At 59.5% G+C, this 112833-nt stretch carries 113 protein-coding genes, 2 tRNA genes, 2 pseudogenes and 2 riboswitches (2 of these 119 cut by a window edge); of the genes and pseudogenes, 58 read left to right on the top strand and 59 right to left on the bottom strand.

What is annotated here, in order from left to right:
* A protein-coding gene (locus ACQR35_RS00850; RefSeq protein WP_430267804.1) for a hypothetical protein crosses the window boundary here: on the bottom strand, positions 1-70 show its beginning. The gene continues 86 nt to the left of window position 1, outside the view; the window shows 70 of its 156 coding nt (coding positions 1-70); its start codon is at positions 68-70; its stop codon lies off the left edge, out of view.
* A 37-nt stretch (positions 71-107) separates the two neighbouring features.
* On the opposite strand from ACQR35_RS00850, the gene ACQR35_RS00845 reads away from it, so the two are divergent.
* From ACQR35_RS00845 to ACQR35_RS00820, 6 genes are all read left to right on the top strand, one after another.
* Positions 108-2402, top strand: a complete 2295-nt coding sequence (locus ACQR35_RS00845; protein WP_430268954.1) for a transglycosylase domain-containing protein — start codon at positions 108-110, stop codon at positions 2400-2402.
* Positions 2403-2404: 2 nt separating this feature from the next.
* Positions 2405-3358 (top strand): metallophosphoesterase, encoded by a 954-nt coding sequence (locus tag ACQR35_RS00840; protein ID WP_430267806.1) that lies wholly within the window; start codon positions 2405-2407, stop codon positions 3356-3358.
* Between the two features lie 151 nt (positions 3359-3509).
* The gene (locus tag ACQR35_RS00835; protein WP_430268953.1) at positions 3510-5336 is read left to right on the top strand and encodes an ABC transporter ATP-binding protein; all 1827 of its coding nucleotides are present in this window, start codon (positions 3510-3512) and stop codon (positions 5334-5336) included.
* Complete coding sequence (locus ACQR35_RS00830; protein WP_430268952.1) at positions 5333-7159, top strand: ABC transporter ATP-binding protein; 1827 nt, start codon at positions 5333-5335, stop codon at positions 7157-7159. The genes ACQR35_RS00835 and ACQR35_RS00830 overlap by 4 nt, the downstream gene beginning before the upstream one ends.
* A gap of 111 nt (positions 7160-7270) precedes the next feature.
* Positions 7271-7347, top strand: a tRNA-Pro gene (locus ACQR35_RS00825).
* 99 nt (positions 7348-7446) lie between these two features.
* The gene (locus tag ACQR35_RS00820; RefSeq protein ID WP_430268951.1) at positions 7447-7803 is read left to right on the top strand and encodes a zinc ribbon domain-containing protein YjdM; all 357 of its coding nucleotides are present in this window, start codon (positions 7447-7449) and stop codon (positions 7801-7803) included.
* An 85-nt stretch (positions 7804-7888) separates the two neighbouring features.
* Here the strand turns inward: ACQR35_RS00820 and ACQR35_RS00815 are convergent, their stop codons facing one another.
* Positions 7889-8122 carry a hypothetical protein gene (locus ACQR35_RS00815; protein WP_430267810.1) on the bottom strand — a complete coding sequence of 78 codons (234 nt, stop codon included), beginning with the start codon at positions 8120-8122 and terminating at the stop codon, positions 7889-7891.
* Between the two features lie 130 nt (positions 8123-8252).
* On the opposite strand from ACQR35_RS00815, the gene ACQR35_RS00810 reads away from it, so the two are divergent.
* Positions 8253-9515, top strand: a complete 1263-nt coding sequence (locus ACQR35_RS00810; RefSeq protein WP_430267811.1) for a helix-turn-helix domain-containing protein — start codon at positions 8253-8255, stop codon at positions 9513-9515.
* Here the strand turns inward: ACQR35_RS00810 and ACQR35_RS00805 are convergent.
* Together ACQR35_RS00805 and purD are read right to left on the bottom strand one after the other, a co-directional pair.
* A complete protein-coding gene (locus ACQR35_RS00805; protein ID WP_430268950.1) occupies positions 9512-10420 on the bottom strand; it encodes a phosphoribosylaminoimidazolesuccinocarboxamide synthase in 909 nt (302 codons plus the stop codon). The two genes, ACQR35_RS00810 and ACQR35_RS00805, sit on opposite strands and share 4 nt — an antisense overlap.
* A gap of 1 nt (position 10421) precedes the next feature.
* The gene (gene purD, locus ACQR35_RS00800) at positions 10422-11771 is read right to left on the bottom strand and encodes a phosphoribosylamine--glycine ligase (RefSeq protein WP_430269236.1); all 1350 of its coding nucleotides are present in this window, start codon (positions 11769-11771) and stop codon (positions 10422-10424) included.
* Between the two features lie 89 nt (positions 11772-11860).
* On the opposite strand from purD, the gene ACQR35_RS00795 reads away from it, so the two are divergent.
* The 5 genes from ACQR35_RS00795 (at position 11861) to ACQR35_RS00775 (ending at position 16540) form a co-directional block, all read left to right on the top strand.
* Positions 11861-12877, top strand: coding sequence for an asparaginase (locus tag ACQR35_RS00795; protein WP_430268949.1), 1017 nt, complete (start codon positions 11861-11863; stop codon positions 12875-12877).
* 7 nt (positions 12878-12884) lie between these two features.
* Positions 12885-13256, top strand: coding sequence for a sterol carrier family protein (locus ACQR35_RS00790; RefSeq protein ID WP_430268948.1), 372 nt, complete (start codon positions 12885-12887; stop codon positions 13254-13256).
* A gap of 165 nt (positions 13257-13421) precedes the next feature.
* A complete protein-coding gene (locus ACQR35_RS00785) occupies positions 13422-14207 on the top strand; it encodes an SDR family oxidoreductase (protein ID WP_430267815.1) in 786 nt (261 codons plus the stop codon).
* Between the two features lie 63 nt (positions 14208-14270).
* Complete coding sequence (locus ACQR35_RS00780; protein WP_430268947.1) at positions 14271-15341, top strand: App1 family protein; 1071 nt, start codon at positions 14271-14273, stop codon at positions 15339-15341.
* A gap of 89 nt (positions 15342-15430) precedes the next feature.
* Positions 15431-16540, top strand: a complete 1110-nt coding sequence (locus tag ACQR35_RS00775) for a DNA alkylation repair protein (protein ID WP_430268946.1) — start codon at positions 15431-15433, stop codon at positions 16538-16540.
* Positions 16541-16562: 22 nt separating this feature from the next.
* On the opposite strand, the gene ACQR35_RS00770 is transcribed toward ACQR35_RS00775, so the two are convergent.
* On the bottom strand, positions 16563-17102 hold the full coding sequence (locus ACQR35_RS00770) for a GNAT family N-acetyltransferase (protein WP_430267818.1): 540 nt from the start codon (positions 17100-17102) through the stop codon (positions 16563-16565).
* Between the two features lie 57 nt (positions 17103-17159).
* Between ACQR35_RS00770 and ACQR35_RS00765 the strand changes: the two genes are divergently transcribed.
* The gene (locus ACQR35_RS00765) at positions 17160-17801 is read left to right on the top strand and encodes an NADPH-dependent F420 reductase (protein WP_430267819.1); all 642 of its coding nucleotides are present in this window, start codon (positions 17160-17162) and stop codon (positions 17799-17801) included.
* Between the two features lie 102 nt (positions 17802-17903).
* On the opposite strand, the gene ACQR35_RS00760 is transcribed toward ACQR35_RS00765, so the two are convergent.
* Together ACQR35_RS00760 and ACQR35_RS00755 are read right to left on the bottom strand one after the other, a co-directional pair.
* Positions 17904-18404: an SRPBCC family protein gene (locus ACQR35_RS00760; protein ID WP_430268945.1), complete on the bottom strand. Its 501-nt coding sequence runs from the start codon at positions 18402-18404 to the stop codon at positions 17904-17906.
* Positions 18405-18417: 13 nt separating this feature from the next.
* Complete coding sequence (locus ACQR35_RS00755) at positions 18418-18750, bottom strand: ArsR/SmtB family transcription factor (protein WP_430267821.1); 333 nt, start codon at positions 18748-18750, stop codon at positions 18418-18420.
* 209 nt (positions 18751-18959) lie between these two features.
* On the opposite strand from ACQR35_RS00755, the gene ACQR35_RS00750 reads away from it, so the two are divergent.
* Positions 18960-19883 carry a hypothetical protein gene (locus ACQR35_RS00750; RefSeq protein WP_430268944.1) on the top strand — a complete coding sequence of 308 codons (924 nt, stop codon included), beginning with the start codon at positions 18960-18962 and terminating at the stop codon, positions 19881-19883.
* Positions 19884-19985: 102 nt separating this feature from the next.
* Here the strand turns inward: ACQR35_RS00750 and ACQR35_RS00745 are convergent, their stop codons facing one another.
* Genes ACQR35_RS00745 through ACQR35_RS00735 form a run of 3 tightly spaced genes read right to left on the bottom strand, consistent with a single transcriptional unit; the run spans position 19986 to position 21876 of the window.
* On the bottom strand, positions 19986-20774 hold the full coding sequence (locus ACQR35_RS00745) for a GNAT family N-acetyltransferase (RefSeq protein ID WP_430268943.1): 789 nt from the start codon (positions 20772-20774) through the stop codon (positions 19986-19988).
* Positions 20775-20778: 4 nt separating this feature from the next.
* Positions 20779-21285 carry a hypothetical protein gene (locus tag ACQR35_RS00740; protein WP_430267824.1) on the bottom strand — a complete coding sequence of 169 codons (507 nt, stop codon included), beginning with the start codon at positions 21283-21285 and terminating at the stop codon, positions 20779-20781.
* Positions 21286-21288: 3 nt separating this feature from the next.
* The gene (locus tag ACQR35_RS00735) at positions 21289-21876 is read right to left on the bottom strand and encodes an HD domain-containing protein (protein ID WP_430268942.1); all 588 of its coding nucleotides are present in this window, start codon (positions 21874-21876) and stop codon (positions 21289-21291) included.
* A 118-nt stretch (positions 21877-21994) separates the two neighbouring features.
* Here ACQR35_RS00735 and ACQR35_RS00730 point away from each other — a divergent pair, with 118 nt between their 5' ends.
* Positions 21995-22477, top strand: coding sequence for a peroxiredoxin (locus tag ACQR35_RS00730; protein ID WP_430268941.1), 483 nt, complete (start codon positions 21995-21997; stop codon positions 22475-22477).
* A gap of 10 nt (positions 22478-22487) precedes the next feature.
* Here ACQR35_RS00730 and ACQR35_RS00725 read toward each other — a convergent pair whose 3' ends face one another.
* Positions 22488-23336: a class I SAM-dependent methyltransferase gene (locus ACQR35_RS00725; protein WP_430268940.1), complete on the bottom strand. Its 849-nt coding sequence runs from the start codon at positions 23334-23336 to the stop codon at positions 22488-22490.
* A 98-nt stretch (positions 23337-23434) separates the two neighbouring features.
* On the opposite strand from ACQR35_RS00725, the gene ACQR35_RS00720 reads away from it, so the two are divergent.
* From ACQR35_RS00720 to ACQR35_RS00705, 4 genes are all read left to right on the top strand, one after another.
* Positions 23435-23791, top strand: coding sequence for a hypothetical protein (locus ACQR35_RS00720; protein WP_430267828.1), 357 nt, complete (start codon positions 23435-23437; stop codon positions 23789-23791).
* Between the two features lie 77 nt (positions 23792-23868).
* Positions 23869-25431: an amidophosphoribosyltransferase gene (gene purF, locus ACQR35_RS00715; protein WP_430267829.1), complete on the top strand. Its 1563-nt coding sequence runs from the start codon at positions 23869-23871 to the stop codon at positions 25429-25431.
* Positions 25428-26591, top strand: coding sequence for a phosphoribosylformylglycinamidine cyclo-ligase (gene purM / locus ACQR35_RS00710; RefSeq protein WP_430267830.1), 1164 nt, complete (start codon positions 25428-25430; stop codon positions 26589-26591). The genes purF and purM overlap by 4 nt, the downstream gene beginning before the upstream one ends.
* Before the next feature lie 154 nt (positions 26592-26745).
* Positions 26746-27666, top strand: coding sequence for a hypothetical protein (locus tag ACQR35_RS00705; RefSeq protein WP_430268939.1), 921 nt, complete (start codon positions 26746-26748; stop codon positions 27664-27666).
* Positions 27667-27861: 195 nt separating this feature from the next.
* Here the strand turns inward: ACQR35_RS00705 and ACQR35_RS00700 are convergent, their stop codons facing one another.
* The gene (locus tag ACQR35_RS00700; RefSeq protein ID WP_430267833.1) at positions 27862-28089 is read right to left on the bottom strand and encodes a DUF3073 domain-containing protein; all 228 of its coding nucleotides are present in this window, start codon (positions 28087-28089) and stop codon (positions 27862-27864) included.
* A 285-nt stretch (positions 28090-28374) separates the two neighbouring features.
* Here ACQR35_RS00700 and ACQR35_RS00695 point away from each other — a divergent pair, with 285 nt between their 5' ends.
* Complete coding sequence (locus tag ACQR35_RS00695; RefSeq protein WP_430267834.1) at positions 28375-29121, top strand: septum formation family protein; 747 nt, start codon at positions 28375-28377, stop codon at positions 29119-29121.
* Here ACQR35_RS00695 and ACQR35_RS00690 read toward each other — a convergent pair.
* Complete coding sequence (locus ACQR35_RS00690; protein ID WP_430268938.1) at positions 29096-29956, bottom strand: helix-turn-helix transcriptional regulator; 861 nt, start codon at positions 29954-29956, stop codon at positions 29096-29098. The genes ACQR35_RS00695 and ACQR35_RS00690 overlap by 26 nt on opposite strands.
* Before the next feature lie 102 nt (positions 29957-30058).
* Between ACQR35_RS00690 and ACQR35_RS00685 the strand changes: the two genes are divergently transcribed.
* Entirely contained in the window at positions 30059-31507 is a 1449-nt protein-coding gene (locus ACQR35_RS00685; RefSeq protein WP_430268937.1) for an MFS transporter, read from the top strand.
* Between the two features lie 35 nt (positions 31508-31542).
* A complete protein-coding gene (locus tag ACQR35_RS00680; RefSeq protein ID WP_430268936.1) occupies positions 31543-32424 on the top strand; it encodes an aldo/keto reductase in 882 nt (293 codons plus the stop codon).
* Between the two features lie 87 nt (positions 32425-32511).
* Here the strand turns inward: ACQR35_RS00680 and clpB are convergent.
* Positions 32512-35172 (bottom strand): annotated as a pseudogene (gene clpB / locus ACQR35_RS00675) (ATP-dependent chaperone ClpB).
* Between the two features lie 223 nt (positions 35173-35395).
* Between clpB and ACQR35_RS00670 the strand changes: the two are divergent.
* Positions 35396-36280 carry a DUF4031 domain-containing protein gene (locus ACQR35_RS00670; protein ID WP_430268935.1) on the top strand — a complete coding sequence of 295 codons (885 nt, stop codon included), beginning with the start codon at positions 35396-35398 and terminating at the stop codon, positions 36278-36280.
* A 105-nt stretch (positions 36281-36385) separates the two neighbouring features.
* The gene (locus ACQR35_RS00665) at positions 36386-36784 is read left to right on the top strand and encodes a VOC family protein (protein WP_430268934.1); all 399 of its coding nucleotides are present in this window, start codon (positions 36386-36388) and stop codon (positions 36782-36784) included.
* 124 nt (positions 36785-36908) lie between these two features.
* Here ACQR35_RS00665 and ACQR35_RS00660 read toward each other — a convergent pair whose 3' ends face one another.
* Positions 36909-37310 carry a YccF domain-containing protein gene (locus ACQR35_RS00660; protein ID WP_430267841.1) on the bottom strand — a complete coding sequence of 134 codons (402 nt, stop codon included), beginning with the start codon at positions 37308-37310 and terminating at the stop codon, positions 36909-36911.
* A 103-nt stretch (positions 37311-37413) separates the two neighbouring features.
* On the opposite strand from ACQR35_RS00660, the gene ACQR35_RS00655 reads away from it, so the two are divergent.
* Positions 37414-38853, top strand: coding sequence for an amino acid permease (locus ACQR35_RS00655; protein ID WP_430268933.1), 1440 nt, complete (start codon positions 37414-37416; stop codon positions 38851-38853).
* A gap of 97 nt (positions 38854-38950) precedes the next feature.
* Here the strand turns inward: ACQR35_RS00655 and poxB are convergent, their stop codons facing one another.
* Both poxB and ACQR35_RS00645 read right to left on the bottom strand, forming a co-directional pair.
* The gene (gene poxB / locus ACQR35_RS00650; protein WP_430268932.1) at positions 38951-40687 is read right to left on the bottom strand and encodes a ubiquinone-dependent pyruvate dehydrogenase; all 1737 of its coding nucleotides are present in this window, start codon (positions 40685-40687) and stop codon (positions 38951-38953) included.
* Between the two features lie 61 nt (positions 40688-40748).
* Positions 40749-41345, bottom strand: coding sequence for a phosphoribosylanthranilate isomerase (locus tag ACQR35_RS00645; protein WP_430268931.1), 597 nt, complete (start codon positions 41343-41345; stop codon positions 40749-40751).
* 97 nt (positions 41346-41442) lie between these two features.
* Here ACQR35_RS00645 and ACQR35_RS00640 point away from each other — a divergent pair, with 97 nt between their 5' ends.
* The 4 genes from ACQR35_RS00640 (at position 41443) to ACQR35_RS00625 (ending at position 43204) form a co-directional block, all read left to right on the top strand.
* Positions 41443-41880 carry a VOC family protein gene (locus ACQR35_RS00640; RefSeq protein WP_430268930.1) on the top strand — a complete coding sequence of 146 codons (438 nt, stop codon included), beginning with the start codon at positions 41443-41445 and terminating at the stop codon, positions 41878-41880.
* Between the two features lie 65 nt (positions 41881-41945).
* A complete protein-coding gene (locus ACQR35_RS00635; protein WP_430268929.1) occupies positions 41946-42506 on the top strand; it encodes a HutD/Ves family protein in 561 nt (186 codons plus the stop codon).
* A 17-nt stretch (positions 42507-42523) separates the two neighbouring features.
* Positions 42524-42847, top strand: a complete 324-nt coding sequence (locus tag ACQR35_RS00630) for a DMT family transporter (RefSeq protein WP_430267846.1) — start codon at positions 42524-42526, stop codon at positions 42845-42847.
* Positions 42848-43204, top strand: coding sequence for a DMT family transporter (locus ACQR35_RS00625; RefSeq protein ID WP_430268928.1), 357 nt, complete (start codon positions 42848-42850; stop codon positions 43202-43204).
* A 104-nt stretch (positions 43205-43308) separates the two neighbouring features.
* Here the strand turns inward: ACQR35_RS00625 and ACQR35_RS00620 are convergent, their stop codons facing one another.
* Entirely contained in the window at positions 43309-43557 is a 249-nt protein-coding gene (locus ACQR35_RS00620) for a hypothetical protein (RefSeq protein WP_430267960.1), read from the bottom strand.
* A 47-nt stretch (positions 43558-43604) separates the two neighbouring features.
* On the opposite strand from ACQR35_RS00620, the gene ACQR35_RS00615 reads away from it, so the two are divergent.
* Together ACQR35_RS00615 and ACQR35_RS00610 are read left to right on the top strand one after the other, a co-directional pair.
* Positions 43605-43907: a putative quinol monooxygenase gene (locus ACQR35_RS00615; protein WP_430267848.1), complete on the top strand. Its 303-nt coding sequence runs from the start codon at positions 43605-43607 to the stop codon at positions 43905-43907.
* 40 nt (positions 43908-43947) lie between these two features.
* Complete coding sequence (locus tag ACQR35_RS00610; protein WP_430268927.1) at positions 43948-44598, top strand: MBL fold metallo-hydrolase; 651 nt, start codon at positions 43948-43950, stop codon at positions 44596-44598.
* An 82-nt stretch (positions 44599-44680) separates the two neighbouring features.
* On the opposite strand, the gene ACQR35_RS00605 is transcribed toward ACQR35_RS00610, so the two are convergent.
* Complete coding sequence (locus ACQR35_RS00605; protein WP_430267850.1) at positions 44681-46402, bottom strand: DEAD/DEAH box helicase; 1722 nt, start codon at positions 46400-46402, stop codon at positions 44681-44683.
* Positions 46403-46707: 305 nt separating this feature from the next.
* Complete coding sequence (locus tag ACQR35_RS00600; protein WP_430268926.1) at positions 46708-48078, bottom strand: MFS transporter; 1371 nt, start codon at positions 48076-48078, stop codon at positions 46708-46710.
* Between the two features lie 90 nt (positions 48079-48168).
* On the opposite strand from ACQR35_RS00600, the gene trmB reads away from it, so the two are divergent.
* Positions 48169-49110, top strand: a complete 942-nt coding sequence (trmB, locus tag ACQR35_RS00595; protein ID WP_430267852.1) for a tRNA (guanosine(46)-N7)-methyltransferase TrmB — start codon at positions 48169-48171, stop codon at positions 49108-49110.
* Between the two features lie 20 nt (positions 49111-49130).
* Here trmB and ACQR35_RS00590 read toward each other — a convergent pair whose 3' ends face one another.
* Both ACQR35_RS00590 and ACQR35_RS00585 read right to left on the bottom strand, forming a co-directional pair.
* Complete coding sequence (locus tag ACQR35_RS00590) at positions 49131-49898, bottom strand: MerR family transcriptional regulator (RefSeq protein WP_430267853.1); 768 nt, start codon at positions 49896-49898, stop codon at positions 49131-49133.
* 99 nt (positions 49899-49997) lie between these two features.
* On the bottom strand, positions 49998-50906 hold the full coding sequence (locus ACQR35_RS00585) for a DMP19 family protein (protein WP_430268925.1): 909 nt from the start codon (positions 50904-50906) through the stop codon (positions 49998-50000).
* A 200-nt stretch (positions 50907-51106) separates the two neighbouring features.
* Between ACQR35_RS00585 and ACQR35_RS00580 the strand changes: the two genes are divergently transcribed.
* Together ACQR35_RS00580 and ACQR35_RS00575 are read left to right on the top strand one after the other, a co-directional pair.
* Positions 51107-54595 (top strand): SNF2-related protein, encoded by a 3489-nt coding sequence (locus tag ACQR35_RS00580; RefSeq protein ID WP_430268924.1) that lies wholly within the window; start codon positions 51107-51109, stop codon positions 54593-54595.
* Between the two features lie 209 nt (positions 54596-54804).
* Positions 54805-55335, top strand: a complete 531-nt coding sequence (locus tag ACQR35_RS00575; RefSeq protein ID WP_430267856.1) for a DUF805 domain-containing protein — start codon at positions 54805-54807, stop codon at positions 55333-55335.
* Here the strand turns inward: ACQR35_RS00575 and ACQR35_RS00570 are convergent.
* From ACQR35_RS00570 to ACQR35_RS00545, 6 genes are all read right to left on the bottom strand, one after another.
* Complete coding sequence (locus tag ACQR35_RS00570) at positions 55332-55922, bottom strand: histidine phosphatase family protein (protein WP_430268923.1); 591 nt, start codon at positions 55920-55922, stop codon at positions 55332-55334. The genes ACQR35_RS00575 and ACQR35_RS00570 overlap by 4 nt on opposite strands.
* Positions 55923-55974: 52 nt before the next feature.
* On the bottom strand, positions 55975-56400 hold the full coding sequence (locus ACQR35_RS00565; RefSeq protein WP_430268922.1) for a heat shock protein transcriptional repressor HspR: 426 nt from the start codon (positions 56398-56400) through the stop codon (positions 55975-55977).
* A gap of 8 nt (positions 56401-56408) precedes the next feature.
* Positions 56409-57383, bottom strand: coding sequence for a DnaJ C-terminal domain-containing protein (locus ACQR35_RS00560; protein WP_430267859.1), 975 nt, complete (start codon positions 57381-57383; stop codon positions 56409-56411).
* Positions 57384-57477: 94 nt separating this feature from the next.
* Positions 57478-58086, bottom strand: coding sequence for a nucleotide exchange factor GrpE (locus tag ACQR35_RS00555; RefSeq protein ID WP_430267860.1), 609 nt, complete (start codon positions 58084-58086; stop codon positions 57478-57480).
* Between the two features lie 2 nt (positions 58087-58088).
* On the bottom strand, positions 58089-59951 hold the full coding sequence (gene dnaK, locus ACQR35_RS00550; RefSeq protein WP_430267861.1) for a molecular chaperone DnaK: 1863 nt from the start codon (positions 59949-59951) through the stop codon (positions 58089-58091).
* 159 nt (positions 59952-60110) lie between these two features.
* Positions 60111-60827: a TetR/AcrR family transcriptional regulator gene (locus ACQR35_RS00545; protein WP_430267862.1), complete on the bottom strand. Its 717-nt coding sequence runs from the start codon at positions 60825-60827 to the stop codon at positions 60111-60113.
* Positions 60828-60994: 167 nt separating this feature from the next.
* Between ACQR35_RS00545 and ACQR35_RS00540 the strand changes: the two genes are divergently transcribed.
* On the top strand, positions 60995-61951 hold the full coding sequence (locus ACQR35_RS00540; protein ID WP_430267863.1) for an NAD-dependent epimerase/dehydratase family protein: 957 nt from the start codon (positions 60995-60997) through the stop codon (positions 61949-61951).
* A 17-nt stretch (positions 61952-61968) separates the two neighbouring features.
* Here the strand turns inward: ACQR35_RS00540 and rlmC are convergent, their stop codons facing one another.
* From rlmC to ACQR35_RS00525, 3 genes are all read right to left on the bottom strand, one after another.
* The gene (gene rlmC, locus ACQR35_RS00535) at positions 61969-63102 is read right to left on the bottom strand and encodes a 23S rRNA (uracil(747)-C(5))-methyltransferase RlmC (protein WP_430268921.1); all 1134 of its coding nucleotides are present in this window, start codon (positions 63100-63102) and stop codon (positions 61969-61971) included.
* 120 nt (positions 63103-63222) lie between these two features.
* A complete protein-coding gene (locus tag ACQR35_RS00530; protein WP_430268920.1) occupies positions 63223-63699 on the bottom strand; it encodes a VOC family protein in 477 nt (158 codons plus the stop codon).
* Between the two features lie 185 nt (positions 63700-63884).
* Positions 63885-64187: a DUF4193 domain-containing protein gene (locus tag ACQR35_RS00525; protein ID WP_430267866.1), complete on the bottom strand. Its 303-nt coding sequence runs from the start codon at positions 64185-64187 to the stop codon at positions 63885-63887.
* A gap of 184 nt (positions 64188-64371) precedes the next feature.
* Here ACQR35_RS00525 and ACQR35_RS00520 point away from each other — a divergent pair, with 184 nt between their 5' ends.
* From ACQR35_RS00520 to pabB, 3 genes are all read left to right on the top strand, one after another.
* Positions 64372-65199 (top strand): class I SAM-dependent methyltransferase, encoded by an 828-nt coding sequence (locus tag ACQR35_RS00520; protein WP_430268919.1) that lies wholly within the window; start codon positions 64372-64374, stop codon positions 65197-65199.
* A gap of 133 nt (positions 65200-65332) precedes the next feature.
* The gene (locus tag ACQR35_RS00515) at positions 65333-65956 is read left to right on the top strand and encodes a LysE family transporter (protein ID WP_430267868.1); all 624 of its coding nucleotides are present in this window, start codon (positions 65333-65335) and stop codon (positions 65954-65956) included.
* Positions 65957-65979: 23 nt separating this feature from the next.
* On the top strand, positions 65980-68067 hold the full coding sequence (gene pabB, locus ACQR35_RS00510; protein ID WP_430268918.1) for an aminodeoxychorismate synthase component I: 2088 nt from the start codon (positions 65980-65982) through the stop codon (positions 68065-68067).
* Between the two features lie 39 nt (positions 68068-68106).
* Here pabB and cls read toward each other — a convergent pair whose 3' ends face one another.
* On the bottom strand, positions 68107-69579 hold the full coding sequence (gene cls / locus ACQR35_RS00505; protein WP_430268917.1) for a cardiolipin synthase: 1473 nt from the start codon (positions 69577-69579) through the stop codon (positions 68107-68109).
* 77 nt (positions 69580-69656) lie between these two features.
* On the opposite strand from cls, the gene ACQR35_RS00500 reads away from it, so the two are divergent.
* On the top strand, positions 69657-70580 hold the full coding sequence (locus tag ACQR35_RS00500; protein WP_430268916.1) for an aminodeoxychorismate lyase: 924 nt from the start codon (positions 69657-69659) through the stop codon (positions 70578-70580).
* Here the strand turns inward: ACQR35_RS00500 and ACQR35_RS00495 are convergent.
* Positions 70577-71074: a MarR family winged helix-turn-helix transcriptional regulator gene (locus ACQR35_RS00495; protein WP_430268915.1), complete on the bottom strand. Its 498-nt coding sequence runs from the start codon at positions 71072-71074 to the stop codon at positions 70577-70579. The genes ACQR35_RS00500 and ACQR35_RS00495 overlap by 4 nt on opposite strands.
* Before the next feature lie 71 nt (positions 71075-71145).
* Between ACQR35_RS00495 and ACQR35_RS00490 the strand changes: the two genes are divergently transcribed.
* On the top strand, positions 71146-72165 hold the full coding sequence (locus ACQR35_RS00490) for an FUSC family protein (RefSeq protein ID WP_430268914.1): 1020 nt from the start codon (positions 71146-71148) through the stop codon (positions 72163-72165).
* Here the strand turns inward: ACQR35_RS00490 and ACQR35_RS00485 are convergent.
* From ACQR35_RS00485 to ACQR35_RS00435, 11 genes are all read right to left on the bottom strand, one after another.
* Positions 72162-72617 (bottom strand): MepB family protein, encoded by a 456-nt coding sequence (locus ACQR35_RS00485; RefSeq protein WP_430267874.1) that lies wholly within the window; start codon positions 72615-72617, stop codon positions 72162-72164. The two genes, ACQR35_RS00490 and ACQR35_RS00485, sit on opposite strands and share 4 nt — an antisense overlap.
* A 114-nt stretch (positions 72618-72731) precedes the next feature.
* Positions 72732-73250 (bottom strand): hypothetical protein, encoded by a 519-nt coding sequence (locus ACQR35_RS00480; RefSeq protein ID WP_430267875.1) that lies wholly within the window; start codon positions 73248-73250, stop codon positions 72732-72734.
* Positions 73251-73318: 68 nt separating this feature from the next.
* Entirely contained in the window at positions 73319-73723 is a 405-nt protein-coding gene (locus tag ACQR35_RS00475) for a VOC family protein (protein ID WP_430267876.1), read from the bottom strand.
* A 53-nt stretch (positions 73724-73776) separates the two neighbouring features.
* Positions 73777-74298 (bottom strand): GNAT family N-acetyltransferase, encoded by a 522-nt coding sequence (locus ACQR35_RS00470; RefSeq protein WP_430267877.1) that lies wholly within the window; start codon positions 74296-74298, stop codon positions 73777-73779.
* 113 nt (positions 74299-74411) lie between these two features.
* Positions 74412-74705, bottom strand: coding sequence for a winged helix-turn-helix domain-containing protein (locus ACQR35_RS00465; protein ID WP_430267878.1), 294 nt, complete (start codon positions 74703-74705; stop codon positions 74412-74414).
* Entirely contained in the window at positions 74702-75160 is a 459-nt protein-coding gene (locus tag ACQR35_RS00460; RefSeq protein WP_430267879.1) for a hypothetical protein, read from the bottom strand. The genes ACQR35_RS00465 and ACQR35_RS00460 overlap by 4 nt, the downstream gene beginning before the upstream one ends.
* A 63-nt stretch (positions 75161-75223) precedes the next feature.
* Positions 75224-76429, bottom strand: a complete 1206-nt coding sequence (locus tag ACQR35_RS00455; RefSeq protein WP_430267880.1) for a LysM peptidoglycan-binding domain-containing protein — start codon at positions 76427-76429, stop codon at positions 75224-75226.
* 13 nt (positions 76430-76442) lie between these two features.
* Complete coding sequence (locus ACQR35_RS00450; protein WP_430267881.1) at positions 76443-76712, bottom strand: RNA polymerase sigma factor; 270 nt, start codon at positions 76710-76712, stop codon at positions 76443-76445.
* A gap of 375 nt (positions 76713-77087) precedes the next feature.
* Complete coding sequence (locus ACQR35_RS00445; RefSeq protein WP_430267882.1) at positions 77088-77588, bottom strand: N-acetyltransferase family protein; 501 nt, start codon at positions 77586-77588, stop codon at positions 77088-77090.
* A 213-nt stretch (positions 77589-77801) separates the two neighbouring features.
* Positions 77802-78824 carry a S66 family peptidase gene (locus tag ACQR35_RS00440; protein ID WP_430268913.1) on the bottom strand — a complete coding sequence of 341 codons (1023 nt, stop codon included), beginning with the start codon at positions 78822-78824 and terminating at the stop codon, positions 77802-77804.
* Positions 78825-78826: 2 nt separating this feature from the next.
* Entirely contained in the window at positions 78827-79600 is a 774-nt protein-coding gene (locus ACQR35_RS00435; protein WP_430268912.1) for a class I SAM-dependent methyltransferase, read from the bottom strand.
* A gap of 155 nt (positions 79601-79755) precedes the next feature.
* Between ACQR35_RS00435 and ACQR35_RS00430 the strand changes: the two genes are divergently transcribed.
* From ACQR35_RS00430 to ACQR35_RS00400, 7 genes and pseudogenes are all read left to right on the top strand, one after another.
* The gene (locus ACQR35_RS00430; protein ID WP_430268911.1) at positions 79756-81327 is read left to right on the top strand and encodes a long-chain-fatty-acid--CoA ligase; all 1572 of its coding nucleotides are present in this window, start codon (positions 79756-79758) and stop codon (positions 81325-81327) included.
* Positions 81328-81405: 78 nt separating this feature from the next.
* A riboswitch (SAM riboswitch) is annotated at positions 81406-81519 on the top strand.
* 14 nt (positions 81520-81533) lie between these two features.
* Positions 81534-81761 (top strand): annotated as a pseudogene (locus tag ACQR35_RS00425) (DUF1737 domain-containing protein); the annotation flags it as partial.
* Entirely contained in the window at positions 81761-82168 is a 408-nt protein-coding gene (locus ACQR35_RS00420) for a rhodanese-like domain-containing protein (protein WP_430267903.1), read from the top strand. The pseudogene ACQR35_RS00425 and the gene ACQR35_RS00420, both read left to right, overlap by 1 nt.
* A 3-nt stretch (positions 82169-82171) precedes the next feature.
* Complete coding sequence (locus ACQR35_RS00415) at positions 82172-83377, top strand: O-succinylhomoserine sulfhydrylase (RefSeq protein ID WP_430268910.1); 1206 nt, start codon at positions 82172-82174, stop codon at positions 83375-83377.
* Positions 83378-83443: 66 nt separating this feature from the next.
* Positions 83444-84001, top strand: a complete 558-nt coding sequence (locus tag ACQR35_RS00410) for a hypothetical protein (protein ID WP_430268909.1) — start codon at positions 83444-83446, stop codon at positions 83999-84001.
* Between the two features lie 102 nt (positions 84002-84103).
* Positions 84104-84562, top strand: a complete 459-nt coding sequence (locus ACQR35_RS00405; RefSeq protein WP_430267906.1) for a MarR family winged helix-turn-helix transcriptional regulator — start codon at positions 84104-84106, stop codon at positions 84560-84562.
* Entirely contained in the window at positions 84559-85815 is a 1257-nt protein-coding gene (locus tag ACQR35_RS00400; RefSeq protein ID WP_430267907.1) for an MFS transporter, read from the top strand. Before ACQR35_RS00405 ends, ACQR35_RS00400 begins: the two co-directional genes overlap by 4 nt.
* 19 nt (positions 85816-85834) lie before the next feature.
* Here the strand turns inward: ACQR35_RS00400 and ACQR35_RS00395 are convergent, their stop codons facing one another.
* The 5 genes from ACQR35_RS00395 to ACQR35_RS00375 all read right to left on the bottom strand — a co-directional run bounded on the left by ACQR35_RS00395 (position 85835) and on the right by ACQR35_RS00375 (position 91747).
* The gene (locus ACQR35_RS00395) at positions 85835-86995 is read right to left on the bottom strand and encodes a glutamate--cysteine ligase (RefSeq protein WP_430268908.1); all 1161 of its coding nucleotides are present in this window, start codon (positions 86993-86995) and stop codon (positions 85835-85837) included.
* A 96-nt stretch (positions 86996-87091) separates the two neighbouring features.
* Positions 87092-88615, bottom strand: coding sequence for a UDP-N-acetylglucosamine 1-carboxyvinyltransferase (locus ACQR35_RS00390; protein ID WP_430268907.1), 1524 nt, complete (start codon positions 88613-88615; stop codon positions 87092-87094).
* A 110-nt stretch (positions 88616-88725) separates the two neighbouring features.
* The gene (locus ACQR35_RS00385; RefSeq protein WP_430267910.1) at positions 88726-89544 is read right to left on the bottom strand and encodes an energy-coupling factor transporter transmembrane component T family protein; all 819 of its coding nucleotides are present in this window, start codon (positions 89542-89544) and stop codon (positions 88726-88728) included.
* The gene (locus ACQR35_RS00380; RefSeq protein ID WP_430268906.1) at positions 89541-91130 is read right to left on the bottom strand and encodes an ABC transporter ATP-binding protein; all 1590 of its coding nucleotides are present in this window, start codon (positions 91128-91130) and stop codon (positions 89541-89543) included. Before ACQR35_RS00380 ends, ACQR35_RS00385 begins: the two co-directional genes overlap by 4 nt.
* Complete coding sequence (locus ACQR35_RS00375) at positions 91130-91747, bottom strand: ECF transporter S component (RefSeq protein WP_430267912.1); 618 nt, start codon at positions 91745-91747, stop codon at positions 91130-91132. The genes ACQR35_RS00380 and ACQR35_RS00375 overlap by 1 nt, the downstream gene beginning before the upstream one ends.
* Positions 91748-91804: 57 nt before the next feature.
* A riboswitch (TPP riboswitch) is annotated at positions 91805-91936 on the bottom strand.
* A gap of 133 nt (positions 91937-92069) precedes the next feature.
* Between ACQR35_RS00375 and ACQR35_RS00370 the strand changes: the two genes are divergently transcribed.
* From ACQR35_RS00370 to ACQR35_RS00360, 3 genes are read left to right on the top strand one after another with little or no spacing between them, the layout of a single operon-like run.
* Entirely contained in the window at positions 92070-92693 is a 624-nt protein-coding gene (locus ACQR35_RS00370) for a TetR family transcriptional regulator (RefSeq protein ID WP_430267913.1), read from the top strand.
* A gap of 37 nt (positions 92694-92730) precedes the next feature.
* Positions 92731-95307, top strand: coding sequence for an MMPL family transporter (locus ACQR35_RS00365; protein ID WP_430268905.1), 2577 nt, complete (start codon positions 92731-92733; stop codon positions 95305-95307).
* Between the two features lie 51 nt (positions 95308-95358).
* Positions 95359-95619, top strand: a complete 261-nt coding sequence (locus tag ACQR35_RS00360) for a DUF4235 domain-containing protein (RefSeq protein ID WP_430267915.1) — start codon at positions 95359-95361, stop codon at positions 95617-95619.
* Positions 95620-95730: 111 nt separating this feature from the next.
* On the opposite strand, the gene mnhG is transcribed toward ACQR35_RS00360, so the two are convergent.
* Genes mnhG through ACQR35_RS00330 form a run of 6 tightly spaced genes read right to left on the bottom strand, consistent with a single transcriptional unit; the run spans position 95731 to position 102147 of the window.
* Positions 95731-96165 carry a monovalent cation/H(+) antiporter subunit G gene (gene mnhG / locus ACQR35_RS00355; protein WP_430268904.1) on the bottom strand — a complete coding sequence of 145 codons (435 nt, stop codon included), beginning with the start codon at positions 96163-96165 and terminating at the stop codon, positions 95731-95733.
* Positions 96155-96433, bottom strand: a complete 279-nt coding sequence (locus ACQR35_RS00350) for a monovalent cation/H+ antiporter complex subunit F (protein ID WP_430267917.1) — start codon at positions 96431-96433, stop codon at positions 96155-96157. The genes mnhG and ACQR35_RS00350 overlap by 11 nt, the downstream gene beginning before the upstream one ends.
* Positions 96430-96987 (bottom strand): Na+/H+ antiporter subunit E, encoded by a 558-nt coding sequence (locus ACQR35_RS00345; protein ID WP_430267918.1) that lies wholly within the window; start codon positions 96985-96987, stop codon positions 96430-96432. The genes ACQR35_RS00350 and ACQR35_RS00345 overlap by 4 nt, the downstream gene beginning before the upstream one ends.
* The gene (locus ACQR35_RS00340; RefSeq protein WP_430268903.1) at positions 96984-98546 is read right to left on the bottom strand and encodes a Na+/H+ antiporter subunit D; all 1563 of its coding nucleotides are present in this window, start codon (positions 98544-98546) and stop codon (positions 96984-96986) included. The genes ACQR35_RS00345 and ACQR35_RS00340 overlap by 4 nt, the downstream gene beginning before the upstream one ends.
* On the bottom strand, positions 98543-99133 hold the full coding sequence (locus tag ACQR35_RS00335; protein WP_430267920.1) for a Na(+)/H(+) antiporter subunit C: 591 nt from the start codon (positions 99131-99133) through the stop codon (positions 98543-98545). Before ACQR35_RS00335 ends, ACQR35_RS00340 begins: the two co-directional genes overlap by 4 nt.
* On the bottom strand, positions 99130-102147 hold the full coding sequence (locus ACQR35_RS00330; protein ID WP_430268902.1) for a Na+/H+ antiporter subunit A: 3018 nt from the start codon (positions 102145-102147) through the stop codon (positions 99130-99132). The genes ACQR35_RS00335 and ACQR35_RS00330 overlap by 4 nt, the downstream gene beginning before the upstream one ends.
* A 196-nt stretch (positions 102148-102343) precedes the next feature.
* Between ACQR35_RS00330 and ACQR35_RS00325 the strand changes: the two genes are divergently transcribed.
* From ACQR35_RS00325 to ACQR35_RS00315, 3 genes are all read left to right on the top strand, one after another.
* Positions 102344-103747: an MFS transporter gene (locus ACQR35_RS00325; RefSeq protein WP_430268901.1), complete on the top strand. Its 1404-nt coding sequence runs from the start codon at positions 102344-102346 to the stop codon at positions 103745-103747.
* Between the two features lie 82 nt (positions 103748-103829).
* Positions 103830-104312, top strand: coding sequence for a cation:proton antiporter regulatory subunit (locus tag ACQR35_RS00320; protein ID WP_430267923.1), 483 nt, complete (start codon positions 103830-103832; stop codon positions 104310-104312).
* Between the two features lie 3 nt (positions 104313-104315).
* A complete protein-coding gene (locus tag ACQR35_RS00315) occupies positions 104316-105515 on the top strand; it encodes a cation:proton antiporter (protein WP_430268900.1) in 1200 nt (399 codons plus the stop codon).
* Positions 105516-105623: 108 nt separating this feature from the next.
* Here ACQR35_RS00315 and dcd read toward each other — a convergent pair whose 3' ends face one another.
* Complete coding sequence (gene dcd, locus ACQR35_RS00310) at positions 105624-106199, bottom strand: dCTP deaminase (RefSeq protein ID WP_430269235.1); 576 nt, start codon at positions 106197-106199, stop codon at positions 105624-105626.
* A 108-nt stretch (positions 106200-106307) separates the two neighbouring features.
* On the opposite strand from dcd, the gene ACQR35_RS00305 reads away from it, so the two are divergent.
* Positions 106308-108059 (top strand): CAP domain-containing protein, encoded by a 1752-nt coding sequence (locus ACQR35_RS00305; protein WP_430268899.1) that lies wholly within the window; start codon positions 106308-106310, stop codon positions 108057-108059.
* A 17-nt stretch (positions 108060-108076) separates the two neighbouring features.
* Here ACQR35_RS00305 and ACQR35_RS00300 read toward each other — a convergent pair whose 3' ends face one another.
* Both ACQR35_RS00300 and ACQR35_RS00295 read right to left on the bottom strand, forming a co-directional pair.
* Complete coding sequence (locus tag ACQR35_RS00300; protein ID WP_430267926.1) at positions 108077-108514, bottom strand: SRPBCC family protein; 438 nt, start codon at positions 108512-108514, stop codon at positions 108077-108079.
* Between the two features lie 132 nt (positions 108515-108646).
* Positions 108647-109168, bottom strand: a complete 522-nt coding sequence (locus ACQR35_RS00295) for a hypothetical protein (RefSeq protein ID WP_430268898.1) — start codon at positions 109166-109168, stop codon at positions 108647-108649.
* 144 nt (positions 109169-109312) lie between these two features.
* On the opposite strand from ACQR35_RS00295, the gene ACQR35_RS00290 reads away from it, so the two are divergent.
* A tRNA-Gly gene (locus ACQR35_RS00290) sits at positions 109313-109386 on the top strand.
* A 279-nt stretch (positions 109387-109665) separates the two neighbouring features.
* Here the strand turns inward: ACQR35_RS00290 and ACQR35_RS00285 are convergent.
* Positions 109666-111021: an MFS transporter gene (locus tag ACQR35_RS00285; RefSeq protein ID WP_430268897.1), complete on the bottom strand. Its 1356-nt coding sequence runs from the start codon at positions 111019-111021 to the stop codon at positions 109666-109668.
* Between the two features lie 149 nt (positions 111022-111170).
* Here ACQR35_RS00285 and ACQR35_RS00280 point away from each other — a divergent pair, with 149 nt between their 5' ends.
* The 3 genes in view from ACQR35_RS00280 to ACQR35_RS00270 are tightly spaced (at most 29 nt apart) and all read left to right on the top strand, a layout consistent with a single transcriptional unit that may run on beyond the window.
* On the top strand, positions 111171-112037 hold the full coding sequence (locus ACQR35_RS00280) for a LysR substrate-binding domain-containing protein (protein ID WP_430267929.1): 867 nt from the start codon (positions 111171-111173) through the stop codon (positions 112035-112037).
* A gap of 29 nt (positions 112038-112066) precedes the next feature.
* Entirely contained in the window at positions 112067-112669 is a 603-nt protein-coding gene (locus tag ACQR35_RS00275; protein WP_430268896.1) for a DNA-3-methyladenine glycosylase I, read from the top strand.
* Positions 112666-112833, top strand: the start of a protein-coding gene (locus ACQR35_RS00270; RefSeq protein ID WP_430268895.1) for a DNA-3-methyladenine glycosylase 2. It continues 810 nt past the right edge of the window; the window shows 168 of its 978 coding nt (coding positions 1-168); it begins with the start codon at positions 112666-112668; its stop codon lies off the right edge, out of view. Before ACQR35_RS00275 ends, ACQR35_RS00270 begins: the two co-directional genes overlap by 4 nt.

The following is a 112833-nucleotide window of genomic DNA, read 5'->3' as shown; positions in this document are numbered from 1 at the left end:
CCCATTGATCCAGGATCTGCTTGGTGGCGTGCGTAATTAGCGGAAAAGTGGCGTACTCCCATTTGCTCATGAGCACCAGAGTAGTCCTTGCCGGTAAACTCTAAAACATGGCTCAACGTAAGAACCCACTATTCGACACGGCCACCGTCCTTGGAAAGATCATTGCTTTTCTTGGAGTGAGTGCTGTTTGCGGTGTCTTGGTGGCTGGTCTACTGGTCCCTGCCGCTGCGGTGACCGGTAGTTCGGCGAGCGGTTCCATACAGTTCTTTGACACTCTGCCCAGTGAGTTGACGGTTGATCCGCCTGGCCAGGTGACTAAGATCCTGGCAGCTGACAACTCGCAGATTGCCTCCTTGTATTCGGAGAACCGGACCAAGGTAGATCTGAAGAACATGTCTCCGTTCGTTAAGAACGCGGTCATCGCTATCGAGGACAACCGCTTCTACGAGCACGGCGGTGTGGATACCACTGGTATTTTGCGTGCGTTGGTCAGCACCGCGCAAGGTAAGAAGCAGGGTGCTTCCACTATCACTCAGCAGTACGTGAACAACGTGATCAATGAGTCCCTGGTAGCTGAAGGTAAGACCGATCAAGTTCTACTCAACGGTGTGAATAAGGGTGTTGGTGACAAGCTTCGCGAGATGAAGCTGGCCATTGCGCTTGAGAAGAAAATGACCAAGGACCAGATCCTTGAGGGTTATTTGAACATTGTGTTCTTTAACAGCAACGCTTACGGCATTGAAGCCGCTTCGAAGTACTTCTTCAGCACCACCGCCAAGGACCTCACTCTTCCTCAGGCCGCCCTGCTGGCTGGTCTGGTGAACAACCCTTCTGGCTATGACCCAATCAGCAACCCGAAAAGCGCCAAAGTCCGCCGCGACTTGGTACTCGCCGCAATGTTGCGGTACGGCAAGATCGATAAAGCTGCCTACGACGCAGCTGTGAAGACTCCCGTTACCACCAAGGTGACGCAGCCTCGCCAGGGCTGCGCCTATGCTTCCCAGGCACAGTACTTCTGTGACTATGTCCTGCACACCATCCTCAACAACCCCGCTTATGGCGCGACCCAAGAGGATCGCGTCAAGAAGGTTTACAGCGGCGGTTTGACCATCAAGACCACCCTGGACCCACGTTTGCAGTCACCGGCCCAAGCACAGGCAGACGCCATTGCCGGTAGCAACCCGGACAAGTGGGGCGCTTCGCTGATCACCGTTCAACCGGGTACCGGCAAAATCCTTTCGATGGCTCAGAACACCCGAATGCTCGCTGGCCAGAGCTCCTTTGCCACCACCTACAACTTCAATGTGGACCGCAAGGACGCCAATGGCAATGACTTGGGTGGCGCGGGTGGTTTCCAACCCGGTTCAACCATGAAGCCCGTGACGTTCTCGGCGTGGCTGAAGGAAGGCAAGGCGCTCAACACCGTGGTGCCCGCCTACAACAGGGTCTACCCGTTGGATTACCCATGGAAGACCACCTGCCAGGCGGTCACCGGAGCGTTTAATGACGCTGAAGAGTACCTTGGTGCGGCACCTACTCTGCAGAACAACGATGAAGGCTATTACCGCAACATGCCGGTGAACTATGGCCTCTACAACTCCATCAACACTGCCACGTACGCTTCGGCGGCAATGTTGGACGATTTCTGCGATATCCAACGCATGGCAGACGCTTTGAAGATGCACAATGGTGAGGGCAAGGACAAGCTGGACATGTCCACCTTGTCCAGCCTTTTGGGCCCGTACAACGTGTCCCCGCTGACCATGGCTTCAGCATTTGCAACGTTCTCAGCCGAGGGTACCTATTGCGAGCCGATGGCAGTCACCTCTGTGACTGACGCACAAGGTAAGGCGCTCCCAGCCCAGACTCAGAACTGCCAGAAGGATGCCATTTCTCCCGATGTGGCCAAGGGCGTGAACTATGTTCTTCAGGACGTTCTCAAGCAGGGTTCGGGTTGGCAGATGCCCAAGGTTGGTGCTCCGGCTGCAGCCAAGACTGGTACTAACAACTACAACTCACAGACCTGGGTTGTCGGTTACACCAAGGGGCTTGCAACTGCCGCCTACTTCGGTGAAGCCCTTGAAGATCCGTCCCAGCGATTGGGCCGTGACGTCACCATCAACGGTAAGTTCTACCCAGTGGTGGATGGTTCTCAGATCGCCGGTGTGATGTGGGGTCAGTACATGCAACAAGTGGCTGGGCTGTACAACACCAGCGAGTTTGCTGAGCCGCCGGCCAACCTACTCTCCGCTCCGCAACCAGTCCAGCGGGACCCGGTTCCGCAGCCGACGCAGTCGTCCACTGGGGGCAGCAACTCGACTACGCCGGAGACCACTGCTCCGAGCTCGCAGCCCACAACTTCGACCACTGCTAACAACAACGGCAAGAAAAAGAACGGCTAGCAATGGCTCTGGATAACTCTGCGGTAAGCCGCGCTCGGGATATCGGGCGCGGCTTTGCCGTTGCCGCCGGAACTCTAGCCGTAGCTGGGGCTGCTACCACTGCTTACGGCGTGTGGGAAAAGAACCAATTTGGGCTGCGGGAAGAAACGCTGCCCATTTTGCCGGCAGGTTTTGGCCCGTTGCGGGTTCTGCATTTGAGCGACATTCACTTTGTGCCCGGGCAAGACAAAAAGACCCGGTGGCTCAAGGAGCTCGCACAGCTCTCCCCGGATCTTGTGGTGAATACCGGAGACAACTTAAGTCACGTACAAGCGATTGACCCGCTCCTCGATGCACTGCGGCCTCTGATGAAGTTCCCCGGAGTATTTGTTCCTGGGTCAAACGACTACTACGCCCCAGTCTTCAAGAACCCAGCCACATACTTCTTGGGCCCCTCCAAAATTCGCAAGGATCCGCAGAAACTGGACTGGGATAAGTTGCGCACCGAATTTGGGATGGCAGGTTGGATTGAGCTGACCAACCGTGCTCAGTCCGTGGTGCTGAACGGTCTGCGTTTTGATTTCTCCGGTATGGATGACCCTCACCTGAACCGTGAGCGCTTTGCTGGCTGGCCGCGTGGCACCGCTGGTCAGGACAAGAATCCGCACCTTCGCGTCGCCGTCGTTCATGCTCCGTATCAGCGAGTCTTGGACCGGTTTACTGCCGAAGGCGCAGACGTCATTTTGGCCGGCCACACGCACGGCGGCCAGATTTGTGTGCCGGGCTATGGGGCGTTGATCAGCAATTGCGATCTGCCTACGTGGCGGGCCAGCGGCCTCCACGATTGGAACGTTGAAAACAGTACGACGCCGGTCAACGTCTCCGGCGGCATCGGCACCTCACGCTACGCACCGGTGAGAATCGCGTGCCGTCCCGAGGCCGTATTGCTCACGCTGACCGAGGGGCCAGCGAAGTAATTACGTTTGGCAATAACTGACCAATCCCGCCAACGGTTCCAGAATTTAGTGAATCGTGTCACCTCGATGGCATAGGCTAGTTGCTAAAGGTAACTATCGGGGCTCTTCCTTGGTATTTACGGATTTCCGGCGGAAGAAAAAAGAAGTAGGCATGCCAGAGCAACGTTCATTTTTTAAATCAATTGGCCGCCTCTACCCGCACATGAAGCCGATCATTCCCCGGCTCTTGATGGGTCTAATTTCCGCACTCCTAGCCAGCATTGTTGCCCTGGCCATCCCACAAGTGTTGCGTGTGTTGATCAACGATTCCTTGCACCCAAGCGGTTCGTCGTCGGGCGTGTGGGTTGCTGTGTGGGTCATTCTTGGGCTGGGTATTTTGGAAGCCCTGCTGGTTGCTTTGCGGCGCCAGTTTGTGATTAATCCGGCTACCACGGTGGAAACGCGGATGCGCATTTCGCTCTACAAGCACTTGCAGGACTTGACCGTTTCCTTCCACGATCGCTGGGGCTCAGGCCAGTTGCTCTCGCGAGCTATGAGTGATCTGAACTTTTTGCGCCGCTGGATGGCGTTTGGCGCGATTATGTTGGTGGTGACGTCACTGACAGTGATTATCGGCGTCATCCTGATGTTTTCCATGAGCTGGCAGCTTGCACTGATCTTTTTGGCCGCTGCCGTCCCGATTATGATTTTTGGTTTCCGCTTCCGCAAGAATTTTGGCCGCGTTGCCCGCCTGAGCCAAGACCAGGCCGGCGATCTCGCCACCACGGTTGAAGAATCTGTTCACGGTATTCGTGTGCTCAAAGCCTTTGGCCGCAGCCGCGAAGCGCTCGAGAACTTCAACGAACAAGCCGAAGGTTTACGCCAAACTGAGATTGCCAAGGCCAAGTACCTTGCCACGTTCTCGCTGGTGGTCACACTACTACCCGAGCTCGCTTTGGGTCTGGGCTTGATGGTGGGAATTTGGCTCAGCACCACGGGGCAGTTGAGCATCGGTTCGCTGGTGGCCTTCTTTGCCACAGCAGCAGTGGTGGCCTCGCCTGTGGAAGCTTGCGGCATGCTGCTGGCCATGACTCTGGCTGCCAAGAGCGCAGTTGACCGCCACTATGAAGTGATGGATTCGGTAAACACCATTACTGATCCAACAGAACCTCAAACGCCTAGCGAGTCCAAGGGCGCATTGACCTTTTCCAAGGTGCGCTTCGCTTTTGAGGATGCCGTTGCTCCGGATCCAGCGGACACCAAGTTCATTTTGGATGAGATTGACCTTGAGATCCGCCCCGGCGAGACCATGGCTCTAGTGGGTGTAACGGGGTCTGGTAAGTCGACCCTGCTGCAGCTCATTCCGCGCCTTTATGACGTGACAGAAGGGTCCATCAGCATTGACGGCGTGGACCTTCGCGACTTCTCCGTGGAGCAATTGCGAACCGTGGTTGCCGTGGCTTTTGAGGACACCACTTTGTTCTCCAATTCAGTGCGGGACAACGTTCTGCTGGGCGCCCCTGAACGCACTGACGCCATCCTTAACGAGGCGCTGGATGTTGCCCAGGCCCAGTTCACCCACACACTGCCAGAGGGGGTTGATACCCTCATTGGCGAGGAGGGCTTGAGCCTCTCCGGTGGTCAACGCCAGCGTGTTGCCTTGGCCCGGGCCATCGCCGCTCAACCCAAGGTTTTGGTGCTGGATGACCCCCTCTCGGCTTTGGACGTCAACACCGAGGCCAAAGTAGAGGCACGTTTGCGTGAAGTTCTCGCGGAGACCACCACACTGATTGTGGCGCACCGCCCCTCCACCGTGGCCCTCGCGGACCGGGTAGCGCTGCTCCAGGACGGGCGGATTACGGATGTGGGTACGCACAGCGAGCTATTGGGCCGGAATGCGCACTACCGCTATGTCATTGCCAGTTTGGACGAGGAACCCAAGGATTTGGACTCTGAACTGGAAACGGAACTTGAAGAGGCCGGGGAGGCCGTGCGATGAGCGCCGCAACGTTTGGAACAGCCAATGAGGACAATTCAGATCTGAGCCGCGAGGACAGCAAAGCAGTACGACGACGGTCGCTCGCCTTATTGGGCTCGTTGATCCGTCCAGTGCGCTTACGTTTTTGGCTGACGCTGTTAATGGTGGTGGTTTCACAGGCCACTCGCGTTGCAGGCCCCGCGCTGATTGCCTTTGGGATTGACCGCGCTTTGCCCGCCTTGGTGCAGGGCGATAGTTGGCCGTTGTTTTTGGCGGGCATTGGCTACGTCTTGGCCGCAATCGCAACCGCATGGCTGACGGCTTTGTACGTCACATCCACGGCCAAACTCAGCCAGGCCATGCTCTTGGATTTGCGGGTGCGCGTTTTCCGGCACACTCAACGTTTGAGCCTTGAATTTCATGAGAAGTACACCTCGGGCCGGATTATTTCCCGCCAGACTTCTGATCTTGAAGCACTGCGCGAATTGTTGGACTCGGGCGTCAGCTCGCTGGCCTCTGGTGTGTTGTTTATGCTCTTCACGGCCATCACGGTTTTCGCTTTGGACTGGCCCAGCGGACTGATTATGTTGGCCGCCGGTGTGCCCATGTTCTTCTTGGCTCGCTGGTATCAGAAATGGTCTCAGATTGCCTACCGCGAGTCCCGAGTGGTGTCCGCACGGTTGATTGTTCAGTTCGTGGAAACCATGACCGGAATCCGGGCTGTGAAGGCGTTCCGTAAGGAAGCTGAGAACGCACAGAAATACACCGAGGTTGCTGAGGAATACCGGAAGGTTACTGTTCGCTCGATCAATCTCAACGGTGTTCTGCAGCCTGGTTTGGTGTTGATTGGCAATGTCACAGTTGCCGTGGTTTTGCTCGCTGGCGGTTTCCGGGTGCTGGAGGGTGGAATGAGCGTTGGTGTGTTGCTCGCGCTAATCCTGTCCACTAAGCGCTTCTTCCAGCCGGTGGATCAGATGACCATGTTCTACAACTCCTTCCAGAGTGCGCAGGCTGCTTTGGAGAAGGTTTCCGGTTTGCTGGAGGAAGTCCCTACCGTACGTCCGCCCAAAAATCCGGTGGCGTTGAAGAACGCCCAGGGTGCAATCGACTTCCGTCAGGTGGAGTTCGGGTACGGCAACGGTCCTGTCATTATCCACACCATGGACTTGCATATCCCGGCCGGGCAGACCGTTGCTTTGGTAGGTCAGACGGGCGCTGGCAAGTCCACGCTGGCTAAGTTGATTGCGCGTTTCTATGACGTCACCTCGGGGTCATTAACGCTAGACGGCGTTGAGCTGCGTGATCTGTCCGGAGAGGACTTACGCAAGGCAGTAGTGATGGTCACGCAGGAGGCTTTTCTCTTTAGCGGTTCCGTGGCTGACAACATCGCGTTGGGCCGTCCTGAGGCTACTCGTGAGGAGATTGTGGAGGCAGCCACCATTGTGGGCGCACACGAGTTCATCACGGCATTGCCGGAGGGCTACGACACTGACGTCAACAAGCGTGGTGGACGTGTCTCGGCTGGTCAGCGTCAGTTGATCAGCTTCGCCAGAGCGTTCCTAGCCAGCCCGGCCGTGCTGATTTTGGATGAGGCAACGTCTTCGCTGGACATCCCCTCGGAGCGGATGGTTCAAAACGGCTTGGCCCGACTTCTGGATGGCGTCAACGGCAAAGGCCGGACAGCCTTGATCATCGCTCACCGTTTGTCCACTGTAGAGATCGCGGACCGAGTGCTGGTGGTTCACGATGGCACAGTGGTTGAGGACGGCACACCAGCAGAGCTGATCAGCGGCGGCGGCAGGTTCGCAGCTTTGCATGGTGCGTGGAAAGACTCGCTGGTTTAGCCCCTAGGACCGGGCGCTTGGAAAGGCTCAGCCGATTTCCCAGCACGGCCTCCCATCGGCTATCCTTGTAAAGTTGCTTTTGCCGCGCATTGGCGTGGTAAATCAATGGATCGGGATGTAGCGCAGCTTGGTAGCGCGCTTCGTTCGGGACGAAGAGGTCGCAGGTTCAAATCCTGTCATCCCGACCACACAGAAAGCCCGTCAGCACTTGGAATCCAAGAACTGGCGGGCTTTTCTTATGCTGGCACTTCTTATGCCAGCGAAGAGGCACCCTCTAGAATCGGATCATGAGCGATTCACTTCCCTCCTGCCCAGAATGCGGCAGCGCCTACACCTACGAGATGGGTGCCCTGCTGGTCTGCCCCGAGTGCGCCCACGAGTGGTCACCAGCCGAGGACGCAGCTGAAGAAGTTGACGGCCCCCGCGTGATCAAAGATTCCGTAGGCAATGAACTGCACGACGGCGATACCGTCACCATTGCCAAGGACCTGAAAGTTAAGGGCTTCCCCACTTCCATCAAGGTGGGCACCAAGGTTCGCAACATCCGTCTGGTGGACGGTGTGGGCGACCACGACATCGACTGCAAAGTGGACGGCTTTGGACCTATGCAACTGAAATCCAGCGTGGTCAAAAGAGTTCTCTAACAACCCGCCAAACCCTTTTAGCTTGTTAAATACGTGTGGCCCCTCCACATTGCGAGGGGCCACACGTATTTATTCAGGAGTTTGTTTAAGCGGGATCTGGCCAGTTGCCGATCGAAGTTACCGATGACCGTGCGGGGTCCGGCCAGTTGCCAATGGCTGAAATGGAAGCCCGAGCGGGATCCGGCCAGTTACCAATTGAGGTCACTGAGACGGAGGACCGTGCGGGGTCCGGCCAGTTGCCAATTGCGGACGCGGGAGCGGCCGCTGAAAAAGCCAGAGCTCCAGCGAGGACGACAGAAGCTGCAATCTTCTTGATCATTTTTTCCTCTAAACACGTGTCGGATTTGTTACAAGTTCGGCACAAACCTTGTTGACATACATTGTAAAATATTTACTACATGAGCTGTCAAGGCTCTTGTGGTGGAAATGTTCCGGTTACAGGAGGTCCCGTGGGGAATGGATTCGGCGAGAAGCTCCGAGCAGAGCGGCTCGAACGCGGATTAACGCAGGCTGAACTTGGTAAGGATCTCTACTCACCAAGCTACATCTCGCTCCTAGAAACCGGTCGGCGTGAGCCCACTGTGGAAGTCATCCAGGAACTAGCCCGCCGACTCGAACTGGCACCCAAGCAACTTGAAGCATGGAGCCAGCCCGTATCCCTCAGCGATGCCGAGTACGTTCTGGCCGGCCTCTACGCCCGTCAAGCCTGGGACCTCCGCGACTACGCTTTGGCCGCCACCCATGCCGCCAGCGCCGCTCTCATTGCACTTGAAGCCAAGAACACCAGCGCCTGGTGGAACATGAGCTACATGCAGGCGGAATGCCTGATGAAGGACGGCAAACTCGCCGAGTGCCAAGAGATTATTGAAAACCTCCTCGAACACCCCATGGCCACCGAATCAATCGGGCTTGGGGTCCGTGCCCGGCAGATGCTTGCCGCAGTGTGCCACGGACAAGGTCACCTAGCTACCGCCGTCGAACATGCAACCATTGCAGTCAACTTAGGTGTGAGCCTTCCGCAAGGTTCCACCGTCTATATCGGCTCTTTGAGGATCCTCATCGGCGCCCTCGCCGAGAGCGGCAAGCTTGAGGAAGCGTGGAAGTATTGCAAAGTCCTGGACGAACAGGTTGATGACCACGCCATGACTCAACTGGCTGGCGAAGTTGCTTGGGTCATTGGGAACGTTGCCTTTATGCGGCACGACTACATTGCCGGTGTGATGCACCATGAAAAAGCCGCCAAACTGCTCTCGCCCGCCAACGACATTGAGCTTTGGGCTCGTTTCAACAAGGCTTCTGCGGCAGTCCGTTTGTCCTCGGGCATTGTTGAGCCGGAAACACTCTCCGCGATTGAACGCGCCGAGCTGGCCTTGTCCATCGTCGGCGGCAACAAGTCAGACCAGCTGGAAGTGGACTTCATCCGGGCACGTTGGCTCTACCTCACCGGAGACGTCCCCGGCGCTCTGGACAAACTACGAGCAATCCACGCTGACCGCGATTCACTGGGACGGCACACTGCAGGGGAAGTATCGCTACTCCTAGGCAAGTCACTCAAGGCCTCCGGCGAATCCACTGCAGCGCTTGAATTCTTGCAAGAGGCTCAATCCGAGTTCACAGCAGCCGGAGCCTCAGACCGGGTTCAGCAAGCTTTGGATGCCATTTTGGAAATCCGTCTCGCTGAACGCCGGGCCGAGGCCAGCAAGTCCGCCTAAACGAACTGCTGACCGGTCAACTTCTCAAACGCTTCAACATAGCGGGCGCGGGTTCGCTCAATCACGTCAGCCGGCAATGCGGGTGGGGCCACGTCTGAGGCGCGGTCCCATCCGGATTCGGCTGAGGTCAGCCAGTCACGGACGTATTGCTTGTCGAATGACGGCTGCGCTCGTCCGGGCTCGTAATCATTAACATCCCAGAACCGTGAAGAGTCCGGGGTCAGGACCTCATCACCCAGCGTGATCACACCTGTGCCACGGTCCATACCGAACTCCACCTTTGTGTCAGCCAGGATGATGCCACGAGTGCGGGCAATCTCCTCAGCCGTGGTGTAAATCTTCAGAGTGAGCTCACGCAAGCGCTCGGCAACGTCAGGCCCAACCGCGTCCACCACCGCATCAAAAGTGATGTTCTCGTCATGCTCACCCACCTCAGCCTTCGCTGAGGGGGTGAAAATAGCGGGCTCAAGTTTGGATCCGTCCACCAGTCCTTCCGGCAACGGCAGGCTGCATACCGTCTGTGAAACCTTGTACTCAGCCAATCCTGAGCCGGTGAGGTAACCACGAGCAATGCACTCCACCGGGAACATGTCCAAGCGTTTGCAAATCATGGCCCGGCCAGCCACTTCCGCCGGTACACCATCCTCCACAGTGGAACCAAGCACGTGGTGCTCCACACCCAGCTGGTCAAACCACCACAGGCTCAGCTGCGTGAGGATACGTCCCTTGTCCGGGATCTCGCTCTCCAACACGTGGTCAAAGGCGCTGATACGGTCACTGGCAACCACCAGCACCCGGTCTTGGTCTTCGTCCTCACCAACGGGCACGTACAAGTCCCGGACCTTGCCGGAATAGACATGCTGCCAACCAGCAAGTTCCAATGTTGTGGTGTTTAACCCAGCCATGCTACGAATTCTCTTTCGTTGAGGTCGGTGATGCTGCCGATGACAGCTTGGTCACCGGCAAGGCGCCGGTGCGCGGCCCGCTGACCTTGATCTCACCACGGGCAGCTTTGGCTGCAATATCTGTGCGGAAGACGGAACCTTCCAGCTGAACCAGCTCAACGCCGTCGTACGCTTTTTCCCGCGCCTTTACAAGATCCGCGCCCAAAGCGACTACAGCCAAAACTCGGCCACCAGCCGAAACCACTTTGCCGTCCTCATTCAGCGCCGTACCGGCGTGAATCACGTGCACACCATCAATGGCTTCAACCTTTTTGAGGCCACGGATGCGGTCTCCCGTGCGTGGCGTGCCTGGGTAATTATTCGCGGCGACCACCACTGCGACGGCGGATTCCTTAGACCAGCGCAGTTCCTCCGCCTTATCCAATTCCCCCTTAGCCGCAGCCATCAAGACACCACCCAGTGGAGTTTTGAGCCGGGCCAGAACAGCTTGGGTTTCCGGGTCACCAAAACGGGCATTGAATTCAATCACCCGGGTTCCACGTGAGGTCAGAGCCAAACCACAGAACAGCACACCAATAAACGGTGTGCCGCGGCGGGCCATTTCATCCACGGTGGGCTGAGCAACCCGGTCAATAACTTCCTGGACCAACCCCTCGGGCGCCCAGTTGAGCGGCGTGTAAGCACCCATACCACCCGTATTGGGGCCTTCGTCGCCGTCGAAAATGCGTTTGAAATCCTGCGCCGGAACCAGCGGCACCGTGGTGCGGCCATCGCACAGAACAAAGAGTGAAACCTCTGGCCCGTCAAGGAATTCCTCAATCACCACGGATCCACCAGCGTCAAAGCAGGTCTGCGCGTGAGCTAGAGCCTCGTCGCGGTCCTTGGTGACCACCACGCCCTTGCCAGCTGCCAGACCGTCGTCCTTCACCACATAGGGGGCGCCAAAAGTGTCCAAAGCGTCCGCAGCTTCTTCAGCATTCACGGCAACCTTGGCCATGGCAGTGGGGACGTTAGCCTCAGCCATCACCTGCTTAGCGAAAGCCTTAGAGGCCTCCAACTGGGCTGCCTCACGGCTGGGACCGAACACCGGGATGCCCGCCTCACGCACAGCGTCGGAGACTCCGGCGGCCAGCGGAGCCTCAGGACCCACCACCACCAAATCTGCGCCCAGCTTCAACGCGAGGTTGGCTACGGCCTCCGGATTGTTGGCATCAATCGCGTGCGTTGGCACAAGCGTTGCAATGCCAGCATTACCCGGGGCCGAATGGACCTCAGAAACATTGGGGTCAGCAAGGAGGGAACGGACAATGGCGTGTTCGCGGCCGCCTGGGCCAATCACAAGAACCTTCACAATTTCCAAGGGTACTTTGTGCCCCCGGGCGCGTCCTAAGTGGTGACGGAATTGAGCCATCCCCGAAGCTGTGACCCTAGAATTGGCCTATGCCTCGAAACTCGCACGCCACCTTCACCGTGGACTCCGCTGTTGAACTTGCCGTTATTGAGCGCAGCGGCTTTATCGAGTCCCGCCACATTGGCTCCGCGGTGGTCCTTTCCGCCGACGGCCAAGTGGTCACCGAGCTGGGCGATATCCGCACACCCATTTACGCTCGGTCCACGCTCAAGCCCTTCCAAGCGATGGCCTCCATGCAGGCAGGCGTACCGTTGCGCGGCGCCCAGGTAGCGCTCGCCTGCGCGAGTCACGTTGGTTCGCTTGAGCACATGGACGTTGTAGAAACCATGCTCAAAGCGGCCGGTGTCACGGAAGATGATCTGCGGTGCCCTGCCGACTGGCCGTATGATGAAGCCGCCCGGAACTGGCTCCTGCGCAGCGAAAAAGGTAAGTCCCGCTTGGCCTTCAACTGCTCCGGCAAGCATGCGGCATTCCTGTGGGCTTGCACCGAAAACGGTTGGGATAAATCCACGTACCTGGACCCCACCCACCCCCTGCAAGAGCAAATCCGCGCAGTAATTGAGGAATACACCGAAGAAGAAATCGCCCACATGGGCATTGATGGTTGTGGTGCGCCGGTTGCCGCTGTCTCTCTCACCGGCCTAGCCCGTGCGTACTCCACTTTGGCAAAAGCCCCGGGCAACAAAAACTCCAACGCCCGCGCTGCCACCATTGCCACCTCCATGCTGGATTACCCTTGGGCCATTCAGGGCACCGGCCAACCAAACACGATTGTGATGGACGAACTCGGTGTAATTGCCAAAATTGGTGCCGAAGGTGTCCTGGTGATGGCCACCGACCAAGGCGTCTCCGTGGCGGTCAAGGTGCTCGACGGCAACATCCGGGCCACCTCTCTCGTGGGGCTGACTCTCCTCGCCGCTGCTGAAGCAATTGAGGTCCCGGCCGTTGCACGTGTGCTCGAAAAAGTAGTTGATCCCGTCCTCGGCGGTGGCGTCCCCGTGGGCCGGATGCGCCTCGGCTCCGCCGTCGCAGCACTCTTGGACTAGACGAGTTATGGCTGTTGCACGTCGCAGAGTAGACCAAGAACAAGGAAAAGCAGCCCTGGTCGAGTGGCGGACCGCCGCTGAGGCGAGTGCCGACGTCGGACGTTCAGTGACTGCCACGGCTGTCCGGTACACGCTCGAAGAAGTGACGGCCCGAGCGCCGGGAAATTCCGTGGAAGTCCGCGTCCCGCCCTTTGGTGTGACGCAGTGCGTGGAGGGGCCGCGGCACACGCGAGGAACCCCGCCCAACGTTATTGAGTGCGACGCCGCCACTTGGCTTGGTATGGTCACCGGCACCTTGAGCTGGGCCGACGCCGTTGCGGCCGGACGGGTTGCCGCGTCCGGATTGCGGGCCGACCTCTCCGAGCTCCTCCCGCTCTAAAGTCCCTCCTCCCCCGTTCCCATTAGCCGAGTGGGTAGATAATGTCCCTTAGGGTGCGTTCTAAAGGCCTTTATCTACCCATTCGGCGGGATGAGGCGGATGAGGCGGGTCAAGAGGGCTTGCGCGTGGGAGTGCGCGTTAGGGTGCGATGAAAGGGAGCGAGCTGTGGGTGTAGCGATCGTTGTTGGTGCAGATCGAGGAATTGGCAGGGCCATTGCACTCGCTCTGGCTGAGGCCGGACACAACATCGGTCTGACGTGGTTTTTAGACCAGGCAGGCGGCGAGCGCACGGTCCGGGACATCGAAGCCATGGGCCGCTCAGCAGTACTCCGGAAACTAGACACAGCTGAGCCGGAAAACTGCGCTGCAATGGTCGAGGAAATAGCCTCAAAGCTAGGCGGCGTGGACATTTTTGTGAACAACGCCGGGGCTGGGGACGGCAAGCCATTCTTCGAGCTCGATCTGCAAACGTGGCGGCACACCATGGACCTCAACCTCACAGGGGCGTTCGCTTCCCTACAGGCAGCGGCCCGTCTGATGGTCGAAGCCGGAAACGGCGGCAGAATCATCGCAATCACCAGCGTCCATTCCACTCAGCCCAAGGTCAACGGAGCCGCTTACGTCGCCGCAAAACACGGCTTGGACGGTCTACTCAAAGCCATGGCTCTCGAACTTTCCGGGCACAACATCACAGTCAATGCGGTGGCGCCTGGCGCCATCGCAACACCCATGTCCGGTTACCCGGGCGATGACCCCGAGCCGCCCACTGCTCCCGGAATCCCGCTGGGACGGTCCGGGCGCGCACGCGAAATTGCCGCCGTCGTAAGTTTCCTTGCCTCCCCGGGCGCAAGTTACGTCACCGGCGCTTCATGGCCGGTAGACGGTGGGATGCTGCTGATGGGTCCGGTGGCCGGGGCTCACCTGGAATCGGGCGAGTGGCGCCCAAACTAGACGCATCCTTCACACGGCGCGTGACCGCACGCCAGTAGGCGCAAGCTATGACACAGTTAGAGCATGGACAGCTTGCCGCAGGCGACAGCCGAAGAAAACTCGTGGGCACACAACCCCCTCTTCCAACTCGCCCACAGGATCTCGGACACTATCAACTCCCTTAGGCTACGGATGGCGCGTAAAAGCCACTTTGTTCCGGCCACCATCGCCTACACCGGATACGGTTCAACAACATGGGTCCGCGTTATGGCCCGCGTGCTGCTGAGCAGCAGGCCACTCCCTGGAACGCGGGCGGACCGCGAAGCGAAGGCAGGCGAACAGAACCTGCGCGGCTGGCGTGCGTTCACGAGTGTCCCCATCCCCAACCGCGATGTTGATATTGAGATCGGCGGCACCACGGTTCGGGTGAAATCGGATCGCGGCGGCATGGTGGACACGGTTGTCCCGGTGCAACTTGAGCCCGGCTGGCACAAAGTCAGCATGCGCGCATCCGGCACTGACACCGCGCACTCCCTCGTATTTGTGATTGGGGCCGAAACAGAGTTTGGGATCGTCTCTGACATTGATGACACAGTGATGATTACAGCCCTTCCCCGCCCCTTTTTGGCTTTGTGGAACACTTTTGTGCTGAGCGAGCGGGCACGTATGGCCACTCCCGGGATGTCAGTCCTGATGGACCGGCTACGCGCCGGCCACCCCCAAGCACCGATCATTTACCTCTCCACCGGTCCGTGGAACGCAGCCCCCACCTTGGCACGCTTCTTGAGCCGTAACCTGTACCCTGCCGGCCCGCTGCTGCTCACCGATTGGGGCCTCACACAGCACCGGTGGTTCCGCAGCGGCCGCGAGCACAAAATGATGAACCTCCAGCGCTTGGCCCAGGAATTTCCCGACGTTAAGTGGCTCCTGATTGGCGACAACGGCCAGCACGATGAAGAAATTTACTCCACGTTCTCCCAAGCCCACCCCGGAAATGTGGCCGCCATTGCCATCCGGCAGCTCTCGGTCAGTGAATCAGTGCTGGCGGGCGGTCACAGTGAAGACGGCGATCACAGTGGCTCCAGCGTGCCGTGGGTTTACTCCCCGGACGGCGCTGGAATGGTGAAGCAGTTGGACGGTTTAGACATCGTCTAACGGTTTTTCGTCTGGTGATTTGCGTTTCCCATTGAGGGTGACGCCCGACGGCGGTCTGACGGCTTTCGCTGGAACGGTACCCTAAGTGGATGGGCGCCATGAACGAGCTGATTAATGCCACAACCGTCGATTCGCTCGCACGGATTCTTAGGACTTCCGACGGTCCCGATTTCCCCCATTTGCTGGCAACCACGGCGGGCTTGGACCCGCTGAGCCTGCGGCAACGCACCGACCTCACCAGCGCCGCCATGGTCCGCGATCTCGAGGCTGCATACGGACCCTCTGCTTACCCTCACGTTGCCGCGTTGTTCAGGCGGGCGCTCGCTCAGCCGGATTTCACTGCTTGGATGATCTGGCCGGTGACTGAGACAGCTGTGACCCTGGCTCTGCGCGACACTGAATTCTTTGATGATTGCTTGGAACTGCTGGCCGAACTGACTGGCCGGTTGACGGCGGAGTTTGCAATTCGCCGCCTGCTTTCCGCGGATCTGGACCGGGCTTTGGGTGTCATTCAAACGTGGACCAGTCATCCGGACGAGCATGTCCGCCGCTTGGCCAGCGAAGGAACCCGGCCGTACCTTCCGTGGGCTGTCCGGGTTCCGGAAATCACCCAGCGCCCCGAAGCCACCATTCCGCTACTCACCGCCTTGCACCAGGATCCTTCCGAGTATGTGCGGCGCTCAGTGGCCAATCACCTCAACGATCTTGCCCGGCACGCGCCCGAACTGGTGGTCTCCACGGCCACCAGCTGGCGTGCAGCTGATGGAACCAGCCTGGCCACAGCTTGGGTAATCCGGCACGGTTTGCGGACGCTCATCAAAAAAGCTCACCCCGGAGCATTGACGCTGCAAGGTTTTGCCCCGGTGAACGTGCAGGTGACTGGTCCTCGCTTGGACTCCCAAAATGTTCAGTTGCCCGGCGAGTTGAGTTTCGAATTTGAAATCGTTAACGACGGCGATGCAGAGTCTCGCTTGGCGGTGGACTATGTGGTGCACTATGCCAAAGCCAACGGCAGTCAAGCGGCCAAGGTCTTTAAGCTCACTGCCGCCACACTGGCACCCGGAGAGAGCCGGACTTTCTCCAAAAAGCATGGCTTCCGGCAAATGACCACCCGGGTTCACTACTCCGGAACCCATGCACTGGAGCTACAGGTCAATGGGGTTCGGCACGGCTGGACCGAATTCCACGTGCAGGCATAAAACGTGCACGCCAGCTCATTTTTCACTCCAAAATGAGCTGGAACAATTTGTGATCCTGCCACTGGTCCGCGATTTTTAGATACTTCGGAGCCGTCCCAAAATACTCAAATCCGTTCTTGGCGAGGACCCGTTGTGAGGCCTCATTGTGCACAAGTGTCCCGGCTTGAATCCGGTGCAAGCCCATGGTCTCTTTTGCGTATTCTGCAACGGTTTTTACCGCCTGGCCCATCACCCCTTGACCGGTGAGTCCGGCATCAATCCAGTAGCCAAGATTGGCGCTCTGAAAGGGCCCACGGACGATTCCGCTCAAGTTGAGGGACCCGACGATTTCATCATCTGTGGCGAGGATCAGCGGTAGGGCGGTACCGGCGTCGTACTGGGAAAGCTTGGACACAATCTCACGTGACTGACCGCGGGGAGTGAAAAATTCCGGGGTCCGCAGCGGGTCCCATGGCGCCAGATGTTGCTGGTTGGCGGAGTATGCAGCTGCGAGCAATTCCGAATCACTGTGCTTGAGCATCCGCAGGTAGACACCGTTTGAAAGTTGAGCTGTGCCGAACATCATTCGATCCTAACGGCCGAAGGAAATATCTACAGTGTCCCCAGGGTTGTGGCCAGCATGACAACAATCGGAATTATCGGTGCAGGACACATTGGAAGCCAGATTGCTCGCAAGGCGGTTGGGCTTGGTTACACGGTGGTGATCAGCAACTCTCGTGGGCCTGAAACCCTCCAGGACTTGGTGACCGAGCTCGGCCCCAACGCAAGTGCAGCCACTCCGGCTGGGGCTGCAGCGGCGGGTGATTTCGCCGTCGTGACCGTTCCACTGAAGGCTATTGCGGAGGTTCCTGTGGAGCCGTTGTTGGGCAAGATCGTGATCGACACGAACAACTATTACTGGGAGCGCGACGGCCACATTGCCGCGCTGGATAACGGCGAAACCACCACTGCGCAGATGCTTCAGGAACACCTGCCGGAGTCCAAGGTAGTCAAGGGTTTCAATCACATCGCTGCCGCGGACATCACCACTAATGGCACCCCTGCTGGTACCGAGAACCGCCGCGCACTGGCCACTGCTAGCAAATTCCCGGAGGCCGTGGAGCTGATCACCGGCTTCTATAACGAGTTCGGATTCGACACCGTCAACATCGGCGAACTGTCCGAGAGCTGGCGTGTTGAGCGTGACCGCCCTGCATACGGGGTCCGGCAGAACGCCGCCGAGCTGGAAGCCAACCTGACCAAGGCACCGCGAACCGTCTAGGTTCTTTTTCCCGTCTCGCCGAGTGGGTAGATAACGTCCCTTAGACCTTGCTCTAAGCGACGTTATCTACCCACTCGGCGGTGAATGCCATGAAGGCGAGTGCTAGGAATCTGCGGCTAGGATGGCATCGATCTGGCCCATAGCCTCGCCCATGCCTTCCTGCATTCCCATCTCAATCATTTTTTCCAGCTGCTCCGCACTCTCAAATTGAGAGCGGATGCTCATCCGGCTCCGCGCGGGCTGATCGTCGATGGATTCGATGGAGACCACCATGTGTGAGGTGCCCATTTCGGTGACGTGTGATCCGTCCTCATTGGCGAATCCGTCGTCGAGTTCTAGGCCATTTTCTGGAGTAATCTGGGTGAATTTCCACCAGCCGTGTGCCTTAGATCCGTCCGGTCCGGTCATGTAATAGGCAACGTCGCCGCCTTCGGTGAAGTTGTATTCCGGGAAGCTGGCAGGCCACGTGGGCGGGCCCCACCACTGCTCTAACTGGCGAGGGTTTTCCCAAATCTGCCAAACGCGGTCCGTGGTGGCATCAAACTCGGCAACGATCACGAGGGACAGCGCCTCGGCGTCTTTTGTGGAACTAATGACGGTCATGATGGAACCTTTCCTATGATTCGTTCAGTACTTGCGCGATCCGGTCTACTCGTTGGAGCCAGATTGCCTCGAGCTGATCGAGCAATTGCCTAGCCTGCCCAAGGCCTTCGTGATTGGCTTGCACAATCTGCTCCCTCCCGCGCTTTTCCTTGGTCACTAAGGATGCGCGTTCCAACACCGCAATGTGCTTTTGGACTGCGGCGAAACTCATGGTGTAGAGCGCGGCCAGACCGGACACCGAGTACTCCGCCGCGGACACCCTTGCCACGATGTCGCGGCGTGTGGAGTCGGCGAGCGCCTGGAACAGTCGATCCAATTCCGCTTCTGATACCTGATCTACAACCATTTGGTTGTATTTTAGAGTTTCAGTGACGACGGGTCAACCCTTTTCTTTAAGTCCGCGCCCCGGAGGGTCACCCCTCTACAATTCGCCGAGTGGGTAGATAACGTCGCTTAGACCTTGCTGAAAGCGACGTTATCTACCCACTCGGCGAAGAATTAGGGCAGGATGTTGGGGGCCGAGGCATATCCCGCCTACCCCCACTCAGGAGAATGATGAGCCGAACTGCCCGAAGCTGGCCCAAGAGCGTAGACGCAATTCTCGGCGCCCTGTGGGGGATCATTTCTGCAGGGGTTGGACTACTGCCGTGGCTGATGGCCGGGGCACGCCTGCCGCTGCAGAACCTCTGGGCCACGGAGACTATGCCCGAAGACATGCCCATCGCGCTCCTACCCGTGAGCCAGTACTCGGTCATCTTGATCCTGGCGATGTTTGTGTCCGGCGCGGTAATAGCCGCCTTGGGCGTACGGAACTTTTTTGGGGCCCGACGGCGCCCGGCAACAGCGTTTACCGTGGCCGGTTTGGCGCTGGTCCAGTTAGTGGCCGTGGTGCAGGCATTTTCAGTGGTGAGTGTGGGCCTGGCCCCGGGCAGGGCATCAACAATGTACTTGACTGGTCTTCTAGCGGCCGCAGTGATTTCGGCCGCCGTAGGACTGCTGATTTTTATGATGCTGCTTGGCAAACACCGTTGGCTTCCCACTGTTGGTTTCGCCTTAGCGGCCGTGCCTTTGGCTTCTTGGGTGGTCGAATGGATGGTTCAGTTATCACCCCGCACGATTGAAGGACCCTTTTCAACATCCATGGTGTACCGCTGGTTGCCCGCAATTTTGGTTGGCGTTTCTCTGGCTTGGTGTGGGCTTAAACCAGCAGCGCTGGCCCTCGCATGGGTGGCAAATTTGGCGTTCTTATGGGCCATCCCGGCGCTGGTGACCGCAACGCAATCAACGCTTGGCACGCGTAACCAGCTCGGAGATTTTGAAGCCATGGGCGAGATAGCAGTCGCCGTGCTCAAAGGCGCGTTGGGACCAGCCGGAGGCGCGATCTATACAGTGCTGTTGGCTCTGGGGATCGCCGTGGCCGGGTTGTTACTGCAGCGTTTTGTTCCGACCTTTAGGGGTAACACCCGGACTTCCCGCTGAGTTTCCCCGCTTTTTAGAACCCCCGACGGCGTGTCGTTGCGCAACGCCGGTGAGAACCGGCGTCGTGCTCCAAAAAGCGGAAGATCTCAGCGTGAAGGGACGTCAGCGCTTCCAGACGTAGGGCGTGGTGGTGGATACTTTAGTGAATCCGTAGCGCTCCAAAATGGGCCGAGAGTATCCGGTGGAGTCACTATGGATGAGGGTGTATCCCTGTGCGAGCGCCGAGCTGGCCCGGGCTGCGGTCAGTGCCCGGTAGATTCCCTGACCGCGCCAAGATTCCACAGTGCAACCACCCCAGATCCCAGCGAAGTCAGTTCCGGGGACGGGTTCCAGGCGGCCCGCACTGACGATTTCGCCGGCGTGATCGGCCACCCAGAGTTCGAAGAGTGGGTCACGGTGTGCGCGGGCAACAATCGCATCCGCGTACTCGGCAGACGGTTGCTCACCGAAGACTAAGTCCTGCATGGCGCACATGGCCCGGATGTCGGCGTCTTTAGTCACGCGGCGGAGGGTGATGCCCTCCGGCAAGGGGACCTCGACGGCGAGCGCGGAGGCTGCACCGATCATGATGGACTCCGGCTCTTCCTCGATGAAGCCATTGGCAAGGAGTGCCTCGTGGAGCCCGGGCGCGTGATCGTGGCCGCGGGTTTTCCATTCGACCTTGGCGATGGCCGGATTCTGGCTGTAGTAGTCCAGAGCTTCGGGGACCCATCGCTCAATCTGTGCGCGATCGGCACCCGCCAAGTCTTGGTAGGTGATGAATCCTCGCCCGCCGCTGAAGGTCACCAAGCGCAGCGGGCCCAGGTGCTTGACCGTCAGCGCGCTCGGTGTTTCGGCGTCAGTGCGCAGTTGTGCGTCGTAGGCGGCGAGTAGTTCATCGCTTGCGGTCATGGGTTCAGGCCTTTCCACGGGCTCGGACGAGGTTCGCGAACGGGAGCCGCCCGTGCTCAGCAATAAATGCAGCGTGGTAACCAGCTTCGGCGTTGCTTAGCTCCTCAGCGGGGATCTCTTTCCACGCAATGACTAAGTCAAGCGCATCCCTGAGTTGCCAGATAAGCCGAGCATCCCAAACCACTGTGGGGCGGCCGCGGCCGTAATCCATAAACTCTTGGATTTGTTTGCGCAGACCACGGTTTCCTTGGCTGCCCGCACTTGCCTTGCCCAGGTATAGGACCTTCGCTTCCGGGATCCATTCGGCTTCGAGGGCCTCACGCTTGAGCGAAGGATCCTTCTTTTTGAAGGTGCCAGCTGTGCTCTTCGCCAAGAAAACGGGCTCGAAGTCAACCGGTTGCAGAATCGCGAAGATGCCTGGCCCTTGAGGCACCCGCATCATGTCGATTTCGTCGAAGACCCGGAATCCGGCGAACCCGTCTTCGCGGAGGGTCTTTTTGTTGGTTGCCATAGATCAGGCGCTGGCCTCATCGGGAAGTTCGTCCAGGAGAGCATCCAACTCAGGGAGTAGAGACGGATTTGCGCGCACCAGAATTTTGCGGACTTCCTCAGCGGGTACTGCCGCGTACAAGACCGGCCGAGCCTCACGGTATTTGGTCACCGGTGGCTTATCCGGCCACTTTTCGGCCAGCGCTTTAACCCGCTCAGGCAAGGAATTGTGTGCGTTGTCCGCGATCTTCACAAGAGTGGCGTCGTGACCTTCGGCAATGTAGCGAATGCCGCTTTGGTAATCGTCCGGGTTCTCGTGGAACCGGTTGGTGACTCGCTCAATAATGTCCGCGGCCCGCTCAGAAACGCCCATGTCCAGCAGAGCTTGGCGAGTGATGGGGGTGTCCTCGGCAATGTCGTGGAGGTACCCGGCGATCTGGACGTCGTCGTCGAAGTCGGCAAGCGCGTCACCCGCGGCAAGAACATGGTCCCGGTAGGGGCGTTTGAGTTTGTCCTTCTGCCGATTATGGGCCACTTCGGCAAGGACCCGAGCCGTCTCTACTGTAAAACGCGGGCGGGGTAGATCTGCTTCAATGAATTCTGGCTCCGACATAACTTCAGACTACGCGTCGGCGCCCGGTGAACTAAACACCGAATGCAGCCAGCGGAATACTCTTCACCCGCCCAAAGTTAGCCATTGCACACACCTTCGCTATGAAAGTTGGCCCACCGTGCTCCCCACTAAAACCGTGAAGCTTCAAACCGGCACTCCAGCCCCCGATTTTGCGCTCCGTGACGCCAAAGGCACGGTCCGCACTTTGGGCGATTTCCGCGGCAAAAACGTGATCGTCTACTTCTACCCGGAAGCCGCCACGCCGGGATGCACCACCGAGGCCTGCGACTTCCGTGACAGCCTGAGCTCGTTGCAGGGCCACGGCTACCAGGTAGTGGGGATCTCCCCCGACGCACCAGAGGAGCTGGCCGCTTTCACCGGCGATTTTGGCCTGACCTTCCCGCTCCTGTCCGATGAGGACCACGCAGTGGCCCTCGCCTACGGCGCCTGGGGCGAGAAATTGCGCGACGGCGAAATCACCGAAGGCATTGTCCGCTCCACCGTAGTGCTCGACGCCGAAGGTAAGGTCACGCTGACTCGTTACCAAATCAAGGCAGAAGGTCACGTTGCTGAGCTCAAGTCTGCACTGGGCTTGGCCTAGAAGAGCGACCTTACCCCACGGTTCCCACCACTATGGTGGCGCCCGCTGAGAAGTCGACTGCGCCGTCGTGCGTTCCGGGGAGCACTGCCTCCAGGACCTCGGCACGGATCTTTGCAACAGTACTGGCGTCCACTCCTGCCAAGCTGGCCACTACAGGCGCTGCAACATCACTCATCAATTCCCAATAGGACTCGGGCGATTCGTGATGCATCACGGCGGACACTTCAATTTCCCCAACATCAAGTAGCCCCGCCCCGGAAAAGAGTTCGCTCATCAGGCCCGGCGCTGCACAGCGGAATAGTCCTGGAGCGCCTGCCGGGGCCTGCGGTACATCAACGTGCCGCGCAATGGCACTCATAATCGTGGTTGCCCACTGATTTTTACCCGGTTCAGCCCATACCGCCGCGCAAATTCGTGCACCTGAACGGCCTAAGCGGACATGCTCGGCGGCTGCTGCGGCCATGTCTGGGAAAAAGATGTAACCAAAACGGCAGAGCACAGCATCAAAGCTTCCGTCTTCAAAGGGCAACGAAGCGGCGTCGGACACCACTGTTTTGACGTTCGTCAGTCCTCGATGATGGGCCTTGTCCGTGGCAACTGCCAACATGTTCGGGGATAAGTCAGTCAACGTGACACCGCCGTGGGGAACACGCGCTGCGGCACTCAGCCCTGGTTCGCCCGTCCCTGAGGCAATGTCCAAAACTTGGGCCGCCTCACCGATTTTGGCCTGCTGAATCATGGCGTCCCCAAACGGCGCCATCCAGCCAGTCATGTAGTCATCCCACTTCTTCCAACCGGCCGAAAACTTCTCCCAAGATGCAAGTTGCGACTGACGGATCTGATCTGATGATGCGGACATTTTTTCTTCTTTAAATGACCCCTCAGGCTCAGTGTGCGCTTGTACCTAACAGTCCGCAAGAGAAAATTCCGTACACTCCACGCGGTACCCTTAAAACCATGTCTTCCCAAGATTCCACTACCCCTGCCCGCCGCGAGATCACTGTGCGTCGTGCACCGAAGTACGTTCCTTTTATGGTTGCTGGCGGGCTCTTGGGCATCATCGTTGCGGCCATCGCGGCCTACGGTTTCCACTCGGAAGATTCCGTGGTTCCCGGCGAGGTTTACGAAGCCAGCACGGTGTTCGGGTTCTTCGCCGTCATTTTCGCCGCCGCCGGTGTGGTGGTGGGCTGTCTGGTGGCCCTGCTGATGGATCGATTGAGCCTCAAAAACCAGCGCACCGCCGTCGTACAGGAATTAACCCCCAGCGAAGAGGCTCAAGCCGCGGCAGCAGAAGCGGCCGACGACGAAGCGTAAGTGCCGTTTTTGCCTCGCCTTGGGCGGGCCAAAAGTCACACGTAGGGACATGGCCGCATACGTGAGATAATTCGTTAGTGGCACGCGGCGATGGAAAACTTTCTCATGATCTTCTCCCAGGCGAAAAGGGACCTCAGGATGCTTGTGGCGTCTTTGGGGTCTGGGCACCCGGTGAAGAAGTAGCAAAACTCACCTACTACGGGCTCTACGCTCTGCAACACCGTGGACAAGAGTCCGCCGGCATTGCAACCAGTGATGGCAGCCGAATCAACGTCTATAAGGACATGGGCCTTGTCTCCCAGGTCTTCGACGAAACAACGCTCAACACCCTGACCGGTCATTTGGCAGTGGGGCACTGCCGGTACTCCACCACTGGAGCAAGCCACTGGGCCAATGCCCAGCCAACCCTCGGTGCCACTTCAACCGGCACCGTCGCTTTGGCTCACAACGGCAACCTCACCAACACGGCCGAACTCAAGCGCATGATTTTGGACCGCAATGACGGCCAGCTCACGGGCGAGATGAAGCAGGGTAATACCTCGGATACCGCACTTGTGACGGCTCTCCTTGAAGGTGACAAGGACAAAACCCTCGAAGAAACTGCGCTTGAGCTTTTGCCCAAGATCCGCGGCGGGTTCTGCTTTGTGTTTATGGACGAAGGCACCCTGTACGCCGCCCGTGATGCTTACGGCGTCCGGCCCCTAGTTTTGGGACGCCTTTCACGCGGCTGGGTTGTCGCTTCGGAGCAGTCGGCTTTGGCTACCGTTGGTGCAAGCTTCATCCGCGAAATCGAGCCTGGCGAGTTCATCGCCATCGACGAAGACGGTGTCCGCACTCAGCGGTTCGCAGAAGCAACCCCGGCCGGTTGCGTTTTTGAATACGTTTATTTGGCCCGCCCGGACGCGGCTATTGCTGGCCGCTCCGTGTATGAATCCCGCGTAGAAATGGGCCGTCAGCTGGCCCGCGAAAACACCCAAGAAGCGGACATTGTGATTCCGGTCCCCGAATCCGGCACACCCGCAGCAGTGGGTTACGCCGAGGAATCCGGGATCCCCTTCGCACACGGTTTTGTCAAGAACTCCTATGTGGGCCGTACCTTCATTCAGCCCTCTCAGACCCTGCGCCAACTTGGTATCCGGCTCAAGCTCAACGCCCTGGAATCGGTAATCCGTGGCAAGCGAGTGGTGGTAGTGGATGACTCGATCGTCCGCGGAAATACCCAGCGCGCCATTGTGCGGATGCTGCGCGAAGCTGGTGCCGCATCCGTGCACGTGAAGATCTCGTCCCCGCCGGTCAAGTGGCCCTGCTTCTACGGAATCGACTTCGCATCCCGCGCAGAGCTCATCGCCAACGGTGCCACCATCGACGAAATCTCCACCGCAATCGGTGCTGACTCACTCGCGTACATCTCCGAGGACGGCATGATCAATGCCACCCAACAGCCTCGCGAACGCCTCTGCACCGCTTGCTTCACCGGCAACTACCCGATCGAGCTTCCCACCGCAGACAAGCTAGGCAAAAACCTGCTGGAGCGCAGCGAAGACCCCGCCGAAAAACCTGGTGCCACCGGTTGTGATCCCGGCCCCGATTCCGAGTTCGAAAACCTTCTGAGCGACGCCGACAAGAAAGAAGCAGTATGACCTCCCCCTCCCCCGAAACAACGGCCGACAACAACGCAGGCATCACCTACGCTTCTGCCGGTGTTGACGTGGAGGCTGGCGATCGCGCCGTCGAACTGATGAAGGACGCTGTTAAGGCGACCCACAACTCCTCCGTGTTGGGCGGGGTTGGCGGATTCGCTGGGCTTTACGACGTCTCCAAGCTCCTGACTTACAAGCGCCCGCTGCTGGCCACGTCCACCGACGGTGTTGGCACCAAGGTTGCCATTGCTCAGGCCATGGACATTCACGACACCATCGGCTTTGACCTGGTGGGCATGGTAGTTGACGACATTGTGGTGGTTGGTGCAGAGCCGCTCTACATGACCGACTACATCGCCTGCGGCAAAGTTGTCCCCGAGCGCATCGCCGGGATTGTCCGCGGTATCGCTGCAGCCTGCTCCGTAGCCGGAACCGCACTGGTAGGTGGCGAAACGGCCGAGCACCCCGGCCTACTAGGCGAACACGAATACGATGTTGCTGGCGCTGCCACCGGCGTTGTTGAAGCCGATTCCCTCTTGGGCCCAGACCGCGTGCGCGACGGCGACGTGGTCATTGCTATGGCATCTTCCGGTCTGCACTCCAACGGTTACTCCTTGGTGCGCCGTGTGATCAACCACGCTGGTTGGGCTTTGGACCGCCAGGTTTCCGAGCTTGGCCGAACCTTGGGTGAAGAACTCCTCGAACCGACTCGTGTGTACGCAGCAGACTGCCTGGACCTGGCACGTGCTTTCCCGGTTGCTGGAACCTCAGGTATTGGCGCAGTACACGGCTTCAGCCACGTCACCGGTGGTGGGCTTGCCGCCAACTTGGCACGTGTCCTGCCTCAGGGCCTGCTCGCCACGGTTGACCGCACCACGTGGGAACTGCCTGCGATCTTCAAACTCGTTTCTGAACTCGGCAATGTGCCGCTCGCGGACCTCGAGCGCACACTGAACCTTGGTGTGGGAATGGTAGCCATTGTGTCCCCCGAAGCTGCGGATGCCGCCGTCGCACGTTTGAACGAACGTGGGCTGCCGTCCTGGGTGATGGGCACTGTGGGCACCAACTCCGATTCTGTCGACAAGACCGGCCCCGACTATGTCCAGGGTGCCAAGGGTGTTGACGGTGGGGCCGTGCGCCTGGTTGGGGCCTACGCCTAAAGTTCCCTCCCCCACCTTCTCCTGCCAACGCGGGGTCACTTACGGCCCATGTTTCGGGTAAACATGGGCCGTAAGTGACCCCGCGTTGGCGTGTTTGGCAGCCAGCCTGTGGATAACCGCTCGCCGGGATCTATTTGCGGGCAAAATTACGTTTATGGTCCGCCTCAAACCGCTGCCCGCAGAGCTCGCACTCCGCCCGTTTACCGTCCAAGAGTCCCGGACTTTGGGTGTGCCACCGAAGCGATTAAGGGCCAAGGACGTGTCCGACGGCGGCAGGCAAATTCACCTGCCCACTGGCCGCGAGTTTGAACTTGTCCAACGGGCGCGCGTCCTAGCAGCAGCAACCCCCGGGGCTTGGGTTTCACACGAGAGCGCAGCCCTTCTGATCCCACTTGGCCTTCCTCCCTGGCTAGGCAATGCGGATACCGTCCACCTCAGCAAACCGCACGGGCTTCCGCGCGTGCGGCGTAGGGGCGTAACCGGCCACCGAGTTCACGTACTCCCAGGCGAAGTCATCGAACTGGATGGCGTCCCGGTGTCATCGCCATCCCGGACATGGCTGGATCTGGCACATCAGCTGACCCTGCCATACGTGATCGCCATGGGTGACCAGCTGATCCGCACACCGCGCTCGGGCTTCGAGGGTAGGACCGAACCGTACGCGATCAAGGAGCAGCTGCGTGTGCTTATCCGCCGGCATCCGAACATGAAAGGTGTGGAAAAAGCTCGTCTTGCCCTCGAGGAAATGCGGGTCGGAGCCGACTCGTTCCCGGAAACGTTTATGCGGCTGGCCATGATGGATGCTGGGCTTCCCGAACCGGAATTGCAGATCTATTTGGACCCAGGCGATCCATGGTCGCCATCTGCGGACGCCGGTTACCGACGCTTCCGGATCGCGGTGCAGTACGACGGCGCCCCTCACCTCACGCGCGAACGTCAGTCCAAGGACAACCTGCGGGACGAAGCCTTCTCTAGGGCCGGCTGGACGTACTTCAAGGCCAACGCTAACGACCTCGCCGAGGGGTTCGTCAGCCTGATAGCTCGGATCAAACGGGCCAAACTCCACTCGGCCTAGCCCAACGCGGGGTCACTTACGGCCCATGTTTCGGGTAAACATGGGCCGTAAGTGACCCCGCGTTGGGTAAGAGCGTTGGGTAAGAGCGTTGGGAAAAACAAAACCCTCCGGGAGTCAGATTGCTCTGAACTCTCGGAGGGTGGAAAAACTTGGTGACATTACCGGACTTCAACTCGCTTGCGCGAACCGGCCCTGCTAGCCGATGCGACGGGTATCAACCTCGTCATCATCGTCATCTTGCGCGTACTTATCCTCGTAGGCCGAGTAGTCCGGCTCCAGCGGATCATCCGCGAAGCGGCTCGTCGCACGACTGGATGGCCCAGTCAGCTCTCGCTGAAGTGCCGAATAGTCAGTGTTCGGGGAATAGTACTTAATGTCCCGAGCCTGCTTGGTAGCTTTTGCCTTTTGACGGCCGCGCCCCATGGCGTGACCCCCTTTTGTACTTGGACCGGAGGTGGTCGCCATGGCTATGACGAGGCCCCGGAAAATTTGGTCAATTTGTCGTACCTATAGATTACATGCTTTAAGCGGCATTCGTGGCTTCGACAGGACCCACTGCCCACTCTGTGGACGCCAAGCGCCCAACAATTGCCTGCCCTGTATATAAAAACTTGGGTAGAGTCACTTTTAAGGCCTGTTCGCACCCGCTTGAACTTCGGCTAAAACTTCCGTGCGAACTCAACTGCCCGACCAAAGGGGAACTCGGCAATGCAAGATTGGAATCGTCCGGAAGAACCTTCCAAAGAGCCCGATCCGGCGGCATCCACCCCGGGATTGCAGCCAAAATACCCGCCGCTGCCAACACACCCGCCATACCTCATCGCGGACCAAGAGGGGCCGGGCGCCCCGCAGCTACCCAACAACCCAACCAATGGCTCACCCAACACGCCTCCGAACAACTCAAGCACCAACCCGCGCAAACGTCTTTACCTTCTTGGCGCACTCATCCTCGCAGCTCTCATCGTCGTCGCCTTAGTGATTTGGGGAATCGCCGCGCTGACATCCGGTGGCGGCAACACTGAGCCAAACACCAACGCACCGCTGTCTTCGGACGCAAGCAGCCCCTCGCCGTCGGGCACTCCAAGCCCTACCACCACCGCGAGCGCACAAACGGTTAGCCCACTGGATCTGACGCTAGGCCAGTGCTTCAAGGACTACGATCCGCAGGCCAGCGAGACAACAGTTGTAGATTGCAAAACGCCACACTCGGCCCAACTCGTGGGTGTGTTTTTCTACGAGGACAAGGCCGAATACCCCGGCACCACAGAACTTCGTTCCAAGGGCCGGGAACTATGCGGCGGCGTCAACATGAATTCGGAAGCCAACAACTTCACACTCAAACAAAACAACGTTTACCCCAGCGAAGGCAGTTGGAGTAAGGGCGACCGTCGGGTTGACTGCTTCGCGAGTGTGGACACTGGCAACGCACTCACCTCAAGTCTGCTTGCAAAGTAGCAAGCCACGTAGCCAACATCTTCAAGCCGTCTTCAGAGGGTGACCCCGGATCGGCGGTGTAGACGTTGATCCGAAGCCCGGGGTCCGCCGCAAGCTCGAGTGCCTCAAAGCTCAGATCCAGTTCCCCCACCACAGGGTGATGAAGCCGTTTGTGTCCCGTGCGGTGATACTTCACATCGTGCCGGGCCCAGCGTGCCAAGAACTCTTCGCTCCGGGTTGAGAGCTCACCGATCAGGTCGGTGAGGTCCTTGTCATACGGGTTCTTCCCGGCTGCGGAGCGAAGCACAGCAACGATGTCGTCAGCGCTGCGTTCCCAATCCACAAAAAACTCGCGCGCCTTGGGGTTTAAAAACGTGAACCTGGCACTGTTGGGCGGGCTGACCGGATCGTTCATCATGTCCAGATACAGCGCACGGCCCAACTCATTCGAAGCCAGAACATCACCGCGATCATTCCTGACCCACGCTGGCGCGCTGGTGATCGAGTCGATCACGCGCTGCACACTGGGCCGCACGGTCCGAGGGCTGCCCTTCCGGCGAGCACGCGGCGAAACGCTTGCCGCACGAGCGAGGTCAAAAAGGTGAGCTGTCTCGGCGTCGTCGAGCTGTAACGCCCTGGCGAGGGACTCAATCACGCTGTCCGAAGCGCCCGAAAGGTTTCCGCGCTCGAGTCGAATGTAGTAGTCAACACTCACACCGGCGAGCATCGCCACCTCTTCACGACGCAAACCTGTCACGCGCCGGTTGCCACCGTATACCGGCAGCCCAGCCTGCTCCGGTGTGATCCGCGCCCTGCGGGAAGAGAGGAACTTCCTCACGTCTTCGCTGTGTGTCATAGAGTCAACGCTACGCGGGTACCGGGAAGCGTGGGAGGTACTGCCATTACCCGGAACAACAGGAACTCCCGCGCGTGTTCAAAGCACTGTTGCATTGAAGACATGACATCCCCCACCATGCACCACAAAGCAGCGCACCCTGCCGCGATCCTCACCATCATTTTGGCGAGCTACTTTATGATCCTCTTGGACAATTCGGTGCTCTTCACCGCCCTGCCCAGCCTGCAATCAGAGCTACATCTGAGCACCTCCGAGCTGTCCTGGGTTCAGGACGCCTACACCCTCGTGTTTGGCGGATTGCTCCTTCTGGGCGCCCGGGCCGGCGACTTGCTGGGCCGCCGCCGCGTCTTCGTCTTTGGGCTGGTGGTGTTCTCGGTTGCGTCTCTGTTGATCGGACTGGCTCCGGCTGGTTGGTGGGCAATTTCCGGGCGTGCATTGCAAGGTATCGGTGCGGCGATCGTCGCGCCGGCGTCACTTTCGCTACTGACCGCGAGTTTCCCCGAAGGCCGCGAACGCACCCGCGCCGTCACCCTGTACGGCGCGACGGCGGGAATTGGCGCAAGCTTGGGACTGGTGATTGGTGGGGCGCTGGCTCACTGGATTTCGTGGCGGGCCGGGTTCTTCGTCAACGTTCCCATCGGCGCGGCAATGATCATCCTCGCACCACGATTCCTCCCGGAAACGGGCCGAAGCCGCGGCCGGTTCGACGTTTTCGGTGCGCTCACCGCCACGCTGGGTGTTGGCACCCTAGTGTTCGGGATCATCAACTCCGCTGATCAAAGCTGGAACTCACCGCTGACCATCGCTGCGGCGAGTACCGGCGTCGTACTCTTAGTGATATTCGTGCTGATCGAACGCCAAGCCGCGCAGCCGATCATGCCGCTGCGCCTGTTCGCCAGCCGGCGCCGGACCGGAGCCTATGTGGCGCGATTCCTGTACTTGGGAGCGATGATCGGGTTCTTCTATTTCACCACCCAATTGATGCAGGAAGTCCTCGGGTTTGACCCTCTTGAGGCTGGACTCGGCTTCTTGCCGATGACCGCAGTGAACTTTGTGGTGGCCATGGGCGCTGCACCGCTGGTGCGGCGGATGCCAGCCTCGATGCCACTGGTCCTCGGGATTCTGATGACCCTGGCCGGGATGTTTTGGCTCAGCCGCGCCGGGGTGGGCAGCGACTACCTCACGGACGTTGCCGCCCCCATGCTGCTCATCGGTGCAGGCCAAGGGCTCGCCTTCGCGCCGCTGACCTCCTTTGGAATTGTTGGTGCGCCAGCGTCCGACGCCGGAGCCGCCTCAGGTTTGGTCAACACCTTCCATCAGGTGGGGACGTGTTTGGGGCTGGGTATCGGCGTTGCAGCTGCGGCAGCAGTCCCGTCCAGCGGGACCGCCGCCGCGCAACTCTCAGCCCAAGTCAGCGCCGCGCTTAGCGCCGGCAGTGTCCTCTTACTTTTGGCGTTGCTCGTAGCTGCGCTCCTGATCCTGCCCGCGGACCTTGCCTCGCGTCGGACAGTTCCTGTCCGCACTTCCGCTGAGCCCGCCTCCGCTCACTAAACCAGTACCCCCATCAGTACCACGATAGGAAGATCATGAACATCACGCTTAACAACGGAATCACGATGCCCGCTCTCGGACTCGGCGTGTTCCAAAGCCCACCGGAAGAGACGACGGCGGCAGTCCAGTCCGCATTGTCTGCCGGTTACCGGCACATTGACACCGCCGCCGCGTACGGAAACGAACGCGAGGTGGGCGAAGGTATTCGCGCCTCAGGCCTGCCGCGCCAGGAAGTTTTCATCGAGACAAAAGTCTGGGTCAGCGACTACGGCTACGACCAGACGCTGCACGCGTGGGAGAAGGCGACCGGCAAATTGGGCGTGGACTATCTAGACCTGTTCATCCTGCACCAACCCGCTCCGGACCGCTTCGGTCAGGTCATCGCCGCCTACAAGGCGTTGGAAACCTTGCTAGCAGACGGGCGAGTACGTGCCATTGGGGTGAGTAACTTTATGCCGCACCACCTGGAGAAACTACTGGAAGCAACTGACGTGGTCCCAGCCGTCAACCAGATCGAGCTCCACCCGTACTTCAGCCAAGCGGAAGTCCAAGCGGCCAATGCGCGGCACGGCATCTTGACGCAAGCGTGGTCGCCGATTGGTGGCATCACGTTCTACCCCGGCTGGGGAGAGGAACGACGCAATGTGATGGAGGATCCAACCCTTGCCAGCATCGCGGATAAGCACGGCAAGTCTGCCGCGCAAGTAATGCTCCGCTGGCACCTTCAAGAGGGCCGCTCCGCCATTCCGAAATCAACCAACCCGGCACGCATTGCGCAAAACTTCGACGTGTTCGGCTTTGAGCTCGACGCCGAAGACCTCACCGCGATTGATGCCCTAGACACTGGCGTTCGGAACGGCCCAGACCCGGACGTGATCCGCGAGGACCGTTTCTCGATGGTCATCCCCGAAGCCTGATCCGCCCCGGGCGCCCGCGTGGGGCGAACATATTACGGACGCGGAATACAACGGCAGCTAGCGGCTGCTAGCTGCCGTTGTATTCCGCTATTTGCGGCGCACCACCAAGCCACTGCCCGACGGCGGTTCAGTCGCCGAAGCGCCATTGGCGAACGCTTCCAAACCGGCAATGCTGAGTTCATCAACGTCGGCGGCAGTGTCCACCAGGACGGTATCGCCGTCGAGGATTTCACCGGACAGAATGGCCTTCGCAAGCCTGTCGCCAATCTCCTTCTGCACCAAACGACGCAACGGTCGCGCACCATAAGCCGGGTCGTAACCAGTCATGGCCAACCATGCGCGGGCACCGTCGGTGACATCCAGCACCAAGCGACGATCCTGCAGCCGCTTGCCCAGTTCGCTGACCTGCAACTCCACAATTGTGGCGAGCTATTCAACGCTGAGCGGGTCAAACATGATGACTTCATCCAAGCGGTTCAGGAACTCCGGTTTGAATGAACCGTTGACTACGCTCATCACCGCGTTGCGCTTGGTTGCTGGGTCCAGAGTCTGATCCACCAAGAACTGGCTACCCAGGTTGGACGTCAGCACCAGGATCACGTTGCGGAAATCAACGGTGCGGCCCTGACCGTCGGTGAGGCGGCCGTCGTCGAGCACTTGAAGCAGGATGTCAAAAACTTCCGGGTGCGCCTTTTCCACCTCGTCCAACAGAACTACTGAATAAGGACGACGGCGGACGGCCTCCGTCAGCTGGCCACCCTCCTCGTAACCGACATATCCGGGAGGGGCACCTACCAAGCGGGAAACAGCGTGCTTCTCCGAGTATTCAGACATGTCGATGCGCACCATGGCGCGTTCGTCGTCGAACAAGAAGTCAGCAAGCGCTTTGGCGAGTTCGGTTTTACCAACACCGGTGGGGCCCAAAAACAGGAAGGAACCCGTAGGCCGGTTGGGATCGGAAATACCTGCACGAGCACGACGCACAGCATCCGAGACGGCAGCAACCGCCTTGGACTGACCAATGAGCCGCTCACCCAAAACGTGCTCCATTTCAAGGAGCTTCTGACTCTCGCCCTGCAACATGCGCCCGGCCGGGATGCCCGTCCACGCAGAAATCACCTCGGCGATGTCATCCGCGGTGACTTCTTCCGCCACCATTTGGGAGCCCTTGTCCGTGTTGGCAGCCTCAGCCTCCGCAGCTGCAGTGAGCTCCCGTTCAAGTGCCGGGATTTCGCCGTACAACACACGCGAAGCTGTCTCCAGATCACCTTCACGCTGAGCCTTGTCCGCCGTGGAACGCAACTCGTCCAACTTTGCTTTGAGGTCACCGACCCGGTTCAGGCCAGCCTTTTCAGCTTCCCAACGCGAGTTGAGGCCGGCGAGTTCTTCCTTCCGGTCCGCCATGTCCGCACGCAAAGCAGCCAGACGCTCCACCGACGCCGCATCGGTTTCACCGCTCAGGGCCAATTCCTCCATAGTGAGGCGGTCCACAACACGGCGCAGCTGGTCGATCTCTTCCGGCGCGGAGTCGATCTCCATCCGCAGACGAGACGCAGCTTCATCAACGAGGTCAATAGCCTTATCCGGCAACTGGCGGCCGGAAATGTACCGGTTGGACAGGGTTGCTGCGGCAACGAGTGCCGAGTCAGCGATGGCCACCTTGTGGTGAGCTTCATAGCGTTCCTTCAGGCCACGGAGGATACCGATGGTGTCATCCACGCTCGGTTCGCCCACAAACACCTGCTGGAAACGACGCTCCAAGGCCGGGTCCTTTTCGATGTTTTCGCGGTACTCGTCCAGTGTGGTTGCACCGATCAGACGCAGCTCGCCACGAGCCAGCATCGGCTTAAGCATGTTGCCAGCATCCATCGACGAATCACCACTTGAACCGGCACCCACCACGGTGTGGATCTCATCAATAAACGTGACAATCTGGCCGTTGGAGTTCTTGATTTCCTCGAGAACAGCCTTGAGCCGCTCTTCGAATTCGCCACGGTACTTAGCACCGGCCACCATGGAGGCGAGGTCAAGGGCAATCAGGGTTTTGCCGCGAAGGCTCTCCGGTACGTCGCCTGCCACAATCCGTTGAGCCAAACCTTCGACGACGGCCGTCTTACCAACGCCCGGCTCACCGATGATGACGGGGTTGTTTTTGGTTCGACGGCTCAGCACCTGAATCACGCGGCGAATCTCAGCATCACGGCCAATCACTGGGTCCAACTTGCCCGAGCGCGCCACGGCAGTCAGGTCAGTACCGAATTTCTCGAGCGCTTGGAACGTGTTTTCCGGGTCTGGTGAATTCACCTTGCGGTCCCCACGGACACCCGGCAGTGCGGCGACCAACGCCTCATGGGAGGCACCGGCGTCGCGCAGTAGTTTTGACACCCCACCATTGCCCGAGGCGAGACCCAGCAGCAGGTGTTCGGTGGAGACGTAGGAGTCGCCGAGCTTCTCAGCCTCGGCTTGAGCAGCCTGGATCACCTGCAGTGCAGGGCGTGACAGCTGCGCCTGAGCCACCGAACTGCCGGAACTTGAAGGCAAGGCTTTGATGGCGGTACTGGCATGAACGCTCACGGAGTCCGGATCTGCGCCGGCGGCTTTCAGGAGTGAAACAGCCACGCCTTCGCGCTGATCCATCAGGGCTTTGAGCAGGTGGGCGGGTTCCACCTGGGGGTTACCGGCCGTGGAGGCGTTCATGGCCGCGGAGGACAGAGCCTCCTGGCTCTTGGTGGTGAATTTGGTGTCCAAAGCGTACTCCTTCAAGAGAACTCCAAGACCGGTCGCGGCAGCTTCCCTGCCACGAGAACCGGTTGGTGCTGAAGCTAATTACATACAACCGCGCGTTGCTTATATACGTCAACGCACTAAAGTTGAGTGTAGTCCGCTCAACTTTGAAAAACAAGTTATCCACAGGGTTCAGGGCCCTATTTTCTCGAGTTCTGGTCACCCTCCTCAGGCGTAGACTCCCAGCATGGCTCTGCTGATCGATCCGCCACTCTGGCCTGCCCATGGAACCGTGTTTTCCCACCTTGTCTCAGACGCATCTTTAGCCGAATTACACGCTTTCGCGGCTGCGGCAGGAATCCCAGAGCGAGCCTTCGACGGCGATCACTACGACGTCCCGTTGAGTCGCTACCAGGATCTTATTGCCGCCGGTGCCCTGCCCGTTGACGGCCGCACACTCGTGCGCAGACTCGTGGCCAGCGGGTTGAGAATCCCCGCCCGCGAGCGGAACAAGGCAGTAGTTTTGGCCCTCACGCACCGTTGGGATGCCCTACTGCCGGAGTGCACCGAACTGCGGCAGGAGCTGCTGGAGCGATGGGGCGAAGAGCACCGCAGATATCACAATCGGGCCCACCTTCTCGCAGTTCTCGAGGGCCTCGATCTGCTCTGCACTCCCGAGCCTGCACCCCGCACGGTTGCACTCGCCGCATGGTTCCACGATGCCGTGTACAACGGGGTCGCGGGGCAGGATGAAGAGGACTCCGCCGCACTGGCCGAGGACCGGCTGAGCGCGCTGGTTGAGGTTGTGACACCCCACGACGTTGCGGAGGTGGCACGGCTGGTTCGCCTCACCGCCAACCACCACCCGGAGTCGAGCGACGCTGCCGGGCAGCTCCTTTGCGATGCCGACCTCGCGGTGCTCGCGCGGCACCCCGCCGCGTACGAAAGATACGCCACGGCCGTCCGGCACGAGTACCCCCATGTTAGCGACGCTGATTTCGCAAAGGGGCGGGCCGCCGTCGTACGTCAATTGTTGGCGTTGGAACCGTTGTTTCACACGCAACGCGCACGCGAATTGTGGCTCGACGACGCTCGCAGAAACCTGAGCAACGAACTCGCCACGCTCGCCTGACCCCTCCCCTCCTGCCGCCGAGGTCGGTGTATAGCTCCGAAATCCCCGGAAATTTCCTAGGCCCACGGCGCTATGCACCGACCTCGGCGGAGAATAATGGCGGTTATGACACTTCGATTTGATTCAGTAGCCATCGATTCAACCAACCCGAGCCTCGCAGCCGACTTTTGGGAAGCGGCTTTGGGCTATGCACGCACCTACCAGGACGACGACGAAATTTGCCTCGAGCCAGCCAGAGACTCTGCGCCCGCACAGGACAGCCCAACGACGAGCCCCACCGGCCCCGGCCTGACATTTTTGCGGGTTCCGGAGTCGAAGTCGGTCAAGAACCGACTTCACCTGGATCTTCGCCCGGATGACAGGGATGCCGAGGTCGCCCGGCTCGAGGCTCTCGGGGCACGCCGCATAGATGTTGGCCAAGGCCCGGACGTCACGTGGGTGGTACTCGAGGACCCGGACGGGAATGAGTTCTGCGTCCTGCGAGCCCTGCGCGCCGGCGAATAAGTCAGCAACGGCGAGTTGGTCCACCATCACCCTGCCGCCGAGGTCGGTGCATAGCTCCGAATCCCCCGGAAATTCCCTAGGCGAACGGCGCGATGCACCGACCTCGGCGAAGAGAAAGGGTGAATTAGTGCCGGTACCCGGGGAGGGCTTGACCGGTGCTGATGATCTGCTTACCCAGTGGCATCAAGGAGACTGGGATGAGCTTGAGGTTCGCAATACCCAGCGGGATTCCCACGATGGAAACGAACATCGGAATGGACGTAACCACGTGACCCACAGCCAACCAGATCCCCGCCACAAGCAACCAGACCACATTGCCCAGCAACGAGAAGAAGCCATTTCCACCGGGACGTTCCACCACTGTCCGACCAAACGGCCACAGCGCGTAGGCCCCAATTCGGAAGGACGCGAGGCCCCACGGAATGGTGACAATAAGGATGCAGCAAATGATGCCAGCTGCGAAGTAACCGATCGCCAGCCACAGGCCACCGAACAACAGCCAAATGATATTGAGCAGAGTCTTCATAGCTTCATTGTGCCTTTTGAACGCAAAAACTCTTGCCCCAGTCCGCTAACGGGTGAATAGTCAGGGGTACCCGTGAGAACCGGACGCACCATCTGGAGGAACCGTGGCACAGAACGTCAACTCAGTTTTTCGGCGCAAACCGATCGAACAAATCGATGATGAGAAAAATGACAGCGGATTGTTCCGAAGTCTTGGACTGTGGCAACTCACAGCCATCGGCATTGGCGGGATCATTGGCGTCGGCATCTTCTCCCTAGCAGGCCTAGTGGCTCACGGTGACGAATCCAGCCCCGGAGTGGGCCCCGCCGTTCTCATCTCTTTCTTGGTTGCTGGCCTTGCTTCAGCCGCCGCTGCCCTGAGCTACGCCGAATTCGCAGGCATGATCCCCCGCGCTGGCTCCGCGTACACCTACGGTTATGTGGCACTCGGCGAACTCATTGGCTGGTTCATCGGCTGGGACTTGCTCCTGGAATACATTGCGATTGTGGCAGTGGTGGCGATCGGCATCTCCGGTTATTTGAACTTCTTCCTCGCCGGCATTGGCCTAGAAATCCCCCACCAGCTCACGTCTACTTTTGACGAAGGAACAGGTGGCTGGATTAATCTCCCAGCCATTTTGGTGTGCCTCCTAGTCACCTGGATCCTGAGCCGCGGCACCAAAACCTTTGGCCGTTTTGAACTGATTGCGGTAGGCATCAAGGTGGTGCTGATTCTGTTTATCATCGGCCTAGGCGTCTTTTTTGTGAACACCAACAACTACAACCCCTTTATCCCCAACGGCTTCGGTCCGGTATTCACTGGAGCCGCAACCGTGTTCTTCGCCGTGTTCGGTTATGACGCTATGAGCACTGCCGCAGAAGAAGCCACGGACGGCAAAAAGCACATGCCCAAGGCCATCATCTACTCGCTGGTGATCGCCATGATCCTTTACATTGCTGCAACTCTGGTCCTGACCGGTATGCAGAACTACAAGGACATTGACCCCAAGGCGGGCTTCGGTTCGGCGTTCACCTCGGTAGGTATGCCCGTGATCGCAACGATTATTTCCGCATTCGCTGTCCTGTCCATCCTGACCGTGATGCTGACCTTCCTCCTCGGCGTGACCCGCGTGTGGTTCTCGATGAGCCGCGACGGACTGCTCCCCCAGTGGTTCTCCAAAGTTGACAAGGGCGGTACCCCGCAGCGCGTGACGTGGATTGCCGGCGGCGGTTCAGCCCTGCTGGCCGGTGTTTTACCCATCCGGCAAGTGGCCGACCTGACCAACATCGGCATCCTTGCCGCCTTTGTGGTGGTCTGCATTTCAGTGATCGTGTTCCGCTACACCAAGCCCAATGAGCCGCGCGAATTCCGCCTCCCATGGATGCCCGTGGTCCCTGCCTTCGGTGTGATCGCCTCCGCATTCCTGATCTCACAATTGCACTGGGAAACCTGGTTGCGGTTCCTAGTGTGGCTCATCATCGGCCTCGCCGTGTACTTCTTCTACGGCCGCCACCACTCACTCATGAACCCGGCCAGCCCACGCCTGAAGGACGCCAGAAGCTAAGCAAAAATGCAGTACCTCATAAAAAAATAGTGCCCGACGGCGGAAGTTAGGTTCCGCCGTCGGGCACTATTTTGTTGTAGTCCAGTTTTGTTGTGGTTTAGAAAAGCTGCCGCAGGTTAGTTTTCGCCAGATCCAAAAGCTCATCCCCACGGCCGGACATCACTGTCCGGAGTGCGTAGAGCGTAAAGCCCTTCATCTGAGCGGCGGAGATGGCCGGCGGGATGGAGAGCTCTTGGCGGGCCGTGACCACGTCTAGTAGGACGGGGCCGTTATGGGCCATCGCCACAGCCATGGCGGCTTCGAGCTCGGAGGATTTCTCCACCCGAATACCCTTGATGCCCACGGCTTCGGCTAGGGCAGCGAAGTTGGGGTTCTCGAGGTCGGTGCCGTAGTTCACGAACCCGGCGGCCTTCATTTCCAGCTCTACAAAGTTCAGCGAGGAGTTGTTGAATACCACCGTTTTGACCGGCAACTTGTTCTGCGTGAGCGTGAGCAGTTCGCCCAGCAGCATGGCTAGACCACCGTCGCCAGCGAGGGCCACCACTTGACGGCCGGGGTATGCCGCAGCGGCCCCAATCCCGTGGGAGAGTGCGTTGGCCATGGTGCCGTGATTGAAGGAACCCAGCAGACGGCGCTTGCCGTTCATGGTGAGATACCGGGCGGCCCACACTGTGGGTGAGCCGACGTCGGCTGTGAATACAGTGTCCTCGGCGGCGAAGGAATCAATCACTTTGGCCAAGTATTGCGGGTGGATGGGCTGCCCGTCCTTGGCCGGGGTTGCGAGCTCATCCAGCTTGGCGCGTGCCTTGGCATAGTGCTTGAGAGACGCTTCCAAGTGGGTGCGCCGTTTTTTATGCTCCAAGAGCGGCAGCAAGGCCGTGGCCGTGTCCTTGACAGTGCCAACCAGTCCTAGATCCAGGGGCGTACGGCGGCCCAGTTGCTCTCCCCGAATGTCCACTTGGATGATGGTGGCCTTCTCCGGGTAAAACTGTTGGTACGGGAAGTCTGTGCCGAGCATCAGGAGCGCATCGCAACCCTCCATGGCCTTGTACCCGGAGCTGAATCCGAGCAGACCCGTCATACCAACGTCGTACGGGTTGTTGTATTCGATGAATTCCTTGCCACGCATAGCGTGCACAATCGGCGCACCCAAAGCCTCGGCCAACGCCATCACCTCAGAGTGGGCGCCCTCGGTCCCGGCACCGGCCAGAATCGTGACGTTTTTGGCACCGTTCAGAAGCTCGGCAGCGCGGGCTAATTCGGCGTCGTTAGGGCGAATGATCGGGTGAGTTGCCGAGATAACCGGGGTACGGTTGCTCTGGGCTTCGGCCAAGGCAACATCCCCCGGAATTACCACCACTGCCACGCCGCGCTTCTCAATAGCTGTGCGCATGGCAATCTCCAGAATGCGGGGCATTTGGGCCGGGGTTGCAGCGTATTCCACGTACACACTGCACTCGCGGAACAGCTCTTGCGGGTGGGTTTCTTGGAAGTAGTTGCTGCCTATTTCTTCGCTGGGAATGTGCGCTGCGATGGCCAAAACTGGCACACGAGAACGGTTAGCGTCAAAGAGCCCGTTGATTAGGTGCAGGTTGCCCGGGCCGCAAGAGGCAGCAACCACGGCAAGTTCGCCCGTAAGGGCGGCGTCGGCCGATGCGGCGAGCGCTGCTGCTTCCTCGTGGCGGACGTGGACCCAATCGATGGTGCCGTCTTCGCGGAGGGCATCGGTGAACCCGTTGAGGGAGTCACCGGGGAGCCCGTAGACGCGTTTGATGTTGTTGGCTTTGAGGCTGGCAACAATGTTTTGAGCAATAGTGGGGCGAACAGCTGACACGGGAAGGTCCTTTCAACGGCTGACCGGGCGGACCCTTCAACGCTACTCCCGGAACCGGCGCTTAGGCTTTGGCGGCGGTCACAAATGCGGTGATTTTTTCCGGATCTTTGACCCCGCGGGAGCTCTCAACTCCGGAGGACACATCAACACCCCACGCACCGGCCGTCGAGGCAGCCAAAGCAACGTTGGAATCATCCAACCCGCCCGCCAAAAGCCACTGGCGCCCGGCAACGCTTTTGTCCTTGACGGAGGCGTAGTCCCAGGCTTCCCCGGACCCGGGGACCGCGGCATCCACGAGCAATAAGTCTTCACCACGGTCTTCAAAAGACTCAGAAGAGTCCGCCATGGTGACAGCACGGATGACTTTGAACCCGCGCCGTTGCAGGCCCTCAACCTCGTCCCGGGTGCGTTCGCCGTGCAATTGGATCCAGCGCAGCCCGGCAGCGTAAGCGGCTGCTGCAGCGTCAGCGATGTCCTCGTGACGGAAGACCCCGACGGCGGGAACGGACTGGGGCACTAGGGCCGCCAACAAGCGGGCCGCGTCCGGGTCCACCTGACGCGGGCTCGGAGTGAGAACAAATCCCACGGCGTCGGCACCGGCGTCGAGCGCCGTTGTCACGTCCTCGGCTGTGCTCAGGCCACATACTTTGACGAACATAACGCCCCTTTCGACGTGATTACTCTCCTGACCGTAGCAAAGTTCCGGCCCCACGCTGCTCTGGTGGTGATCTCTGGGGAGGGCTAGCGTGAAGGGCATGGTCATCAAACGAGAAAATGTCGGCATTGCAGTTCGAGATCTAGAAGAAGCAATCGCTTTTTTCACTGACCTTGGCCTGAGCATACTTGGCCGCGACACCGTGAGCGGCGCATGGGCAGAGACGGCTGTGGGGTTGGACGGAAACCACGCAAAAATTGCCTTACTGGAGACCCCCGATGGCAACGGGCGCATAGAGCTCTTTGAATACATCCATCCTCAAGCGATCGAAACTGAGCCCACCTTGCCGAACGAGATTGGTATGCACCGTGTGGCCTTCTCCGTTGACAACATTGAGGATGCCGTGGCCATCGCTGCCAAGCATGGCAGTTACCCACTACGCGGAATTGCTAACTACCAGGACGTGTACAAACTCAGCTATCTGCGCGGCCCCAGCGGAATCATTGTGATGCTCGCCGAAGATTTGCGCAAAAACTAAGCGCCACTGAGCGCCTGCCCTAGCGAAGGGCGCTACGTGTCATGCCGGGGCGATACGCTGGCTGCATGGAGATCATTCGTTTTGCCGCACTGAAAGCTACGCCTTGGAAGAATGGTGGCGGCATCACCCGAGAAGTCGCTTCACAGCAGGCGCAAAGCGGTGAAGGTATCGACTGGCGGATTAGCTTGGCCGAGGTTTCCAAGGCTGGCCCGTTTTCAGAATTCCCGGGGATGGACAGGGTGCTAACCGTCACTGACGGCGAGCTTCTTCTCCTAGAGGTCGATGGTGAAAGTCACCCGCTGGAGAAGTACCGGGCCTTCCGTTTTGCTGGTGACGTTCCAGCGGCCGCGAGCCTACCCACCGGCGAAGTCCGCGATCTGAACGTGATAACCCGGCGCGGTGCTTTTAAGGGTTTTACGTCCATTATTGAACTGTCGAAAAAGCGCGCTCACCCCGTTTTCGCCGGTCAGCACGCCATTCTGCTGCACGGCCAGGCTGACGTCTCCGCTGCGGAGGAGACCGAAAAACTGGAACGGTACGACGCCGTCGTCGGCGCTGACGAAAACCCGCCGGAAATCTTGGGACGGGGTTTCTTGGCAGTAGTGAGCATCGACCCTCTCGATTAGGGGCTGTGAAAGTCCTTATGCCGTGGATTATTTTGATTGCGGCCGGCGCGCTTGAGGCAGTGTGGGCAGCCGCCTTGCACCGGGCCTTCTCCGCTAAGGGCCGCGCCCGGATTCTGCCCGGTGTGGTGTTCCTCGCCGCCGTGAGTGCGAGCATGGCAGGTCTGGCGATCGCGATGCAGAGCATCCCCACTGGCACCGCATACGCGGTGTGGGTGGGGGTTGGTGTGGTGCTGACCAGCGCTTACGCCATGGTCACCCGCGTAGAACGCGCGACGGCGGCACGCATGGCGCTGCTCGCCGGGATCCTTGTGTGCGTGGCCGGGCTCAAGGTGGTGGCCTAAGTGGTTAAGAGTTCACCGGGGCTGGGGCTTCCGTGGCTGATTCTGCTGGGTAGCGCTCTGCTGGAAGCCGTGTGGGCCACGGCCTTGGGCGCTTCGAATGGTTTCACCAACCCGGTTCCTACTGTGGTGTTTGCCGTGGCGGCGACGGCTAGCATGTTGGGACTCGGTTTTGCCGTGCGCCGGATTCCGTTGGGAACCGCCTACGCGGTGTGGGTGGGGATCGGTGCAGCACTGACTGTGGGCTGGGCAATGGTTACCGGCGCCGAATCGGTCAGCGTCCTCAAACTTGTTTTTATTGCCGGGATTGTGGCCTGTGCGGCCGGGCTCAAAGCACTGCCCACCAAAAAGCATAAGTAGCCTGCTGAGTCTCCCCACCTTTAAAGCGAGACGACGGCGTGTCCCGGGGACACGCCGTCGTACTTGCCCTCTGCTCAGCAAAAGACGGGGAATCTCAGCGGAAGCTAAGCCTTGCGGGCTTCGCGGACCAACTCGGCGCAACGCTCACCGATCATCATGGTGGTGAAAATTCCGGCCTCCCACCACTGGGTAGAGGTCTGTGTCATGGGCTGCTTGGCCTCCCACTGGATGACACCTTCCGGGTGGTCCTGCAGATGCTCACCTACGCCGGGAGAGTCAACGCGTACCGGTTGGAGAAATTGATGCTCTTTTGAGCCGGTGGAAGAAAGCGCGTAGTGGACGCGTTGCATCATGTGGGTACGCGTCGCCGGACCGTTCCCCGAACACCTCAAGGAGCCTTATGTCTGCCATTGTGCACTTCGAAGTTCAGATCGATCCCGCCCGCCGTCATGAGGCAGCCGAGTACTTGGCCAAAACTCTCGCCGCTACCCGTGCTTGGCCCGGAAACCAGGGCATTGAGGCGTTAGTGGATGACGCTGATCCGTGCCACATTTTGGTGGTTGAAACGTGGGCTACTACCGAAGATCACGGTAGCTACGCAGCATGGCGGCAAACCCCGGAGGGTAAAAACACCTTGGGTGAGATCCTCGCCGCACCACCGGTCAAGCACGTATATTCCAACACCGTGCCGCTGGGCCTGTAGCTAGGTCCGGCGTCAGCAGCCAGAACCTAGACTGACTCTTATGGACTCCTTGCGCTACGAGCTACCCGAAGTCACTATCCGCAGCATTTCCGTGGGCGAAATGGACAACAACGTTTACCTGCTGACCTCCCGGAAATCAGGTGCCCAGGTGCTGATTGACGCCGCTGATGACCTTCCAGCGATTCAGCAGTTGTTAACCGACGGTGCGTCTGATGCTGCCGCGGATGCCCAGCTGGCGCTGATCGCCACCACGCATCAGCACTGGGACCACGTGCGGGCGCTGGCGGGCTTGGTGGCCGCCACTGGTGCTAAGACAGCTGCTGGAGCTGACGACGCCGATGAGCTGCCCGCTGCCGTGGACGTGCGCCTGGAACACCTGGACGTGGGTACGTTCGACGGCTTTGAGCTCACCGCGGTGCACCTGCGTGGACACACACCCGGTTCGATCGCCTATGTGTACCAGGATCCTGCCGGGCCGGCTCACATTTTCTCGGGAGACTCCCTGTTCCCTGGCGGCGTCGGAAATACCGACAAGGACCCGGAGCGCTTCGCCTCGCTTTTGAAGGACGTGCGCGAGCGGCTCTTCGACGCCTACCCGGATGACACCCTGGTCCATCCCGGCCATGGGAAGTCCACCACTCTAGGTGCCGAACGCCCGCACCTGGATGAGTGGCAAGAACGCGGCTGGTAGAGAACCTCAACACTCGTTAAACAAATGCCCCCGCTGAGCTTCCGTAGAAGCTCAGCGGGGGCACTTTTATGGTTCGTGGACCTTAGCGGCCGCGGCGCTCGTTAGAAGCCGGGGCCGACGCACGGCGCGAACCACCGCGGGCCGGGCGGCCTGCGCTGGAGCGTCCGCCGCCGTTGCCGGCAGCCGATTTCCCGGCACCATAGGAACCGCCCGATGTGCCTCCGGTTGCGGAGGACCACACTGAGCGGTTGCCTGAGGCGGAACCGGCACTAGCAGCACCAGCTGCTCGCTGTCCGGTAGCCGGGCGGGATCCGCGCTGCGCCGCGGGGCGCGAAGCGGAAGAAGGAACGTCGTTGCGGTGAGTAGCCCCAGCCGCGGCGCCGCGAGTGCGCGGCGAGCGAGCGACGTCGTCGTTCGCTGCCGCACGACGTTCGCTGCGGTTAATGTCCGTGCGCGGCTTCTCTGCAGAAACCTTGCCGCGACCGTTACGGCCACCACGGCCGCCAGCAGTGGGTGCGCCCTGAACGGAGCGGCGAGCGCGCTTGCGCTGTGCGTTAGCGCCAGTGGAACTTCCGCCACCCTGCGCCGGGGCCTTAGCTGCGAGCAATGCTGCGCGGGTGCGGGGATCAATCTTGTCCGCAACCTCACCAACCAGCTGTGCAATCAGCGGCGAGTTGGCAGTGACACGCTCAAAACTCACATCAACGCCAGCAGCTTTCATGAGCTTTTTGACGTCAGACTGCTGCTCCGGGAGGGTCAGCGTGACAACTGTTCCGTCCGAACCGGCGCGAGCCGTACGGCCGGAACGGTGCAGGTAGGCCTTGTGCTCTGTGGGCGGGTCAACGTGAATGACTAGCTCAACATCATCAACGTGGACACCACGGGCAGCAACGTCCGTGGCAACAAGTACACGAACGTCACCGGAGGAGAATTCCGCCAGGTTACGGTCGCGAGCATTCTGCGAAAGGTTTCCGTGAAGGTCGACGGCGGGAATGCCGGCGTCCGTCAGGGTCTTGGCCAGCTTGCGGGCGTGGTGCTTGGTGCGCATGAACAGCACACGGCGGCCAGCGCCCGAAGCGAGCTCAACGATGACCTGCTTTTTGACTGTCTGATCGTTGACCACCAGCACGTGGTGCTCCATGGTGGTCACGGCGGCCTGAGGGTCATCCACAGAGTGGGTCACCGGCTTGGAAAGGTAACGGTTGACCAGTTTGTCAACACCGTTATCCAAGGTGGCCGAGAACAGCAGCCGCTGTCCCTGGCTCGGAGTCATGTCCATCAGTTTCTTGACTACCGGGAGGAAGCCAAGGTCAGCCATGTGATCGGCTTCGTCCAAAACGGTTACTTCTACGCCCTCAAGCGTCAGGATGCGCTGCTTGGCCAAGTCCTCAAGACGGCCGGGGCAAGCAATAACAATGTCAACACCAGCGCGCAGCGCCTTTTCCTGACGCGCCTGAGAAACGCCACCGTAGATAACCGTGGTATTCAGGCCCATGGCCTTCGCCAACGGTTCAATGGTGTTGTTGATCTGGGTAGCCAACTCGCGAGTCGGCGCCAAAACCAAACCCATGGGGCGGCCCGGCTTGCGGAAGTACGGTGCTTCACGTTCGGCCAGACGTGCAACCAAAGGAATGGCGAACGCAATGGTTTTACCTGAGCCTGTACGGCCTCGGCCAAGTACGTCGCGGCCAGCCAATGTGTCCGGAAGCGTCTTGACCTGAATGGGGAAAGCTTCAGCAATTCCGTCCGCCGCGAGGGCGTCAGCAATGGCTTTGGGCGTGCCGAGGGCAGCAAAAGTAGTCATTTAGAAAGGGAGTTCTTTCTGGCAATCACCCGGGACAGAGTTGAGCCCGAAAAATGGGCTCCAACAGTGTTGGGTGTTCGGCCCCCGTGCCGGTTGGCTCAAGGGTTCGCCGAGGAAAAGTCAGTGTGATCAACCCGGTTCTGGAATTACCAGTGGGGACCAATAGAACGCGTTCATCGACGCAGGGCATGCCGTCTTGCACACCAAGTAAATACAGCTTAGCATCTGGGCGCCCTGAACCCTATTCGGGCACGTTTCACCGTCTAATGGACTATTCACCCCGTCATTCAGAGGTGAATAGTCCATTAGAGGGTGACATTCCGTCCGGCGGCGGCAACTCGCGGGCTCATCATCACTGCGGCGGCAGCCAGCACACCGGTCAGTACAAACACGGCCACAAATGAGGCGCCCGCGGCGGCAAACGCAGCGAACACCAAACCTGTGGATGCCAAGGACAACGCCCCACCCAGCGAGTCCGCAATGTTCATGGCAGAAGTGTTAAAGCCCTGCGTCTGGGCTGTGGAGTATTGCAAGGTCAGCACGGACATTCGCGGATACATCAGCCCCATGCCAGCCCCGGCCAGGATCCACGCGCCGATGGCGACGGGCGCCGGGAAGGTCAGTGCCGCCGTCGTAATAACAATTGCCAGCGCCACCACTAGCAGCACGCTCCCCCAACGGACCGCGAGTGGGCTAGGCAACCGGGTACCGAGACGGCCCTGGATTTGGGAGGCGCTTGCCCACGCAACGGCGGCGCCGGTGAGGGACAAACCAGCTAACGACGGCGGAAAGTGGTACCGCTCGATCAGCAAGTAAGGCAGATACACCTCAGCCCCGAAGAACGCTGCTGCCACAAAACCTTTGGTGAGAATAACGCTCGGCAAGCCTCGCGCCGCGGTGAGTGTGCCGCGCGGAACCAGGGGCCGGAACGCGATGAGGGCCGCCACAAGTGCCGCTGCGGCAATGAGCCCGGTGTACGCGGGGGCCTCTACCGAGAGGTTCAGGGCAAGGACTGCGATGGCGGCGAGCACCGCCCATAAGAGCCTCGCAACCGACCAAGGAACTGGTGCAGCGTTGGCCCGGGAGACCGTTTGTCCACGAAGTGCCGGAACCACCATGAGCATGGCCGGAATCACCAGCAGGATGACGCCGAGGAAAACCCAATGCCAGCTCAGTGCTTGGGCTACTAGTCCGGCAATATATGGGCCCACCATGGACGGGATCACCCAGCACGCGGCGAAGGCGCCGAACATTTTGGCATGCAGCGTGGGCGGGTAAACCCGGGCGACCATGACGTAGAGCGAGACGCTGAGGGAGCCGCCGCCGAGGCCTTGGATAAGCCGGCCCGCCAGCAGTATGGGCATGGATGTGGCGGTTCCGGCAATGAGCAGCCCGGTAATAAAACAGACCACCGAGGCGTAGAGCGGAATCACCGGGCCGCGGCGGTCGGCGAAGTTCCCGGCAGCCACCATGCCGATCACCCCGGTGGCGAGGGGGCCGGCGAAGGCGAGCGCGTACAGTGCGGCGCCACCGAGTTCGCGGCTGACCAGGGGCATCACGGTGGTGACGGCCATGGACTCGAACGCGTTGATAAACACGAGGGCGCAGGCGCCGAGGGAAACCAGTACAACGTCGCGGTGAAAAATGCTGGTGGTGTTGGGCCGCTGCTCAGCCATGGTGCCCAATAAAGGGTTCGGCGGGGATCACAAGCGGCATCCCTCCAGCCTACCCGTGTCACTCCCCCGCTGGCCGGTATTCTGGAGGGGATGAGTGAATCCCCAGAAGCCCCTGAAACTAGTGCGCCCACCGCGCGTCCCATCACCCCCGGGACGCAGGCCTCCTTTGGAACTTATGGTGGCCGGCCGGTGAGTTTTGTGCGCCGCGGGACGCGTTTGCAGGGTCGCCGCCAAACCGCGTGGGAAGAGCATGCTGAGCGTTGGGCTGTTGATGTTCCGCGGCACGTTGCCTCTACATCGGTGCACCCGGATTATGTGTTCGACGCCGAGGCGGAGTTTGGGCGGGTTGCTCCCCTCATTGTTGAAGTTGGCTCCGGTTTGGGCGATGCCGTATGTCACGCCGCCGAGCAGAACCCGGACAAGGACTTCCTGGCGATTGAGGTCTACACGCCGGGCTTGGCGAACACCATCATCAAGATCAACGCACGTGGTTTGACCAATGTGCGGGTGGTGGAGGCCAACGCGCCTGAGGTGTTGTCTACGATGCTTCCGGCAGGCTCGGTCAGCGAAGTGTGGGTGTTTTTCCCGGATCCTTGGCACAAATCCCGTCACCACAAGCGCCGCCTGATTCAGCCCGAGTTCGCGGCCCTGGTGGCGCGGGCGCTGGCGCCCGGAGGCGTTTTCCGGATCGCCACCGACTGGTCCAACTACGCGGTGCACGTGCGCGAAGTGATGTCCGCTGCCCCCGACTTTGAGAACATGCACGACGGCGAACGCGCCGGCGCTGACAGCCCCCTCACGCAGGTGTGGCAGTCAGGTGTGGAGACGGTGGTGGGCGGCGCACCGGTGAAGGAAGGCCGCGCTCCCGTAAGTACCGAACACACCGGCCCCAACGAAGGCGTGGATGAAGTGGGCGGCTGGGCTCCACGTTTCGAAGGCCGAATCCACACGAGTTTTGAGAACAAGGCTCACGAGGCTGGCCGGCTGATCTTCGATCTCGCCTACCGGCGATCGGCTAACGCCGAAGACTAGGTCTCCGGGCCCGCCTGCCTCTACCGGAGGTTCGCCTCTGCCCAGAGTTGGATCGCGTTCCGAATGATCTCAGCGTTGGCCTGGCCACCGTACGTGGCGGCGAAACGTGCGTCCGAAACGTAGAGCTGCGACAACCCCGTGTAGCTGTTCTTATCTGGTGTGCGGCCGTTCCAGTGGTCGGTCACCCACTTGTGGTGCTCTCCCACAATTGCCTGAAACTCTGCCGACTCCGGGTCCACACCTGACTCTGCTGCTTTGCGGAGGGCAGCGTTGACGTCCAAGCTGCGTTCGTCGTCGGCCTTGCGCTCTTCCTCGGTCATATCGTTACGGCGCTTAGCGCTGTTCTCCCAAGCGGCGTCGCCCCAACGCTCGCGCACTTCGCTTTCATACTGGCTCTGATCAAAGCCGGCAAATACCTCTTCGATGCTCATTTCTTGGCCTTCCTGGACTGCGTGAAGTGTCTGCCTTACCACGGCAATTTGTTGATTGGTCCGGTCTCTGCGCTCTTCAAGGAGCGTGAGGTGCGCTTGAATCGTCTCGGCGAGCGATTCGTCGTCGTCGAGAGTTTTCTGGATCGCCGCGAGCGGTAGCTCAAGCGCGCGCAAGGAGAGAATTTTGTAGAGCCGCGAGAGCTCGGTTTCGCTATAGAAGCGATACCCGCTGCTCGCCACCCGTGAGGGGTGAAGCAAGCCGATCTGCTCGTAATGCCGGAGTGTGCGGCTAGTCAGTCCAGTGGCCTTAGCCACCTCTTTGATTGACCACTCCTGCATGGTGTTGTTCTCTGCCATGCTTCAAGCATTCCAGTTGACGTAACGGCAGAGTCAAGGGGCGCAGCGTGTGTCACGCTGCGCCCCACACTCAAACTCCGGTGACCAATGCGCCAGCGATTACGCCTTGACGCTCTCGTGGGCCTCGGCGGAGTCCGCGGAATCGTCGTCGAAGTCCTCAAAGTCATAGTCTTCGTCGTCCTCTTCAAACTCAACCGCGGCGATGATCTCCTGATTTTCAGGGTTGATCATAAACGCTTCGTCCTCTTCCTCGATCATCACAAAGTCGCCGTGATCGGTGGTGAAGTGCCACGCGAGGACCGTACCGCCGTCGTGCTCGTAGTTCGGGTCGCCACTGTTAATCTTGATCAATTCGTAGCCAGCAACATCGCAGAGTTCGCGGATGATGATCTCGAAGTCCGGAGCATCGGCGAGCGCCTCCTCAGCGGCCTCCGCACGTCGATCCTCAATGTCAGCAACCTTGGAAACGCGCTCAGCGATGTGCGCCTCAAGCTCAGCTTCCGGAAGAACCACAAGGCCCTCCTGGCCCTTGAGCCACGCGGCGTTCAAGGCAATGATGTCCTCTTCTTCGAGCGTTGATTCAAACTCGTCGTCGAGCGATTCCATCTTCTGGACGGCCTCGTTAGGCTCGCCATCTTCGTCCTCAGCGTCGCCGTCAAGGTATGCCTCTGCGTCTTCTTCGGAGAGGTCATCAAAGGTTTCGGAACTGCGGTTGAACAGCTCCAAGTGCTTCGCCGCACCCATCTCTTCCAGACCTTCGCGCACGTATTCGTCTACCCCGTCGCGGTCGCCAGAGGTGAAAACGTACTGGGCGAAACCGCCACCGAGGGCCTGGCTGAGGTAGAAGTCAACGTAGTAGCTGCGCAGAGCGTTCTGTGCGATCTCGTCTTCGCCCAAAAATTCTTGGTACATGGCATTCACAACCGTGACGTTTCCGTCCACAACTTCGTCGTTGCCGGCCGCGAGGCTAGCCTCGGTCAGTACTACAGGGAGCTGATTGCTGGTCATCGAAAATCCTCACTGCGGTTCAAACAATTGAATCTAGGGACACCTCGAACTTACGCCCGGGCCGTGCCACATGCCGGATGCCCCCGGTGATGCCCAGGTGAATGTTAGGTGAAGTGTCACCTAGGGCACTGGCAGTGCTTGAAATTGCCAAGGCTACTAGGATTGAAAGGATTAGCGTCAATCTGTGGGAGGAACGCACAGTGAGTTTGTCCAGTAGTTCTCAACACGAACTACTCACGCATGTGCCCAAGATCCGCCCCGTGTCCGTCCAAGCCGGTATTGAATATGCCCGGGACGGCCGAGTTTCTGAGCTGCACTTTGAGCCGGACACCGGATTGTTGACCGGCAAAGTCAACGGAAACTCCACCTACCGTTCCACGGCCAAACTGATCCTGCTCGACGACGGCACTTGGACTTGCAGTGTTGGAATATGCAGTTGCCCGGTCCGTCAAGACTGCAAACACATCGCGGCGTTAATTTACGCCGCTGAGGAGAATCCCGTTATAGGCCGTGAACTAGGTGCCATTGCTGCAGTTGAAGAATCTGCCACAGAAAACTATTGGGAGTCGGGACAAAAGAACGTTCCTCAGGAAGCCAACTCACGCTGGGAAGAAGCGCTTTCGCTGCTACTCCCCCAACGAGCGGCCCCTACCCCACAATTTGGCACACCTCTTGGGCTGATGTTTGAACTCGCCGATCCGGAACCCGTCTTCAGCTACACCGGACGCTCCGGCTCCACTGCGAGTTCTCGCCGCGCAGCACGCCCCGCCTCACAAGCACAAGAGGGCCCCATCCTGCGTGCCCGCCCCGTGGTGAAAGGAGCCAAGGGCAAATGGTTGCGCACCGGCATCGCGTGGAACAACCTCAACTATTTGAACTTTGGCCGCAAGTATGACGAAGCTCCACTTGAATGGCTGATCGAATTTTTAGCCGCCCACTCCGGCCAACAGCGCCAAGTCCAAGCACCCGCACAGTGGCTGGACATCAACAGCTTCGCTGGCCGCAACTTCTTTAGCCTTTTGCGCAGCGCCCACCAATCCGGCATCACTTTGATGCACAGTGGTGCCTCAGGTGAGTCGGTGTGGGTAGCTAGCGACCCTGCCGCCGTGGAGCTGGAACTGCACCGCTCAGATTCCGGCGGCCTGGACGTGGTCCCTTCAGTGGAAGTGGGCGGCCGGGCAGTTGATCCCAGCACCTTAGGTATCGTCGGCAATCCCGCTCACGGACTTTTTATCCGCGGCGGAACCGGCACCGACTCCTCAAACTCAACAGCCGACGTCGGACTGACCTTGGTGCCGCTGGATGAGAGCACCTCCGCCCAGTTGCTTTCCTTCGCCACTGCGGGACGTGCCGTGCACGTGCCAGCGGCGGACGAGAACCGATTCCTGACGCAGTTCTACCCACGTCTCCGGCAGAACGCGAAAGTTGTGGCCGCCGATGAATCAGTGGAACTGCCCAGCTACGGCGCACCAACGCTCTCCCTATTAGCCAACTACGGCAAAGACCACCGGCTAGATCTGCACTGGGAATGGCACTACACCAGCGGTACCAAAGAAGTTTCTCTCCCGCTTCGTGCCGAAGACACCGACCCCGGTTACCGTGACGAATCCGCTGAGCAACGCATCCTCGATTCGATGGGCCCCCTTTGGAACACGGTTCCTGGCTTGGCGGAAACACCGAACGGGGTCTGGGGTGAGCCTCGACTTTCCCCCACGGCCACACTCAAAGGCCTAGACACCATGGAATTCACCGAGCGGGTGCTGCCCGGACTAAAAATGGTGGACGGTCTAGAAGTAGATGTTGCTGGCGAGGTTGCCGACTATCGCGAGCCCGAAGAAGCCCCGGTGGTCAAGGTCAGCACACTTCCCACCCAGGACGGTGACTGGTTCGATCTAGGCATCATCATCACTCTTGAAGGCGAATCGGTCTCCTTCGCCGCAGTGTTCTCAGCCCTCGCCGCAGGTCACACCCGAATGTTGTTGCCCAGCGGTGCCCACTTCTCGCTAGACCTGCCCGAACTGCACCAGCTCAAAGACCTCATCGATGAGGCACGAGCCCTGCATGATCTTGGGCCGGACAAGTTGCAGATCAGCCGCTTCCAGGCCGGATTGTGGGAAGAATTTGAGCGACTGGGCATTGCCGATCAACAAGCCGCCCAATGGCGCGCAGCCGTTTCAGGCCTACTGCGCGGTGGCCCACAAGAGCCCCTTCCCTCCCCCGAAGGCCTCAATGCTACACTGCGCCCCTACCAGCTCGAGGGCTTCAACTGGTTGCGCTTCCTCTACGACCACCAACTCGGCGGAATCCTTGCCGATGACATGGGCCTGGGTAAGACACTTCAAACTTTGGCCCTACTGTGCTCGCTAAAAAATGATTCAAAACTAAAGAACGACGCCGGAACCACCGGCAGCAGAGACCTCCCGGTGGGCCTGAACCCAGCGCAGCGGTCAGCACCATTTTTGGTGGTGGCACCCACGTCCGTGGTGGGCAACTGGGAAGCTGAAGCGACCCGCTTTGCTCCCGGACTAAAAACAGTGGCAGTCAGCGAAACCTTCGCCCGCAGTGGAGAGAACGCACGCGAACTGTTTGACGGCGTGGACCTAGTCATCACCTCCTACGCACTCTTCCGGATTGATTACGACTCCTACGCGGCAGGCGAGTGGTCAGCACTGGTGTTGGACGAGGCGCAGTTCGTCAAAAATCACCAATCCAAGGCTTACCAGTGCGCCCGGAAACTTCCTGCACCGTTTAAGTTGGCGATCTCCGGTACTCCGCTGGAGAACAACTTGATGGAGCTGTGGTCGCTGACTTCGATCGTGGCACCGGGGTTGTTCTCGAGCCCCAAACGATTCGCTGAGTACTACCAAAAACCCATTGAACGCGGTGGAAGCCCGGCGTTGTTGGAGAAGCTCAAGTCCCGGATTCGTCCTTTGATGCTGCGGCGCACCAAGGAACAAGTTGTTCAAGAATTGCCGCCCAAGCAGGAACAGATCCTAGAAGTCGCGCTGAATCCGCGGCATCAGAAGGTGTACCAAACGCACCTCCAGCGGGAGCGTCAAAAGATCCTGGGCCTGCTCCAGGACATGAACAAGAACAGGTTCACCATCTTCCAGTCCCTGACGCTGCTGCGGCAATTGAGCCTAGACGTGACTCTGGTTGATCCTGCCCTGAGTGCTGTACGCTCCAGCAAGCTCGATGTGCTTTTTGAGCAGCTAGAGGACGTGATTAGCGAAGGCCACCGGGCCCTGATCTTTAGCCAATTCACCGGTTTCTTGGGCAAGGTCCGCGAGCGGTTGGACGAACAAGGTATTCAGTACGCCTATCTAGACGGTGGCACTCGCAACCGGGCTAGCGTCCTCAAGGAATTCAAAGAGGGTGACGCTCCGCTGTTCCTGATCAGCCTCAAGGCAGGTGGATTTGGGCTCAACCTGACTGAGGCTGATTACGTCTTCATTCTGGACCCGTGGTGGAACCCTGCTAGTGAGGCGCAAGCTGTTGACCGGACGCACCGCATTGGCCAGGAGAAACGCGTGATGGTGTACCGGCTGGTTGCCAAGGACACCATTGAAGAGAAAGTTATGGCGCTCAAGGCCAAGAAGTCCCAGTTGTTTATGGATGTGACCGGCGGCGAAGAACTCTCCGGAGCCGCCCTCAGTGCCGATGACTTGGCCGGGCTGTTCATCGACTAGCGCGTCGGAGTGCTGAGACTCCCCGCTTTTTGGCTCCCCCACCGGCGTTTCGCCGCGAAACGCCGGTGACGTCCGGCGTCGTACTCTAAAAAGCGGGGAAACTCGGCGGCGCAAGCCTTGGCAATCATGGGGAGTGCTGCCCATCGCGGTCAGTTTTCGCCGCCGGTAGGCTACTGCGTGAAGTCACCCAAACACTCCTAGGGGGAAAAGTGAGCTACTCACAGCCGTACAACACCGTTCCAACACCCGGCGAAACACCACTATGGGCGCCGCTCTACGGTGCCAACATCAAAGTCGCAGTCCAACGCGTCTTCAAAAAGTACGCTACCTTCAGTGGCCGCGCGAGCCTGAGCGAATACTGGTGGTGGATACTGGTCAACTTCCTGGTAGTCCTGGTCCTGTACATTGCGATGATTATTGGCGCTGTGGCCACAGCCACCCCGAGCGCCAGCGGTTACGGAACAAACCCCGGCCCCGGTGGACTGGTGGGAGGCCTGCTGCTTTTGCTGTGGGCCCTGGCAGTTGTTGTTCCCAGCCTGGCCGTTCAGGCCCGCCGTTTGCATGACGCCAACTACTCCGGCTGGCTGATCTTGCTGGGATTCGTTCCCTTCCTCGGCGCGATCGCGGTGATTATCTTGACCGCGATGCCCAGCAACCCGGCAGGCCAGCGATTCGACGAGCCCGGCTACCAAGCGGGCCCCGGATACCCGGCTCCGAACTACGGCCAGCCCACTAGCTAAGCTGCTAGCTCGGCCCGTTCACCGTTGAAAAATTCGAGCTCCCAGCCACCAGAACCATCATGGTTTTGCCGGTGGTGAGCCACATTTAGTACAGCATTTTCAATGCCCGGCAGTTCTTGTCCCAAAGCCTTTCCAAGGCTCAGCCGCAAGAGCGTCCCGTGCGAGACCACCAGGATTCGTTGGCCAGGAAAATCTGCAACGAGTTCTTCGAGGGCGCAGAGCCCACGGCGCGCCGTGGCTTCTGCGTCCTCGGCCTCTTTAAAGCCACCAGGGATTCGGATTGCTTCGAGTTCCGGTCCAGCTTGCAAGCCTTCGGCCAAACCGTAGTTCCGCTCCTGCAATGCTTCACGCCGGGCTGTCACGGTCAGTCCCAAACCGTCAGCAATTAGATCAGCCGTTTCGCTGGCCCGGGACAGCGGCGAGGAAACCACAACGTCCCATTCATAAATGGACAGGGCGGCTACCGCGTCGAGAGCTTGCTGCCGTCCGACGTCGTTCAGTGGAATGTCTGCACTACCTTGAAGGCGACGTTCCGCGTTCCAGTCAGTTTGGCCATGGCGAATGAGGGCGAACGTTGTGCGGGTCATGGAATCCATTCTGCCGGGGACAGTGCTCAACGGCGCATTCCGGCTCAGCAAACTACTTTTGCGGACGCCAAACGACGACGGCTTGGGACCTCGGGCGCGGGCGTCGACCTCGCGCTAGGGAGACAACGTCGCCTGCAACTCCCGCAGCAAAAACTCGTGAGGCGTCGGGGCGTTGACGGCGCTGGGCGTTGCGCAGTTCATCGCTCAACTCGCTCACACGCGACCGTAGGGCCGCCACCTGATTTTCTAGCTCCAATATGCGTTTGATTCCCTCAAGGGACACACCGGATTGGGACAGTCGCTGAACTTCACGCAACACGTCAACGTCATGCTGCGAATAGCGCCGCGACTTTCCGGGTGCACGTCGGGGGGATACCAAACCCATCCGGTCGTACTGGCGCAGGGTTTGGGGATGCATCTCCGCCAGTTCGGCCGCCACAGAGATGACGAACAGTGGTTGATTTGCGTCCAGTGCCATAGCTATACCTACAGCCGTGCCTTGGCGGCCAAGCCTTCGCGCGGATCCGCGTCAGAAGTGGCTTCAGCAAAGGCTTTGACCGCCGCGGTGGCGTCCTCGTTGAGGTTCTGTGGAACTGCGACGTCGATCGTCACCAACAAGTCACCCTTACCTTTAGAGGTCGTAACACCGCGGCCCTTGACCCGCAGGGTCCGGCCCGAAGGGGTACCGGCCGGGACGCGAACCTTGACTTGTTCGCCGTCGATGGTGGGAACATGAATGTCCGCACCGAGAGCTGCCTCGGGGAAGCTGACTGGGACGTGGATTCGGATGTTATCGCCATCACGGGTGAAAAAGGCGTGCGGCTTAACATTCACGGTAATGATTAAGTCCCCGTTGCCTGCCTGGCCCGGGTTTCCCTTGCCGCGTTGGCGAACTTTTTGTCCGTCCTTGATGCCAGCGGGGATCTTCACGTCAATGATGTTGCCGTTAGCTTCGCGGAGACTAACAGTGGTTCCTCGCATGGAACCGGCGAACGAAATGCTGGTGCTGGCAGTCCGGTCCGAGCCCTTGGTAGGGGCCTGCTGGAAGCCACCTCCGAACCCGCCGCCGCCAAAGAGGTCAGCAAACTCGGGCGGAATGCCACCGCCACCGTTGCCGAAACCGGCTGGCCGGCGGCCACGCTGGCCACCGAACATGTCCCCAAAGAGATCTTCGAATCCGGCGCCGCTGGGGCCGCCTGCGCCGCCGGGGGCAAACCGAGCACCGCCACCCATGGCACGGATTGCGTCATATTGCTGACGCTCATCCTTGTCACTCAGGACCGAGTAGGCCTCCGAGACGTCCTTAAATTTCCGCTCAGATTCAGCATCGCCAGGATTGGTGTCCGGGTGATACTTCCGCGCGAGCTTGCGGTAAGACTTCTTGATGTCGGCGTCGGACGCGTCCTTGGCCACCTCGAGGATGGCGTAGAAGTCTTTCTCAACCCAATCTTGACTGGCCAAGGGCGTTTCCTTTCATTCCTGTGTGCCGAGTTGGCAGTTCACGCCAATGTTTGGAGCAAACATCAGCGCGAACTGCCAACTCGATGGCGTTTTACTAAGCCGGTACCGCTACGATGACTTGCGCCGCCCGCAGCACCCGAGTTCCGGTTTTGTAACCGGAACGGAGCACTTGGCTCACGGTGTCCACTTGTACGTCCTCGCCAGGTTGCTGGATGAGGGCTTCGTGGATGGTCGGGTCGAACGCCACACCGGTCTCGTCAATGCGTTCCAGTCCGTAGACCTTGAGAGCATTTTCGAGCTTAGTGGCGATCGAGGCGAATGGTCCGTCCGCGAGGTCGCCGTGCTGCCGCGCGGCGTCAACATCATCCAGGACTGGAAGCAAGGAGTTCAGGACGCCAACAACGGCCATCTCTCCTGCCACAGCCCGGTCACGTTCAACGCGCTTGCGGTAGTTGACGTACTCAGCTTGGAGGCGGAGCAGGTCATTTTTCAGCTCGGCGGCCTCTGCAGAGGACGCGCCTTGTGCTACCGATTCCTCGGCGGGAACCTCCACCCCGTTGAGGATGTCCTCGGCCTGGCTGAGGGCATCGCCTTCGCCAGCTGCCGGGGTTTCCTCGGTGGGGGTGCCGTCGATGTTTGCCGAAGCGTCCTCTTGCTGGTGACCGGAAGAGTTGTGCTCTTCTTCGTTACCGTGGTGAGGCATGGTTACTTCTTTTCGTCGGTGTTGTCTTCGTCGATGACTTCGGCATCAACAATGTCTTCCTCCGGTGCGGAGGTTGCACCCTCGGCGTTAGCCGAATCTGCTGCACCTTCAGCGCTGGCCTGAGCGTAGATGGCTTCACCCAACTTGCCCTGGGAAGCCTGAAGCTTCTCGAAGGCGGTCTTTACGGCGGTGTCATCGGTGCCCTCGAGCGCGGACTTGAGCGAGTCGACGTCGGCCTTGACTTCAGTCTTGACCTCTTCGGGGAGCTTGTCGTCATTCTCAGCGATCAACTTGTCTACGGAGTAGGCGAGCTGCTCTGCGGAGTTACGAACGTCGGCTGCCTCACGGCGAGCCTTGTCCTCGGCTGCGTGCTCTTCGGCTTCCTTGACCATACGGTCAATGTCTTCCTTGGAGAGGCTGGATCCACCGGTGATGGTCATGGACTGCTCCGTGCCGGTGCCCTTGTCCTTGGCGGATACGTGGACAATACCGTTTGCGTCGATGTCGAAGGTGACCTCAACCTGCGGAACGCCGCGCGGAGCCGGTGCAATACCGGTCAGCTCGAAGGTACCCAGCGGCTTGTTGTCGCGGGTGAATTCGCGCTCACCTTGGAAGACCTGGATGGACACGGACGGCTGGTTGTCATCTGCCGTGGTGAAGGTCTCGGACCGCTTGGTGGGGATGGCCGTGTTGCGCTCGATGAGCTTGGTCATCACACCACCCTTGGTTTCGATACCGAGGGAGAGGGGGGTGACGTCGATCAGGAGAACGTCCTTGCGCTCACCCTTCAAAACGCCGGCCTGCAGTGCTGCACCAACTGCAACAACCTCATCCGGGTTAACGCCCTTGTTCGGTTCCTTACCACCGGCGAGGTCCTTGACCAGCTCGGTGACGGCGGGCATACGGGTGGAGCCACCAACCAGAACGATGTGGTCGATGTCGCCAACCTTGATGCCGGCTTCAGCAATAACGTCGTTGAACGGCTTGCGGGTGCGCTCCAGCAGGTCCTTGGTGAGGTCCTGGAACTTGGCGCGGGTCAACTGCTCGTCCAAGTGAACCGGGCCGTCGGGGGTGACGGAGAGGTACTGGAGGGAGATGTTGGTGCTGGTCGAGGAGGAGAGTTCCTTCTTGGCCTGCTCTGCGGATTCGCGCAAACGCTGCAGGGCAATCTTGTCCTTGGAGAGGTCAATACCCTTGACCTTCAGCTGGTTCAAGAGCCATTCAACAATGCGGTTGTCCCAGTCGTCGCCGCCGAGGCGGTTGTCACCGGAGGTTGCACGAACCTGAATGGTGGAGAAGTTGTCTTCGTCCTTACCAACTTCCAGGAGGGAGACGTCGAAGGTTCCACCACCGAGGTCAAAGACCAAGATGAGTTCGTCTTCTTTACCCTTGTCCAGACCGTAAGCCAGAGCAGCAGCGGTGGGCTCGTTGACAATACGCAGCACGTTGAGGCCCGCGATTTCGCCGGCTTCCTTCGTGGCCTGACGCTCGGCGTCGTTGAAGTATGCGGGAACGGTGATCACAGCGTCGGTGACCTTTTCGCCCAAGTAGGACTCGGCGTCGTTCTTCAGCTTCATCAGCGTGCGAGCGGAGATTTCCTGCGGGGTGTACTTCTTGTCATCGATGGCGACGGTCCAGTCGGTGCCCATGTGGCGCTTGACGGAAGCGATGGTGCGATCAATGTTGTTGACGGCCTGGCGCTTGGCGATTTCGCCAACCAGAACTTCGCCGGACTTGGAGAATGCCACAACGGACGGGGTGGTGCGCCCACCTTCAGCGTTGGCAATAACGGTGGGCTCGCCACCTTCGAGAACAGAAACGACGGAGTTGGTGGTTCCGAGGTCAATACCTACTGCACGGGACATAAGGTGCTTCCTTCTTTCTTGGAAACTCGAGGGCGCCGGCCGAAGCCAGGCATTTCGAGATCTTGAGCGATCTGCACTCAACTTTACTCACGTCAGAAGTTAAGTCAACTCAAAGTTGAGTGAAGATGACTCAACTTTGCTGACGGCGAAATCTCTTGGCTACTTTGACGGAAATCCCAAGCTGTTCGCCCACTCATTGAGGTGGTGCTCAAAGAGCTCATCAAGGGCTTCGAAGGTTCCGGAGCCATATTGGCCGAATACTTCAAAGCTCACGGCACCGAATATTCCAGTCCACACCGAGCTTGCTCGCGCCAGCAACTCCCCTGGCAGCTCAAGGCCCAGCTCGGCACAAATTCGCTCCATGTCACGCGCAAGAGAAGGAACGACGGCGGCACTTGCCACGGCGCTCAGCTCACCTTTCCGGTGGGCAGCGTCGAGGATGCCGATCAAGCGATAGACCACTCGAGTTCCGGGGACGGTGGTTCTTTCCGCGGGCGCGGCATATCCCGGAACTGGACTTCCGAACAGAAGTGCATAGCGCGAAGGCTTGGCCAACCCCCAAGCCCGAACCGCTCGACCCACCGCTTGGAAGCGGTCCCGTGAATCACTCTCCGGGAGTGCGTCCACCGCTGCATCCACTGCATCACCGAGCTCATTGTAGGCGTCAACCAAAAGCAGGGTTAGTAGCTCATCCCGGCTTGCCACGTAGCGGTACACGGCAGAGGAAACCACACCCAAATCCCGGGCCACGGCACGCAAGGAGAGGGCGGCGGCGCCATGTTCAGTGAGGTGCCGGCGGCCAATCCGGAGGATTTCGAGTTCGGTGTGTTCGCGAGCACTCGCCCGCGGAGATTTGGGGGCATCTGTGGCTGACATTGCCCTATCGTCGCACATAATGCAGCCAAATTGAGAGCACTGCTCTTGACAATGCTCCAAGTCAGTCGCACGCTTAATCGAGAGCACTGCTCTCATCATCACGTGGCCGCTTGGTCACGTGGCCGCTTGGTCACGTGGCCGCTCATTCAACAATTCGAAGGAACGTTATGTCGCAAACCCCAGCAGCCCCGCACAACCCAAAGCTCAGCATCGTCACAGGCGCTGGCCCCGTGGGCTGGAGCGTTGCCGAAGCGCTTGCCGCAGCTGGCACTCACGTCCGGGTTCTCACTCGCTCCGCCAGCGGCCCCGATCACCCACTCATCGAAAAAGTGGCCACGGATGTCTCAGACCCGGCTCAACTAGCCGCTGCATTTGAGGGCGCGGGCACCGTATTCCACTGCATTCACGCCAGCGCCTACACCGCCAAAGCGTGGGCAGCCCAACTCCCCCAGACCGAGCAAACGGTGATGGATGCAGCGGCAGCCGCGGACGCCGTCGTCGTTTTCCCGGAAAGTTTGTACTCCTATAACCAGAGCAACACGGTGATGACCGAGGATGGGCCACGCGCCGCCCAAGGTGGGAAGCGCGGGATTCGGACTGAATTACTCAAAGCCCGCACAGCCCATCCGGCGAATACCGTCTCTGTGGTGGCCGGCGACTTCTTTGGCCCGCGGGTTAAAGTCGCTCACGCCGGGGACCGGATGGTGCCGCGGATCCTGGCAGGCAAAGCTCTGAACCCACTAGGTTCCGCGGATCAGCCGCACTCGTTCACCTACGTTCCAGATTTGGCGGCCGCCATGGTGGCCGTGGCGAACCGGCCAGAGCTTTGGAACACCGTTCTGCACGCCCCAACGGGCCCCGCACTCACGCAACGAGAGCTCGCCAAGGCCTTCGCAAGCGCCGCCGGCGTCCCACTCCCCACGCTCCGGGTCATCCCAGGATGGATGGTTCGCAGCGGCGGACTGGTCTCCACGGATCTGCGGGAAATCGGCGAACTCCTCTACCAATTCACCAAGCCGTTTGTGATGGACTCTTCACGCAGCGAAGCCCTGCTGGGATTCAAAGCTACGGCGTTCCCGGATGCTGCCGCAGCAACAGTCGCTTGGTGGAAGAGTGCTGCGTAGCCGCTGGTGGAAATCACTTAGTTAGCTCGCTCGAGCAAAACCATCACTTCGTAGTGCTTGGTCTGCGGAAACATGTCCAGAACTCGCGCACGCCGAGGGGTGAATGACGGCATGGCCTCAAGATCCTTGGCCAGCGTCACGGCGTTGCAGCTGGAGTACACCAAGTGCTGTACGGTCGAGTTCTCCAGCCAGCTCGCCAGTTCTGCGCCGATCCCGCGCCGCGGCGGATTCACGATCACCAGTTCAGGGACATCGCCCTTATCCGCTGCCACGGCGAACGCTGTTGCGTCACCAGCCCTAAAATGCGTGCCAGTGAGTCCCGCTTCGTGAGCGCTGAGCTGGGCACTAACAATCGCTTCCTCGCTCAACTCGATTCCGGTGACTTTCCGGTGGAGCGCGGTGCTGTGCAGGGCGAAGCCTCCCACCCCACAATAGAGGTCCCAGATCGATGCCGGGTTTGCCTCGTTGACCCACTCGCGGCCTTGCCGGTAAAGGGCAGCAGCGATCTCGGTATTGGTTTGGAAAAAGCTTTTAGGCCGCAAGTGCAGATTGACGTCATTGACCCGCATTCGGAGGGTGGACTCGCCAGTGAGGACGATCTCCTCCTCACCCTCAAGCACCGCTTTGTGCTCCGGGAGAATGTTCGCCGTAACCACTCGTAGCCCAGGAATCGCCTCCAGTAGTGCGGGCAAGTACTTACTAATTTTACTCACCAGGTTGGTGCTTCGCAGGACAAAGCGCAGCATCAGCTCTCCGTCTGCGGACTCGGTGAGCAGAATGTACTTGAGCTCGCCCCGGCGCTCCGGAACGCTGTACGGGGTCAGTCCTGCCAAGGTAATAAACGCCGAAATGCTTGGGAACGTTTCTCGCAGGGCAGGCGAACACACGCCACACATACGCAGATCCACACCATTTCCGGCGCGGTCCAAAATACCGATGGTTGGTTCCTGAACGCTCCCGGCAATCACCATTTTGGCTTTGTTGCGGAATCCATCCTCACTGCTGGCAACCGCAGGCAACCACTCAAGCTCCCGATGCCCACCGAGCAAGGAGCGGCAGTGACTCTCTTTATCCGCCAGTTGCTCCGAATACGGTTGGCCCATCAGGGTGCATGAGACGCATGTGCGCGCGTCGAAGTAAGAGCACTGCATGCGGCCAAACCCGTCCTGACTCGAGGCAAATCTGGGTCTACGGACCCCGAGCGAACAATTTTACCCACCAGAATTCAGTGGTTCATCCCGCAGTAAACGCCACCGCTGCGCTCAAGGCGACTACTCGCCGTCGTACGCTTTTTGCAGTTCGGCGATGTCCAACTTTTTCATGCCCATCATGGCGGCCATGGCACGCCCTGCGCCGTCCGGATCCGGGCCAGAGATGAGCCCCGGCATAGCGGAGGGGACCACCGGCCATGACACCCCAAACTTGTCCTTGAGCCAACCACACTGACTTTCTTGGCCTCCGTCAGCTGTCAGGGCATTCCAGAAGTGGTCCACCTCGGCTTGATCGGCACAATCGATCGAGAAGGACACCGCCTCGGAGAAGGTGAACATGGGCCCGCCGTTGAGCGCAATGAACTTGGTCCCATCGAGTTCAAAGTCAACGGTGAGAACCGTCCCGGCCGGCAGTGGCGCACCTTCGCCGTAGCGGCTGACGTTGAGGATCTTGGAATTCTTAAAAAGTGAGACGTAAAAAATCGCTGCGGCCTCGGCCTGATCATCAAACCAGAGACAATTACTGATCTTGGACATACCCGCTCCTCGCTGGGGTCCGCGAATCGGACCGCTCCTTTGAGGGTAGGCGCGGCCACTGACAGTATCAACGCCTTGACCTTTAATACTGCCCGCTTAAACGCCAACGACGCCGGGCACCAGCCCGCCGTCGTTGTGTCACCGCAGTCCCGCTCACCTGAAAGTGTGAGCGTTCAGCGGAAGTCCTAGCCTTCGCACTCCACGCAATATGCGTGACCATCTTTTTCGCGCGCAATCTGCGAGCGGTGACGGACCAAGAAGCACGAGTAGCACGTGAATTCATCGGGACGCTCAGGAATGACCACAACGGTCAATTCCTCGCCGGAAAGATCGGCACCCGGCAGCTCAACACCGTCGGTTGTGTCCGCTTCATCAAGCTCCAGCACAACGCTGCGAGCGTCTGAGGAGCCAGCAGACTTGAGGGCCTCTAGCGACTCATTCTGGATCTCTGCAACGTCGGATCGCACTGCATCGTAGTCGGTTGCCATGTGTGGCCTGCCTCTCATCGCTTCGGAGCAACGGTTCGGGGCTCCGGAGAAGCATCATAGACCACACTTCACAGGCTAGCTAATCGTGTTCACCTCAGGCAGAACTGCACTCTATTTGTTGCCGGCGTTGTCTCACGGTGTGGCTACCTATGGCGCTGTCAGATGGAGAGAGTAGCGTGCTGCCATGAGCGAGGAATCCCAACCCCAAACAGCGCAAGACGTCTACACTCACGGGCACCACGAATCGGTAGTAAATGCCCACGCATCTAGGACGGCCCAGAACTCGGCGGCCTACGTTATTCCGTACCTCACCGAGGGCGCCAAAGTGCTTGATGTGGGCTGTGGGCCGGGCACTATCACGTGTGACTTTGCGGAACTGGTTGGGTCCGGCCACGTCACCGGCCTAGACCGCGCACCGGAGGTTGTTGAGCATGCCCAATCCTTGGCTAGCCAACGCGGTGTTAAAAATGCCACCTTCGAAACCGGCAATATCTATGACCTGGACTTTGAAGCTGAGACCTTTGACGTTGTCCACGCCCATCAAGTCCTCCAGCATCTCAGCGACCCCGTGGAGGCCCTGCGAGAAATGCGGCGTGTGGCTAAACCGGGCGGGATTGTTGCGGTTCGCGAAGCAGACTTCCATGGCATGAGTTGGTATCCGGATGTCCCGGAATTGGATGAATGGATGGACCTTTACCAGCGGCTTGCACGCCGGAATAGTGCCGAGCCTGATGCTGGCCGCCGCTTGGTCTCCTGGGCGCAAGCAGCCGGGTTCACCGATGTTGCCCCGAGCAGCAGCAACTGGCTCTACGCCACCGGGCAGCAACGCCGCTGGCAGGCCAGGGTGTGGGGCGAGCGAGTGCTGCATTCGGCATTCGCCGAGCAGGCTCTGGCCTACAACCTGGCCGAGCAGCGGGACCTTGAGCGCATCTCGGCGGGCTGGCACCGGTGGGGTTCAACGGACGACGGCTGGTTCTTGATCCCCAATGGCGAAGTCATTGCACGCGCCTGAGCCCTGCGCCGCTGAGTCTCCCCTCTTTTTGCCGCCACTCACAGCGTGTTGCCGAGAATCCCCGGCGATTTCCGGCGTCGTAATGCACAAGAAGGGTAATCTCGGCGCCCTCCCCACCCACTAGGCTGATTGAGTGCAATTCTCGCTTTGGCTAGCCCTTGTTGGTGCCAGCACCCTGATCAGTTTTACTCCCGGCGCCGGGGCCATTTTCACCATGGGCAACTCCCTGAATTCGGGGTTCAAGCGGTCCCTGTGGGGTGTAATGGGTCAACAGTTGGCCTTGGTCATTCACATTATGATTGTGGCCCTAGGTGTGGGAGTGCTGGTGGCCAGCTCGCCGGTGATCTTCAACGTGATCCGCTACGCCGGTGCCGCCTATCTGGTGTACCTGGGCATCCGGCAGTTTATGCACAAGCCGGACTTGGATCAAGAAAAGACTGATGCTCGCCGGAACGAATCGGGCTGGTCCATGCTCCGCCGTGGAATCTGGGTGAACCTACTTAACCCGAAGGCAATCGTTTTTTTCTTGGCGTTTATGCCGCAATTCATCAAGCCGGATCATCCCTTACTCGTCCAGTACGTGGTTTTGACTGCCACAGTGCTGATCATCGACACCCTGGTGATGTGGCTGTTTTTTGCAGCAGCTGCCAAGTCTTTCCAACGATTCACCCACAATGAGCACGGCCAAAAAGTCCTCAACCGCATCTTCGGTGTTCTTTTTATCCTGGTCGGCATTTTGCTCGCGGTGATTCACTAGGCCCACCGGGTACGCTCTATTGCATGAGCCCAGCACCCGTGATCATCGGCATCGATGGCCGCTCCGGCGCCGGAAAAACCACTCTTGCTGTGGAGTTGGCGGCCGCACTGCGCGAACACCGAAAGGTTTCACTCTTCCATCTTGAGGACATTTATCCGGGGTGGAACGGGCTCAACGCAGGCATTGAGCGTTACGTCAGCACGGTGCTTCCTCCTCTAACCCGCGGCGAGGACGCCGAGTGGGTCTGCTGGGATTGGGAACAGCGTTACGATGGCGACACTCGCCTCACAGCCGCCGCGGACGTGGTGATTGTGGAGGGCGTTGGGGCTTGCTCGGAAGCGGCCCGGGCCTTTCTGGACGTGGTGGTTTGGGTAGAGTCGGCTGACGATGAGCGCAAACGCCGCGCCTTGGACCGGGATGGCGAGGTGTTCGCTGGCCACTGGGACGAGTGGGCGCAGCAAGAAGAAGAATGGCTGGCCGAGGATCCCGTTCACAACCATGCCCAGGTCACGGTGAAAAACGCGGCTAGTGGCTCTGCCCCAGCGGACGTATTGCACCTATTGAGCCACCTCCCGGCGTTGGAACATGTTCTGGCCCCGGAACGGCTTGCGCAGCATTCCCATAAATTATTCGCCGAACGCTTGGATGTTGCTGCGGACCCGGCCCGTGTGTTTGATGCCCTCTACGCGGATTCGCCGCGAGCAATATGGCTGGACTCCTCCATTGCGGAAACGCACACTGGGGCCCCGCAAGCCGATACGCCGCAGCGTAGCCGCTGGAGCATTATGGCGGACGACGCCGGGCCTCACGGCGCGCACGTTACTCACCGCCCGGGGATCACAACTGTGAGAGCTGGCAGTGCGAGCGCCACAATTGAGTCTGGATTTTTTCGCTGGTTGGATGGTGAGTGGGGAACTGTCCCTGCCTCTGATTGGGCTAGTTCGGCTCAGGGTTATTCGGGGGACTTCACGCTTGGTTGGTTGGGTTATCTGGGCTATGAACTCAAGCACGAGACCGGAGGTAGACCTGCCGCACTGGCCGAGGACTCTGCACCTGATGCGGAACTGATCTTCGCTGCCCGGGCCGTGGTGTTCGATCATCTCGAAGACTGTGTGTGGTTATTGTCCTTGTTCCCGTTGGCCGGTGACTCACCGGCGCACCAGGACAATGACTGGGCCCGGCAGGCCCGCGCCGCAGTGAATAGGTCAGCCCGTCACAGTGCCCACAAGCCAAGGAACCCAGAAACCCTTAGCGCCCCGGTGTTCAGCGCCCGCGATTCCGAACGTGAATACAAAGCGAAGATTGCCCAGGCGCAGCACCAGATTGCTGAGGGTAATACCTATGAGGTTTGCCTGACCACCACCGTCAGAGCGCAGGTCCCCGCACTCAAACTGTGGGAAACGTATCTGCGTCTACGGGCACAAAACCCGGCACCCTTCGCCGCCTATCTTCGCTTCGGGGCTTGTGAGGTTGCCAGCACGTCACCGGAGCGTTTTATCAAAATAGGGTCCGACGGCGGGCTTCGCGCCGAACCGATCAAGGGCACCCGGCGTCGTTCTTCTGATCCTGCCGTTGATCAAAAGCTGCGGGAAGAACTGGCCAGCAGTGGCAAGGACCGCGCCGAGAACATCATGATTGTTGACTTGCTGCGCAACGATCTGAGCCATTACGCGGTTCCGGGCTCGGTGAAGGTGCCGCGTTTGTGTGCCATTGAAAGTTACGCGACTGTCCATCAAATGGTGAGCACCATTGATGCTCAACTCTTGCCCGGCGCATCGCGTTCGGAAGCTGTTGCGGCGGCTTTCCCGGCCGGTTCCATGACGGGTGCGCCGAAGATCAGCACCATGGCTATTTTGGATGAGCTCGAAGTTGAGCCGCGCGGTGTGTATTCAGGCGCCTTGGGCTATTTTTCGCTTAATGGTGCCACGGATCTTTCGGTGGTCATTCGGACCCTTGTGGCCCGTCCCGATGGCGACGGCGGTACTGAACTGAGCATCGGTATTGGCGGCGCCATCACAGCGGATTCTGCACCGCAAGAGGAGTACGAGGAGATTCGCATCAAGGCGAGCGGGATCTTGGGGACCTTGGGCTCGAGTTTCCCTTCTCGCTGACTGCGCGTCCAGTTCAAGCTGTACTGGGTTTGAAGGAACTTACTGAACCGTTGCCGTCAGCCGCGCCACGTTGTCCACGTACTTGGCGAGGATGGGCCGGCGCATCCAATCCTCGAGCAACAATTCGCGTGATCCTTCGCGGTAACTGTTCTCCACCGAACGCATTTGTTCCACAATGTCTGCACCGAGCATCATGACTGACACTTCCATGTTCAGTGAGAAGGAGCGCATGTCCATGTTGGAGGAACCAATCACTGCAACTTCATCATCAATGGTGAAGTGCTTTGCGTGCAGCACGTACGGGGCCCGGTAGAGGTAGACCCTCACACCGGCGTTCAGGAGTGCCTCGTAGTAGGAACGTTGTGCGTGGTGGACTAGGAACTGATCGCCCTTTTCAGAGACGAAGAGCTCTACTTCTACCCCGCGTTGAGCTGCCGTGGTGATTGCGTAGAGCAGTGAGTCATCTGGGACAAAGTAGGGGCTGCAAATGGAGATGCGTTCTTGTGCCGAGTAGATGAGGGTGTTGAAGAGGCGCAGGTTGTTTTCGGTGCTGAACCCCGGACCGCTGGGCACTACTTGAGCCGGGATGTGCCCGGCTGAAGTGCTCTCCGGTAGAACGAGTTGGTGCTGAAGAGATTCGTCAGTTTCGCTGAGCCAGTCGGTGGCAAAAACAATGTTCAAGGTAGGGACCACGGGGCCACGCAGTTCTGCCATGAGTTCCACCCATTGGCGCCCTGACTTGATGTTTTTGGGCTTGCGGTAGTGCGGTTCCACCAGGTTTTGGGAACCGGTGAAGGCCACTTCACCATCCACCACCACAATTTTGCGGTGGTTGCGCAGATCCGGGCGGCGCCATTGGCCGTGGATGGGCAATAAGGGAAGCATTCGGCGCCATTTGATTCCACCGCTGCGCAAGCGTTTGAGCAGCTGACGGTAACCCTTCACGCGCAGGGTTCCAATGTGGTCAAAGAGCAAACGCACTTCCACGCCGCGGTCCGCGGCTTCTTCAAGGGCAGTCAACAACGGGTCCGTGAGTTCATCTGAACTCATGATGTAGAACTCAACGTTGACAAAGTTTTTAGCCTCGCCAATGGCTTCTGTCATGGCTTTGAAAGAGTCTTCGTAACCAGGAAAGAGTTTCACGGAGTTGGCGTCCACCAGCGGCAGGGAGCCTAAATGTTTGTTCAGTTCGGCGGCGGACTTTACCCACGCCGGACCTTCGTAGCAGTTGCCGAGTTCTTGAATGCCACTGCTGCTTTGACGCACTCGCTCATTCACTGCGGCTTGTTGCTCGGTACGCCGACGCGAGAGTTTGAAGTTGCCGAACAGCAGGAAGAGGACAAAACCCACGGAAGGGACCAGGAAGATGGCTAGCAGCCATGCCATTGCGGTGTTGGGGCGCCGGTTTCCGGGAATAACCCCGAGGAGCACCACGCGCAAGACCAGTTCGATGACAGCCCAAGCGCTGAGAAGCCACGTCCATTCAAGTCCCACTGGGAACGGCCAAACCACCCGTATTGCCCCTATCAATTTCAGTTGCCTCTACACGCTGGGCAATGTGTTTATGCTACCGCCGATATGCTGATCACATGACTTCTGTGCCTGCCCCCGCCGTTCTGGTTTTCCTCGATTCTCAGCACCCGCAAGGGCGCATTGTGGACGCCACAGCACCGCAGTTGATGGCCACCGATTTGGGTGCCACCCGCGGTGATGGTGTCTTCGAGTCCCTGCTGGCCGTTGATGGGAAGCCACGGAAGGTTCCGGCGCATCTGAAGCGCTTGGCTTCCTCCGCGGCGATGCTGGATCTGAGCATTCCCGCTCCGCAGGCGTGGGAAGCGGCCATCAGCACTGCAATCGACGTGTTCCGTGACGCTAAGCCGGATGAAGATGAGATTGTGGTCAAGCTGCTGGTGACCCGCGGCGTGGAAGGCGCGGCAGAGCCGACCGCGTGGGTGCAAGCTTCGCCTTCTCCCGCCTTGGGGCGGCAGCAGCGGAAGTCGGGGATCGACGTCGTTATGCTTGACCGCGGTTATGACTCTGACCTAGCGGACCGCGCACCGTGGTTATTGCTCGGTGCAAAGACGCTTAGCTACGCGGTCAATATGGCGGCGTTGCGTTATGCGCACACCAAAGGTGCTGATGACGTGATTTTTACGTCCACGGATGGCCGGGTTCTTGAGGGCCCCACCTCTACGGTGTTGCTGGCTCACCAGGAAACGTCCGACGACGGCACCGTCACCAAACGCTTGATCACCCCGCAACTTGACGCTGGAATCCTGCCTGGAACGTCTCAGGGTGCCTTGTTTGTTGCTGCGAAGGCCGCTGGCTGGGAGCTCGGTTATGGCCCCTTGGTGCCAGAGGATTTGCTGGACGCCGATGCCGTATGGCTAATCTCTTCGATCCGGCTGATTGCACCGGTGAACCACATTGACGGGCAGAGAATCGGTAAGGATCCGGCAGTTGCCGCAGCGTTGACTGCCGAACTGAATGAGCTATTCGCCGGGATCTCCTAAGCGTTTTCTGCGGGGCCCTCTACGGAGGTCAGCAACGCTCGCAGTTGGTTTGCGAGCTGTTCGGAGTCATTGGCTGTCAGTTCGCCCAGTAGTGCACTATCGAATTTCGCTACGGCGTCGATGATCGGGCGCAGGACTGAACTGCCCTCTTGCGTGAGGTGGATGAGCGCACCACGCCCGTCACTGGGGTTAACTTCACGGCGGACCCAGCCGGCGTCGTCGAGTTTCTTAAGTCTTTTGGTGACGGCTGCTGCCGACGTGATTTGAGAAGCGGCGAGCGCGCTGGGGGTGAGCGGGCCTGCACTGCGGGCCAGCAGGGACATCAATTCGAATTCGTCCCGTGTGACGCCGTGCTCTGCGAGGACCACGTCGCCTCGCAGCTGGATCATCCGGGCAATGCGGGTAATACGGGCAACAACGCCTGCCGCCGCGGTATCCAGTTCTGGGTAGATGCTCGCCCATTGTTGGCGCATGGTGTCTACATAGTCGCTCATCTCACAATTATAGTTTACCGGTAAAACAAAATGCTAAGCTAGGGACATCCCCACCACAAAGGCAGGCTTCTTTGCAGCGCGTCACGGAATACTTCCGCATGCAGCCCGGACACAACGATCACCACCCGGCTCTCCGCACGGCCGTAGGCGTTGGTGTCCCACTGCTCACTTTGCTGCTTGTGGGCAGGCTGGACCTTGCCGTATTCGCGGCGTTTGGTGCGTTCACCGGAATCTATAGCCGCAACACGCATCACCGCTCACGCCTGCGGGAACAGACTCTCGCTGGAGGTCTTCTCCTGGTGTTTATTTTTGCCGGGCAAATCACCTCGCACAGCAATGCAGGCCCGTGGGTAATTGTCGCCGGAGCTTCAGTGGTCTCCGGTTTGGGAGCGCTCGGCACTGGCTTGGGGCGTTTGAGGCCAGCCGGTTCGCTGTTTCACATTTTTGCGTACGGTGCGATCGCTTCGATCCCGCACCAGGCACCCATCTGGCAGGGGATGCTCGTGGCGATCATCGTCGTCGTTTTTAACTTGTTTGTGGGACTCAGCACGCGCCTGATCCCTAGCCGCCGAACCCCGTGGGTGGCAAAGGTGCGCGAACCGCTCACGGCCAAGGGCCGGCGAACCGTGTACTTGGAATCTGCGCAGTATTTTGTTGCGGCCGCGGTGGCTGGGAGTATCGCAACGGCCATGGGGATCGGGCATAACTACTGGGCCATGGTTGCTGCAGTGGTGCCGCTGGTGGGGGCTACCGTCAACCACCGGGTGGAACGCGGACTCAACCGCATTCTGGGTACGGCGGCAGGACTACTTGTCACGGCTGCGATCCTGCTGGCCGACCCTGCCCCGTGGGCCATGGTTCTACTGATCGCCGTCCTGCAATTTGCCGCAGAAATGTATGTCCTGCGCCACTACGCGCTGGCGCAAATCTTCATCACACCGCTCGCGCTCATCAGCACCGAACTTGCCCATCACAGTGAACCGGGCCCACTGATCACCGACCGCGCCATCGAGACACTGATCGGCGCCGTTGTGGGAATCCTTGTGGTGGTCACGATGCATTACCGGCGACCGACGGCGACTGTCGCCTAGTCAGCGAGAAGTTCGACGAACGCTTTCGCCTGCGCGCGCTGCGTCCGCGAGGCTTGCGGGTTTAGATCCGCGCACCACGATGGATATAACCGAATTCCGCGCTTGCCGGCATGCCGTTCAGAGCTGGCGTATCCGAGCGAGCTGAGATGCTCCGGGGTGAATTTGAAGACGCCGAACCGGCCTTGGTCCTCAACGAAAATCAGAAGCCCCGACAGCGACTCATCAACCGTGAACGGCCGCGTGACCCCGTCAGTCCCCCGCTTCCAGACGGCGACGAAGGCGCCAGGTTTGGTGGGTGTGATTCGGGCAGTCCGGATGCGCCACGACTCATTGCCGAAGCTCGCAACTCCTGACTCGTAGTCGCTGTTTTGTTCTTCAACTTCGACGACCGGCGTAGCTCCGGTGGGGGTAAGTTCAAGAGCTGCGTAGCGATCAAATGCGTTGAAATTCACTCCCACACTGTAGTCGCTCGTGGCGGGAGTCCGGCGCGCATCGAACGACGACGAAAAAGCCGTTGCTTCGCCGACACTAGGAACATCTAATGGAACCCTAGGGACGTCCAGCGGTCAGTTGGAAGGCTTCACGAAGGCAAATCGTTGCTCTGGCTCGAACAGATACGTGTCATCACAGCGGTAGCCGCGCAGCCATACCTGCCCGCCAATGACGCGAAGATAGAAGCCTTTTGGGTCTTCAAAATCGCTGCTTATCGCTGCAGATGAGACATGAACCGACCCGTTCGGGGCGCGGCCGGCAGACAGCACCGAATCGGGTGCTGCTTCCTGGTTCAGAGTCACCAATCGGAGGTAGGGTCCGGTCACCAACGGGCAAAGTTCAAGGCCTTGGTTTTGCGCCGCGTCAAAAATGTTGGGCAGCTCTGCACCGTTTCCGAAGCCGAGCTCGGCGACGGTCCGCTCCACAATAATTAGATCCTGGCTCGCGGGCGTATCGAAGTCAGCGCGATCGAGCAGAGTCTGGGCATGGTTGTTAAGCAATACGCCATTGCCCGAGAGAGCCCGCTCAATCTCTACGCGGGTCAGGTCTCCGACTCGAAGCTCAAATCCGTCGTCGTTCTGTGCTGAAATCATGAACCGATTATCCATGGCTGCGAATGCCAGAGAGTTTCAACTGGTCGCTGGTCAGGTCACGGCCTAATCTAATCCGCGGCAATGAGTTCGATCTCGAATCCATCAGAGTTGACGAGGTAGGCCGCGTAATTACCCAGACCTCCCGCGTTCGGGTATTTATCAGCAAATAACGGTGCCCACCCTTGGGCCGCACTGTCCCCGACCATGGCGTCAACGTTTTCTCGAGTGCCAGCATGAAATGCCAAGTGGTTCAGCCCGGGAGAGGTGCGGTTGTGTTCCCGGCCGGTCATGTCGGACGATTCCTCGAAGACGATGTACGTGGACCCTAGCCGCCAGCTAATCCCGTTTTCCCAACTCTGGTAGATCTCATAGCCCAAGAGATCCAACACCCAGCCCCATTCGCGGGTAGCTCGGTTCAGCTCGGGCACCCAGATTTCAACGTGATGAAGTACGCCCTTTAAGTCATCGTTCACGTAGTGAGTCTGTCACGCACAAAACTGCTGTGGGACAGTCGATGTGCAGGAGATCAGACAGATGCCTCAATCCAGTAGCGTCGCTTGCCATTTCGGGAGTCCTCGTAGACGCCGCCGTTCTTTTCGATCGTCGCCCGAGACCCAACATTGTCCTCATCGCAGGTCACCAAAACCCGAGAAATCCCAAGGTCCGCGGCAAGCGGCAGCGCTTCGGCGAGCGCGGCCGAGGCGTAACCTCGACGGCGAGCCGAGGGCCTAACGCTGTAGCCAATGTGGCCGCCATCGTTGAACAGGAAGTCGTTCAACTCGTGCCGGATCGCCAGCGAGCCGACGAACGTGCCGGTGTCGACCATCCACAAATAGGTGCACGGCACGTAGCCGGGCTTGCGCGGAGAATCCGGCAGGGCATCAGCAACGAGTGAGTCGACGAACTCGCCAAATGCCTTCGGGTCCGTGAGCTCCTCATCGGTCCGACCTTCGGCCCCGGCACCGTCCAATTGGGCGCCGTCGAACTCTTTAAACGCCTCCACCCAGGAGGAATGGAAGCTGGCATCAGGGGTGATCAGGCTGGTCATCCCACGACGGTAGCATTCAAATCACCGCGGCCACGACGCGCAAATTACGACGTCGGTAAAAGTAACCGGCGTTGGTGCCCCGCCTGTTTTTTATACCAATTACGCAAAGCGCTCTACGGCCCGAGCATCGCCTGCAGCGCTCGTCGGTGGTCGGCGAACGCTTGACGACCTTCGGCAGTCAAAGCTACCCATGTCCGGACGCGCCCACGGCCGGTTGGCTTGCGGACCTCCACATAGCCAGCTTCGGCTAGGGCAGATATGTGCTTGCTCAACGACGAATCGCTGATGTCCGCTGCATCGCGCAGAGTGGAGAATTCTGCTTCGTCGACGGCCGAAAGAAATGCGCAGATAAAGAGGCGTCGCGGAGGGTGGATGGTCTCGTTGAACTCGCCAGCTCCCTTGCTCACGCCATGGCCAAACTCAATTTTCGATGGACTGCGCGGTCAACCAAATATCCATAACCTAGGTTCTCAATCAGAACAATTGCGGCCCTAACCCAGGCCGGCCATGGTTGTCCAACGTTTTTGACCAGAAATGCACCGGAAAACATCGATGGAAGCATGATGAGAAGGAACCCGATGGTCAGCCACATAACAGCGCTCCCACTGCGAAAGCCTCCCACGAAAGCGCCCCTGGCTCGCTTGTATCCTCGCGCCGCCAGACTCCCTATAACAAGAGTGGCGATGCCAAGGAACGAGACGAAAATCGGCTGACCCAGTGCAATAACCAACTCTGCGCCGGCAAAAGTGACACCGAACACCGGGTAGTACCACCACGGTGAGCCGACGTTTGGCATGGCGCGTTCGCGGCCGCCGTCGATCATGGACAGCGCAGGCATTGAACCGACCGAATCGTTTTCCATGTTGGAAAGTCAACGCTTATGGGCAGCGGAAGTCAATGGGTAGGCAGGCGACGGCCCACAACGTCAGCGGTGGATCTGGTTGGCTTGGTCGAGGCTAATAGTCTGACCGCCGGCAAGTTCTCCGGCGACCATATCTTTGTAGGCGTACCAAACTGACTTCGGGCCAGTGGGAGGAGGATTCGCCGCGGCTAGGGACAAGGCATCGGGAATTCCGAAGCGGGCGGCAATCTGATCCTCCGTGTCCCCGGGAACCGTGTTGTAAGTCTGAGGGATACCCTTGGCGTCGGCGGTAAACGTTCCCCGGGCACCTTCGATTGCGACCGCTCCTGGCATGAGGCTCATCTTGGTCCCGGACGGTATGGGCCAGTCCGCGTGCAGCGTTGGATTCCATCGCAGGAGCTGTTCCGTGGTGATGCGGAATTCGTAGCCGAGACTGTCAAACGAGTCGCCGGCCACCGTGGTGTAGAAAACGGTGTTGTGGAAAGAGTTGTTGACCCTGATGCCGCCACCTGCGCGGCTGTCCACCGGATTCTTTTGAAGTTGGATGTGCTTGCCGGCACGGACGAAGTAGACGTTGCCTTTCTCGTAGGTGATCGCCACCTTGTTAGCTTCAGCGAGCTGTTCTTCGGTGATTCCAAACCGGTAGGTGATGCCATCCAAGGTGTCGTTGGGTTCAATGACATAGCTTGTGGGAATCCCATTCGCATCAACAGTGGCCTTCCCCATGGCACCCTTGATGGCACCCGGCTTCGGGATAAGACGCAAGGTGGTGTTCGGAGCTAATTCACTGCCGACCGTCAGCCCATTGAACTCGGCGAGCTTGGCCTGTGAGAGATTGAAAGCATCGGCCACGGCAGCAGAAGTATCGCCAGGGATGGTCGTGTAGTAATCCACGTTGCCAAAGGAATCTGCGACTGGCCGCCCACCAAGGAGGATTCTTACGCCATTGTCCGTTGCAGCCGACGTACTAGTTGCTGCGTCCGTAGGAACCGTGGCCGAGTGGTCAACGCTCGGCACCAGGGCCCAGGCGGCGAAGGCGATCGCGACAATTGCCGCAGCTACTAGCCCCGCGAGTGCGAAACGCCCCCAATGACGTTTGGCAGGCACTCGATGAAAGTCGCTGATGGATCCGCCGACCGCAATGTGAGTCACGTCAGAATTAATGAACGACGCCGACTGCTGGCGGCTGCGGTCCAGTTCTTCTTCGGTGATGGCGAGGGCAGGATCGGCAGCTAGGAGAAGGTCTAGAGCTGAATGTTCGTGGCTCATTCTGATACTCCTTCTAAAGTTCTTCACTTTGGAGAGCCCGTGCCAATTCCTTCCGGGCCCGGTGTAGACGCATGCGCACGGCGCTCGCTGAAATGTCTAGAAGTTCAGAAAGTTCGACGGCGGTAAGGCCGTCCCAATACGTCAGCAGGAGGACTTCTCGCTCTCTTGGCGCAAGAAGTTCGATCGCGTCCAAGACCACGGAACCTGTATCCGACGTCTCGTGGCGCCGCTCAAATCGAAGTGCCCCCCACGAGCCCGACGGAACGAGCCACTGACCGGTCATGATTTCGAAGGACGTTCTTCGCTATTCCGAAAAGAAGGATCACTGACAGATCGTCATCGCTGTCCGATTTCTCCCACACAATTCTGAAAACTTCAGCGCAGAGATCTTCGGCAGTCGCGGCGCCATCGGTCCTGCGGCGAAGGTAGCGGTAGATGCGATCATGGGCGGCAGCATGCGCGGTGAGAAACCGCTGCTCCCTGCCTTGATCCACCCGTTCCCCCATATTTGCCAACTCATGCCCTGTCAATGTCCGGCAATCAAAGAACTGTAACGAGATTCTTCAAAAAAAATTTTGGCCACGGCAGACCGACGCCCGTTCCGCGAGTTCGCCCGATTTTAACCACACCCAAGTTGGCCTTAACTGGCCTTTGTTCCTTAAGTTCCAGCCCCACGGACCATACGAATATCCCTCACGCCGTCCTCGACTTGTGAGGTGCCGTCTGGCGCAAACCCGTTTTTCTTGTAGAACGCCTGGGCTCGCGGATTTGGATCGGCCACCCACAGCACGGCCGGAGCGCCGGGCTCGATCACCGCGTTCAGCAACGCTCGGCCCACACCCGAGCCGTGGACATCAGCATAGGAATAGAGGAGGTGGAGTTCCTGGGGTTCATCTGAATCAACCAATGTAGGGCTCGCCATCGCGATGCCAACAACGGAGCCTTCATGCGTAGCGACTGCAACATTATTCGCAGAATACCTAGGGTCGGACAGGACCGCGGTCCAGAACGTCTCTCGCCGTGCCAACAGACCCGGGTCATCCAACACGGCGTCGCTCATCAAGCCGCGATACGTTTCACGCCAAGTGTCCACATGAACCCGTGCCATGTCAGACGCATCGGCGAGTTCAGCGCGGCGCACCACGAAGTTGATCTCCATCGCACAAACATACCTGTGCTGGTGGCTTCGCCTGACCGCCTTCCGATTAGTACTTCTGGGGAAGTTTTACGGATGGCGTCGTAGATGGAGCAACGTTATAGGTCCGGATGCTCGAGGACATCGGATTGGCTCCGCACTACTCGACGCCGCTATTGGGCGACAGGAAGTTCCCATCCGCCTAACCGTCTGGGATTGGCGCGACGCGATTGCCCGTCAGCCCAAAAGGTGTTGAACGATCACGCCCTCGCCGTCGCCGAGACTAACTTCCGCAAGTGCGCCATTAACCAGCGGCATCTGCGGCGGCTGGTGTCCAATGTCGAAGTCAAAAATGATGGGTATGCCAAGGTCGCCCAGTGCACGCTCCACGGCTTGTGTTTGGCTTAGGCCGCTCACCTCTCCCGCACTGTTCCGGCCGATGAGGATTCCTGAAGCGTGCTGGAACCACCCTGCCAGCCGCAAAGACAAAAGCATGCGGAGTACGGATGGTGCATCAGAACCAGAGGACTCAAGATAAACGATCACACCTTCCGGTGCATGGCGCTGGGCGAAACCGGAAACGTCTCCGTAGCGTGAGCCAGCTAAGAGGGACACTGTTTCTAGGCAGCCTCCGATCAGTCGTCCACGCATGTGAACGGGCTGGCCATCCAGCGAGCGCCACTGCGTTGGGGCCTCGTAGGCGGACTCTCGGTCAAGCGGTTCGCTGTTCCAGTCACCCCAAGGACGTGAACGACGGCGGGGAGCGGAACGTTGCGTGAACGAACTCCCCTCAGTCAAACCGGCGACGTGGGTCCAGCGCTGGAATTCCTCTGGTAATTCCCACGGCTCATCCATCAAGTTCGTCCCATGAAGCGTGGCTACGCCGGTAAGGATGGTGAGTGGCATCAGCAGGGTGGAGATGTCAGACCATCCAACGAACCACGTTTTCGCCGCGGCTAAGGCATCCCAGTCGAGGTGCTCGATGAGCTCGATTGCGAGCTGACCACCCCACGGTGGAACCACCGCACCTGCTCCCAGGAAAGCTGCTTCTAGATCTTCTGCACGCTCTTTGGCAGTTGCCGGCACAAGGCCGTCAATGAAGGCATGCGTGCGAAGATTCAGTTCAAATCCTCGACGCGTCAGGGCTTTAGCGCCTGCGCGGAGCCGCTCATGTAGCGTGGTAGGGACGCCCATGGATGGCGCAGGGACCTCAATTCGATCCCCGGCCCGAAGCGGCTTCGGGTACTGAACGGCAACCATCGCTACAAACCGCCTATCGTGCGCGTCGCTTCAAAAACCATGGTTTTTTCCGCCGCTGTCCCAGTAAATGGCGAGCGGTCCCAGCCGTTCCAGACGTTTTCCACCGCTAAGCCGGCACGCTCCAAGTCCTCAGTAACTTGGCTGAGCGTACGGAACTGAAGGCGCTGCTCGACGTCGACCGTGTGCCCAGCGTCAATAAACTCGTTGTGGCAGCGCATGGTGACCACCCCGTCCGCGTCCGGCGCCGTTACCGCCGTCGTTTCCCACAGACGCCCGACGGCGGTGCTCCGCTCGGTGCCGTCGTCGTTCCAGGCTGTCCACGCCTTCGCCTGCGGATTCCGCGTCTCAAAAGCCACCATTCCCCCTGGCTTCAAACCCCTAGCGACGTCCTTGAGGGTGGCATGCCAGTCGCCGCCCAGGATGTGCATGGCGACGTTTCCGGTCATAACGATCAAGTCATTTTCGCCGTCGTCGATTAATTCCGAGGTGCCTAAACGCCACTCCACCGAGGCACCATTCGGCCGGGAAGTAGCCCGGTCCAGCATGGCAGCCGCCGGATCGATTCCGACGACGGTTCGCCCCGGAGCGCTCAGCGTGACGGTCAGGATTCCCGTCCCGCAGCCGAGGTCCGTAATTCTCTCGGCTTTCAGCTTTGCCGCCAACGACCGGAAGTAGTCGTGATCCGGGCCATCGGGGTTGTCGGCGTCGTAAATCGCTGCCAGCAATTCGTCGTTGTAGTCGTCGTAACCGGCAGGCTTCTGGACTTCTCGAGGCATGTACCCACCCTACCTGCGAGTAGCTATCGCCAAACCAACCGGCCCAAACCCCTTGCGCAGGCTTCACTTCTACTTCTAGTCTTGGCCCACCTGAGCAGAAGTTCCTCGCGGATTATTCTGCTCACCTCTCCCAGGATTGAATGAGGCCGAACAGCATGAACCAAGCAGCACAGCCGGGCAAAGACGCCTTCGGCACCATCTCCGTAGCGGCGATCTTGGCGGAATCTGCCAAGCGTTTCCCTCAAGACACAGCACTCGTCGTAGGGGACGAACACACCAGCTTCAGCGAACTATGGGATCAGACCCGTGCCTACGCCGGAGCGTTGCGGGCGCGCGGAATTGGCCCCGGTAGCCGCGTAGCGGTACTCATCCCTAACGTTGCCGACTTTGCCCGCTGTTACTACGCCATTCTGGCCCTGGGCGGCGTGGTTGTCCCGCTCCATGCCCTCCTTAAAGGCCACGAAATTGAGTACGTCCTCCAAGACAGCGGCGCTGAATTGTTGATCTGTGCCGCCCCGCTCTTGGGCGAAGGCGCCAAGGGTGCCCAAGCTGCCGGCGTCGAACTTTTGACGGTTCTGGTTCCGGAAGGCGGCGCCGAAGCGGCACGGGTCGAAGACGAATCCGCCGCTGCCGAACCCATCCCCAGCTACGTCCCGTGCGCCCCCGAAGACACCGCCACCATCCTGTACACCTCCGGCACCACGGGCAAACCCAAAGGCGCGCTCGGCAGCCACTTTGCCTTGGTAGAACAGGTCAACACCTTATTGACCAGCACCTTCGACGTCCGCCGCGGCGACGTGCTTTTCGGCGGCCTACCGCTCTTCCACACCTTCGGCCAGACCTGTGTGCTCAATGCCGGAATCCGCGCCGGAGCAACCATCGTGCTGCTGCCAAAGTTCACCGGAGCCGCCGCCCTAGAAGCCGTCAACCAGCACAAAATCAACGTCTTCTTCGGCGTCCCCACCATGTACATCGCCCTCCTGGAAGCAGCCAAAGAGAACCCAGAACGCCCCACGGCCTTGCGGTACTGCATCTCCGGCGGCGCCTCACTGCCCCTAGCCGTGATGGACCGATTCCGCGAGGTGTATGACTCCGAAATCTACGAAGGATACGGTCTCACCGAGACCTCCCCCGTGGCCAGCTTCAACCACGTTGGGGTCCCGCCGCGCCCCGGAACCGTGGGAACCGCAGTCTGGGGAGTTGACGTAGAGATCGCCCGCCCGGAAGTCACCGACTCGATCGAGCTACTGCCCACCGGCGAACTCGGTGAACTCGTGGTCCGCGGACACAACCTCTTCAAGGGCTACCTCAACCGCCCCGACGCCACCGCCGAGGCCGTGGTGGACGGCTGGTTCCGCACCGGCGACCTTGGCACCAAAGACGAAGAGGGATACCTGCGGATCCTGGACCGCAAAAAAGAAATGATCATCCGCAACGGCTACAACGTGTACCCGCGCGAAGTTGAAGAAGTGTTCAGCGCCCACCCGGACGTTGTGAGCGTGGCGGTTTACGGTGTGGACCACGAAGTTCACGGCCAAGAAATCGCCGCCGCCGTGGTCCTGACACCGGGCAGCACCATTACAAAAAAAGGCTTACTCGAGTACGGGTCAGAACGCCTTGCCGCGTACAAATACCCGCGCGTGATCAAAGTGATGGACGCGTTCCCCACCGGCCCCAGCGGCAAAATCCTCAAGCGCGAGCTCGTAGCGCAACACCGGCAGGAGTAGACGCCCCAAACCACAGCGTTACGCAACATAACGACGCCGGCGAGGTCCGGCGTCGTTATCGGTGCTATGTTTTTGCTGAGTAATGAGCACCGGTCCCAGGCCCTGACTGACCGGTCGGCAACCCTCCCTTCCGCGGCGGGGTGCCTCAGGTGAATACTCGGCAGGCCGGAACGCGGTCTGCAAGCGCGCAGAAAAGGAGTACCCGGATGTCTGAAATCCTCGCCGAATCCGTACCGGCAACCACCGAGCAAGCCCCCACAGAAAAACTGGCCTACCGTCTGATCACCGGCCCTGACACCCGCGAATTCTGCGAGCGGATCTCCGCGGCCCTTGCCGACGGTTACGAACTGCACGGCAGCCCGTCCGTCACTTTCAACGGCACCTCCGTGATCGCCGCCCAGGCAGTGGTTTTGAAGGAAGCACAGGGCCAGGCATGAGCTACGCTGGCGACCTCACACCCGCCCAGGCGTGGGAAAAACTGCTGGCCGGAGCCGTGCTGGTGGACGTTCGTACCGAGGCGGAATGGGCACACATCGGCATCCCGGAAACCAAGGAAACACCCAACGACGCCCTCTTTATCCAGTGGAACCTCGCCGGTGGCGTGCAGAACCCGGACTTTCTGGATGACTTGCGTGCACAAGCACCAAAGAACGACGACGCCGAACTGATTTTCTTGTGCCGTTCAGGTCAGCGGTCCATCGCCGCAGCCGAGGCAGCTACCGCTGCCGGCTTTAGGTCCTTCAACATACTGGAGGGCTTCGAAGGCGTTCCAGACGCTTATGGGGACCGGATAGTGAACGGCTGGAAGAACAGCGGGCTACCTACCAATTTGGGGCGCTGAATTATGACTTTTAACCCTGACGCCGAATCTTGGAGCCCCACCACCCAGGCGGTGCGTGGAGGTTTGGACCGGACTGGTTTCCAGGAAACTTCCGAGGCGCTGTTCCTGAACTCAGGATTCGTTTACGAGAGCGCGGCCGCAGCTGAGCGGGCGTTCACGGGCGAAGACGAACGCTTTGTGTATTCCCGCTATGGCAATCCCTCCGTGGCCACTTTCCAGGAGCGACTGCGGCTTCTAGAAGGCACCGAGGCATGTTTCGCCACGGCCTCCGGCATGTCTGCTGTGTTCACCGCACTCGGTGCACTGTTGGCCGCCGGGGACCGAGTAGTAGCTTCGCGCTCACTCTTTGGCTCTTGTTTTGTGATCTTGAATGAAATCCTTCCCCGCTGGGGCGTTGAAACAGTATTCGTTGACGGCCCAGATTCGGATCAGTGGAGGGAAGCCCTCTCAGTCCCCACACAAGCAGTCTTTTTTGAATCCCCGTCCAACCCCATGCAAGAAATTGTGGACATTGCCGCGGTTTCACAACTTGCCCACGCGGCGGGGGCCAAAGTTGTGGCGGACAACGTTTTTGCCACGCCTTTACTCCAGCGCTGCGGAGACTTGGGCGCTGACGTCATTGTCTACTCAGGCACCAAGCACATCGACGGTCAAGGACGTGTGATGGGTGGCGCCATTCTGGGCACCAAAGAATTTATTGACGGCCCGGTCAGGAACCTGATGAGGCACACCGGCCCGGCGCTATCCTCCTTCAACGCCTGGGTACTGACCAAGGGGCTGGAGACCATGGATTTGCGGGTCACTCGCTCGTCCTCCACAGCGCTTCGCCTTGCCGAGTGGCTTGAACAGCAGCCGGGTGTGAGCTGGGTGAAGTACCCGCTTTTGAAGTCCCACCCGCAGTACGATCTGGCCGTCAAGCAGATGAAGGCTGGCGGCACGGTGCTGACTTTTGAACTGGCTGAAACTGACGGGCGAACGGCCAAGGAAGCGGCCTTCGCCCTACTGGACGGGCTGCGGATTGTGGATATTTCCAACAACCTGGGCGACTCCAAATCACTCATCACGCATCCGGCCACCACCACTCACCGGGCCATGGGCCCCGAGGGGCGTGCGGCGATTGGATTGAGCGACGGCGTGGTGCGGCTTTCCGTGGGACTCGAAGACCCTGAGGACCTCATCGCCGACTTCGATCGGGCGCTCGCTGCCTAAGGTTCCTTTGTGACGGCCACCTAGCGCGACTTTGGTGTACATTGACTCCACTGTTGAGTGGGGGAAATGATGCGATTCAGGTCCAAAGTTGCGCTGGGATGGTCTGTTGCTGCGATCACTGCCGTGGCGCTTTCTGCGTGCACTTACGACGACGGCTCCACGGCAGCGCCGGGCCCTTCACCGAGCGGTTCTGCGGCTTCGACCAACCCTACGGTAAGCGCCACCCAAACCACTAGCGAGCCAAATACGCCCGCGAGCGACATCTCACTATCGGCCTCGCCCAGTGACAAGTCCCTCGGGTTTTTGGGGCCCACTGAGGGCAGAATGCTGACTGCCGTTCCAGAACGAACCGGCGGCTACGATTCCGGCCCGCTGGAAACAAAGAGCCCTGCCATCCTGATCCGGGCTCTGCGCCAGGGTCCAGGAGATCTGAAAGTGACCCTCAACTCTGAACTGCACGTTGTACTGCCTTGCCGAACAAATGAACCGTACGGCCTATCCTCTGCTTTGGACACTCCTGCTGGCCCGGAATTCTCGGTTCATGTAGAGGCTCCGTCAACCGTCCGCTGGGTCCTAGACGTCTCCGAGCAGCCCGTTTCAGGATCCCCAGCGCCCCCTAAGTAGGGGCCGCGCTATCTAATAACTCCTTGCATTGTTGCGCCTTTAGGAGAATACTTAGCATTGCTACTTAGCCCTGCTAAGTATTAGCGAAACTGCGGAGAACCGATGCCAAGCAATCAAGAACACAGCGCAAAATCAGAGCAGAAAAGCCCCGCCGACACGCTGGCCATTGAGCTCCGGACCGCAGTGATGCGAACCTCCCGGCGGCTTCGCATCGAAGGCACCGGTGACGCTATTACACCCGGCCAGTACACCGTGTTGGCCCATCTTCAAGGCGCCCCACACACCTTGAGTGGACTCGCCGAACTGGAACACGTTCAGGCGCCATCCATGACCCGAATAGTCAACGCTCTCACGGACCAGCAATTTGTGGAGCGGACACCGCACCCCGAGGATCGGCGCCAAATCCTGGTATCCATCACACCAGCCGGTGAAGCTGTGCTTAATGAGGCTCGAAACCAGCGGACGGCATGGCTTGCTCAACGCGTCGCCGGGCTCAGCGAAGAGGACCAGGCAACCCTCAGCCGCGCTGCACACATCATGCAGGAAATGAGCGCCAAATGAAGTCAATGTTCCGCGCTCTTGAAAACCGCAATTACCGCCTCTGGGCTAGCGGTGCACTGGTGTCCAACATCGGCACTTGGATGCAGAGAATCGCACAAGACTGGCTGGTGCTGACGATCCTGACCGACCACTCAGGAACCGCCGTCGGTATTACTTCCGGGCTCCAATTCCTACCCATGCTGCTACTGGGCCCCTACGGCGGGGTCCTTGCTGACCGGTACCGTAAACGCATCATCCTGCTGTGGACACAGACGGCCATGGGCCTCACCGGACTCCTTGTGGGCCTACTGGTTATGACCGGCTCTGCACAGCTCTGGCAGGTCTACCTGGCCGCACTAATCCTAGGCGTGGCAAGCGCAGTGGACGGGCCAGCGCGGCAGGCGTTTGTCTCTGAACTTGTGGAGTCCAAGAATCTAGCCAACGCTGTAGCGCTGAACTCTGCCTCATTCAATACCGCTCGGCTCACTGGCCCAGCCATCGCCGGCGTGCTGATCGCATGGATCGGCACAGGCCCGGTTTTCCTACTCAACGCGGCCAGCTTCGCAGCCGTCATCGTGTCATTGTTGCGCATCCGAATCGCTGACCTCTCACCAGCACCTGCCGTGGTTAGAGGCAAACACCAAGTGCTGGATGGCCTGAGCTACGTGCGTGAACGCCCCGACCTTGTGCTGATTCTGGTGATGGTGGGGATCCTTGGAGCGTTCGGCATGAACTTCCCCGTCACCAACGCCTTGATGTCCACCGAAGAATTTGGCATGGGCCCCGGCGAGTTCGGACTCCTGGGCTCCATTATGGCCGTGGGCACCCTGGCTGGCGCACTTCTCGCGGCCCGCAGATCCGGCCCACGTCTGAGGTTTCTGCTCGGCGGCGCCCTGGCCTTGGGATTCTTCACGCTGATCGCAAGCATCTCCCCCAACTTCTGGGTTTATGCGGTCATCCTGATTCCAGTAGGCCTAGCATCAATCACGTTCCTGAACAGCTGCAACACCAGCATCCAGCTCTCAGCGGACCCACAATTCCGGGGCCGCGTCCTGGCACTGTACTTGGCCGTCCTGCAGGGAGGAACCGCCATCGGCGCCCCACTCATGGGTTGGATCGGCACCGAATTCGGCCCGCGCTGGGCCATCGGAGTTGGCGGCTTAGCGGTTCTTGTGGCTGGAATCGGCGCGCTCATCGCCGTCAACAGGCATAGCGGCCTGACCTGGCGGCAGCAGTTCTACGCCGTCTCATCTAGAAAAAGTCCGAGCTTTTGAAGCCAGTTTCGAAGTCGCTTTAGATCCCGGGAAGGACTCGCTTGAGCCTTGGACTTGGCTCGTTCTCGCGCGAGCGTGACTCACCTAGCGGCCCAGCGCCGTCGTGCGTTACACCCACCGCCTTGGCCACCACGCCGGCGAACCCGCCGCTGGTCTCAAACGCTTCACGTTGCACGCGCGCACCGTTGCCACGGGCAAAAATGTCAGCCACGGCCGCGGCAGCCACGTCCCATTCGCCCTGCTCTCGAAGCACCTCGCGTACATGCTCCAGCAAGGAGTCGACGACGGCGCGGGCCGGCTGAGGCGTGAAGGTTTCCGGATGCAGCAGCTCGCCGTCGATTCCGGCACGACTCGCTTGCCACGACGCCATCTCCAGCAACACCACCGGCGTGCCTGCGGGCGCATTTCCGGCCACAGCCGAGCGCGCAGAAGTCTCAACCAAAGCGCGAACCAGCACCGCCAACAAAGCAGCGTCCTCGGCACGGAGACAAATATCTGCCACGCGCACCTCCACGGTCGGCTGGTCCTTAGACACCCGCGCGTCGAAATAAATCATGCCCTGATCCAAGGCGACACCGGTGCCAACCATCCGATCCACCAGGCTGCGGTAATTCTCTAGCGACCCAAAAACCTCGGTGGGCCCCGCCATTGGCCAGCGGTTCCAAGCCTGGCTCCGATAGCTCGCGTAACCGGATTCCTTGCCATTCCAGTATGGAGAGTTGGCGCTCAGAGCGACCAACACGGGCAACCATTCGCGCATTCGGTCCAGAATGGCCACACCTTCTTCATCCGATTCCACGGAGGTGTGAACATGGAAACCACAGGTGAGTTGATCGGCGGCCATCAGCCCAAACCTGCGGTTGATTTCAGCGGTCCGCTGCATCGGTGTGGTGTGCGGCTCCGTAGCAACAGGGGACGTTGCCAAGGCTGCGATGCGGGCACCATGGGCGTGCGCTGCGGCATCAGCCATGGCACGGCTCGCCCGGATCTGGCGCAATAACTCGGCGTAATCGGAGCACGGCTCGGTTTGAGTTTCAATCTGCTCAAGCTTGAACTCGGCCGTGAGCCCCTCGCCCTCGGGAGCAGTATCCTCGGCAAGAAGCCGGTCCGCGATGGCCAATGGCACACCCGTTACCGGATCCACAATCAGCAGTTCTTCCTCAACACCAAAAGTACGCATGGGGCCATTCTGCCCTGTTCGGCAGCAGAATCGCTTTAACGCAGTACGCGGTCCGGCGCATGAAAGATCCGCCGGGCCGCATACGAACAATCGACGTCAGTCCTGGAAGTACTCGATCCCGGCGCCGATGCTGTTCAAACGCTCGGCCAGGTCCTCGTAGCCGCGCTCAATCACGTAGATGTTGCGCAGCTCGGAGGTTCCACGAGCTGCCAGCATCGCCAACAAAATGCATGCAGCGGGCCGCAACGCCGGCGGGCAACCAACCTCAGCGGCGCGCCACTTGGTAGGCCCGTTGACGTAAATCCGGTGCGGATCCAGCAACTGAACGTTAGCGCCCAGCTTGTTCAGCTCGGTCAAGTAGATGGCACGGTTCTCGTAGACCCAGTCATGAATCATGGTCTGACCTGTGGCATTGCCGGCAATCACGGCAAAGAACGGCAGGTTGTCGATGTTCAAACCAGGGAACGGCATCGGGTGGATCTTGTCCACCGCGGCACGCAACTCAGACGGCTTGGTGGTGACATCCACCAAACGGGTGCGGCCGTTACGTGCCACGTACTCCCCGGAAATCTCCAATTCCTGGCCCATGTGTTCGAGCATGTTCAGCTCGATCTCCATAAACTCGATGGGCACCCGGCGGATAGTCACCTCAGAATTGGTGACAATCGCAGCGGTGATCAGGCTCATCGCCTCGATGGGATCCTCGGAGGGGAAATATTCGATGTCAGCGTTGATGGCCGGGCGGCCGGTGATACGCAGCGTGGTGGTACCGACACCCTCTATCTTGACGCCAAGCATCTCCAAGTAGAAGCAGAGGTCCTGCACCATGTAGTTAGGGCTGGCATTGCGGATAACTGTGGTGCCCTGACGGTGCGCGGCAGCCATAATGGCATTCTCGGTGACAGTGTCGCCACGCTCGGTCAGCACAAAGTTGCGATCATGCGAATCGGCCGGCGGCGCCTGAACCGAGTAGAAACCGGACTTCGCCTCCACCTCAAGGCCAAACTGACGCAAGGCCTGCATGTGAGGTTCCACTGTCCGGGTACCTAGATCGCAACCACCGGCATACGGCAGCTGGTATTCGGCCCGCTCATCCAAAAGAGGGCCCAAAAGCATAATAACGCTGCGCGTGCGGCGAGCGGCAGCCACGTCCATGGAATCCAAGTCCAAGGTGGCGGGGCGGCGAATCTGCAAGTCGTTGGCGTTCAGCCACATGCACTCCACACCAATACTGGTCAGCACTTCAACAATTCGGTTGACCTCTTCAATACGGGCCAAGCGGCGCAGGATGGTGGTTCCGCGGTTGATCAAGCTAGCGCACAGCAGTGCCACACCCGCGTTTTTGGAGGTATTGACGTCTACGGCACCGGAGAGAGTACGTCCACCCTCAACGCGCAAGTGGGTCATTTGCTGACGGCCCACCTTGACTATGCTGCGGCCAAAAATGTCCTCGAGGCGCTGGATCATTTTCAGGCTGAGGTTTTGCCGCCCGGTTTCCATTCGCGCCACGGCACTTTGGCTAGTCCCCAGCTCTGAAGCCAACTGGCCTTGGGTCCAACCTTTTTCTCCACGAGCATCGCGAAGTAGTGCACCAACGTGTTCAACAGTCTGCTGAGTCATAGCTTAAGAAATATCATCCATGAGTTATTTAAGTCGAATCGACGCGCCGAAGGGCTCCTTTAGTGAGCCCTAAGTCACCTCATGCGATATTTGGCATAACCCAGTGCGGCTTACTGCTGGGTAAATACAAAGTTCCACGTGCCACACACAACGGCCGCGCTCACCGCTGCTAGCGCAATCAACAAGCCACCGCCCAGCACCCAAACGTCCATCCCACTGTACGCCGCAGGCCGTGCCCACGAGCGTTCGCCGGCACCAAAACCGCGCGCCTCCATGGTCACCGCTAGCCGTGACGCCCGCCGGATCGCCTGCACCAGCAACCCAAAACTCTGCCCCAGCTTCGCCTTGATCCGCACCAAGGGATTCCCGGTGGCCCCTACGCCCCGGGCGCGCCGCGCCATCCCAATGGTCTGCCATTCCTGGACCATGATCCCCACGAGCCGCAGCGCAGCCAATGTCCCCAGCACAAAACGGTGTGGCAACTTGGCCTGCTGAGCCAGCGAATCCGCCAAGTCTGTGGGATCCGTGCAAGCCATCAACAGCACGGCTGGCAACGCAACAGCCAAACCGCGCAACATAAACGCCAGCCCCAAGGTCAGTGAGCCTTCGCTCATGGACCAGATGCCGACGTCGAACAGCATTCTCCCGTGTTCCGGCGCCAGCAGCGCCGTAGACCAACCGCCCAGGATCGCCGCCAAGAGTAGTGGCCAGCCTCGCTGGAACAATTGCCGAGCACTCAGCCCGGCCAGCGGCAGTATCAGCAATTCAGCTGCGAGAGCCACGGAGGCTGACAGCCAGTCAATGGACAGCACCAGCGCCAAGGTAATGATTACGACGGCGGCGAATTTGGCCAGCGGATTGGCCCGGCTCAGCAGCGCCCCACCGGGGGTTTGGGTGTCGTTATGCGGCAAAGGTACCGTGGCGCTCATGCCTGCGCTTCCCTTTCCGAGTGCGCTTCCGAGTGCGCTTCCGGACTCAGTTTCAACTGAGCCCCACCCAAAACGTGAGTGAATTCGGCGTCGTGCGTGACTGCGACAACGGCGGTCCCGGCGTCCAGGAGCTCGGTGAGCAAGGACGCAAGTTCGGCCCATGTATTGGCGTCCTGCCCGAAGGTTGGCTCATCCAAGACCAAAACATCGGGGTGCGCGGCCAGCACTGTGGCAACGGAGAGTCGCCGTTTTTCACCGCCGGAAAGGGTATACGGGTTGGCGTCGGCAAGTTTTTCCAACCGCAAGCGGGCCATAAGCTCTTCAACGCGCTCGTCACCGCGGCCCAATTGCGCAGGCCCAAAGTGCAGTTCGTCGATCACTTTTCCTGTCACAAATTGATGCTCGGGTTCCTGAAATACCGTGCCAATCCGCTCGATCAGTTCCTTGGGCTTCCATCGGTAGGGGTCAGTTCCCGCGCCGCGAGCCAGTGGCTCGCCAGCATTGACCTGGCCAGAGACGGGAGCCAGCAGCCCGGCCAAGGTCAGGGCAAAAGTGGATTTTCCGGCACCGTTTGGCCCGGTAACACTCAGGGCTTCGCCATGCTTCAGGACAGTATTAACACCATTAAGAACCGGGACGGCTGGGATTCGTCTAAATCCGCGGCGTGTGGCTTTTTTGCGGGACACAGCGAGGTCCATTGCGCTCAGTAGCGGCTTGTTTCCAAGATCTTCGGCCATAACCGTGGCGTTGCGTCCCCGAACTTCGGGCACCCAGCCCGGCACCCACACCCCGGCCGCTTTGAGCAGGTCCTCATTGTGGGTCAGCACCGCGCCCGGATGTCCGTCCGAAAGCACACCGTCCGGGCCCAGCACCACGATCCTGTCCACGAGGTCTTTCCATACGGAGACCCGGTGCTCAACCACCAGTAGTGTGGCACCAGTTTTCTCCACACAGCGTTCCACGGCATCGCGGACTTCCAGCACACCGGCCGGGTCCAGATTTGCGGTGGGCTCGTCCAACAAAATGATCCCAGGGCGCATCGCCAATACCCCCGCCAACGCGAGGCGCTGTTTCTGACCACCGGACAGTTCCGCCGTGGAGTGCCACAAAGGCAAGTGAGAAAGTCCGACGTCGGCCAGCGCCTCGCGCACCCGTGGCCAGATTTCCTCGCGGGGCACGGCCAGGTTCTCCGCACCGAACGCCACATCGTCACCAATGCGGCTCAACACCACTTGGCTTTCCGGGTCTTGCTGAACTAACCCTGCCCGGCCGCGGGCCGCCCGCGGATCCAAGCCGTCCAGCAGCAAGGTGCCCTGTTGCTCGGATTCCTCAGTGTCGCTTACCGCCCTAGGTGCGGTAGCGGCGTGAGGCGCGGCCCCGGCGTCGTTATCTCCCAAAACGCCGGCGAGGGCATGTAAAACCGTGGACTTTCCGGCACCGGACGGGCCCAAAAGTAGTACCCGTTCGCCGGGCCGAATATCCAAATCTAGCCCGCGGACGGCCGGGGTGGAGCGGCCAGCATGCCGCCACCCCCAGCCCTGCGCCCGGACGCTTGCCGGCCGGAAAGCCGCAGCTGATGAGGCCATCAGGAGAACGCCGGCTCCTTGTCAGCACGGCGCGAGGCAAAGGAGCTCAATACGCCGGTGGTGGCCAAGCCGCGCGTGGCGATCCACGACAACGCACCGGCGATGATGGCTCCGGAGATGGTGGTGAAGACGATGTAGACGAGCTTGTCCGCACCGGAATAGGCAATGTTCCAACCCCACGGGAGGAAGCAGTCATTGAGGCCACAGAACAAACCAGCGCCTGCACCGGCCAGCAGGGAAGCGGTGAGATTAAAGTTGCGGTACTTCAGCGCAGCGAACACTAACTCGGCGCCCAAACCCTGCAGAATGCCGGAGATCAGCACCGTAACCCCATACTGGGAACCCATCAGCAACTCGCCCATGGATGCTACAGCCTCACAAAAGAGTGCGGCACCGGGCTTGCGGATGATCAGCATGCCCAATACTGCCGGAATCATCCAGCCACCGGCATAGAGTCCGGACAGCGGCGGGTACGCCACGGTTGCGGGGGAAATAAGATTGGCGCCTTGGGACCAAGCCCAGAAAATAACGCCACCGGCTACGGCAATCAGTGCCGCAACCACAATGTCTACTACGCGCCAGCTTTTACGTTGCTGAGCGGCTACTTGCGTTGTCATGTCTTCCTCCTGAGGAAACAGGAGGGGAAAGCGCCCCGGCGTCTTGCGGCCCCGGCACACTTCGAGAACTCGACTCCCTATCGCCGGTACTAACCGGATCAGGTTCGAGGGTCTGCGGTCATCCGCACTCTCAGCACCCACACAGCTGACCCGTTAAGGTCCGACGGCGGCGCTCCCCTGTCGTATAAATCTGCCCTGATGGGCGTGGTCAACTTTACACCCGTAGGGGCGCGCGGACGCAGGTGGAGGCCTGAAACTTTCTAAAATCCTTACACTCCGGGCAATTTTGCACTGCGTGCACTTAAGGCTCTAAGCTGAGCGAGTGACACTCACCGCTCCAGAACTGCACTCCCGGCGCGAACAAAACAAACTCGCCACTCGGCAGGCCATCATTCAGGCTGCGCTGTTACTGCTACGCAACCATGGCCTCGGCCAGTTCACCGCAGACCAGCTCGCCGAAGAAGCCGGCATTTCACGCCGCACGTTCTTCAACTACTTCCCCAGCCCCGAAGCCGCCCTCGCCGCGACCACCGAGGGTTTCCTCGACGTCGCAATTGCGAGTTTTTATGACCGACCTGCGGATGAATCGCTCTTGGACTCAGCCATCGCGGCCGTGTCCGCACTGGCAGATCCGGGCCATCTTGGCCCCATGGCCGAGGTGTGTTCGTTGACCATAGGGCAAGCTCAAATGTCCCGTTTTCAGCTCGAAGCCTGGGACAACGCCACCGCCCGGCTCACCGAAGCCACCTTGCAACGATTAGGCCCGGACACTGATCAGCTCTACGTACGCGCCATGGTTGGCGCGGTGATCGCGTGCGGAAAAGCCGCCATGGAAATCTGGCTGGAACGCCACGGCGGCAAAGACAACACCCCCGAATCACTCGCTGAACTACGCCAACTTCTCGTGGAATCCATCTCGCTGTTGCGCGACGGTTTTGCCCACTAACTTTCCGCCTCAACCCACGTCCTAGAACGGTCTTCCCATGGCTCTTTTGCTTTACCGGCTCGGAAAATTCTCCTACCAGCACCGCCGGTGGGTGGTCACCTTTTGGCTGGCCCTCCTGGTCGCCGTCGGTGGTTCCGCCGTCGCTTTCCACGGCACCACATCCAACAACTTCAAGATCCCGGGAACCGAAACGCAGCGGGTCCTCGATGAGTTGAAACAAGAGCTGCCCAAGTCCGCTGGCGGCAGCGCCCCCGTGGTGTTTGAAGGCAGCAATGGTGCGGCAATTACTGATGCGCAAAAAACTGCCATCTCCGCAGCGCTCAAGGACCTCTCCAGCGTTGACGTGGTGGAAAGCTCGGTAGACCCCTTCACCACCCAAGCTCAGCTGGATGGCGCCCTCGCCACCTTGGAAGCCAACCAGAAGAAGATCGACGACGGCAAGGCCCAGCTAGCCGCCGGTCAGAAACAACTCGATGCCGCCAAAGCGCAGATAGATGCAGGCAAGGCCCAAGCCGCCCAGGCTCAAGCAGCTGGTGTCCAAATCCCCGCAGCTCAGGCCGCTGCAGCCGCCGCACAGTTAGAGGCCGCTGAAAAGCAATACAACGACGGCGTGGCTCAAGCTAAAGCCAGCGCCCAGGAACTTACCGATGCACAGAGCAAACTGGACCTCGGCAAGCGTCAGCAAAAGTCTTCCGAAGGTATGCGCTTTGTCTCCGAAAACGGCAACGCCGCGGTGGCACAAATCCAGTTCAACACCTCCATCAACGCCCTAACCCCGGCTCAGCGCGAGCAAGTTCAGGACGTGGTGAATAAGGCCAAGTCCTCCGGCGTGGAGATCTATTTCAGCAAGGAAATTGTTGAAGACGTTTCTGAGCTCTTTGGTACGGCCGAAATCGTAGGCCTGGCCGTGGCTGCATTGGTGCTGCTGCTGATGCTCGGCACCCTGGTTGCTGCGGGGCTGCCGCTCCTGATGGCCATCATCGGTGTGGGTGTGGGTGTGGGCGGAACGTTCGCACTGACCGGCGTGATTGAGATGAGCTCTGTTTCCCCGATGCTCGGCCTAATGATCGGCCTCGCGGTGGGCATTGACTACTCCTTGTTCATCGTCAACCGCCACCGGAACCAGCTGCTTGAGGGCATGGAGATGGGCGAATCGATCGCCCGCGCCACCGGAACGGCCGGTAACGCGGTGACCTTTGCCGGCCTCACCGTGGTGATCGCCCTTGCCGCACTGGTTGTTCCGGGCCTGCCATTCCTTGCCGTGATGGGTATTGCTGCAGCAGCAACTGTGGCGATTTCCGTGGCCGTTGCCATCACGCTCACCCCGGCACTCCTAGGCGTCATTGGCACCAAGTTGATTTCCAAGCGTGCATGGAAGAGGCGCGAAAAGCACCTCGCGCACACCGCACACCACGCCAAGGACGACGACGGTTCCCACGGTTGGGGCGGTTTTGTCACCAAACACCCGTGGCTCTCCTTGGTGGTCAGTGTGATTGCCTTGGGCCTGGTGGCAATCCCCGCCACCCAGCTACGTTTGGCACTACCCGACGGCGGGACGGAACCTGCCGATTCGAGCGCCTACAAGGCGTACAGCACTGTTGGCCAGAACTTCGGTGAAGGCATGAACGGCCCCATCGTGTTGGTGGCCAAGCTGCCTTCCGGGCTGAGCGAAGCCGATGCCCAAACCAAGGAATACAACATCTCGGAAGTTCTGCGCACTGTGGAGAATGTTCAGGCTGCAGTTCCGGTTGCTCTGAGCGAGGACCGCACTACTGCGGTTTTCCAGATCATCCCCAAGGAAGGGCCGGCCAGCGCCTCGACGGTCAAGGTGGTTTCCGATCTGCGGGCTAAAGGCACGGAGTTGAAGTCTTCTGAGGACGTCACCATCGGTTTGACCGGTCAAACCGCCGCCAACGTGGATGTTTCCAACAAGCTCGGCGACGCCCTACCACTGTATTTAGTGATTGTGGTGGGCCTTTCACTGATCTTGCTGATGCTGGTGTTCCGCTCCATCATTGTTCCGCTGCTAGCAACGGCTGGCTTCCTACTCTCCCTTGCCGCGGCATTTGGTGGAGTGGTGGCCGTGTACCAGTGGGGCTGGCTGGGAAACATCTTTGACGTTCACCACCCCGGCGCAGTGCTGAGCTTCTTGCCGATCATTCTCATTGGTGTGCTGTTCGGTTTGGCCATGGACTACCAAGTGTTTATTGCCTCGGGTATGCGCGAGGCCTACATGCATGGCGCCACGGCTCAGCGGGCTGTGCGAAGCGGGTTCAGCCATGCAGCGAAGGTGGTCACCGCTGCTGCGATCATTATGACCAGTGTGTTTGCCGGGTTCATCTTCAGCCATCTGACAATGGTCCGGCCCATGGGCTTTGCCATGGCGTTCGGTGTGCTGGTGGATGCCTTTATTGTTCGCATGACCATCATCCCGGCAGCCATGCACTTGTTGGGCAAGGCAGCTTGGTGGCTGCCGAAGTGGCTCGAGCGCATTTTGCCGGACGTTGATGTGGAAGGTGCCAAGATCGTGGCCCTCACCTCGTCGCCAGCTGAAGAATCTGCTGTTGAAGAATCTGTGGCAGCAGAGAAAGACGCGCCCGCTCACAGACGCTAGGCTGGATCCAGAGTTGTTCGCAGGAAAAATTCCCATCACGAGGAGTGATCAATGAACATTTTGCTGAAACTGTTGGGCACGGGCGTAAGCATCGGTGCAGGAATTGTTGGCAGCAAGCTCGTCAACGCTGCGTGGCTCAAGGCCACTGGCAACAAGCCGCCTAAGCCCGGCGATGAGGCCGAATCTAGCCTGCGTCAGGCATTGGTTTTCGCCCTGATTTCCGGTTCGGTGAGTACCGTTATTCAGGTGCTCACAGGCCGTGGAACCCAGCGAGCCATTGCTCGATTCAACAAGACTCAGGACATCGTCTAGGGCCATCGCACGCCGCGTCATAGACCCTGATCACGTGAGTCGTGAGAACCGCTACATTTTTGGACATCCGCATCCGGGATCCCGGATGCGGATGTCCAAAAATGTAGCGACTTACGGGTAAGTCCGTTCGCGATCTACTCGCGCTCCGGCGTCTGCTTCATCAGTTCCCTCAGTGCCCTGTTCGGCGGCATGGGCTACTACCTCGTCCAGATCATCCAGGCTCAACAACTCGGGGTGACGGTGTTTGGTCCGGTACCCAGCCCGGCCCACCATGTGTGCTGACACGGGCACGGTGAGTAGCTGGAAGATCCACGCAACAATGAGCACCGGCCACACCACCCAGGAACGCATCTGCAAACCCACTGCGGCGAGCAACAAAAACAAACCAAGAACCTGCGGCTTTGTGGCAGCGTGCATCCGGCTCATCAGATCCGGGAAGCGCAACAAGCCAATGGCCGCGGCCAAGGACATCAACGCCCCCACCACCAAAAATACTGCGGTGAGCCCGTCAATAATGGCGTCCCCAAGAGAAGCGTCAAGAATCATTGCTCTCGCTCCTCCGCTCAGCCACAAAGCGCGCCACTGTCACCGAACCAATAAAACCAATCAGGGAAATGGACACCACCAACACCAGATTGTTGAGGTTCCGGTTCGCTGCCATGTCGATGCACAAGACAGCACCAACGATCGCGAGCAACACGTCGGTGGCAAGCACCCTGTCCAGCAAGGACGGTCCGCGCGCAATACGGATAATGGCCCCCACCGCGGCTAAGGCGAGGATCACCGAGGTGACAATCAAAACTATGGTCATCATCGGCGTCGTCCCTGTTCATGACTGTTGTGCAGGGCCGTAAGGTCCGTTCGGCTACCCATAATGGCAATCAGATCCGCCTCGATCTGCCGCACCTGCTGGCGTAGCTGTTCAGCGTCCTCGCTGTCCCGAATATTGAGCCCGTGCAGGTACAGCGTGGAGGTGCTGCGGTCCACATCTACCACCAGCGATCCCGGAATCAGCGCCGCCACGTGCCCGGTGGCTGTGACAATCAGATCGTCGTGACTGCGCAGCGGGACGGCCACCACCGCATTACGCACCTGAGGTCCACGCGCGACGGCGATATACAGCACCTGGCAACTCGCCACAATCACTTTCCCCAAAAAAACGACGGCAAAACATAGAGCCCGCAGCACATTAAACCGCCCGCTGAGCTCCACGGGTGGTAAGTAAAACAAGCGCGCAATTACCACCCCAATAACAGCCCCAAAAATCAGGTTGCCAGCGCTGAAGTCCCGCCACAGTGCACCCCACACCAGCACAAGCCACAGCAGCAGCGGGAGTTCTTGTTTAAGCGAAATCCGGTGACGGGTCACTTGGCACCGTCCTTTGCCGGAACTGGTACATGATCGCCTAGGACTGCGTGAATGTACGGTGTACGGTCCAGCATTTCGTGAGCCGCCTGATCGCTAAACCGAAATAACGGCCCGGCAAAAACAGTGAGCGCTACACCCATAGCCACCAACGCTGCCGTGGGGAACACCATCCCCCACGGCAGCAGGCGGCTGGCAGGTTCATGGCCCAGAAGGGCGGGCGCTGGGAACTCGGCGTCTGAGGGTTTGCGCCAAAATACCCTGTTCCAGACACGCGCAATGGCTAACAAGGTCAACAGTGAAGCCACCACACCACCGGCCACCAAGACGTACGCAAGTGGTGTCCCCAATTGCACACCAGCCTGTAGCAGACCCAGTTTGCCCAAGAAACCGGAGAACGGCGGGATCCCAGCAAGGTTCATCGCGGGGACAAAGAACAGCAGCGCTAGTAGCGGGCTCAGCTTGGCCATTCCCGCCAAACGGTCCATAGACGAGCTGCCACCGCGGCGTTCAATCAGGCCAGCCACCAAAAAGAGCGAAGTCTGAATAGTGATGTGATGGGCCACGTAAAACACCGCAGCCCCCAGTCCAGCCACTGAGCTGATCGCCAAACCAAAGACCATGTACCCAATGTGACTGACCAAGGTGAAAGAGAGTAGACGTTTGATATCGCTCTGGGCAATGGCACCCAGGATTCCCACAATCATGGTCAACAACGCCACCACCATCAGCGGGGTGTTGAGAGTGTCCCGCGGGAACAGCAACGTTTCCGTGCGGACCATGGCGTAAACACCCACCTTGGTCAGCAAACCTGCGAACACTGCCGTGACCGGCGCGGGGGCCGTGGGGTAGGAGTCAGGGAGCCAGAAGGAGAGCGGGAAAACTGCGGCCTTAATACCAAAAGCAACCAGCAGCATCACGTGCAGGAGCGTTTGAATTCCGGGATCCAGTTCAGCGAGTTTGATCGAAAGATCAGCCATGGTGATGGAACCTGTGGCCCCGTAAATCATGGCGATCGAAATCAAGAACAGCACCGAAGACACTACCGAGACCACCACGTACGTAACGCCGGCACGGATACGGGGACCCGTCCCACCTAAGGTCATCAACACGTAGCTGGCGGTTAGCAGGATCTCGAAGCCCACATAAAGGTTAAAAAGATCCCCGGCCAGGAAGGCGTTCGAAACCCCGGCCACCAGAATCAGGTACGTGGGGTGAAAAATCGAAACAGGACCGTCCTCGCCGCCGTCACTCACACCCTGCGCTGAGGCGTAAAGCAGCACCGCGAGGCTGATCGCCGAGGAGACCACCAGCATAAGCGAGGAGAACTGGTCCACCACCATCACAATGCCAAAGGGCGGCACCCAACCACCCAGCGTCACCGCGTACGTTCCGCCGTTCCACACCGAGCCCAACAAAACACATTCGAGCGCCAAGGTGAGGGACAAAATTCCAACGCTGACGGTTCGCTGAGCCTTGGCATGACGGATCAGCATAAAGGTCACTGCGGCACCCAAAATGGGCAAGAGTACTGCCAACGGGGCAAGACTTGCTACGTTCACTGCTGCTCACCGCCGTCGTTCTGAAGTTTGCCTGCGCTGGGTTGATCGGTAGGGCTGTCCTCAATCAACCGGGTGGACCCTGGTTGCTCTTCGGCCGCATGTGGGTGATCTCCGGCGTCGGCGGCTCCGGCTCCGGCAGTACCAGGTGCGCGGCCATCGGGGCTCGGTTGCGCCAGAGGGAATTCAGAGGTTTCCACAGGAATCTCAGCGTCATCCTCAGCGTCAAAACTGGGAGTGTTAGCCACGCGACGGTCTTCAATATCATCAGTAATTTCGTCTTCTCGGCCCAGAACCCAAGTCCGGTAGATGATGCCGAGCATAAAAGCAGTGACCGCAAAGGAGATCACAATGGACGTCAGAATCATCGCCTGCGGCAGTGGATCACTATATGCCTTAGCCGGAATACCTTTTTCGAAGAACGGCGCAATCCCGGCATAGCCACCGGTGGTCAGGATGAGCAAGTTTGTGGCGTTAGCCAAAAGCATCAGACCCAAAAGAACCCGGGTAAGGCTACGTTCCAAAATCAGGTAGATGCCGCACGCATAGAGGACACCCATCACCAACAGGAGGGTCAGGTTGATACTCATGCCTGACCTCCTTCGCGGGTCAGTTCGTCAGCCTGTTCAGATTGGACTGCGGGTTGGAAGCGTTTCTCATGGTTCTCATCAATCTCCGAACCGAGGCTACGCAAAACGTCCAACACCAAACCAACCACCACAATGTAGACGCCAATATCGAACAAAGTAGAGGTCACAAATTTGATCTCACCAAACACCGGCAGGCTGAACTGGATAATGGCGCTTTGGAAAACATCGCCGCCCAAAAACAGCGGAAACAAGCCGGTCAAGGCGGCAAGGGCAAGCCCCACTCCCAACAATGTTCCGGCACTGACCGGGCTTGCCTCAGCAAGTTCAAAACGGCCACCAGCAAGGTAACGAATGGTCAGCGCCAGCCCGGCCATCAGACCGCCGGCAAAACCACCACCGGGCAGATTGTGGCCAGCCAGCAGCAAGTAAACAGAGAAAATGATCATGGTGTGGAAGATGAGCCGCGTCACAACCTCAAAGATGATGGATCGGCGTTCCGGCGCCAAGGTACGCCCCGCCACCAGCCACGCATCCCGGGTGCTCGCCGCGAATTTCCGGGCAGTGTCCAAAGCCGCAGCCTCACGGGTGCCTTCCTCCGCACCTTGATGCCGGCCCACCACACCATCCTCAACAGCACTACTGGAAAGCACGTTCTCCCCGCGCGAGCGCACAAAAATCAGGCTCGCAACACCCGTAGCTGCAAGGGCCAATACGGAAATCTCGCCGAAGGTGTCCCACGCCCGAATATCCACAAGGGTGACGTTAACAACGTTCAGTCCCCCACCGCCGTCGTACGCCAATTGGGGGAAACTCAAGGAAACCGGATCAGCAACCCGGGCGCCCATCACGTAGATAGCCACAAAAATCATGGTCACCCCAAAGGCCACGCCAATAATCACGCGGACCAGCCGGTATTTGCCACCAGTTCGGTCCCGTAGCGCGGCGGGCAGGCTACGCATAGCCAAGACAAAAGCGGCCAACACAATGGTCTCCACAAGCATTTGTGTCAATGCCAAGTCCGGGGCGCCCTGCAAGGCAAAAATGAGCGCAATTCCATACCCGGTCACTGAGACCATCAGCACGGCATAAAAGCGTTTATTGGCCCGGACTGCAGCAAGCGCACCAATCACAATGCCAACCCCGGCCACCCATTGCAGCGGAGAGCCCGGATCAATCCAGTGCATTCCGTCCGGCAAACTTTGGCCGTTGATCAACAGCACTGACGCCGGAACAGCAAAGGCCACGCTAAGGATCACCGCGAGGTAGAAAAAGATGGAACCACGCTGCGTGCGGCCGGTAATCCACACCGCCGCATCATCCAAACCACCAATAACGTTCTGGTACACCTTGTCCGAATCCACCCACGCCGGCACTTTGCTCTGCCAACGGCTCACCGGCTTGCGCAGTAGGTACAGCGCAATTCCCACCATGAAGGTGATAGCCGTGAGCCCCAATGCGGGTGACATACCGTGCCACAACGCCAGGTGCCCTGCGCCGTGAGTTGCTGTGCCGTGAGCTACTGTCCCGGCGTTCTGCTCCAATAGTGCCGCATACGGTTGGATCCAGCCGTCAACTGGTGCCGGCCACAGTCCATACACAATGGTGAGCACGCTCAACAGGGCTGGTGCGGCAATAAAGGACGGGCTGACCGCCTTGAACGGGGTAGCCGCAACACCGGGTTTGTTGGCAAAAGCGCCCCACATAAAGCGGGCACTGTAAGCGAAGGTGAGGATGGAGCCCAACACCATACCAACCACAATCACAGGCCCCCAGGGATGAGCGTGATCGCCGGTTCCCCATTCAACAAAGGCCGTAAACACCGATTCTTTGGCCACAAAACCGGCCAACGGGGGCAGCCCAGCCATGGATGCGGCACCAACCGCTGCAATAATCCCCAGCGCGCGGGCAGAGGAAAAGACACCAGAAAGTTTGCGCAGATCGCGGGTCCCGGTTTGGTGGTCAATGATGCCAACCACCAAAAACAGTGTGGCTTTGAACAGCCCGTGACCTAGGAGCATGGCGATCCCGGCAAGCGCAGCCGCGGGTGTGCCAAGGCCAACCACCATGGTCAAAAAGCCCAGCTGGCTGACGGTGCCATAAGCCAAAATGAGTTTGATATCCGTTTGGCGTAGCGCCCGGTAGCCGCCTACCAGCATGGTGGCGAGCCCCAAGCTCAGAACAACCGGCAGCCAGAACTCGGTGGTAGCAAACCCTGGGGCCAGCCGCGCCACCAGATAAACACCTGCCTTGACCATAGCTGCAGCATGCAAGTACGCGCTGACCGGGGTGGGCGCGGCCATTGCGCCAGGCAACCAGAAATGGAATGGAACCAGGGCGGACTTGGTGACAGCTCCCACCAAAATCAGTACGACGGCGCCTGCCACACTTCCTGAGGTTGCCGGGGAATTCACCAGCTCCGAGGCGTGATCCAGGATGCTGGAAATCCGGTAGGTGCCGGCTGCGTTGCCGAGCATAATCAGCCCGATCAGCATGGTCAATCCGCCAGCCGTGGTGACCATCAACGCTTGCAGGGCCGAGCGCCGAGCTGCCAAACGAGTGCGTGCGTACCCAATGAGCAAGTAGGAGAGGATGGTGGTCAGTTCCCAGAAGATAAACAGCAGAATGAGGTCATCTGCGGTGACAAGTCCGAACATCGCACCGGCGAAGGCCAAGAGTTGGGCGCCGAATCCGCCTAGGTGAGAGTCCTTGTTTTTGAAGTATCTGGCGCAATAGACCAGCACCAGTGCGCCGATTCCCAGCGCCAAGAGGCACATGATCCAGGCGAGTGCGTCTAGGCGGAAAGCTAAGTTCAGGCCCAGTTGTGGGATCCAGGGTTGCAGCTCGGTGACGGCGCCGTTTTTGCTGCCGAAGACGGCGTTGTGTTGGGCCAAGAGCCACACAAAAGAACCGGCCGGCACTGCGGCGAGCGCATAGAACGAGTTCCGTCCCCAACGCTGGAAGATCCAGGGCGCAACAATTGCCAACGTAAAGTGGGTGGCAAGAATTGTCAGCACTAGGTTCTCCGCAAAATCGTGGGATTCGGTTATCAAAAAGTTGGAGCAGGCGGCAAAAAGGTTGGGTTCTGTGCCAGCAGTTTATCAAGTGGAAGAGCATCCCCCACCCCTTGAACCCATTCCCTTTACCAGGCGTTACACGGATGTTAGCGAAGATCAGCCCAGTTCTGCCTTGAGCTCCGGCTAGCATTCCACTATGAGCACAGGACCTACCCCGGCTACTAGCGCGCCACTTTCCGAACTCGAGGTTGGCACATCCACCGTGAAGAAGCGGCAGATTGCTGCGTGGGCTGCATGGGACTGGGGTTCTGCAGCATTCAACGCGGTGATGACCACCTTCGTTTTCACCGTGTACTTGACCTCCAAAGCGTTCGGGGGCGAGGACCATGCTTCGGCCGTTCTGGGTGGAGCCTTGGCGATTGCCGGGGTGTTGATTGCGCTTCTAGCTCCGGTGACCGGACAACGTTCGGATACAGGCGGGCGGCGAAAATTCTGGCTCGGAGTGAATTCCGTGGCGGTGGCTGTGCTGACCGGCTTGTGCTTTTTTGTTTTCCCCAGCGCCCAGTTCTTGCTCCTTGGCGTCACACTCATCGCCCTAGGCAACGTGTTTTTTGAGTTTGCAGGTGTGAATTACAACGCCATGCTCGCCCAGATTTCTACACCCAAAAATATTGGCAAAATCTCTGGCCTCGGCTGGGGAATGGGTTACCTCGGCGGCATTGTGGCGTTGCTGATCGTGCTCCAGCTTTTTGTGCAGCCGTCCTTCGAATGGTTCGGCTCCAGCACAGAGAACAGCTTGAACATTCGTCTTGTTGCAGTGTTCTCAGCGCTGTGGTTTATGATTTTTGCCCTGCCAGTCCTGTTCGCTGTACCCGAACTTCCACGCAAAGTCACCGGCCCCAAGCTTTCCTTCACGGACTCGTACAAACTATTGATTCGCCGGATCAAGGCGATCTACCGCAGCAGCCCACACACCATCTACTTTTTGCTCGCGAGCGCCATCTTCCGCGATGGATTGGCTGCGGTGTTCACTTTTGGTGGTGTGATCGCGGCCGGAACGTTTGGTTTTGAACTCAAGCAGGTAATTTTCTTCGCCATCTTCGGCAATGTGGTGGCAGCGGTCGGAGCGATTATCGGCGGTTGGTTAGATGACAAAATTGGCCCCAAACGTGTGATCGTTTTCTCCCTCATTGGACTGCTGATCGCTGGCACAGCAATTTTGGTGTTCGGCAACAATCCACAGTCGATGTTCGGTCTGAGCTGGAGCGGCACCACCACGTTCTGGATCTTCGGGCTGCTGCTATGCCTTTTTGTGGGCCCCGCGCAGTCCTCTTCCCGGGCTTACTTGGCCCGCCTGGCACCGAATGGCGAATCTGGCGAGCTCTTTGGCCTCTACGCCACTACTGGCCGCGCAGTTTCCTTCTTGGCCCCGGCGTTGTTCACGCTATGCATTGCAATCGCGGCTCCTGTCGTGGCTGAAGGCCAGGCTCAGCGTTGGGGAATTTTGGGCATTATGGTGGTCCTGCTCGCCGGGCTTTTGGTGCTGTTGCCGGTGAAGTCACCGGAGGAAATTACGACGGCGGTAGTCCCGGAGCACTAAGAGCTCACCGTTTTGCCGGGGACAGTTCACGCTGAAGCTTTTCAGCCAGCGGGAGTCCCCCTGAGAGGACTAGGCTGATGGCATGAATGTGGAAGAAACCGAGCTGCCCGGACTGGGCCTCCGCAAGGACTTCATGACCGCTTCCGGCCGGCGTATTGGTGTGGTGCTTCACCGGGACGGGTTGACCGAGTTCATCGTCTCTACTTGGGATGATCCAGACACTTGTCAGGCTTCCATCCCGCTGACGAGTGCCGAAGCCTTGGCGTTGGGGCAAATGCTGGGGGGTCAGGGAATCGTTAACCAGCTCACCGAAGAGCACAGGGACGTCCCCGGCATTGAAACACGTCAATTTTCAATCGGGCAGGATTCGCCATTTTTGGGCAAAGCCATGGGCGCCGCCTCGATCCGCACCCGCAGTGGTGTGTCTATTGTGGCGATTATGCGTGAAGGCGAAGTGATCCCCTCGCCCGGTCCCGACGTCGAACTTCGCAAGGGTGACTTGCTGGTGGCGGTAGGCACTCTGCAGGGTTTGGAAGCTGCCGCAGCGATTCTGCGCAACGGGTAAGCGGTGGATAACCTCGCGCTGACCCTGATTGAACTCGGTGCAGTTGTTTTCAGTTTGGGACTGTTGGCCCGGCTGGCCGGGCGCATTGGCATGTCCCCGATCCCGTTCTATCTCTTGGGTGGTTTAGCTTTCGGCGCGGGCGGAATCATCAAGCTTGACGGCATCCGCGAATTCAGCCACCTATCCGGTGAGATCGGTGTGATCTTGCTGTTGCTGATGCTCGGGCTCGAGTACTCGGCCAGCGAGCTGGTCACGGGTCTGCGAAAGTCGTGGCAAGCCGGTGTATTGGACTTGGTTCTCAACGCCCTACCTGGCGCCCTGGTGGCGCTTTTGCTGGGATGGGGGCCGGTGGGTGCGCTGGTGATGGCCGGTGTCACTTACATTTCGTCCTCCGGCATTGTGGCGAAAGTGCTCACCGACTTGGGCCGGATCGGTAACCGCGAAACTCCTGTGGTGCTTTCCATTTTGGTGTTCGAAGATTTGGCTATGGCCGTCTACTTGCCCATCCTCACGGCAACGCTTTTTGGGGTGAGTTTCTGGGGTGGGCTGCAAACGGTTGGCATTGCGTTGGCCGTGATCACAGTGGTTTTGGTGGTGGCATTGCGGCATGGACACCGGGTCTCCAAGATTGTTCACAGCGAGAATAGTGAAGTCTTTTTGCTCAACGTTTTGGGCGCGGCGATGCTCGTGGCCGGTATTGCTTCAGCCCTGCAAGTGAGTGCAGCAGTGGGCGCATTTATGTTGGGGATCGCGATTTCCGGTGTTACAGCGCATAACGCCACCCGAGTGTTGGAGCCGTTGCGGGACTTGTTCGCGGCGATTTTCTTTGTGGCCTTTGGGCTGAACACTGACCCCTTGTCCATTCCGCCGGTGCTCGGTTGGGCGTTGTTGCTCGCCGTGATTACCACTGCTACCAAGGTGGCAACGGGCTGGTGGGCGGCGTCCCGTGCCGGAATTGGCCGGCCTGGCCGTGCGCGTGCCGGTGCCGCGTTAATAGCCCGCGGGGAGTTCTCGATTGTTATTGCCGGCTTGGCGGTGGCCTCTGGCGCTGTAGTGCCGCAAATCGCTGCATTGGCCACAACCTATGTGCTGATTATGGCGGTGAGTGGTCCGCTCGCTGCCCGTTTTGTGGAACCGGTGATGAAGCTGATCGGGCGAAACTCCAAGCCCAAGCCACCCGCCGTCGTACCTTTCAACACTTAAGCCCCCCGCCGCCGAAGAACCCCTCCGCCGAATGGGTAGATAATGTCCCTTAGAACGGCGTCAAAGCGACGTTATCTACCCACTCGGCGAAGAGCGCTGGACGGGTTACTAAATCTGGCTGCGGTGAAAATTCATGTAGCTGCGCGATGCGGTGGGGCCACGCTGACCCTGGTACCGGTTGCCGTACTCGCCAGAACCATAAGGGTGCTCAGCGGCCGAGGTCAGGCGGAAGAAGCACAACTGGCCAATCTTCATCCCGGGCCACAACTTGATGGGCAATGTGGCCATGTTGGAAAGCTCAAGCGTGACGTGGCCGGAGAAACCGGGGTCAATAAAGCCCGCGGTGGAGTGCGTCAACAGGCCAAGGCGCCCCAGCGAGGACTTGCCTTCAAGCCGGGCAGCAATGTCATCCGGCAGCGTCACGGTCTCATACGTGGAGCCCAGAACAAACTCACCAGGGTGCAGAATGAACGGCTCGTCCGCTTCCACCTCTACCAAACGGGTGAGCTCCGGCTGCTCTTGGGCAGGGTCAATGTGAGCGTACTTGTGGTTGTCGAACAGGCGGAAAAACCTGTCGATTCGCACGTCAACACTCGAAGGTTGCACCATGGCAGGATCGTACGGTTCCAGCACAATGCGTTGGGAATCGATTTCGGCGCGAATGTCGCGGTCAGAGATCAGCACAGACCCAAAATACCGCATGCATTGTGTGGTTCTAGCCCGTGCGCATAAGGTATCCCTCAGAATGACGTCCGGTTCACCGCCGCCGGCGCCTCCGGATCTGGGGAAAAAGTGAAAAAAATTTCGGTCGCCACAGCGATCTGTTTGGCCCTTGCTGCCGCCGTTGTACCCGCCGCACCTGGCCTGGGGACGCTGTCAAATTCGCAGCGCGCCAGTGTTGAGAGCACGGCAACTAGCGCCGAACAGCAGAGTACGACGACGCCACTGGCCACCGCGGCTCAGAGCACCCAAGTGCCAACCGCTTCAGCCGTGCCAGCCCCGCAGTCGACGGTCAGCACAACGCCCTCCGTCACAGCGCCGTCCGTCACAACGCCATCCGCAAAGCAAGCAGCACCAACACCGGCTGCCCTCACTCAAGCAGCCCGGACTCAAGCAGCCCCCACCACAGCTGCAGCAGCGCCCGTGGCGAGTCCCTCCGCATTACCTTCTCCCACTGCCACCATCCCCTCGATCGGCCCACTGTTCCAGCCCACGGCCGGAGCCGGGAAGACCGCCCAGGCTGCGGCAGTACCCGAATCGGTAAAGGCAGCGACCCCGCAAGCTTTGGTTCCGGACAGCAATACCGCTGCCATCAAAACCGTGTTCGACGCGATCAACACCTACCGTGTGCAGAACAAGTTGTCTGCCATGAAGTATCACCCCACGGTCGCGGGCATGGCTCAGGAGTGGTCAAACAACATCGCCAGCCGCGGTGTAGTGGAGCACCGAGCAAACTTCTGGCTGGACCCGCGCGCGCTCAATCCAAACAACGGCGCCGGCGAGGTCATTGCGATTCGCGGCGACCGGGATGCTGCACAACTGGTGGAGTGGTGGAAGTCCTCCACCGCGCACAATGCAGCTCTCTTGGATCCCCGGTTTAACGTGATGGGCATTGGCATTACTTACACGGACCAGACCTACAAAATCTGGGGCGTAGTGAACTTTTTCGGCTACACAACACTTCCGTCCGGGACGGTAACTGCACCAAGTGGAACAGCAGTTCCGCCTCAACCAACCCAGCCGCAGCCTGTCCAAGACGCATGCACACCTCCGGCTAAGCACATGCCGTCCACACAGAATCTGAGCACTTCAGCGATCCGCAGCGGGGCCGATGTGGTGGCCGTCAACGCCGCTGGCGCACTGCTGGATTACCCCGCAACGGGCACCGGAACCTTGGGTGCTGCACGGACCATCGGCACTGGATTTGCCACCACAAAGGCAGTGTTCACCACGGACTGGGACCGCGACGGCGTTTACGATGTGATCGCTCAGTGGACCTCCGGAAAACTCAGCCTGTACCGCGGAATTCTGGGCGGCGGGTTCAGGGCCGAGGTGGTGTTGGGCAAGTCCGGTTGGGACACCATGAAGATCTCCATTGGAGAATGGTGCGCCACAAATCGGATGCCGCAGATTGTGGCAGCGGACGCGAGCGGCAACGTATACCTCTACCCGAATATGGGGCTCGGTGATCTGGCAACGCGAACCTTTTTGGCCTCGGGGACCAGCGCGGTTGCGCTGACCATGGTGGATTACGACGGCGATGGGTTCCAAGATCTCTTGGTCCAGAACGCAGCGGGTTCAGTGAGTTTGTACCGCTCGCGTGGTCAGGCTGCAGTGATTAGCGAGGCGCGCACTGTGGTGGCGACCGGATGGCAGACCGTGATCCAGGCGAAATCGTTGAAGAGTTTCACTGCGTTGAACAGCCGCGGTGTGGTGTTACAGCGTAACGATGGATCGGCGTCGTATCTTCCGCTGGGAGCTGGTGCATGGCAGACGCCGGTGAAGCTAGCTGGTGTGTGGTCCCAAGTTCGGATGGCGCGGTAAGCGGGTAACCGGTTGCTTTAGTCGGCTGCTTCGAGGACTTCTTTAAGCCGTTCCAGTTGGGCAACTTCAGTGAGCATGGACTTTTGAACCATCGAACCCATGATCTTCATAAGGCCTTTGGGAACGTAATCGAGTACAAAGCGCACGCGTGTGGAGTCGCCGTCGCTGCTGAGGTAAAAGCCTCCATGGGGGCGGGCTGGCCCCGCAACCACCTGAAATTGCAGCTCGGCGCCGGGTCGGGCCACTGTGATTTCGTAGTCTCCGGCAATGGGACGCCCGCCGGGGCCGGCGAGGGTTTGTTGGTAAATGGCGCCTTTGGCACCCTTGGCACCTGAGCGGAGGGCAACGCTGCGAACACCCTCGCGCCATTCGATGTTTTTCAGACCGTCGGCAAGGAAGTTGTAGACCGTCACGGCATCCTTGTGAATGGAGACCTCGTATTCGGCGGTTGACACGGTTGGAGACCTTTCGGTGGAAGTTGGCTAGCCGCCTCAGTCCCCCACAACGCTGGCCGCCCGATTCAGGATACGTTTCACCACTTCATGCACCTAGAGAATCTCCCGGGCTTTACCGAAGAGTTACCGCACTTACTTGGCGGTAGATGCCGCTTCTAGCTCAGCTTTGCGCTTGGGCGAGGGAAAAGCATCGCGCATGTGATCGCTGGTGAGGAAGTCGGCCACACCAATCATGAGGACGGCAAAAATGATCTGCTCCACCACCATCCAATAGGGGTATAAGCCGGGGATGGTTGCCACCACAAGGGTGATCACTGGGAAAATTTGGCTGAACAAGCGCAGGCGTTGGTAGCCGTAGTAGAAGCCGTTTTTGGCCCGCCATCCGAAGAAAAACAGAGTCACTGTCATAAAGAGCACCACCAGGCCACGGAACCACACGGCAAACGGCACGTTGATTCCGTTGAGCTGTTGCACCAGAGCGATCCCGATCGCGGCAAGACCCACCACAACCTCCGCGGCCAGAATTCCGAACACCCATTTGAATGCCGATTGCGTTTTGGGGTGAGCCAGCTTCTGCGGATCCACTGTGTAATGCCCGTGCCGGCCGCCAGCGAGCTTGTCGAGGTCCATCCCGAAGATCTTGAACGATTGCATATCTCAAGAGTATTCGGGACCGAATAGCCGCCGGCACTGAATCCGTACATCATTCGGTTGATTCTTAGGCAGGTTCTTGGCTGGGGTAGAACTGCGCTAAGCTGAGTTCTGCTCCGGCTGAGCAATGCTCAGCTTGGTAGCGATGCGGGCGTAGCTCAATGGTAGAGCGCTAGCTTCCCAAGCTTGATACGCGGGTTCGATTCCCGTCGCCCGCTCCAATTTTTCCCGGTCCGGCCCATTTTTTGCGGCCCTCGCCACCACTTCGAAGCACAGAGTCGCCCTTTCCCAACCCAAAAACCTGCAGGCACCCCGTGACCGAGCATCTGCCCCGGCCTTCCAGCCCAGTTGCTCCCAGAGGCCTCGACGGTTCCCCGGCGTGTCGTGGCAACACGCCGTCGCACTTTGGGCGGGACGGACAGCAACTGGGCCGGAAGGTCAGCAGAGAACGGCCGACGGCGTGCCCAGACTGGGCTCGTACCAACCGTTGCGCGCGGGCACTAGTTCGCCGAAGCCGTCGGAACGCTCCCGCTAACCCTCCGCTGAACAATTCGGATCCGCGGGCGTCGAGTGAATTCAACACTCAGTTTCAGCTCGCCCCGACGCGCCAACAACACTCCGATCACCAAAGCTGCGAGCGCGGGAACCCCGCCAGCAATAGCTAGGGCCAGGTGCGGGCCAAAGTGCTCGGCGAGCCAACCCATCATGGGCCCACCAATGGCCTGACCGCCGATGAGGACCATAATGTATAGGCTCATCACCCGGCCTCGAATCATCATGTTGGCACTGATTTGTACCAGCTGATTCGCCGCGGTGAGGAACATCAAGCAGCAGAACCCGGAAAGCGCCATCACCACACCGAAGACCGGCATGGACGGTGCAGCTGCGGCCAGCAACAGGGCCAAACCGTAGGCCCCGGCGGCTACCACCACCGAGCGTAAACGTAAGTGCCGGCGTCGTGCGCTCATCACCGCACCCACCAAGGCGCCAGCGGCAACCAAGGCGTTCAGCAGGCCGTAACCACCTGCACCGGAAGCGAAGACGTTGTTAGCGAAGGCGGCGAGCAGTACCGGCAGGCTCATGGCGAACACTGAGACGAACCCAGCCATCAACCACGGCCAATAGATGGTGGGTTTGGACAAGGCGTAGCGGAGACCTTCTTTGAGCATGCCTTTGCGTTTGGGGGCGGGCACCGCAATCATCAACTGATCCCGCCGCAAGGAGCTGAGCATCACCACGGTGAACGCACATGCTGCGGCGTTGGCTACAAAGGCCCAGCCGCCACCCACTGCTAGGAGCAACCAGCCAGCCAGCGCGGGCCCAATCAGGCCACCGAGCTGAAAAATTGTGGAATTCACCGAAATCGCGTTTCGCAAATACTTGGGGCCAACCAGTTCATTGACAAACACTTGACGGGCTGGCTGATCAAGCACCGTGACAAAGCCGAGTATCAGGGCAATCACGTAAATGTGCCAGACCTGCAGGTTCCCAGTCAGGGCCAGAACTGCAAGAGCGGCAGCCAAGAATCCGGCCACCACTTGGCACAGGATGAGAATTTTCCGTTTAGGGAAACGGTCGGCAATCATCCCACCCCATGGGCCTAGGACCAATGACGGCAAGAATTGTAGGGCAACGGTAATACCCACTGCGGTGACGGACCCGGAGAGCTGCAACACCAGCCAGTCCTGAGAAATGCGCTGCATCCACAGTGCAATGACCGATACAAAGTGGGCGATTGCGAAGAGCTTGAAGTTGGGGACTTTAAGCGAGTTGAAGGTTTGACGCCATGGGAGGCGTTCAGTAACGACGGCGATGGGCTGGGTTAGGGATGCCGTTGCGGGCTGCGGGGGTGCCACAGGGGTTCCTCTGGTGGAAATTTTTGGGGACAATTCAAGGCTAGTTATAGCCGGAGTAATTGCGTAGGCTTATTCACCGTATAAGACTCATAAAGAATCGCAATAAGTCCCGCACAACGTTGTGGGGTACTGATGGGACGGGGAAGCGCATGAGTGAGCAGTTATATGATCCGGCTCAGCTCAAGAGTTTTTTGACCGTGGCGGAAACACTGAGTTTCACCCGGGCGGCTGAGAAGTTAGGCCTGGCCCAGCCCACCGTGAGCCAACATGTGCGCAAACTCGAGCAAGCCGCCGGCCGCAATCTGGTGGTGCGGGATACGCGTGATGTCCGGCTCACTGATAACGGTGATGCCATGGTTGGTTTTGCTCGCACCATTCTGGCGGCGCATGAAAACGCTGCCCGCTATTTCACGGGATCTGCCATGCGTGGGCGGTTACGTTTTGGCACAGCGGATGACCTCGCGATCACCGGCCTCCCGCGCATCCTACGGGATTTCCGCCAGCTGTACCCAGAGATCAACTTGGAGCTCACTGTGGGCCAAAGCAACCAGTTGTACCGGCGGCTCAAGGCTGGTCAGCTGGATTTGGTGTTTGTGAAATGGGTAGCCGGGGCCAAAGAAGGCGCCGCTGTGAAACATGATTCCTTCACTTGGGTGGGGCTTGAACAAACACAGCTTGAGCCGGGCCGGCCCGTTCCCATGATCACTTACCCGGCACCGAGTTTGAGCAGAAAACTTGCCATCGATGCGCTTGAACAAGCTGGCCGCACGTGGCGGATCACGTGCACCACTAAACAAATCAGCGGCGTCTTGGCTGCTGTGCGGGCAGGCTTGGGTGTGACTGTTATGCCGTCGTCGTTGGTTCCGGACGATCTGCGCATCATCACCCAACGCTTTGAACTCCCGCCGGTGGGAGACGTGGATTTCACCCTCATCAGCAATCCGCACGCCAATAAGGATGTTGTGGACGCCCTGGGCCGCGCCATTTTGGGCCGTACGCTGAACCGCAGCCACTAACTACTCCTCCACTGGAGACAATGGACACTATGAGCGATCTGAACGGCACCATCATGGGCGAGGACGGATTGGCCCGCCCGCCATGGGCTGCCACCGACCCGCTACTGCGCGAGTATTACGACGCCGAATGGGGCATGCCCGTCCGGGACGAGCAGGGCATGTTCGAGCGGCTGAGTTTGGAAGCCTTCCAAGCGGGGCTTTCGTGGGCAACGATCTTGCGCAAACGCCCAGCGTTCCGGGCGGCTTTCGCGGATTTCAACCCGGATGTGGTGGCAAAATACACGGACGACGACGTCCAGCGGCTTTTGCAAGACGTCTCCATTGTCCGTAATCGGCTTAAGATTTTGGCGGCCATCACTAATGCGAAAGCCACCATTGCCCTGCGCGAGGAGGGTGGTTTGGTGGATTTTGTGTGGTCCTTCCAACCCGCGGAAACTCCGCAGCCCAAGCATGCTTCCGAGATTCCAACACAGTCTCCGGAGTCCATTGCATTGTCTAAGGCACTGCGCAAAAAGGGCTTCGCTTTTGTTGGCCCCACCACTATGTACGCGTTGATGGAAGCGGTGGGAATGGTGGACACACACCTGATAGATAGCCATCGGCGTGGCAGCTCTGGCGTGTGGCTGGTGTGAGTTCAGTTTTCACTGCGACCTTGCCGATCAACGGGCGAATGGACGTTGCCGCCATGATGCAGTCGCTGAGCAATCACGCGCTGCCGTGCGGGGAGATCTGTGATCCCGGCTCAGCTCAGCACACCCGAATGCTGCCGGTGGGAACTTCCATGGCGCACGTCAGC

This window comes from Pseudarthrobacter sp. J1738 (assembly GCF_050490315.1).
In the GTDB taxonomy this organism is placed as follows: Bacteria; Actinomycetota; Actinomycetes; order Actinomycetales; family Micrococcaceae; genus JBNPEO01.
This window is presented reverse-complemented; position numbering and strand designations above follow the sequence as displayed.

Coding starts and splice junctions, on each gene's coding strand:
- ACQR35_RS00350 (WP_430267917.1), bottom strand. CDS start 96,433: ATGATGACCATAGTTTTGATTGTCACCTCGGTGATCCTCGCCTTAGCC.
- ACQR35_RS00545 (WP_430267862.1), bottom strand. CDS start 60,827: ATGTCAGCCACAGATGCCCCCAAATCTCCGCGGGCGAGTGCTCGCGAA.
- ACQR35_RS00790 (WP_430268948.1), top strand. CDS start 12,885: ATGGCTGTTGCACGTCGCAGAGTAGACCAAGAACAAGGAAAAGCAGCC.
- ACQR35_RS00540 (WP_430267863.1), top strand. CDS start 60,995: ATGTCGCAAACCCCAGCAGCCCCGCACAACCCAAAGCTCAGCATCGTC.
- ACQR35_RS00830 (WP_430268952.1), top strand. CDS start 5,333: ATGAGCGCCGCAACGTTTGGAACAGCCAATGAGGACAATTCAGATCTG.
- ACQR35_RS00325 (WP_430268901.1), top strand. CDS start 102,344: ATGAGCACAGGACCTACCCCGGCTACTAGCGCGCCACTTTCCGAACTC.
- ACQR35_RS00670 (WP_430268935.1), top strand. CDS start 35,396: ATGGCTCTGCTGATCGATCCGCCACTCTGGCCTGCCCATGGAACCGTG.
- ACQR35_RS00690 (WP_430268938.1), bottom strand. CDS start 29,956: ATGACACACAGCGAAGACGTGAGGAAGTTCCTCTCTTCCCGCAGGGCG.
- rlmC (WP_430268921.1), bottom strand. CDS start 63,102: ATGCAGTGCTCTTACTTCGACGCGCGCACATGCGTCTCATGCACCCTG.
- ACQR35_RS00570 (WP_430268923.1), bottom strand. CDS start 55,922: ATGACCCGCACAACGTTCGCCCTCATTCGCCATGGCCAAACTGACTGG.
- ACQR35_RS00795 (WP_430268949.1), top strand. CDS start 11,861: ATGCCTCGAAACTCGCACGCCACCTTCACCGTGGACTCCGCTGTTGAA.
- ACQR35_RS00400 (WP_430267907.1), top strand. CDS start 84,559: ATGAAGTCAATGTTCCGCGCTCTTGAAAACCGCAATTACCGCCTCTGG.
- ACQR35_RS00610 (WP_430268927.1), top strand. CDS start 43,948: ATGGACTCCTTGCGCTACGAGCTACCCGAAGTCACTATCCGCAGCATT.
- ACQR35_RS00420 (WP_430267903.1), top strand. CDS start 81,761: ATGAGCTACGCTGGCGACCTCACACCCGCCCAGGCGTGGGAAAAACTG.
- ACQR35_RS00440 (WP_430268913.1), bottom strand. CDS start 78,824: ATGGTTGCCGTTCAGTACCCGAAGCCGCTTCGGGCCGGGGATCGAATT.
- ACQR35_RS00375 (WP_430267912.1), bottom strand. CDS start 91,747: ATGACAACGCAAGTAGCCGCTCAGCAACGTAAAAGCTGGCGCGTAGTA.
- ACQR35_RS00450 (WP_430267881.1), bottom strand. CDS start 76,712: ATGACCGGTCAGTGGCTCGTTCCGTCGGGCTCGTGGGGGGCACTTCGA.
- ACQR35_RS00360 (WP_430267915.1), top strand. CDS start 95,359: ATGAACATTTTGCTGAAACTGTTGGGCACGGGCGTAAGCATCGGTGCA.
- ACQR35_RS00620 (WP_430267960.1), bottom strand. CDS start 43,557: ATGATGCAACGCGTCCACTACGCGCTTTCTTCCACCGGCTCAAAAGAG.
- ACQR35_RS00745 (WP_430268943.1), bottom strand. CDS start 20,774: ATGACCGCAAGCGATGAACTACTCGCCGCCTACGACGCACAACTGCGC.
- ACQR35_RS00555 (WP_430267860.1), bottom strand. CDS start 58,086: ATGCCTCACCACGGTAACGAAGAAGAGCACAACTCTTCCGGTCACCAG.
- ACQR35_RS00685 (WP_430268937.1), top strand. CDS start 30,059: ATGACATCCCCCACCATGCACCACAAAGCAGCGCACCCTGCCGCGATC.
- ACQR35_RS00280 (WP_430267929.1), top strand. CDS start 111,171: ATGAGTGAGCAGTTATATGATCCGGCTCAGCTCAAGAGTTTTTTGACC.
- ACQR35_RS00680 (WP_430268936.1), top strand. CDS start 31,543: ATGAACATCACGCTTAACAACGGAATCACGATGCCCGCTCTCGGACTC.
- ACQR35_RS00820 (WP_430268951.1), top strand. CDS start 7,447: ATGAGCGATTCACTTCCCTCCTGCCCAGAATGCGGCAGCGCCTACACC.
- ACQR35_RS00640 (WP_430268930.1), top strand. CDS start 41,443: ATGGTCATCAAACGAGAAAATGTCGGCATTGCAGTTCGAGATCTAGAA.
- ACQR35_RS00430 (WP_430268911.1), top strand. CDS start 79,756: ATGAACCAAGCAGCACAGCCGGGCAAAGACGCCTTCGGCACCATCTCC.
- ACQR35_RS00500 (WP_430268916.1), top strand. CDS start 69,657: ATGACTTCTGTGCCTGCCCCCGCCGTTCTGGTTTTCCTCGATTCTCAG.
- ACQR35_RS00705 (WP_430268939.1), top strand. CDS start 26,746: ATGGTCCGCCTCAAACCGCTGCCCGCAGAGCTCGCACTCCGCCCGTTT.
- ACQR35_RS00735 (WP_430268942.1), bottom strand. CDS start 21,876: ATGTCGGAGCCAGAATTCATTGAAGCAGATCTACCCCGCCCGCGTTTT.
- ACQR35_RS00725 (WP_430268940.1), bottom strand. CDS start 23,336: ATGTCCGCATCATCAGATCAGATCCGTCAGTCGCAACTTGCATCTTGG.
- ACQR35_RS00635 (WP_430268929.1), top strand. CDS start 41,946: ATGGAGATCATTCGTTTTGCCGCACTGAAAGCTACGCCTTGGAAGAAT.
- ACQR35_RS00395 (WP_430268908.1), bottom strand. CDS start 86,995: ATGCGTACTTTTGGTGTTGAGGAAGAACTGCTGATTGTGGATCCGGTA.
- ACQR35_RS00645 (WP_430268931.1), bottom strand. CDS start 41,345: ATGTTCGTCAAAGTATGTGGCCTGAGCACAGCCGAGGACGTGACAACG.
- ACQR35_RS00385 (WP_430267910.1), bottom strand. CDS start 89,544: ATGAGCGCCACGGTACCTTTGCCGCATAACGACACCCAAACCCCCGGT.
- ACQR35_RS00720 (WP_430267828.1), top strand. CDS start 23,435: ATGTCTTCCCAAGATTCCACTACCCCTGCCCGCCGCGAGATCACTGTG.
- ACQR35_RS00605 (WP_430267850.1), bottom strand. CDS start 46,402: ATGACTACTTTTGCTGCCCTCGGCACGCCCAAAGCCATTGCTGACGCC.
- ACQR35_RS00320 (WP_430267923.1), top strand. CDS start 103,830: ATGAATGTGGAAGAAACCGAGCTGCCCGGACTGGGCCTCCGCAAGGAC.
- ACQR35_RS00565 (WP_430268922.1), bottom strand. CDS start 56,400: ATGGCACTGGACGCAAATCAACCACTGTTCGTCATCTCTGTGGCGGCC.
- ACQR35_RS00295 (WP_430268898.1), bottom strand. CDS start 109,168: ATGCAATCGTTCAAGATCTTCGGGATGGACCTCGACAAGCTCGCTGGC.
- ACQR35_RS00470 (WP_430267877.1), bottom strand. CDS start 74,298: ATGACCAGCCTGATCACCCCTGATGCCAGCTTCCATTCCTCCTGGGTG.
- pabB (WP_430268918.1), top strand. CDS start 65,980: ATGAGCCCAGCACCCGTGATCATCGGCATCGATGGCCGCTCCGGCGCC.
- ACQR35_RS00815 (WP_430267810.1), bottom strand. CDS start 8,122: ATGATCAAGAAGATTGCAGCTTCTGTCGTCCTCGCTGGAGCTCTGGCT.
- ACQR35_RS00365 (WP_430268905.1), top strand. CDS start 92,731: ATGGCTCTTTTGCTTTACCGGCTCGGAAAATTCTCCTACCAGCACCGC.
- ACQR35_RS00590 (WP_430267853.1), bottom strand. CDS start 49,898: ATGGCAGAGAACAACACCATGCAGGAGTGGTCAATCAAAGAGGTGGCT.
- ACQR35_RS00755 (WP_430267821.1), bottom strand. CDS start 18,750: ATGGTTGTAGATCAGGTATCAGAAGCGGAATTGGATCGACTGTTCCAG.
- ACQR35_RS00750 (WP_430268944.1), top strand. CDS start 18,960: ATGAGCCGAACTGCCCGAAGCTGGCCCAAGAGCGTAGACGCAATTCTC.
- ACQR35_RS00415 (WP_430268910.1), top strand. CDS start 82,172: ATGACTTTTAACCCTGACGCCGAATCTTGGAGCCCCACCACCCAGGCG.
- ACQR35_RS00525 (WP_430267866.1), bottom strand. CDS start 64,187: ATGGCAACCGACTACGATGCAGTGCGATCCGACGTTGCAGAGATCCAG.
- ACQR35_RS00335 (WP_430267920.1), bottom strand. CDS start 99,133: ATGAGTATCAACCTGACCCTCCTGTTGGTGATGGGTGTCCTCTATGCG.
- ACQR35_RS00695 (WP_430267834.1), top strand. CDS start 28,375: ATGCAAGATTGGAATCGTCCGGAAGAACCTTCCAAAGAGCCCGATCCG.
- ACQR35_RS00840 (WP_430267806.1), top strand. CDS start 2,405: ATGGCTCTGGATAACTCTGCGGTAAGCCGCGCTCGGGATATCGGGCGC.
- ACQR35_RS00600 (WP_430268926.1), bottom strand. CDS start 48,078: ATGGCTGAGCAGCGGCCCAACACCACCAGCATTTTTCACCGCGACGTT.
- ACQR35_RS00380 (WP_430268906.1), bottom strand. CDS start 91,130: ATGGCCTCATCAGCTGCGGCTTTCCGGCCGGCAAGCGTCCGGGCGCAG.
- ACQR35_RS00835 (WP_430268953.1), top strand. CDS start 3,510: ATGCCAGAGCAACGTTCATTTTTTAAATCAATTGGCCGCCTCTACCCG.
- mnhG (WP_430268904.1), bottom strand. CDS start 96,165: ATGATTCTTGACGCTTCTCTTGGGGACGCCATTATTGACGGGCTCACC.
- ACQR35_RS00275 (WP_430268896.1), top strand. CDS start 112,067: ATGAGCGATCTGAACGGCACCATCATGGGCGAGGACGGATTGGCCCGC.
- ACQR35_RS00520 (WP_430268919.1), top strand. CDS start 64,372: ATGAGCGAGGAATCCCAACCCCAAACAGCGCAAGACGTCTACACTCAC.
- ACQR35_RS00845 (WP_430268954.1), top strand. CDS start 108: ATGGCTCAACGTAAGAACCCACTATTCGACACGGCCACCGTCCTTGGA.
- ACQR35_RS00460 (WP_430267879.1), bottom strand. CDS start 75,160: ATGGAAAACGATTCGGTCGGTTCAATGCCTGCGCTGTCCATGATCGAC.
- ACQR35_RS00455 (WP_430267880.1), bottom strand. CDS start 76,429: ATGAGCCACGAACATTCAGCTCTAGACCTTCTCCTAGCTGCCGATCCT.
- ACQR35_RS00760 (WP_430268945.1), bottom strand. CDS start 18,404: ATGACCGTCATTAGTTCCACAAAAGACGCCGAGGCGCTGTCCCTCGTG.
- ACQR35_RS00765 (WP_430267819.1), top strand. CDS start 17,160: ATGACAACAATCGGAATTATCGGTGCAGGACACATTGGAAGCCAGATT.
- ACQR35_RS00615 (WP_430267848.1), top strand. CDS start 43,605: ATGTCTGCCATTGTGCACTTCGAAGTTCAGATCGATCCCGCCCGCCGT.
- ACQR35_RS00390 (WP_430268907.1), bottom strand. CDS start 88,615: ATGACTCAGCAGACTGTTGAACACGTTGGTGCACTACTTCGCGATGCT.
- ACQR35_RS00770 (WP_430267818.1), bottom strand. CDS start 17,102: ATGTTCGGCACAGCTCAACTTTCAAACGGTGTCTACCTGCGGATGCTC.
- ACQR35_RS00495 (WP_430268915.1), bottom strand. CDS start 71,074: ATGAGCGACTATGTAGACACCATGCGCCAACAATGGGCGAGCATCTAC.
- ACQR35_RS00700 (WP_430267833.1), bottom strand. CDS start 28,089: ATGGGGCGCGGCCGTCAAAAGGCAAAAGCTACCAAGCAGGCTCGGGAC.
- purM (WP_430267830.1), top strand. CDS start 25,428: ATGACCTCCCCCTCCCCCGAAACAACGGCCGACAACAACGCAGGCATC.
- ACQR35_RS00740 (WP_430267824.1), bottom strand. CDS start 21,285: ATGGCAACCAACAAAAAGACCCTCCGCGAAGACGGGTTCGCCGGATTC.
- ACQR35_RS00780 (WP_430268947.1), top strand. CDS start 14,271: ATGGACAGCTTGCCGCAGGCGACAGCCGAAGAAAACTCGTGGGCACAC.
- ACQR35_RS00775 (WP_430268946.1), top strand. CDS start 15,431: ATGGGCGCCATGAACGAGCTGATTAATGCCACAACCGTCGATTCGCTC.
- ACQR35_RS00530 (WP_430268920.1), bottom strand. CDS start 63,699: ATGTCCAAGATCAGTAATTGTCTCTGGTTTGATGATCAGGCCGAGGCC.
- ACQR35_RS00660 (WP_430267841.1), bottom strand. CDS start 37,310: ATGAAGACTCTGCTCAATATCATTTGGCTGTTGTTCGGTGGCCTGTGG.
- ACQR35_RS00410 (WP_430268909.1), top strand. CDS start 83,444: ATGATGCGATTCAGGTCCAAAGTTGCGCTGGGATGGTCTGTTGCTGCG.
- dnaK (WP_430267861.1), bottom strand. CDS start 59,951: ATGTCCCGTGCAGTAGGTATTGACCTCGGAACCACCAACTCCGTCGTT.
- ACQR35_RS00805 (WP_430268950.1), bottom strand. CDS start 10,420: ATGGCTGGGTTAAACACCACAACATTGGAACTTGCTGGTTGGCAGCAT.
- ACQR35_RS00480 (WP_430267875.1), bottom strand. CDS start 73,250: ATGATTTCAGCACAGAACGACGACGGATTTGAGCTTCGAGTCGGAGAC.
- ACQR35_RS00435 (WP_430268912.1), bottom strand. CDS start 79,600: ATGCCTCGAGAAGTCCAGAAGCCTGCCGGTTACGACGACTACAACGAC.
- ACQR35_RS00630 (WP_430267846.1), top strand. CDS start 42,524: ATGCCGTGGATTATTTTGATTGCGGCCGGCGCGCTTGAGGCAGTGTGG.
- ACQR35_RS00665 (WP_430268934.1), top strand. CDS start 36,386: ATGACACTTCGATTTGATTCAGTAGCCATCGATTCAACCAACCCGAGC.
- trmB (WP_430267852.1), top strand. CDS start 48,169: ATGAGTGAATCCCCAGAAGCCCCTGAAACTAGTGCGCCCACCGCGCGT.
- ACQR35_RS00445 (WP_430267882.1), bottom strand. CDS start 77,588: ATGGAGATCAACTTCGTGGTGCGCCGCGCTGAACTCGCCGATGCGTCT.
- ACQR35_RS00585 (WP_430268925.1), bottom strand. CDS start 50,906: ATGACCAGCAATCAGCTCCCTGTAGTACTGACCGAGGCTAGCCTCGCG.
- ACQR35_RS00405 (WP_430267906.1), top strand. CDS start 84,104: ATGCCAAGCAATCAAGAACACAGCGCAAAATCAGAGCAGAAAAGCCCC.